The sequence below is a fragment of the Nocardioides sp. genome, from assembly GCF_030019515.1.
GTDB lineage: Bacteria > Actinomycetota > Actinomycetes > Propionibacteriales > Nocardioidaceae > Nocardioides.
This window is the reverse complement of record NZ_JASEEQ010000017.1, coordinates 1-91,386: the sequence shown is the minus strand read 5'-3', so window position 1 is coordinate 91,386 and position 91,386 is coordinate 1. Positions and strand designations below refer to the sequence as shown.

Sequence of the window (91,386 nt, the reverse complement as noted above, 5' to 3'; positions counted from 1 at the left end):
CCCTCGAGACCCGACTCCTCGGCTCCGCCGCAGCGGTCACCGCCAACGCCCTCGCACCCCCCACGGGTGGCGTAGCCGACACCCCGTTCACCATCCCCACCATCACTGGGGACGCCTCGGTCGACGTCACCATGGTGCAGGCGGTGACGGTCTCGGGGGTGGTGCGCGATGGTCAGGGTTCACCCATGCCAGGGGTCAACCTGAGCGCAGGCACCAAGGGCCTGACCACCGACAGCCAGGGCCGCTACTCCATGGCCCTCGCGCCCGGCTCCTACACCCTCACCCTGAGCTACAGCGGCAGCGCGACCTACGCCAACTTCTACCTCACGGCAGCGCTGACGGTCACGACCGACCGGACCCTCGACCTGACGGTGCCGACCCACCGCGTCACCTACCGGATCGTCGGCCCCTCCGGGAACCCCGTCCCAGGAGCAAGGGTCAACACCGATTACTACTTCTCCAGCCAGACCTACACCCTCGCGCCCGGCGTGACCGGCAAGTCCGCCGTCAGCTTCAGCTCCAGCCTCGGCACCACCAACAGCGCCGGCACCCTCGAGACCCGACTCCTCGGCTCCGCCGCAGCGGTCACCGCCAACGCCCTCGCCCCCACGAACACGACGCTCCCGGACACGCCCTTCACGATCCCCACCATCGACGGCGACCGGACGCTGGTGATCTCGTTCTCGAAGTCGACCGTCGACCAGACCCCGCCAACGGTGACGTGCGGGGCCCTGCCGACCGACTGGCGCACGACGAACGCGTCGGCCACCTGCACCGCCTCCGACGCCGGCGTCGGCCTGCGCAACGCGGCGGACGCGTCCTTCGAGATCTCGACCACCGTCGCCGACGACGAGGAGAGCGGCAACGCCACCGCCGGGCCGCGGCAGGTCTGCGACCTGGCCGACAACTGCACCGACGCGGTCGCGTCCGGCGCGAAGGTGGACCGGAAGGCGCCGGTCGTGAGCTTCGACCGCGCCGATGGCCCCAGCATCACCAAGGACGCCGTCGCCACGCTGGGCTACACCTGCACCGACGGCGGCTCCGGACTGGCGACCTGCACCGGCTCGCAGCCCAGCGGACAGGCGCTGGACACCTCGACGACCGGCGACCACTCGGTCACCGTGGCCACCAGCGACAACCTGGGCAACGAGCACACCGCGACCTTCCACTACACGGTGACCGCTGGCCCCACGCCGCCGCCGGACACGGGCGGCAAGGCGAAGCTCTCGCTGTCCTCGTCGGTCTCGCCGGCTGAGGCGCTCCCGGGCGACACGGTGACCTACACGCTGACCGCGACCAACGGCACCGGCGCCGGGGAGGCGACCGGGACGGTGGTGAGCGACGTACTGCCCGACGGCGTGACGTTCCTGGACGCGAGCGAGGGCTGCACGAACACGGCGGGCACCGTCCGTTGCGAGCTCGACACGATCGCGGCGGGCACCTCGAAGACCGCGACGATCCGGGCCACTGTCGATCCGATCCCGATGAGGGCCGACCCGAACACAGCCCACCAGGTGCTCGAGCAGAAGGCCGAGACCGACCTGCGCGTCGAGCGCGGCGAGACCCGTACGGCGACCGCATCCTGCCCGACCGGGTACCTCGCGACCGACGGCGGCATCCGGCTCGATGCGGTCGACCAGGGCGGCTCCGTGACCGCGACCAGCGTCCCGGCGAGCGGCCCGACCGCGGATGGCTCCGGCTGGACTGCGACCCTGCGCAACGACAACCCGGGCGCGGCGCTGGCCAAGGTCACCGTCGCCTGCCTGGCCCGCACCACCGTGACCGGTGAGCACCAGCACGACCTGGTCGCCAGTACCGCCAGCGCGGCGGCCCAGCCGATCGCTGCCGGCGCCACCACGGTCGAGGTGGCCTGCCCGGCCGGACAGACGCCGTTCGCCCCGTCGTACGCCCTGTCGGGTGGCGGCGTGGTGAGGACGTCGCAGGCGACCGGCAGCGCGTGGACGTTCGTGGTCGACTCGCTGAGCGCCGCCACCGGTGACTTCGCCGTCGGCTGCTTGGGGCAGCGGACCACGACCGCGGCCGGGCACTACCACGTGCTTGGTATCGACCACCGTGCCGAGACCGTGACTGTCCCCGCCGGGCAGACGATCGAGACCCAGCTCACCTGCGCGGACCAAGCGAAGGGGATCGTGGCGTCGCGGCGGATCGACGCCGGGCTCGTCGACCGCGGGACCGACCCGCGGGCCAAGATCCGGTCGTTCCGCCTCACCAACCCCACCGATCACGCCCTGACCGCCGACCTCGGCCTGACCTGCGTCGACATCCGCACGAGCGGCGAGCCCGTGATGCTGCGGATCGCGAACACCGCCACCGTCGCCACGGCCACCGGCGACGAGACCACCACCGACGACAGCGCAACGGCCACGTTCACGGCGTACGGCGACGGCTGGGCGCTCCTGCCCACCGGCGCCGCCAGTGTGGCGGGCAGCGCGCGCTCGGCGTCGGTGGGGGTTGCGGTGCGGTGTGCCAGCGACTGCGTCGTCAGCGCCCGCCTCGTCGCGATCGGCCGGGTGCCCGGCACAGTCCTGCGGCCTGGCGCCACGATCGGCTCCGGCCGCGCGGTGCTGGGCGGCGGCGACTCCGGTCGGGTCACGCTGCGCGCCACCGGCGCCGCCGCGAAGGCCCTCACCAGCCGTCACCTCACCCGGGCCAAGATCGTGATCACCACCTCCGACGGTGCCACGACGACCAGGACAGTCACGCTGCGCCGCTGACCGGACGCCCGGACTGGACCGGTCGTAGGCATTTCTAAGAACCGGACCCGGGCGATCCGGATGGTGCTGAAGATGGCCGCATGGCTGCCTCGGACGCTTCGGTCTGCCCCCGGTGCGGGCATGCCCAGAAGGTCTCCGTCAGTACGACGCGACGGATGATCCGCAAGGTGCGCGGCAAGCCGGTGCGGGCCACTTGCGGCCAGCCCACCGACCTCGGCTGGGCCTGCCCGTGCCGCAGCCGGTTCCACGCCAGCCGGGGCGCGCTCACCGACGCCCGGCCCTGAGCGCACATCGGCGCGGGCAAGACGCGCCGACTCGACCCGTCCGGGCGGGCAAGACGCGCCGACTCGGGCGGTCCGGGCGGCACAACGCGCCCGAGTCACTCAGCGCAGCGCGGCCTTGAGCTTCGCCGCGATCTCGGCGTTGGCGGCACGGCTGGTGCGGCCCGCGCCGACGATGTTGAAGAAGCCGTGGATCTGGTCGGTGAAACGGCGCAGCTCCACCGGGGCGCCGGCGTCGGCGAGCCGGCGGGCATAGGCCTCGCCCTCGTCGCGGAGCGGGTCGAAGCCGGCGGTCGCGACGTACGCCGGCGCCAGACCGGCCGGCAGCTCGGCGTACAGCGGCGAGACCCGGGGGTCGCGCGGGTCGGTGCGGACGATGTAGCAGGCGTTGGCGAGGTCCATGAACGCCTTGGTCAGGTAGAACCCGTCCGCGAACAGGTCCGCGCTCACGGTCTCGCGGACCGCGTCGGTCGCGGGATAGACCAACAGCTGGAACGCCAGCGGCAGCCCGGCGCGGGCCGCCTCGATGGCCACCACCGCGGCGAGGTTGCCGCCGGCCGAGTCGCCGCCGACGGCCAGGCGCGCGGGATCGGCGCCCACCTCGGCCGCGTGCTCGACCAGCCAGCGGTGGGCGGTGAGCGCGTCGTCGTACGCCGCCGGGAACGGCCGCTCCGGCCCGAGCCGGTAGTCGACCGCGAGCACCGGCACCCCCGACCGCTCGGCCAGGAACCGGCAGGAGGCGTCGTGGGAGGCCAGGTCGCCGTACATGAACCCGCCGCCGTGGAAGAACAGGAGGAGCGGACCGGGGGGCGCGGCGCCGGTCGGGGTGTAGAGCCGGGCCGGCCGGTCGGCGACGGTAAGGTCGCGCACCGAGCCGACCCGCTGCCGGCCGCCGGTCATGCCCGCGTGCCGCAGGATGGCCGCCCGGCCGTCGGGGATCGGCAGCGTCTCGGCGCCCGGCTCGCGCACCAGCCGCTGCATCCGCAGCATCAGCTGGGTGTCGGCGGCGAGGGTCTGGCCGTCGCGGACGACGGCACGGCCACCGAGCAGTCGCTGGAGCCGCTCGGGCAGCCCCATCGCGGCGCGCAGGGCCAGGGTCTCCCCGCGGATCTGCAGGCGCTCTGTCCAGCGCTGGGCGACGGGCACGGCGTTGGTCACGAACGCAACCTACCGTTCCCGCGGTGGTGCCAGACTGGCCGGCATGAGCCTGGAGAGCCTGCCCTCGGACGCCGTCTCCAGCCGCGGCGAGGAGGTCCCCGAGGAGCCGTTCGACGTGGAGCCGCCGTACCAGCCCGACCACGACGAGATCGCCGCGGTCGAGAAGTACGACGACCGCTTCCTCGACCGGGAGCTCTCCTGGCTCCGGTTCAACCAGCGGGTGCTCGAGCTGGCCGAGGACCCCCGACTGCCGCTGCTCGAGCGGACCCGGTTCCTGGCGATCTTCACCAGCAACCTCGACGAGTTCTTCATGGTCCGGGTGGCGGGCCTCAAGCGCCGGATCGCGGCCGGGGTCGCCGTGCCGGCCGCGTCCGGGCTGATGCCGACCGAGGTGCTGGACCTGATCCTCAGCACCACCCGCGAGCTGCTCGAGCGGCAGGGCCGGGTGTTCCGCGACGACGTGGTGCCCGCGCTGGCCGCGGCCGGCATCGAGCTGGTCCGCTGGGACGACCTGGACCGCGACGAGCAGAAGACCTGCAAGCGGCTGTTCCGCGACCGGGTGTTCCCGGTGCTCACCCCGCTCGCCGTCGACCCCGCCCACCCGTTCCCGTACATCTCCGGGCTCTCGCTGAACCTGGCGGTGCTGATCCGCAACCCGCGCACCGGCAAGGAGCACTTCGCCCGGGTCAAGGTGCCGCCGATCTTCGCCCGCTTCGTGCCGGTCGGCAACCAGCGGTTCGTGCCCCTCGAGGACGTGATCCGCGAGCACCTCAAGCGGCTGTTCCCCGGCATGGAGGTGCTCGAGGTCCACACCTTCCGGGTGACCCGCAACGAGGACCTGGAGGTCGAGGAGGACGACGCCGAGAACATCCTGGCCGCACTGGAGAAGGAGCTGCTCCGGCGGCGGTTCGGTCCCCCGGTGCGCCTGGAGGTCGAGGAGTCGATCGCCCCGCAGGTGCTCGACCTGCTGATGTCCGAGCTCGCCATCTCCGAGCAGGAGGTGTTCCGGCTGCGCGGCCCGCTGGACCTGCGCGGCCTGCACGACATCGCCGACCTGCCGCGCCAGGAGCTGAAGTACCCCGCGTTCCTGCCCGCGACCCACGTCCGGCTGGCCGAGGTCGAGTCGGCGGCGCCGGTCGACGTCTTCAAGGCCACCCGGCGCCACGACGTGCTGCTGCACCACCCCTACGACTCGTTCGCGACCTCGGTGCAGCGCTTCCTCGAGCAGGCCGCCGCCGACCCGCACGTGCTCGCGATCAAGCAGACGCTCTACCGCACGTCCGGCGACTCCCCGATCATCGACGCCCTCGTCGACGCCGCCGAGGCCGGCAAGCAGGTGCTGGTGATCGTGGAGATCAAGGCCCGTTTCGACGAGGAGGCCAACATCCGCTGGGCCCGCAAGCTCGAGCAGGCCGGCTGCCACGTGGTCTACGGCCTGGTCGGGCTGAAGACCCACTGCAAGCTCTCGATGGTGGTTCGCGACGAGCCCGACGGGATCCGCCGCTACACCCACATCGGCACCGGCAACTACAACCCGAAGACCTCCCGGCACTACGAGGACCTCGGCCTGCTCACGACCGACGAGCGGATCGGCGAGGACGTCGCCCACCTGTTCAACAACCTGTCCGGGTGGTCGCGGAACGCGACGTACGACGAGCTGCTGGTCGCCCCCGACTCGATCCGCACCGGCCTGGTCGACCAGATCCACCGCGAGGTCGCCCACCACCAGGCGGGCCGGCCGGCCCGGATCCGGCTGAAGGCCAACTCCGTGGTCGACGAGGCGATCATCGACGCGCTCTACCTCGCCTCGCAGGCCGGGGTGCCGGTGGAGCTGCTGGTGCGCGGCATCTGCTCCCTGCGCCCGGGGGTGCCCGGGCTGTCGGAGACGGTGGCGGTGCGCTCGATCCTGGGCCGGTTCCTCGAGCACAGCCGGATCTTCTGGTTCGAGAACGCCGGGGAGCCCAACGCGTGGATCGGCTCGGCCGACCTGATGCACCGCAACCTGGACCGCCGCGTCGAGGTGCTGGTGCGGCTCCCCGACGAGGACAGCATCGGCCAGGTCGGCCGGCTGCTGGACCTCGCCTTCGACCCCGACACCACCGCGTGGGAGCTGGACAGCACCGGTGAGTGGCGCCGCAACGAGGGCAGCACGCACCTCCAGGAGGCACTGATCGAGTCGCAGCGGCGCCGTCGTACGTCATCGTGAGCCGGGGCCCGGGTTCCTCCCGACTCCCGCGTAATCACGGGCCCGGTCGAGGTGATCGTCGTCGCGCGACCCTCGCTTGCGCGATTCGCCCGTCCACCCCCTAGTCTGTTGAGCGTTCTCTTCCTCCTCAGCAGGAGTTATCCGTGGGTTTGAGATTCCGACCCGTCGACACGTCGTTCTACGACCTGTTCACCGAGTCCGCACACCACCTCGTCACCGGGGCCGAGCTGCTTGCCGAGATGCTCAGTGAGGCGGCCGACCACGAGGACGTGGCCCGGCGCATGCGCGAGGCCGAGCACAACGCCGACGAGACCACCCACGCGCTGATCCGCAAGGTGAACTCGACCTTCGTGACGCCGTTCGACCGCGAGGACATCTACGCGCTCGGGTCGGGCCTCGACGACGTCATGGACATGATGGACGAGGTCGTCGACCTGATCCTGCTCTACGAGGTCAAGGTGCTGCCGCCGGAGCTCTCGACCCAGGTCGAGGTGCTCCAGCGCTGCGCCGAGCTGACCGCGGCGGCGATGCCGAACCTGCAGTCGATGCAGTCGCTCGAGGAGTACTGGATCGAGGTCAACCGCCTGGAGAACACCGGCGACCGCAACCACCGCCGTACCCTCGCGAAGCTGTTCAGCGGTGAGTTCAAGACCATCGAGGTGCTCAAGCTCAAGGACATCGTCGAGTCTCTCGAGGAGGCGATCGACGCGTTCGAGAAGGTCGCCAACATCGTGGAGCAGATCGCCGTCAAGGAGTCCTGACCTCCATGGACCTCGCGATCGTCATCGCGGTCGTCGTCGTCGCCCTGAGCTTCGACTACACCAACGGCTTCCACGATGCCGCCAACGCCATCGCCACGTCGGTCTCGACACGAGCGCTCACGCCGCGGATCGCCCTCGGCATGGCGGCGATCATGAACTTCCTCGGCGCCTTCCTCGGCCAGGAGGTCGCGCACACCGTCAGCGGTGTGATCACGATCCCCGACAACTCCCACGGGTTGGTGATCGTGATGGGCGGCCTGCTCGGGGCGATCGCCTGGAACCTCATCACGTGGTACTTCGGCCTGCCCTCGTCGTCCTCCCACGCCCTCATCGGTGGTCTGGTCGGCGCCGCGCTCGCCTCGGGGTCGACGGTCGAGTGGAAGGTGATCATCGACAAGGTCGTGATCCCGATGGTGGGGTCGCCGGTGTTCGGCTTCCTGGCGGCGTTCCTCCTCATGCTCGCGATCATGTGGATCTTCCGGCGGCGCAACCCGCACCGGGTCTTCCGCGGGTTCCGGCTCGCACAGACCGTGTCAGCCGCCGCGATGGCGCTCGGCCACGGCCTCCAGGACGCCCAGAAGACGATGGGCGTGATCTTCCTGGCGCTGCTCACCGGCGGCTACGTCTCCGAGGGCGACAGCCTGCCGCTGTGGGTGATCTTCTCGGCCGCCGGCGCGATCTCGCTCGGCACCTGGTCCGGCGGCTGGCGGATCATGCGCACCCTCGGGCGCCGGATCATCCACCTCGACCCGGCCCGCGGCTTCGCCGCCGAGACGGTCGCCGCCGGCGTGCTGTACACCACGGCCTTCGCGTTCCAGGCCCCGATCTCGACCACCCACACCATCACCTCCGCGATCATGGGCGCCGGTGCCACCAAGCGCTTCTCGGCCGTCCGCTGGGGCGTGGCCCGCTCGATCATCGCCGCCTGGGTGCTCACCTTCCCCATGGCCGGCCTCGTCGCCGCCGCCTGCTACTGGGTACTGCACCTGGTCATCGGCCAGTAGCCCGCCCCGGGCCTGCGGTGTGCAGGCAACCCTCACCGACACCAGACCGGTTGCTGGACCACCGCCCACCCGGACCGGCCCCAGGGCCGGCCGTCAGGCGAGGTCGGCGAGCAGTGCGCGGACCCGGTGGTCGATGTCGTCGCGAATCCGGCGTACCTCGTCGGGCGACTTGCCGGCCGGGTCGGTGAGCTCCCAGTCCTCGTACCGCTTGCCGGGGAAGATCGGGCAGGCGTCGCCGCAGCCCATGGTGATCACGACATCGGAGGCGGCGACGTCCTCGGTGAGCAGCTTGGTCGGGATCTCCTGGGAGACGTCGATGCCGAGCTCGGCCATCACCTCCACGACGGCCGGGTTGACCTGGTCGGCGGGGGCCGAGCCGGCCGAGCGGACCCGGACCCGGCCCTGCGCGTGGTGGGCGAGCAGCGCGGCCGCCATCTGCGAGCGGCCGGCGTTGTGGACGCAGACGAACAGCACCTCGGGCGCCTCGGGCGCCTCGGTCTCGGACGGATCGGTGGACGGGTCGGTCATCGGATCTCCTCGGCGGCGGGCGCGGTCGTCGGGTAGTAGCGGCGGCGCGCCCAGAGCGCGACGTACACGAGCCCGACCAGCGCCGGGACCTCGATCAGCGGGCCGACGACGCCGGCGAGCGCCTGGCCGCTGGTGACGCCGAAGACGCCGATCGCGACCGCGATGGCGAGCTCGAAGTTGTTGCCCGCCGCGGTGAACGCCAGCGTGGTGGCGCGCTCGTAGGGCAGGCGCAGGCGGACGCCGAGCAGGAACGAGCCGGTCCACATCAGGGCGAAGTAGACGAGCAGCGGCACGGCGATCCGCGCGACGTCGAGCGGCTCGCTGGTGATCGTGTCGCCCTGGAGGGCGAACAGGATCACGATCGTGAACAGCAGCCCGTAGAGCGCGGTCGGGCCGATCCGCGGGAGGAACCGGGTCTCGTACCACTCCCGCCCCCGGGCCCGCTCCCCCAGCCTGCGGGTGAGGTAGCCGCCGAGGAGCGGGAGGCCGAGGAAGATCAGCACGCTGCGGGCGATCTCCCAGACCGACACGTCCAGCGCGGAGGTGTCCAGGCCCAGCCAGCCGGGCAGCACCTCGAGGTAGAACCAGCCGAGGGCGGCGAACGCCACGATCTGGAAGACCGCGTTCAGCGCGACCAGGATCGCCGCGGCCTCGCGGTCGCCGCAGGCCAGGTCGTTCCAGATCAGCACCATCGCGATGCAGCGCGCGAGGCCGACGATGATCAGGCCGGTGCGGTACTCCGGGAGGTCCGGCAGCAGCAGCCAGGCGAGGGCGAACATCAGCGCCGGGCCGAGCACCCAGTTGAGGACGATCGAGGAGACCAGCAGCCGACGGTCGGCCGTCACGTGGCCGAGCTCGTCGTACCGCACCTTGGCGAGCACCGGGTACATCATCACGAGCAGCCCGATCGCGATCGGCAGCGACACCGAGCCGACCTCGACCCGCGACAGCGCGTCGTCGAGCCCGGACACGGCCCGGCCCAGGAGCAGGCCGGCGACCATGGCGGCGCCGATCCAGACGGGGAGGTAGCGGTCCAGGGTCGAGAGCCGCGAGACGACCGGCGTCTCGGCGGCCGCTGGAGGAGTCATAGTCATCGGTCCATCATCACCCATTCATATTGACAGTTGTCGATACCTCGGCGCCACCCCGGGGTCGGTCGGCGCACCTGACGCATCTGTCCTCGATCGGCCCGGCCGACGACACGTACGTCAGGTGCGCGGCGCCCCGGCAGAGCACAGGATCAGCCGAAGCGGCCCGAGATGTAGGCCTCGGTCGACTCGTCGTCGGGGTTGGTGAACATCTTGGTGGTGGGGTTGAACTCCACCAGGTGGCCGGGCTCGCCGGCGGCCTTGAGGTTGAAGAAGCCGGTGTCGTCGGAGACCCGGGCGGCCTGCTGCATGTTGTGGGTGACGATCACGATCGTGTAGTCGGCCTTCAGCTCGTGGATCAGGTCCTCGATGGCCGCGGTGGAGATCGGGTCGAGTGCCGAGCAGGGCTCGTCCATCAGCAGCACCTGCGGCTCGACGGCGATCGCGCGGGCGATGCACAGCCGCTGCTGCTGGCCACCGGACAGCGACATGCCGGGCCGGCTGAGCCGGTCCTTGACCTCGGTCCACAGGTTCGCGCCCCGCAGCGAGCGCTCGACCAGGTCGTCGGCATCCGACCGCGACATCCGCTTGGCGTTCAGCCGCTTGCCGGCCAGCACGTTCTCGTAGATCGACATGGTGGGGAACGGGTTGGGCCGCTGGAAGACCATGCCGATCTGCCGGCGTACGGCGACCGGGTCGATCGACGGCTCGTAGAGCGACTGCCCGTCGACCATCACCTTGCCCTCGACGCGGGCGCCGGGGATCGCCTCGTGCATCCGGTTCAGCGAGCGCAGGAACGTCGACTTGCCGCAGCCGGACGGCCCGATGAACGCGGTCACCGAGCGCGCCTTGATCGTCATCGTGACGCCCTCGACCGCGAGGAAGTCGCCGTAGTAGATGTCCAGGTCGGAGACATCGATGCTCTTGGCCATGGGGTGGGTCCTCGTTCTCTCGTGCTGCGTCGGCAGGTCGTCGGCAGGATCGTCGGCGGCCGTCAGCGGCCGGTCTTGGGGGCGAAGAGGCCGCCGACGACGCGGGCGACGACGTTCAGGAGCATGACGATCGCGACCAGCACCAGGGCGGCGCCCCATGCGTAGTCGGTCATCTCGTCGACGTACAGGCCGGGCTCGGTGATCGAGTAGAAGATGAACACCGGCAGCGTCGCCATCCGGTCGCTGAACGGGTCGAGGTTCGTGCTCGTCGTCAGGCCCGCGATGATCAGCAGCGGCGCCGTCTCGCCGGCCACCCGCGCCACCGCGAGCGTCACGCCGGTGACGATGCCGGAGACCGCCGTGGGCAGCACCACCTTGGTGATCGTGCGCCACTTCGGGACACCGAGGGCGTACGCCGCCTCCCGCAGCTCATCGGGCACCAGCTTGAGCATCTCCTCGGTGGCCCGCACCACGATCGGCACCATCAGCACCGAGAGCGCCACGGCGCCGCCGAGGCCCATCCGGACGCCGGGCCCGAAGAAGAGCGCGAACAGCGCGTACGCGAACAGGCCGGCCACGATCGAGGGGATGCCGGTCATCACGTCGACCAGGAAGGTGATCACCCGCGCCAGGGTCGAGGACTTGCCGTACTCGACGAGGTACACGGCGGTGAGCACCCCGATCGGCACCGAGATCACGGTCGCGAGGGCGGTGATCACCAGGGTGCCCATGATCGCGTGGTAGATGCCGCCGCCCTCGCCGAGGACGCCGCGCATCGAGTAGGTCAGGAACTGGCCGGACAGGATGCCGATGCCCTTGCTGAGCACGGTCCACACCAGGGAGACCAGCGGGATCATCGCCAGCCCGAAGGCCGACCAGACCAGCAGCGTCGCGACCCGGTCGCGGGCCTTGCGGCCACCCTCGACGGCGCTCGACCACAGCGGCAGGCCGACGACCAGGACCAGCCAGGCCACGAAGGCCGCGGCGACCCAGCCGACGCCGCCGATCACGGCGGCGAGGGCGCCGACGCCGGCGGCGATCACGGCCGCGAGCACGGGTGCGAGGCGCGGCAGGGTGGCGCCGGTCAGCGACATCGACTGGCGCGGGCTCACCGGCGGCGCGGTCTGGAGGTCGGTCATGGCTCAGCCCTTCCGGCCCCGGGCCGCGATCGCGCGGCCGAGGAAGTTGACGGCGAACGTGATGACGAACAGCACCAGGCCGGAGAAGATCAGCGTCTCGATCTTGGATCCGGACGCGTTGCCGAAGTTCAGCGCGATGTTGGCCGCGATCGTCGAGGAGCCCTTCTCGGCGGTGATCAGGTTGAACGACACGAGCAGGGTCGGCGCCAGCACCATGGCCACCGCCATCGTCTCGCCCAGGGCGCGGCCCAGGCCGAGCAGCACCGCGGACACCATCCCGGACCGGGCGTAGGGGAACACCGCGAGCCGGATCATCTCCCACCGGGTCGCGCCGAGCGCGAGCGCGGCCTCCTGGTGCATCTTCGGGGTCTGCGCGAACACCTCGCGGCAGATCGCGGTGATGATCGGCAGCGCCATCACCGCCAGCACCAGTCCGGCGGTGAACATCGTGCGCCCCGAGTTCGGCACCGGTCCCTCGAAGAACGGGATCCAGCCGGCGTGGTCCTCGAGCCACTGGTAGACCGGCACCATGTTCAGGGCGAGGAACTGGATGCCCCACAGGCCGTAGACCACGCTGGGGATCGCGGCCAGCAGGTCGATCAGCCAGCCCATGACCTTCGCGATCGGGCGGGGCGCGTAGTGGCTGATGATCAGCGCCACCCCGATGGCCAGCGGCGCGGCCACCAGCATCGCGATCACCGAGGCGAGCAGGGTGCCGAACAGCAGCGGCCAGACGAAGCCCCAGATGCTGTCCTTGCCGTACGTCGAGTCGCCGTGGTGGCCCAGGGCCGGCAGCCCCTGCTGGAGCAGGAACACCGCCACGCCCGCGAGCGCGAGCATGATCAGGATGGCCGAGCCGCGACTGATGCCGGCGAACACGAGGTCGCCGAACCGTCCGGTCGACTCCTCGCGGTCCACCACCGGTGGCTGCGTCACGCTCACTTCTTGGTCTCCTGCTCGTCTGGAACACGTGGGGCGAGGGGCCCGGCCACGTTCGCGGCCCGACCCCTCGCCCGACGCTGCCGCTGAACGGTCAGCTGCCGATCTGGGCGACGATGTCCTGCGCCTTCTTGGCCAGGTCGCTCGACAGCGGGGCCGAGCCCGCCTCGGCGGCGGCCTGCTGCTGGCCCTCGTCGCTGAGGATGTACTCGGCGAACGCCTTGACCAGATCCCCGGTCGCGGCGTCGTCGTACGAGCCGCAGGCCAGGAAGTAGGACGTCAGCACGATCGGGTAGACGCCGGCCTCCTCGGTCTGGTGGTCGAGGTCGAAGACCAGCTGGGTGTCGGTCGCGACGTCGGCCTCCGGCGAGACGTCGAGGATCTTCGCGGCGGCCTCGGCCGCCGGGGCGACGTACTCCTCGCCGACCTTGATGTTGGCCTGGCCGAGGTCGCCGGTCTGGCTGGCGTCGGCGTAGCCGATGGAGTACTCCGAGTTGCCGATCGTCTGGACCACGCCGGAGGTGCCCTTGGCGCCCTCGCCGCCGTAGTTGCTCGGCCAGGTCTCGACGACGCCCGCGTCCCACACGTCGCCGGCGACGGCGTCGAGGTAGTCGGTGAAGTTCTCGGTGGTGCCCGACTCGTCGGAGCGGTGCACCGCGTTGATCCGCTCGGCGGGCAGGTCGGCGTCCGGGTTGTCCTCGGCGATGGCCGGGTCGTCCCACTGGGTGATCGCGCCGGTCATGATGCCGGCCAGGGTGGCGGGCGAGAGGTTCAGCTCGTCCACGCCGGGCAGGTTGTAGGCGATCGCGATCGGGCTGACGTAGTCGGGGACCTCGATCACGGTCCCGCCGCACTGCTCCTCGGCCTTGGAGAGCTCGCCCTCGTCGTCGGTCAGGTAGGCGTCACTGCCCGCGAACGGGAAGGCGCCGGAGATGAAGTTCTCGCGGCCACCGCCCGACCCGATCGGGTCGTAGTTGATCGTCACGCCGGAGTTGGCGTCCTGGAAGCCGACCGCCCAGGCGCCGACGGCGGCCTGCTGTGCGGACGAGCCGCCGCCGCTCAGGTCGCCGGACAGGCTGCTGTCCGCGCTGCCCGAGTCGCCGCTCGAGCTGGTGTCGTCCTCGTTGCCGGCGCCGCAGCCCGTGAGGGCGAGGGCGAGCACGGCGATGCCCGGCACCACGGCCCGGCGGATGGAAGTGCGAATCACTTCGATGCTCCTGATGTCTTGTCGTCTAGGACAGCACCGAAGTTAGGCAGCCGAGGTGGACGGATCCGCGGTCGTCGGTGAACGACGGGTGAACTCGGCCCGCCCAGTCGGAAACCGACGGCCGGTCACGAGACGGACATCACGTGAACAGGCCGCCGGGGCCTTGACGCCAGTGGCCTGGCCTCCCCCGTGGACTCCCCGGTGGACTCCTCAGCGGATCTGGTGCACCTCGGTGGCGACCACGTCGCCCCGGCGCAGGTGCGCCACGAGCATCGCCCCGGGGGCCAGCTGCGGGTCGGGCACGCCGAGGGCGTCGAACACCGCCGGCAGCACCGGGCGGTGGGTGCAGACCACCGCGCCCTCCTCCCCGGCCACGAGCTCGTCGACGACCGCGATCACCGACGAGGCGCTCGCGTCCTCCTCACTCAGGCCGTCCTCGAGCTCCAGCTTCCAGCCCGTGGTGTCGGCGTACGGGCCGACGGTCTCCACGCAGCGGGCGCTGCTGGAGGAGACGATGCGGGAGACGTCGTACGCCGCCAGCAGCGGCACCAGCCGCTGGGCCTGGTGCCGGCCCGCCTGGACCAGCGGGCGCAGCCGGTCGTCCTGACGCCAGGCCTTGCGCGAGCGGGCCTCGCCGTGGCGGAGCACGACCAGCGGGTGCGTCTTGCGGCGCAGCGGGCGCGCCTGCGCGAGGGTGTCCCGGTCGTAGTCGTAGCTGAGCTGCTCGAGGGCGTCGTCGTACTCGAACCAGGCGACCTGGTCGATCTCGGCGTTGGGGCGGTAGCCGCTGACGTCGTCGTCACCGACGGCTCGGCCGGTCCAGTAGGCGACCGACTTCATCCGGCCGCCCGCGACCGGGTAGCGCTGGCCGTCCAGCGGCGGGCCGAGTCGCACGTGCAGCCCGGTCTCCTCCTCGACCTCGCGCACCGCCGCGGCCACTGTGTGCTCGCCGGGGTCGAGCTTGCCCTTCGGGAAGGACCAGTCGTCGTAGCGGGGCCGGTGCACGAGCAGCACCCGCTTCCCCGGGCGGAAGACGACGGCGCCGGCGGCGAGCACGTCCTTCCCGGGCATGCCGCTAGTGTCACACCACCCCGACCGGAACAGGAGACCCAGGTGGGCAGACGTCGCGCGATCGTCGTGGTCGCCGTGGTCGTCGCGCTCGCCGTCGTGGCCGGCGCGGCCGTGGTCGGGGTCCGCTGGTGGCGCGACGGGCAGCGCAGCGAGCTCGAGCGGGCGGCGTCGTACGCCCCCGGAGACGCGCAGCGGCTGTCCTGGACGGACTGGGCCGCGGTCCGAGACGAGGTCGGCGCCCGGCTGGACGGCTCGTCGTCGGGCGAGCAGGTCCAGGACTTCCTGGACCGCGGCTACGAGCGGGACCTGACCTCGGCGTCGGCGCTGGTGCAGTCCGCGCCGGTGCTGCAGACGCGCTTCGGGTTCTCCCCCGGCACCGCCGACTGGGAGCTGTTCAGCCAGTCGGACGCGGGCGCGGTGGTGATCCTCCAGATGCCCGACGACACCGACTTCGGCGACCTCGCGGACCGGCTGGAGGGGAACGGGTTCACCCGGCCGGCCGCCGGCGCCGAGGACGGCGAGGTCTGGCTCGGCGGCGACCAGCTGCTGCCCTCGCTGGGGGCCGACCTCACCCCCGAGCTGCAGTTCGTCGCACTCGACTCCGGACGGCACCTGGTGCTCACCAGCGACCGCGCCGACTACCTCTCGCAGACGGTCGCCGACCTGGGCGAGGGCGACCTGCCCGAGGGCGTCGACGACGTCGTGGCGGCCTCGGGTGACCCGCTGTCGGCGTCGGTCTACGACGGGCCGTACGCGTGCGGGGCGCTCGCGATGGGCCAGGCCGACGACTCCGACCAGGCGGAGGCCGACCAGCTGGTCGAGGACGCCGGCGGGGTCGACCCGCTCACCGGCTTCGCGATGTCGGTGCAGCCCGGCGGCCAGGTCCGGGTCGCGATGGGGTTCGAGAACGACGACCAGGCGCGGCGCAACGCCGACAGCCGGGCGGCGCTGGCCAGTGGGCCGGCGCCCGGCCAGGGCGGGGACTTCTCGGACCGGTTCGCCGTCGACTCCACCACCGCCGAGGGCCGGGTGGTGCGCCTGGTCCTCACCCCCCGCCGGGGCACCTACGTGCTCTCCGACCTCTCGACCGGTCCGGTGCTGTTCGCCACCTGCTGACGGCGTACCGCGGAGGTGCCCGGGACGTCAGACGGACGGTGGGACCGGGAGCACTGCCCGCAGGACCTCGTGGGACGACCCGGTCAGGAGCGGACCAGGCGGGAGACCGCGTCGAGGACCTCGGTGATCTTCTCCTGGGCGGCGTTGTCGTCCTCGGAGCGCGCGGCGTCGAGGACGCAGTGGGACATGTGCTCCTCGAGCAGGCCGAGGGAGACTGCTTGGAGCGCCTTGGTCATCGCGGCGACCTGGGTGAGGATGTCGATGCAGTACTTCTCGTCCTCGACCATCCGCTGCAACCCCCGCGCCTGCCCCTCGATGCGGCGCAGCCGCTTGAGGTAGTCGTCCTTGCGGTGGATGTAGCCGTGCTGGTGGTCTGCCATGACAGCAGCATACCCGGGAGGGGTATGCGGCGCAGGGAGCGCCGTCAGGCCTCGTGCCGCGGCTCCGGCACGACGCCCAGGATCTGGTCGATCTCGTCCGGCGAGAGATGATCATCGGACTCGCTGGCCGCGATGATCAGATTCGTCGTGAGCTCGACCTCGCCCAGGAGGTCGGAGTCCTCGAGGGTCACGTCGAACTGGTCGTGCACCTCACCACTCCTCATACGCATTGCCGGAATCCCCTCCCTGCGGCAAGCGTGCCCGACCACCGCCGTCGCCAAACACAACCGACCAAATCTGGCCCGACCGGGCTATCCGGGACCCCCCAGACGGTGAGGAGGCCCCACCCGTGCGGGTGGGGCCTCCTCGAAGACTGCTCGGACCGGGGTCCGAGATCTCCCGGGTGAATCAGACCGGGCGAACGTTCTCCGCCTGGGGGCCCTTCGGGCCCTGGGTGACGTCGAACTCGACCTTCTGGTTCTCATCCAGGGACTTGTAACCCTGGGACTGGATCGCCGAGTAGTGCACGAAGACGTCGTCGCCGCCGTCCTCCTGCGCAATGAAGCCGAAGCCCTTCTCCGCGTTGAACCACTTAACAGTGCCCTGAGCCATGTGCTCGATACTCCTTAGTCGGGGCGAGAACCGTCACTTCGACGGCCCGCATCAGATGCGGTGACACCGTCGCTCCGACTTACGTGAGTGGCACGCCCACGGAAGAAGAAACGCCGTTGGATCACAAACTCCGCGGGCGTCAGACCTGCTGGAACTTGCACCTGTTGCACTGCACAGGCTACCAATCCCCGGCCCCACGCCAACTCCCTGAGGCAGGAAATCTCACGGGTCGCGATGAACGGTCGCCGACCGGGGCGTGGTCGGCGGGCGACATCAGCCGTCGGAGGTACGCCGGGGCCCCTCCGCGGCGTACCCGTCGAGGTGCCGGCCGGCGTCCGGCCCGGCCTCCGGCCGGGTCTCCGGCAGGGCCCCCGACCGCGCCCGGCGACGCGTCGAGCGCCGACAGGGGGACGGCGAACCGTCGCCGTCCCGCAGGATCTCGATCGTGCCGGCGGCCGAGCTCAGGCCTCCAGGTCGACGATCGCGATCACCGGTCCGCCTCCGGACGGGCCCTGGTGCACCGCGGCCACCGAGACGAAGTTCATCGGGTCCCCGGTGACGGCGGCGACGACGCCGCCGACGCACGCCTTGATCTGGCGGTGCCAGGCCACGTCGGAGTCGTCCAGCATGATGTTGCGCCGCCCCCGGACGCGGCCGGTCGGGTCGGCCTCGCACTTGAGGAAGAGGTTCACCAGCCGGCCCTTGATGTGCCGCGGGTGGATGCAGTCGGCCGGCAGGTCGTCCAGGCCGGCGTCGCGGATCGCCTCCCAGACCCCGTCCATGTCCAGGGCGTCCTTCATGATGCTGTGCCCGACGCGGAACCGGCCGCCCACGCCGCGGGCGTTGCCGACGACCACGATCTGCGCCTGGTCGAGCTCGACGCCCGAGGAGCAGGAGGCGACCGCGGAGAACAGCGACAGGTCGTGGAAGATCTGCTCCGCCGTGGGCATCTCGATCTCGCCCAGCGCCACCGCGATGCCCAGGGCGGTGGTCGCGTTGGAGACGTCCATCGACTCCAGCGTGTTGTGGGTGTAGACGGTCTCGCCGCGCCGCTCGGCGTCGTTGATGGTGTCCTGGACCAGCAGGGGCGTCTTCGTCTGCACGTAGTGCACGTCCGCCGGGTCGGTGATCCCGGCCCGCTCCATCGCGACCCGGACGCCCGCGGCGACCTTCTCGACCATCGCCGGGCGGCCGATGTCCTCGGGCAGCAGGACCTCGCTCATCGCGTAGCCGACGGTGACCCGCGGCTCGTCCGTCGGCCGGTACCGGCCGTCGGGCGCGTAGGCGAAGATCGTCGCGTGCGGGCTGATGACGCCGTCGGTGCCGCCGGACCACACGAGCGGGACCTCCGCGACCTGCTCCTTGGTCCGGGTCCCCTTCTCCTCCAGCACGGCGCGGTAGGCGTTCGTGGAGATGATCCGGGTGTAGTCGTTCACCCCGCCGTTGCCCTCGGTCTTCCCGACGACGGCGATCACGTCGTCGGCGGAGAACACGCCCTGGTCGATCAGGTCGGCCAGGCCGGCGGCGTCGCTGACGTGCTCGATCGGGACCTTGCGAACCTCGATGGGACGGGTCATGGCAGTGCTACCTCCGGGGTGTGGGTCGAGCCCGGGTGGGCGACCGCGTCGGCGGGGTGCACCGTCGCGTCGCCGCCGGGCAGGTCGGAACGGCAGGAGCCGACCGGTGTCTCGGTGATCCAGTTGTCGATCGGGTCGTGGCTGCGCAGCGCCCGCCATACGTCCTCGAAGCGCATCGGCATGTGCAGGAGCTCCGCGCCGGTGGCGTGCTGGATCGCGTTGCCGATGGCCGGCGCCACCGAGATCATCGGGTGCTCGCCCACTCCGCGCGCACCGAACGGGCCGTCGAGCTGAGCGGTCTCCACGACCGCGCTGTCGATCCGGGCGGGGATGTCCCGGGCGGTCGGGATCTTGTTGTCGGTGAACGACGGGTTCAGCAGCCGGCCCTGCTGGTCGTAGATGTAGCCCTCGCACAGGGCGGTGCCGAGGCCCTGCACCATGCCGCCGATCGCCTGCCCGCGCACCAGCCCGGGGTTCACGACCCGGCCGACGTCGTACGCCGAGGAGATGGCCAGCACGTCGAACTCGCCGGTCTCGGGGTCGACGTCGACGACGACGCCGTGCGCGCCGTACGTCCAGTCCAGGGCCGGCAGGCCCTGCCCGGTCTCCTTGTCGAGGTTCGTCAGGCCCTGGGCGATGTAGCGCCCGACCCCGACCAGCGGCCCGCCGATGCCGTTGCCGTTCGGGAACGCGTAGCCGATGGAGAGCTCGGCGAACGTGACCGACTCCTCCGGGCGGTGCGCGACGAAGACCCGGTCGGCGTCGTGGTCGAGGTCGACGACGTTCGCGCGCAGCGCCTGGCCGGCCACCTCGTAGGCCTGCCGCAGCAGGTCGTCGCAGGCCAGCAGGCAGGCGTTGCCCGAGAGGATCAGCCCCTTGGACGCCACGGTCTGCCAGTCGTAGGGGTCCTTGTCGGTGTCCCGCTCGACGGCCACCTTCACCCGCTCGACCGGGAACCGGAGCCGCTCCGCGACGATCTGGGCGAGGGCGGTGTCGCAGCCCTGGCCGATCTCCATCAGCGCGATGTTCACCACCACGCTGGCGTCGGAGTTCATCTTCACCACGGCGGCCGTCGCCGTGAACGAGGGCATCGCCGGCGCCTTGTGCAGGGTGGCGACGCCCTTCCCGACCTTCCGGCCGGTGGTGCGCTCGTGCTCGGCCTCCGCCGCGGTGAGCCGGCCGTAGTCGATCGCCTCGGCGACGGCGTCGAGGCAGGCCCGCGGGTCGCCGGTGTGCTCGGTGATCCGCTCGCCGGTCAGCGTGAGCGAGCCGGGCCGGAGCAGGTTCCGGCGCCGGAACTCCAGGGAGTCCATGCCGATGGCCTGCGCGACCAGCTCCATGTGCCGCTCGAGGCCCCAGAAGAACTCCACGTGACCGAAGCCGCGGTACGCCGTGCCGTAGGGCTTGTTCGTGTAGATCGCGTAGGCGTCGACGGCGGCGTTCGGGATGTCGTAGGGGCCGCCGGAGGAGTAGGCGGACGCGCGGGTCACGTTCACGGCGTAGTCGGCGTACGCACCGGCGTCCCAGTACATCGTCATCTGCTGGGCGGTGATGGTGCCGTCGGACCGCACGCCGGTCCGGATCCGGTAGGTCAGTGCGCTGCGGCACGGGAGCAGGCTGAACTCCTCCTCGCGGGTCGCCTGCAGCCGGACCGGGCGGCCGCCCGCCTTGCGGGACAGGCAGGCCACCAGCGGCTCGAGGTGGATGCCGGCCTTGCCGCCGAAGCCGCCGCCGACGTGCGGGACGACCACCCGGACCTGGTTGAGCGGCAGCCGCAGGGCGGTGCAGAAGAGGTTGCGCACGGTGAACGGCGACTGGGCGCTGGTCCAGATCGTCACCTGGTCGCCCGCCTTCCACTGCACGACCACGACGTGGGTCTCCAGGGGGACGTGCTGCACGGACGGGTTGGTGTACTCGCGCTCGACGATCCACTCCGCCTCGGCGAAGCCGCGGTCGAGGTCGCCCTTGCGGACCAGCTGCCGGTGCGCGATGTTCGTGCCGGGCTGCGGGCTGAACGCGGCTTCGACGTACGCGTAGCTGCCGAGGTCGGGGTGCACCAGCGGCGCGTCGTCCCGGATCGCCGCCATCGGGTCGAGCACCGGGGTCAGCACGTCGTACTCGACCTCGATCAGGCCGACGGCCTCGCCGGCGATCTCCGGGGTGTCGGCGGCGACCGCGGCGACCGCCTCGCCGAAGTGGCGGACCACGTCCTTGGCGAGGATGTCCTTGTCGACGACGTACAGGCCGATCCGGTAGTCGAGCTCGTGCCCGGTGAGGACCGCGCGCACCCCCGGGAGGGCCTCGGCGCGGGCGGTGTCGATGCGCAGGATCCGGGCGCGGGCGTGGGGGCTGTGCTTGACCTTCGCGTGCAGCATGCCCGGCAGCAGCAGGTCCCCGGTGTAGAGCGCGTCGCCGGTCAGCTTCTCGACCGTCTCGACGCGGGGGACGTCGGCACCGACAGTCCGCAGCCGGTCAGACATGCCGCAGCACCCCCTTCGCGGCGTCGAGCTGGCCGGAGGCGTCCAGGACCGCCTCGACGATCTGCTCGTAGCCGGTGCACCGGCAGAAGTTGCCCTCGATGCCCTCCTTGATCTCCTCGACCGTGGGCCGCGGGTTGCGCTGCAGCAGGTCGCGGACCGACATCACCATGCCACCGGTGCAGAACCCGCACTGGACCGCGTGGTGGCGGGCGAACGCCGCCTGGATCGTCGAGAGCCGGCCCTGGTCGGCCTCACCCTCGATGGTGCGGATGCTGGCGCCGTCCGCCTCGACCGCCAGCGCCAGGCAGGAGTTGACGGTCCGGCCGTCGAGCTCGACGGTGCAGGCGCCGCACTCGCCGGCGCCGCACCCCTCCTTCGTGCCGGTCAGCCCCAGCCCGTCGCGCAGGAAGCGCAGCAGCGTCCAGTGCTCCTCGACCTCCCGCTCGAAGACGTCGCCGTTGACGGTCACCGAGATCAGCATCACGCCACCTCCTCGAGCGCCCGGCGCACGTAGACGCCGACCATGTGGGTCCGGTACTCCTTCGTGCAGCGCACGTCGCTGATCGGGCTGATCGCGGCCCGGGCCGCGGCCACCACCTCGTCGACAGGGTCGTGCGTCGAGAGCCCGTCGACGAGCAGCGGCGTCGGGGCGCAGGAGCTGATGCCGAGCCGCAGCGCGCCGTCCTCGGCCAGCGCGGCGACGCCGACGATGCCGAGGTCGTGCCCCTTGATCCGCTTGAGCTTGTGGTAGCTGCCGCGGGCGTCGGCACCGGCGGGCGGTACGACGACCTCCTCGAGCAGCTCGCCGGTGCGCAGCACGGTGCGCTTGGCGCCGGTGAAGAACTCCGTGAACGGCACCTCCCGGCGGCCCTCCTGCGAGCTGAGCACCGCGTGCGCGCCCAGGCAGAGCAGGGCGGGCGACAGGTCCGCGCACGGGGAGGCGTTGACGACGTTGCCGATCACCGTGGCGCGGTTGCGGATCTGGTGCGAGGCGAGGTCCTGCGCGCAGGCCGCGAGCAGCGGGTACGACGCACGGACCCGATCGTCCCCGAGCAGGTCGTTGATCGTCACCCCGGGCCGGATGAGCAGGCCGTCGTCGGCGCTCCAGCCCAGCTCGCGGTAGCCCTCGACCCGCTTGAGGTCGACCATCACCTCCGGGTGCGCGAGGCCGCTGCGGACATCGCCGAGCAGGTCGGTCCCGCCGGCCAGGACGCGCGCCCGCTCGCCGTACTCCCCCAACAGCGCGAGCAGCTCCTCGCGCCGCCGCGGCGCCCGATACCCGAACCTGGCCGCCATGCCGCCTCCCGCTGCGTGGTGCGGCCCGGCCCTCGCGGCCGCCGCAGACACCCCCGATCGGACCACGGTCGTGCGCCGCCGAGTAGAGACCTTCGTCCCGGGCGCCCGACGAGGGTCCCCTTCTCGCAGACGCCTCGACGGCCGACCCTCCGGCCGGGACCCGCGACTCCTCCCGGGTCGCGGACCCCGGCCGAGGTCGCCGGATCACCCCAGGCGGAGCACGCCGAGGATCTGGTTCAGCAGGTTGGTCAGCCGCCCGAGCAGGCCACCGACTCCCCCGTCCAGCAGACCCGTGACGGCGCAGAGCAGGTTGCCGAGGAGATTGCCGGCCCCGGACTGCGCGACGATGTCGAGCACGACCCGGTCCAGGTGGACCTGCAGGCCCAGCAGGTCGAGGTTCAGCGGTGCGAGCACCAGGTGCAGGATGTCGCAGGCCGCCCGGTCGGTGGTGCGCGACCCGGCGCGGGCCGGCGTCCCGTTGATCGACTTCACGCGAGCGGTCTTGAGCTTGGCGAACGTGGTGGTGGAGCCGTCGCGCTCGTGCACGACGCCCTGGACGAGCCCACGAACGAGCAGCTTGCCGTCACGCTTGATGAACCTCAGCGGCACGAACGATCCGGTGACCTGGCGACCGTCGCCGGTGGACCCGACGATCCGCGAGGTCAGGTCGCCCTTCTTGGTGTGCGCGACCGGCCGCTCCGAGAGCGCCGAGCGTTGCGAGCTGGTGGCGGTCGCCGCCTGTGCGGACAGCAGGCACATCATCATGACAACGATCAGGATCGCGGCCCTCCCGGCCGTGGTCCCAGTGAACTTCTTCATCTTCTTCCCTCCCGAGTCGTGCAGAGCACAGTGGTTGTGTCAGAACCTCGTCGCGGCCGACCCACCCCCCGCGGCCGCCCTCCGGCGAACCCATCGATTCCCGGGTCCTGGTCAGGTCAGTGGCGCCACCCCCTCCGCGGAGGGCCGGCGTCCGTCCGCGGTGTGCCGCCTCGACGGGTCGACGTCGACCTCATTCGCACGCGCCCTCCCAAGCGTCCATGCCCGCCTCGGTTCACGCCCTCCGCGTGCCGTCAGCGGGCCGCGATCCTGCACACGTGCCCCACGGCGCCGACGAACATGCCGTGCCGGGGCGACGACTTTCTCGGAGCGGGTCGTGATGCCGTCCGCACGGCTCTCCCGGATAGAGTCCTGTTCCCCGGGGGGCCTCTAGCTCAACTGGCAGAGCAGCGGACTTTTAATCCGCGGGTTGTGGGTTCGAGACCCACGGGGCCCACCCACCCACCTGTATGAGCTCGGGTCCTCCTTGACGGAGTGGCTCGGGTTCGTGCTTTACGTGGCTTCGGTAGTTGCTTGACGCTGGCTCCGGTACCTCCTTGACACTCCCTGATGATCAGGGAGCTCAGCGTGCAGGAGCAGAAGTATCAAGCGGTGCTGGCGGTGCTGGCGGTGTTGTCCGGGGGTGTGTCGGTCGGTGAGGCCGCGCAGCGGTGGGGTGTCTCGCGGCAGTCGGTCCATGCGTGGCTACGCCGCTACGAGGACGAGGGGCTGGCGGGTCTGGCGCGTCGCTCGAGTGGTCCGGTGTCGTGTCCCCCCGCTGCGCGAGGTCGCGCACTCCCTGTGGATCCTGCTGGGGCTGGTGGCGGGCGCCGCCACCGCCACCGTGCTCGTGGCGACCGCGCCGGTCGCTGTCCCCGCCCTCCAGCTCGGCACGCTCGGCCTGGTGCTCGTCGTCGCTCGTCGGTCGGCCCGGCTCCGCGCTGTTCTCGACCCCGCCTGACCAGAAACCGGTCTACTCCAGTCGCGGACTTTGCCGGGAAACTGGTGCGCGCGGACGGTCGGTGCCTCTAGCCTCTCGGACTGTTGAACCGTCGGTGACCCGAGACGCCGGCGGTTCACTCTATTTGCGAGGTCCCCGCTGTCGCCGGCGCGGGTGGACCAGACCAGTGCCGTCCGCGACCATAACGCGGGATTCACCGGGGCGTTCTCGGGGTATGGGGAGCGCGACTCCGGAGGAGACCCCAGGCGTCCTCCTTCGACCTGCTGAACCGCTGGCTGGCTCACCACGAGCGCGAGCCCGGTCTCGCGGTGATCGAAGACCTCGCCCGGGCCGCCCTTCCGGGGCTCACCGATTCGTCCCGGCAGTCGGATCCTGCCGCGGTCCCGCCGCCTCCGGAGGGTGGCGGGGCCTCGGACGCACGGGGATCGACGGGCGCGGCCACGTCGGCCGCGCTCGTCACTCCTGCGCCCGACGACCACGGCGGCGACTCCTCGGACGCACACGCGGCCGCCTCCTCGAGCGCCGCCGCCACCCTCGACCTCAGCGTCGAGCCGACCGCCCGACGCGTGGCCGGGTTCCTGCTGTTCGCAGCCGCGCTGCTCACCGCGATCGAGGCGGGCGTGGCGTACGCCGACCCGGGCGTCGTCACCCTGGGCTTCGCCGGGCTCCTGCTGCTGGCCACCGGGGTCGCGTGGCGGGCCTGGTCGCGGCGCCCGGTCGCCACGGTGACGGTGAGCGGCACCCGGCTGGAGGTCACCCAGGGCGGCGGGCGGCACGTCTTCGACCTCGCCGACACCCGCTCCCCGGTCGACGTCATCGGCGTCCCGGGTGACCGGTCCTGGCGGGTGCTGTTCTACCGGCGCGGGAGGACGCCGTACGTCCTCGACGCCGGCATGGTCGACCCGGCGGAGTTCATGCGGGTGCTCCACGCCCGGCGCTCCGAGGTGCACTACCGGCCCCGGTGACCGGCTGGTCGGCCGGCTGGTCGGCCGGCTGGTCGGCCGGCTGGTCGGCCGGCGCGCCGGTCGCGATCCAGTAGCGCCGCTTGCCACGACGGCTGTCCTCGTAGACCCCGCCGGCCCGCTCGATGACGCCGCGGGAGCCGACGTTCGCCTCGTCGACGGTGAGCAGCACCCGGTCCAGGCCGAGCGCCGCGGCCCGGTCCAGCGCGAGGACCAGCGCCCGCGAGGCGTGCCCCTCGCGCCGCCGGGACGGGCGCACGGAGTAGCCGATGTGCCCGCCCTCCTCGAGCAGCCACGGGGTGAGCGTGTGCCGGAGCGCCAGGTAGCCGACGAACTCCGGCTCGGCGCCGGCGCGTTCCGCGGCCTCGGTCGCCTCGGTGATCCAGAGGTAGGTGCAGTGCACCCTGCCCTCGGGCGGCTGCGTCGCCGGGTCGCGCTGGGCGAGCAGGTGGGCGACGAGCTCCTGGCAGCCGGCGAGCGTGACGTCGACGCGATCCAGGTCCCAGAGCCCGGACCCGTGCGGCTCCTCCTCGCCGACGGCGGTGTACTCCGCCATCGCGGCCGCCCAGGAGTGGTGGAGCCGGGCGTCGGGGACGGAGAGGTCGGTCACGAACCCATTCCACCAAATGGAACCTGTCCTAGGATCCGGGCGTGCCCGGATACGTGCAGGACGACATCAGCGCCGAGGAGCTCGAGCGCCAGAAGGCGCTCTACGGGCCGTTCACCCAGGCCGTGCGCGAGCTGGTCGACGCCACCATCCGCACCGAGGTCGACGACGACGAGGTCCGCGCGATCCAGGCCGAGGTCGAGGCGCTGACGGCGCGGCTGCGGGCCCAGCAGCTCGACGGGCCGTACGGCGTCCGCTTCGGCGCGACCGGCCGGGGGCGGCCGTGGGGGAACTCGGTGGTGGGGCTGCGCAACGCGATCGCCCCGCCGCTGATGATCGACCACGACGACACCGGGCGGGCCTGGTCGGACTTCCACCTGGGCGCGGCGTACGAGGGTCCGCCCGGGCTGGTGCACGGCGGCGTGTCCGCGCTGATCCTGGACCAGATGCTCGGCGAGGCGGCCGGCGCCGGCGGCAAGCCGGGGATGACCGCGACGCTGACCCTGCGTTACCGGCGCGGGACGCCGCTGGGCGACCTGCGGGCCGAGGCGTGGATCGAGCGCAGCGAGGGGATCAAGACCTGGGCCCGGGGCCACGTGATGGACGCCGAGGGGGTCACCGTCGAGGCGGAGGGGCTGTTCATCCTGCCGCGCTGGGCCCGCGAGGCGATCGCCGCCCACCGGGCCGCCGGTGGGGACGGCCCCGCCACGCCGACCCCGAGCTACTTCGAGTAGGGGTCGACCGGACTGCTTCCGAGTTTCATCGGCCGGCCGACAGAGTTCGTGCCTGGACGACAAAGTTTCATCGTCCAGGCACGAGTTTCATCGGCCGGCCGATGAAACTCGCAGCCCGCCGACGGCCCGGTCAGCCGGCGCGGTCGCCGGTCCTCACGCCCCGTTCGCCGGCGTCGGTGAGGCGCGCCTCCTCGAGGGCCTGCGCCTCGAGCTCGGCGCGGCGGGTGGTCTCGAGCAGGTCCCGGGCGGCGTCGTACGCACCGGGGTCGGAGACCAGGTCGGCGGCGCCGTGCTCGAGCCGGCCGAGTGCGCTGCGCGCGAAGATCTGCTGCTCGGTGGTGGTCCGCTCGGCGCGGCCGCGGCCGACGAACGAGACCGCCCAGTGCAGCAGTGCGGTGATCCGGCTCTTGAAGCCGGTGATGTAGACCAGGTGCAGACCCAGCCACATCAGCCACGCGAGCACGCCGGTCACCCGGACCCGGCCGATCATCGCGACCGCGCGGAACCGGCTGATGATCGCCATCGAGCCCTTGTCGAAGTACTTGAACGGACCCCGCGAGGGCTTGGACCGCAGCCGCCGCTCGATCTCGTCGGCGGCGTACCTCGCGCCCTGGATCGCGACCTGCGCGACCCCGGGGAGGTTGTCCAGGGCGATCATGTCGCCGACCACGAACACCTCGGGGTGCCCGGGCAGCGTGAGGTCGGGGTTGACCGCGATCCGGCCGGCCCGGTCCAGGGGCGCGCCGGTCTGCTCCGAGAGGGTGCGGCCGAGGGGGTTGGCCTGGACGCCGGCGGCCCAGATCTTGGTGACGGTGTCGACCCGCTCGACCCGGCCGTCCTTGAACTTCATCTCGATGCCGCGCTCGTCGACGTCGGTGACCATCGCGCCGAGCACCACCTCGACGCCGAGCCGCTCCAGCTCGGTCTTGGTCTTCGCCCCGAGCTTCGCGCCGAACGGCGGGAGCACCTGCGGGGCGGCGTCGACGAGGATCACCCGGGCGGTGCGGGTGTTGATGTAGCGGAAGTCCTTGCGCAGCGTGCGGTGCGCGAGCTCGGCGATCTGGCCGGCCATCTCCACGCCGGTCGGGCCGGCGCCGACCACGACGAAGGTGAGCAGGTGGTCGATGTGGTCACCGCGCGCCGCGCCGAGCTCGGCCATCTCGAAGGCGCCGAAGATCCGGCCGCGCAGCTCCAGCGCGTCGTCGATGCTCTTCATGCCGGGCGCGTACTCGGCGAACTGGTCGTTGCCGAAGTAGGACTGGCCGGCGCCCGCGGCCACGACCAGGGAGTCGTACGGCGTCACCGTCGGCCGGCCCAGGACCTGCGAGGTCACGGTCCGGGCGGCGAGGTCGATCTCGGTCACCTCGCCCAGCAGCACGGTGGCGTTCCGCTGGCCGCTGAGGACCTCCCGGGTCGGCGGCGCGATCTCCCCCTGGCTGAGGATGCCGGTGGCGACCTGGTAGAGCAGCGGCTGGAACAGGTGGTGGGTGGTCTTGGCGACCATCGTCACGTCCACGTCGGCCCGGCGCAGCGCCTTGGTGCCGAACAGCCCCCCGAACCCCGACCCGATGACGACCACCTGGTGCCGGTGCGGCGTCGTACCCGGGACCGGCCGGGCGAGCTCGGTGCCTGCCATCGCTGACCTCTCGTCGGGATCCTCGTCGGGGCCCTCGTGGGGGATGGTGCTGCTATCGACCCAACGCTCCTCCGTACCCGCATTCTTCCGGGACAGCCGAGCGCGGGCCAGTTCGCAGGAGTACCGTCGGTCACAACGACCTCCGGCGCACGATGACGTCGCGAGTAGCCGTCTGGACCGCCGAATACCTCGTAGGCCACCGAGGTTTCGCACGGAAGGGCCCCGGGTACACGAGCGGACAATGGCATCGCCGCCAACCGCCAGCCGTTGTGGAGACCAACCGTGCCACTGAACAGGCCAGCCCTGTCCTTGGGCTCGGGTCCTCGTGGCGTGCAGGACGCACGCCGCTGGGTGGTGAGCACCTGTCACGACATCGGGCGCACCGAGCTCGAGGAGTGCGCCGAGCTCGGGGTCTCCGAGCTGGTCACCAACTCGCTGCTGCACGCCCAGCCGCCGCTGTCGGTGCGCGTGCGCGGCACCCGCGAGCATCCGCGGGTCGAGGTGCGGGACGGGTCGACCGACGTACCCCTGATGCCGGGCCCGGAGCCGCACGACGACGATGACCTGCTGCTGACGTTCGGCCGGGGGCTGAGCATCGTCGCCCGGTGCTCGACGGCCTGGGGGGTCGAGGTCGAGGACGACGGCAAGATCGTCTGGTTCGTGCCGAGCACCCATCCCGGCGACCTGGTCGAGGGCGTGGTGACCGGTGTCGTCGCGCCGGCCACGTCGGCGCAGGCTGCGGCCGACGAGCTGCGCATCGAGATCCGCGGGGTCCCGCTGCGCACGTTCGTGGACTTCCAGGGCCACTACCGCGAGCTGCGCCGCGAGGTCCGCCTGCTCGCGCTCGCCCACGAGCACGAGTACCCGCTCGCCAAGAACCTCTCCGACCTGTTCGGCTCGCTCGAGCGCGACCTGCGCGAGGGGATCGGCGCCGACCAGATCGACCGGGCGCTCGCGTCCGGCGCCGCGACCACGGACCTGCACGTGGCCATGCCCCACGAGACCGCCGCGACCATCGGCCGCTTCATCGAGCTGCTCGACCTGGCCGACGCCTTCTGCCGGGAGGAGCGGCTGCTCTCCCTGGCCCGGACGCCGGAGCAGCAGCGCTTCCAGCGGTGGTTCCTCCAGGAGTTCGTGCGTCAGGAGGCCGGGGCGCCGCCGAGCGCGTGGCGTGACGAGGCCCCGGCCAACATGGACAGCGAGGCCTCCTCGGCGCCGACCCACCGACGCTGAGCGGTACGCCGGCGCGCCGGATCCGCGCCCTCAGGCGTACCCGAGGTCGTGCAGCCGGTCGTCGTCGATGCCGAAGTGGTGGGCGATCTCGTGCACGACGGTGATCCGCACCTCCTCGACGAGCTGCTCCTCGGTGTCGCACATGTCGAGCAGTGGGCCCCGGAAGATCAGGATCCGGTCGGGCAGGTCCATCATCGGGCCGCCCCAGCGCTCGGTGAGTGCGATCCCGTCGTAGAGGCCGAGCAGGTCCGGGTCGTCCGCCGGCGCCTGGTCCTCGACGAGCACGACGACGTTGCGCACCAGCGCGGCGATCTCGTCGGGGATCTGGTCGAGGGCGCGGTCGACCAGCGCGTCGAAGTCCTCGGGCGCCATCTCGATCGGCATGAGCCCATTGTGGTCGATGGACCCTGGACCCCCTGCCACATCGGTGGGTGGCGGCGAGCGACACCACACCCGGCCAGCGGTGCCCAGGCAACCGAACCCAGCCCCCGGACGGTTGCTCACACACCGCCGACCCCGCGGGCGGGTCGACGGACCGAAATGACGAGCGCCCCGGATCTCGCGATCCGGGGCGTCTGCGTGGCGACCCCGACGGGACTCGAACCCGCGGCCTCCGCCGTGACAGGGCGGCGCGCTAACCAACTGCGCTACGGGGCCAGGATGGTGCTGATCGTGCTGTCTGCGCCTCGTTGCCGAAGCGCAGGGAACTCTAACCTACACACCTCGCCTGCTCCCAATCGAGGCGGAGCGGGGGCGAGGATCGCACCCCCAACGGGATTCGAACCCGTGCTACCGCCGTGAAAGGGCGGGGTCCTGGGCCGCTAGACGATGGGGGCCGGACACGCTCTGCGAAAGCATAGGGCGCCCGGGAACGCCGTACGAATCGAGCCGGCCCAGGCACCGCCGGTCGCGCGGGATCGGCCGCGGCCCTCGGTTTTCGCCGGCCGGCGCGGCTCCTGTAGGGTGTCCGTCGCTTGGGCAGGTAGCTCAGTCGGTACGAGCGTCCGCCTGAAAAGTGGAAGGTCGGCGGTTCGACCCCGCCCCTGCCCACAAGCGCTGCAAGGTCCCTGACCTGCAGGAAGAGGCCCCCGCCGGCGTCCGGCGGGGGCCTCTCGACATCTCGGCCGGCCCCGACCGCCGCGGCTCAGCGGAACGCCGCCTCGCCGGTGAGGGCGCGGCCGATGACCAGCTGGTGCACCTCGCTGGTGCCCTCGTAGGTAAGCACCGACTCGAGGTTGTTGGCGTGCCGCAGGACCGGGTACTCCAAGGTGATGCCGGCGGCGCCGAGCAGGGTCCGGCTCTCGCGGGCGATCGCGATCGCCTCGCGGACGTTGTTGAGCTTGCCGAGGCTGATCTGCTCGGGGCGCAGCCGGCCCTCGTCCTTGAGCCGGCCCAGGTGCAGGGCGAGCAGCATCGCCTTGCCGAGCTCGAGGGTCATGTCGGCGAGCTTGGCCTGGGAGAGCTGGTACGCCGCGAGCGGCTTGTCGAAGATCTCCCGCTCGCGGGCGTAGGAGATCGCGGTCTCCAAGCAGTCGCGGGCCGCGCCCACGGACCCGAAGATGATCCCGAAGCGGGCCTCGGTCAGGCAGGACAGCGGCCCGGACAGGCCGGTCGCCTCCGGCAGCACCGCGGCCGCGGGCAGCCGGACGCCGTCGAGGACCAGCTCGCTGGTCACCGAGGCGCGCAGCGACATCTTCTTCTTGATCTCGGGCGCCGAGAAGCCGGGGGTGTCGGTGGGGACGACGAACCCGCGGATGCCGCCCTCGGTCTGCGCCCACACGACGGCCACGTCGGCGACCGAGCCGTTGGTGATCCACATCTTGGTGCCGTCGAGGACCCAGTCGCCCGACGGCTCCTGGCGGGCACGGGTGCGCATGCCGGCGGGGTTGGACCCGAAGTCCGGCTCGGTCAGCCCGAAGCAGCCGATCGCCGTACCGGCCGCCAGCCGCGGCAGCCACTCCTGCTTCTGCTCCTCGCTGCCGTGCCTCCAGATCGCGTACATCGCCAGCGAGCCCTGCACCGACACCAACGAGCGGACGCCGGAGTCGCCGGCCTCCAGCTCCAGGCAGGCCAGGCCGTACGCCGTCGCGGTGGTGCCGGCGCAGCCGTAGCCCTCCAGGTGCATGCCGAGGACGCCGAGCGCGCCGAGCTCCCGGGTCAGCTCCCGGGCCGGGACGGCGCCCGCCTCGTACCAGTCGGCGACCTCCGGCCGGATCCGGTCGTCGACGAACCGGCGAACGGTGTCGCGGATCGCCAGCGCCTCGGGGTCGACGAGGGAGTCGGTGTCGAACAGGCCGAGCGGGGTCTGCGTCATGGACAGACTCTCTCGCACGCCACCTGGGCGCGGGAACCGGAGGGCGCCGACCCGCTCAGGCCGCCCGGCGGTCCCGGAGCACCCGGCGGGCGCCGAGCAGCGCGACGCCGACCCCGATCCCACCGATCACGATGCCGGCGAACAGGTAGAGGTAGATCGCGTCGATGTCGTCGCCCTCGTCGATGCCGATCATGCTGCCGAGCAGGAAGCCGAACAGCGGACCGAGCGCGGCGAGGACGACGCCCAGGATGATCAGCCACACGCCGGGCCGGACCGGCTCGAGTCGGATCTGCCGCCCGGAGGCGATGCCCGGGTGCTCGTGGTCGGTGGTCATCGGGCTTCCTCTCCTTCGGGACGCGGCACCGGGGTGCTGCTCCGGTCGTGGCCGTTGACGGCGGGGGTCTCGGCGGCCGCGGGGGCGCGGGTGCGCATGGCCTCGAGGAACGGGCTCACGATGTCGATCGGGATCGGGAAGACCACCGTGGAGTTCTGGTCGGCGCCGAGCTCCAGCAGGGTCTGCAGGTAGCGCAGCTGCAGGCTGGCCGGCGCCTCGCTCAGCGTCACGGCGGCGTCGCGCAGCTCGCGGGAGGCCTGGAGCTCGCCGCGGGCGTTGATCACCTTCGCCCGCCGCTCCCGCTCGGCCTCGGCCTCGCGAGCCATCGCCCGCTGCATCGCCTCGGGGATCTCGACGTCCTTGATCTCGACGACCTCGACCTCCACGCCCCACGGGCCGGTCTGCGCGGCGATGGACTGCGCGAGGTCCTCGTTGAGGTCGGCGCGGTGGGCGAGCAGCGTGTCCAGGTCGGCGCGACCGACGACCGAGCGCAGCGTGGTCTGGGCGATCTGCGAGGTGGCGACGGCGTGGTTCTCGACCACCATCACCGACTGGACCGGGTCGACCACCCGGAACAGCACGACCGCGTTGACCCGGGCCGGCACGTTGTCGCGGGTGATCACCTCCTGCGGCGGGATCGTCAGGGCCACGACCCGCAGGTCGACGCGGTAGAGCTTGTCCACGCCCGGCAGCACGACGCACAGGCCCGGCCCCAGCGGCCCGCGGAGCCGGCCGAGCCGGAACATCACGCCCCGCTCGTACTCCTTGACGATCCGCACCGAGGTGAGCACCAGCGCCAGGAGCGCCAGCACCACCAGGACGACCACGGTCGCGACGATCATGGGGACACCTTCCTGCCAGCACGCTTGTCGGAGCCGTAGCTGCTGCGTCGCGCGTGCCAGGCCGCGGCGTGCTGCTCGCGCTCGAGGAGGGAGGCGTCCAGCGTCACGTGCGCCATGCCCTCGGGCAGGAACACGTGGGTGCGGTGCAGGTGCGACCACAGCGGCAGGCTCAGTAGGAGCGCGACGACGACGGCGGCCGCGAGGACGAGGAGTCCGGTGGCACCCGGCCCGGTGGCCGCGACGGCAGCGGGCCAGACGAGTCCCATCACCACCACGAAGCAGGCGATGCCCCGGTGGAAGCGGGCCGCCTCGGAGGCCGGCCAGGAGTCGACGGCGCGCTGGATCTCGCGGCCCGACGAGGACGTCGTACACGTGTGCTTGACCGGGCAGGCGTTGCAGACGCTCGGCGTCCCGCGGTAGCGCATCACCCGGTTGTCGGGGTCGAACGACTTCGGCCACAGCCACTGGTCCTGCGGGCACTGCCAGGCGTCGTGGTCGGCGTGGTAGCTGAAGCCGAAGGACGCGCCGCCCTCGGCGACCGACGCGGCCCGCCGCGCCAGCGCGTCGATGATGTGGCCCAGGCCCACCAGCAGCACGCAGTACGCGCTGGCGAGCCAGACGTCGCTGCTGACCGAGCCGAGCGACAGGTCCATCACGTCAGTCCCTCGTCGGTACGCCGGTCCGAGGCGTACCGGACCCCGTCGGCCGGCCGGCCGGTGCGGTCCTCGGCGGCCTCGGCGTGCTCCTCCACGAACAGGGTCTCCGGCGGCAGCGTGTCGGTGGTGGCCTTGATGCCGTGGCGGACGCCGAGCCAGGTGATCCACAGGAACGGCAGCACGCCGCCGAGGATCAGGATCAGGTCGCCGGGCATCCGCATCCACTCGAGCACCGCGTTGCCGGGCTCGGTGAGGTAGCCGAGCGTGCGGGCCTCGTAGTAGCCGTCGTTCACGGAGTGCCACAGCTGCACCACGCCCAGCGGCAGCAGCGTCACGAACACCATCCACGCCAGGCCGACGTTGAGCGACCAGAACGAGAGCTTGGCGAGCCGGTCCGGCCACCGCGACGCCGGGACGATGTAGCGCAGCGCGAACAGCGCCAGGCCGACGGCCATCATCCCGTAGACGCCCATCATCGCGCCGTGCGCATGGTTGGCCGTCAGGGCGGTGCCGATCTGGTAGTACGACACGATCGGCAGGTTGATCAGGAAGCCGAAGATGCCCGCGCCGACGAAGTTCCAGAAGCCCACGGCGACCAGGAACATCACCGCCCACCGGTGCGGGAACGGCGCGCTGCTGCGGGTCTGCTGGCGCGAGCCCAGCTGCAGGAACGTCCAGGCCTCGACGGTGAGGAAGGTCAGCGGGATGACCTCGAGGGCGGAGAAGAACGCACCCAGCGCCATGTGCTCCACCGGGGTGCCGGAGAAGTACAGGTGGTGCATGGTGCCCAGCACGCCGCCGGCGGAGTAGAGGATCACGTCGAGGAAGATGATCTGGATGGCGATCCGGCGGCGGACCACGCCGAGCATCACGAAGATGTAGGCGACCATCACGGTGGTGAACAGCTCGAGGAAGTCCTCGACCCACAGGTGGACGACCCAGAACCGCCAGAACTCCGCGACCGTGAGGTGCGAGCCGGTGCTGGCCAGCATCCCGACCGCGTAGAAGGCCGGGATCGCCAGGCCGGCGTAGAAGAACAGCCACGGCATGTTCAACGGGTGCTCGGTCTTCAGCCGCGAGCGGATGGCGCGGTAGATGATCGCGATCCACAGGAACAGGCCGACGACCAGCAGGAGCTGCCAGAAGCGCGGCAGGTCGAGGTACTCCCACTGCTGGTCGAAGAAGATCGAGCCCTTGGCCCAGTCGGCGCCGAACACGCTGAACGCCTCGCCGGCCAGCGAGCCGAAGACGACGATCGCGACGGCGACCAGCAGGCCCCAGGCCAGCAGGTGCTGCTTGCGTGGCTCGCGTCCGGAGATGATCGGCGCCAGGAAGATGCCGGCGGCGAGGAACGACGCGGCCGTCCAGAACAGGGACAGCTGGACGTGCCAGGTGCGCGCCAGGTTGAACGGCAGCACCCGCGCCAGGTCGATGCCGAAGAACCCGGCCAGGTCGGCGCGGTAGTGCTCGATCGCGCCGCCGAGCAGCGACTGGCCCAGGAAGAGCAGGGCGACGACGAAGAAGAAGTACGCCGTCACCTTCTGCGCCGGGGTGATCTCGACCTCGCCGGGCTGGCGGAACGCGAGCGCCGGCTGCTCGGTGGCGTGCCAGCCGATCTGGCGGCTCCACCGCCCGTAGAGCGCGAACAGCCCGCCGAGACCGCCGAGGAGCGCGACCAGGGACAGGCCCGACCAGACCACGATGTCGGCCGTCGGCGCGTTGTCGACCCGCGGCTCGGAGGGCCAGTTGTTCGTGTAGGAGTAGGTGTGGCCCGGCCGCTCGGCCGCCGCCGCCCACGCCGTCCACGAGAAGAACGCGGTGAGCTCGTGGATCTCCTGCTTGTCGGTGATCACCCGCGGGATCAGGCCGTACTTGGTGCTGTCCTCGCCGAAGAAGTCGGCGTAGTGCTGCTCGATCGCGTCGAACGCGGCGACCTGCTCGGGGGTGAACACCAGCTCGCCGGTGTCCTCGTCGTACCGGTTCTCGCGCAGCATCGCGCTCGTGGCCTCGGCGGGGTCCTGGGTGCCGGCCTCGGTGAGCGAGTCCTTGATGTCCTCGGCCGAGAGCCGCAGGTACTCCGCGGTGTAGTCCGGGCCGAGGTAGCCGCCGTGGCCCACGATCGAGCCGTACTCCTGCAGGCCGCGGCGCAGGAAGAGCTGCTGGCCGGCGGTCACGTCGTCGCCGGTGTAGACCGTCTGCCCGTCGGCACCCACGACCCGGTCCGGGAGTGGCATCGAGTCGGTGTACGTGCGGGCGGCGAGCATGCCCATCACGAAGAACCCGAAGACCATGACCAGGGCGATGCCCTGGATCCACCCCTTGGAGAGGTTGAGCTCGGACGGCTCGACCCCACCTTCCGGCTGCGCGTGAAGTGTCATGAGGCCGCTCCCGAAAGTCGACGATTCCCGGTCAACGTAGCGGGCCGCACCGGTCTTGTGAACCGTCGCGGCGGCGCCGGCGATGCCCAGCGGGCCGTCACGCCTGCGCGCAGACCCAGCCCTCCGGGAGCTCTCCGGAGTCGATGTAGTCGAGCAGCTCGGCGGTCTGCTCGGCGTCGAGTACGGCGTCCCCGCGCGGGTAGATGATCGGCTCCTCCTTGGCGTTGTGCTCGGCGAGCCGGTCGAGCAGCTCGCGGCACCGCTCGCGCAGGCCGTCGGGGTCGGTGGCCCCGTCCAGGTCGTCGATCGCGTCCAGGGTCTGCCAGATCTCGCCGTGCTCGCGGAGCATCACGAGCACCGGCGCGAGCATCCCGGCGGCGCGCAGCGGCGGGAAGAGGAACTCCTCCTCCAGGTAGATGTGGCGGCGCAGCGCGGCGCCCGCCCGGGCGAGCTGCGGCAGCGGCAGCTCGCCCCGGGCGAGCCCCTCGAGGAAGGTCTCGATGCCGTCGTCGATCTCGTGGTGCTCGGCCTCGAGCAGGGCGGCGATGCTCGGGGTCTCGCCGTGGTCCAGCTCGGGATCGGTGCCCGGTTCAGCCATCGCTCAGCCCTCTCGTGGTGGACGCGAGGCGACCAGCGCGGTGTCGACACCGAAGGCGCCCAGCTTCGCGGCGCCGCCGGGCGCGCCGATCGCCTGGTCGCGTCCGGGCAGCACCTCGGAGAAGAACCGCGCGTTGTCATCCTGGTAGGGCTGGAGCACGGCGGGCAAGTCGTCCTCGTAGTAGATCGCCTCGACCGGGCAGACCGGCTCGCAGGCGCCGCAGTCCACGCACTCGTCCGGCTGGATGTAGAGCGACCGCGCCCCCTCGTAGATGCAGTCGACCGGGCACTCGTCCACGCACGCCCGGTCCATCACATCGATGCACGGCTCGCCGATCACGTACGCCATCGACCCTCCTCAGGTCCGACACTGGTTGTTTAGACGAAACTGTTGTAGAAACGAAAGTAGCACGTCCGCGGCTTCGGGAGGAGACCCCAATGACCCGCCAGGCGACCAGCTCCACGACCGGCCAGCTCGTGCTCTACGGCGACTTCACCTGCCCGTGGAGCTACCTGGCCTCGCGGCGCGTGGACGCCCTGGTGGCCGCCGGCCTGCGGGTCGACTGGCGGGCGGTGCGAGCCCCGGCGCACGACGCGCGGACCGGCACGGACCGGTTCCCCGTCGTGCGCCGGGAGCTGGACCTGGTCGCCGCCGGGCTGCGCGCCGACGAGGGGCTGCCCTACGCCCTGGCCGGCTTCGTCCCGGAGACGGCAGCCGCCGCGGTCACCGGCTACGCCGAGGCGTACGCCGCCGGCGCGGCCGAGCTGGTCCGGCACCTCCTCTTCGACGCGTTCTGGGCGCACGGGTGCGACGTCGGCGACGCGCAGGTGGTGCACACCCTGGTCGTCGACGCGATCCGCAGCGGCTGGCCGCCGGGCCACCCGCGCGCGGACTGGGGCTACGCCGTGGTGGGCGACGACCCGGTCGCACCCGCTCCCCGGCACCTGGTCGCGCGCTGGACGCGCGAGTGGCGAGCGACCGGGCTCGACGCGCTCCCCGTGCTGGTCCTCGACGACGAGGCGCCGCTCTCCGGGGCCGCAGCCGTGGCGCGGCTGGCCGACGAGCTGCTCCGCCGTACCGCCGATCGCCGGTGGAGCCGGACCCCGGCGCTGCCCCATGCCGGCTGAGCGCCCCGCCGCGCCGCGCCGGCCCGGACCGCACGGGCCCGGCGGCGTGGAACGATGGCGCTCGATGGAACGGCCGACGAGCAGCGAGGACGCGCGGCGCAGCGACGACCCGGCGCACGGGCTCGGGCCGACGCGCGCCCGGGTGCTCGCGCTCCTCCAGGACGCCGGCGAGCCGATGACCGCGTCCGCGGTCGGTGCCCGGCTCGGGCTGCACGTGAACTCCGCCCGGTTCCACCTCGACGCGCTCGCGGAGGACGCACTGGTCGTCCGCGAGCGCGAGGACCGCAGCACGCCCGGCCGGCCCAAGGTGCTCTACGCGGTCGCGCCGGCCGCGCCGCCCGTCACCCACCGCAGCTACCGGCTGCTGGCGGAGATCCTCACCACCGTCCTCACCGGCCGGCTGCCGGAGCCGTCGGCCGCCGCCGAGGAGGCCGGCGAGGCGTGGGGCCGCTACCTCGCCCCGGCGGCACCGCCGTACCGGCGCACGGACCGCTCCGAGTCGTTGGTGCTGCTCGTCGACACGCTCGACCGGATCGGCTTCGACTCCCGCGTCGTCGACGAGCCGGGCGACCTGCGCCTGGAGGTCAGCCACTGCCCGTTCCTCGAGGTCGCCGAGCAGCACCACGAGGTCGTCTGCGCCGTCCACCTGGGCCTGATGCGCGGCATCCTCCAGCAGACCGGCGCCACCGTGCAGGCGACCGACCTCGAGCCGCTGGTGGAGCCCAGCCGCTGCATCGCCCACCTCGCGGCCGGCGGGCCCGCCTGACGGCTCGCCGGGCGTGGCCGGGGCGGGCGGGCGGTGCGGCAGCAACCGTTCGGGGCGACAGGTCGGTTGCTGGGACACCGCCGGCCGGACGTGACCACGAGCCGCTGCGCCGGCTCAGATCAGCAGCGCCGGGTCGATGTCGCCGAGCTGGTCGCCGAGTTGGCCGGGCACGCGAGCGGGGATGCCGAGCACAGTGCTGCCCGGTACCACGTCGCGGACCACGACCGAGTTCGCCCCGACCCGAGCTCCGGCGCCGACGACGATCGGGCCCAGGACGCGGGCGCCGGCGCCGATCACCACGCCGTCGCCGACCACCGGGTGCCGGCGGCCGGGCGCCGTCGACCGGCTGCCGAGCGTGACGCCGTGGTACATCAGCACGTCGTCGCCGACGACCGCGGTCTCCCCGATCACCACCCCCATGCCGTGGTCGATGAACAGGCGGCGCCCGATCGTGGCGCCGGGGTGGATCTCGATGCCGGTCAGCGCCCGGCCGGCGTGCGAGACCAGGCGGGCGGCCAGCCGGCCACCGGGCCGGTGCCACAGCCGGTGGGCGAGCCGGTGCAGCCAGACGGCGTGCAGGCCCGGGTAGGCGAGCACCAGCTCGGGGGTGGACCGGGCGGCGGGGTCCCGCTCCCGCGCGGTGCGTAGGTCCTCGCGCAGCCGGTCCCGCCATCGCACCGGGCCCGGCGGCGGCGCGACGAGCGCCGAGGTGACGAGCGTCGGGATGCTCATGGTCAGTCCACCAGGCCCTCGAACAGCAGCGTCGAGAGGTAGCGCTCGCCGAAGGACGGCACGATCACCACGATGGTGCGGCCCGCGTTCTCCGGTCGCTGCGCGACCTGGACGGCCGCCGAGATCGCGGCACCCGACGACAGGCCGACCAGCAGCCCCTCCTCGGTCGCCGCGCGCCGGGCCCAGGTCACGGCCTCCTCGACCGGTACGTCGAGCACCTCGTCGTACACGGTGGTGTCGAGGACCTCGGGGACGAAGTTCGCTCCCAGGCCCTGGATCTTGTGCGGGCCGGGCGCGCCGCCGTTGAGGATCGGCGACTCGGCCGGCTCGACGCCGATCACCTGCACGTCGGGCTTGCGCTCCTTGAGGAGCTGGCCGACGCCGGTGATCGTGCCGCCGGTGCCGATGCCGGCGACCAGGATGTCGACCCCGCCGTCAGTGTCCTTCCAGATCTCCTCGGCGGTGGTGTCGCGGTGGACGGCCGGGTTGGCGGCGTTCGCGAACTGGCGCACCGGCACGGCACCGGTCGTCTCCGCGATCTCCTCAGCCCGGCGCACCGCGCCGTTCATGCCCTCGCTGCCGGGAGTCAGCACCAGCTCGGCGCCGAAGGCGCGGAGCAGGGCGCGGCGCTCCCGGGACATCGTCTCGGGCATGGTCAGCACGACGCGGTAGCCGCGCGCGGCCCCGACCATCGCGAGCGCGATGCCGGTGTTGCCGGAGGTCGCCTCGACGACGGTGCCGCCGGGGGCGAGCACGCCGGCGGCCTCGGCGGCGTCGATCATCGCGACGCCGATCCGGTCCTTGACGCTGTTGGCGGGGTTGTAGAACTCGAGCTTGGCCAGCACGGTGGCGCCGGCGTCGCCGACGACCCGGTTGAGCCGGACGAGCGGGGTGTTGCCGACGAGCTGGGTGACGTCGTCGTAGATGTTCATGAGTGGTCCTTCACTGCGGTACGGGGGCGGTCTGGTCGGGGTGCGCGCTGGGAGGCCCGGGGCCGCGAGCCCGGGGCGGGTGCTCAGCGCAGGCGACACAGCGCCGACCGGACGTGGCAGTGGTCCACGACGCGGCGACGGATCAGCGGTACGGGGGCGACGAACGGCTCGACGAGCTCGGCGACCGGCTGGTCGTCGTGGGCGGTCATGGGTGGTCCTTCACGCGTAGGCGGCGGCTGGGTCGGGGCGCGCCCGATCCCGCCCGCGCGAGGGCGCGGTGACGGAGCGAGCGCTCAGCTGTCTCGACGGAGCATTCGACAGCGCGGGCGACACAGCGCCGACCGGACGTGGCAGTGGTCCACGGCCCGGCGACGGACGAGCGGCACCGACAGCGGGCGGGCAGCTGCCTCTCGCTGCGCACGGGGGATCACGGTGCCTCCTGGGGATGCCGAACGGCCAGGATGCCCGGTCGGCCCGGATCGACGCAGGGTCTTTGGTCCCGCCTCCGCCGGGACCTTCTCCCCGCCCGCCGGCGCCGCCGGGCGTCGTTTGGTCACCAACGGCGGCCCGGAACGCGCCCGGATTGTCGTTGGTGACCAAACGACAACCCCGTGCACCCGCGGCCGCGGCCGCGATCATGGGGCGTGAGGCATCGGGCGTGGGGCATGAGGCGTGGGATCGACGGTCAGGCGGTGCGCTCGCGCGGGATCTCGAGCCGCGGTATGCCGCCCAGGCCGAGCCGGTAGCGGACCCGCCCGGTGTACCTCTCGAGGGTGCGCCACAGGGTCGCGTGGGCCGCCCAGGGCAGCGGCTCCGCGCCCTGCTGCCAGGTCTCGCCGAATGCGATCCACACCGGCGTCCAGGTCGCGGCGTCGTCCCAGGCGCCGCGCCGGGCGACCAGCATCCGGCGGCGGATCTGGAACGCGGCGCGCGGGCCGTCGGGGTACACCGGCGAGGTCGCGATCGGCCAGACCCACAGGTCCAGCGACATCAGGTGCACCTCGAGCTCGTGCAGCACCCCAGGGTCGACCAGCACGGTCGCCACGTTCTCGTGCGGGGCACGCCTCATGCGGGCACGCTTGCCGAGCATCTGCCGTCGCGTCAAGACTCCCCCAACACCCAGGCCAACACGCAGGCCAGGACACGGGCCAGGACGCGGGCCAGGGCGTGGGAGGGCGGCCCGCGACGGAGCCGCGGGCCGCCCGGTGGCCCTCAGTCCGTGGTTCCGAGGGTCACGTCATCGACGTGCACGCCGTCCCACCCGTCCGTCGACGAGCACACCGGGCCACCGAGAGCGGAGCACAGCGAGTCCGAGGTGAAGTGGAACCGGACCTGCACGTCACCGCCCGGCGAGGGGAAGGCGACGGCGTACGTCGACCAGCCCGGCGCGTCCGGGTTCTTGCCCGAGTAGGTGCCGAGCGTCGCCCAGGTCGTGCCGCCGTCCGTGGAGACCTGCGCCGTGACCGGGTCGAACCCGCCCTCGGTGTCGAGCCGCATCGACCAGCGCAGCACGCCGGTGCCGGCCGGCACCGCGGTCGCGGGCGAGGTCAGGGTGGTGTCGGCGTTGTCGAGGTAGTTCAGCGGGCCGGCGACGTCGAACGCGAAGCCGTCCGCGTCCTCGGCCGTGCCCGACCCGTGGCCGGGCTGCTCCCGGGTCCAGGTGCTCGGCAGGCCGTCGGCGGTCCAGCCCTGGGCGTCGGCCTCGAAGTCCCACGCCTTCACCACGGTGCCGACGGTGGGGACCTGCGGGCCGGGGTTGTCCGGCACCGGGTACTTCGTCGCGAAGGTGTAGGTCCACACGCCGCGGCCGAACAGCGCCAGCACGGCGACGTTCGGGTTGTTCGGCTTGAGCTGGATGCTGGAGACCGGCGCGGCAGGCAGGCCGGCGAACCGCGCGAACCGCGGGTCGGACTGACGGGTGCCGCGGGCGCCGCTGGCGAACGCCCCGACGTCGGTGCCGACCAGGAGCTGGTGGCGGCGTACCGTCACCCAGCTCGCCGGCGAGTCCGGCAGGTTCCCCGAGATGTCGCGGAAGTGCCGCCCGGCGTCGTGGGAGACGAACAGATGGCCGCTGCCGATCTGGGCGTTCGCGTCGCCGACGGCGCCCGGCGGCAGCCAGCGCCGGGTGTAGCCGCCGAGCGTGACGTACACCGTCTTCTGGTCCTTGGGGTCGATCGCGATCGAGGTGATGTAGCGATTCGGCAGGCCCGTCGGCTTCACGACATGCCAGCCCGCGGCGGTCCCGGCGGCGGCCGCCGCGCCGCCGCCGACGTTGGTCGCCAGCCCGTTGCGGAACAGCGACGCGGTGGTCGAGAGCTTGTTGAGCGTGTCGCAGAAGCCGCAGAACCCGACGTACGTCGCGTTGCGGCGGGTCGCGATCGCCGACATCGAGTTGTCGGGGTCGGCCGAGGACGACGCCGCGCCGGCGTCGCCGGGCGCGGAGCGGGTGCCGAGGTCGAACACCTTGCGCCAGGTGGTGGTCGACGCGTCCGCGTCCGCGGCGTCGGTCATGCCGGAGGTGGTGCTCGCGCCGATCAGCGTCTCGACCACCTCACGCCCGGCGGTGACCAGGTGCTTGGCGTTGGTCGGGTCCATCGCGAACGGGTTGGAGAACTTCGAGGCGGTGAGGCCGGGGTCGATGCCCGCCCAGCTGGTGCCGCCGTCGACGGTGACCGAGATCGCGCCGTTCGTGTACTCCTCGTAGGCGGTCTTGGAGTCGAAGGGGTCGACGGCCGAGAAGAAGCCGTCGCCGCCGTACGTCTCGTACTGCTTGCGGGTCTTGCCGTCGATCTTGAGGTTGCCGTTGTCCTGGAGGCCGGCGTAGACGGTGCCGTCGTTGGCCATCGCCGCGAAGTACGGCATCAGAGTGTCGAAGCCGGTCTGGTCGCCGGGGCCCCAGTGACCGTTGTCCAGCTCGCCGTCGGGGTCGTCCTCGAACCGGTAGCGGTAGGCGCCGCCGTCGTTGCCGACCACGAGCTGCACGCCGCCGGCGACCCCGGGGTCGGGGATCCACAGCCCGTCCTGCTGGTCCGGGTGGGTGGTGGAGCCGTCGTCGGTGGGGTCGCGATCGGTGGGGCAGGCCGGCAGCCCGGCGCTGAGCAGCAGGCAGGAGTCGCCGCCGAAGTACTTGCCGGCGACCACGAAGTGCACCGGCACGGAGCCGTCGAGCGGCGTGCCCGCCTGGCCCAGGTCGTTGGTCCAGAGCTCCTCGAGCCCGAACGCGAGCCGGGTCGGGACGCCGTTGGCGTCGGCCCGGGTCGGGTCCGGCTGGATCCACTGGTTGTACCAACCCTGGACGCCGGGCTGGTACCCGATCGCGGTGCCGGTGCCGATCAGGGCCGAGCCGGTCGTCGGGTCGGCGGTCAGCGAGGTCCCCGAGGCCAGCTCCGTCCAGGTCCCGCCGAAGTCCGTGGACACGTAGATGCCGTTGAGGACGGTGGTGCCGACGGGCGGGGGGCCCAGCTCGTCGGGGGCGTCGATGCCGGCGACACCGCCGTGGTTGAGCAGGTTGGCGTCCTGGACGACGGCGTACAGGATGTCGTGGTCCTGCTCCGGGCCGACGGCGTTGCCGAGCTCGACCCGGCCGATGGCGTCGGGGGCGGCGAAGCCGGAGGTCGCCAGCCGGCGGAAGCTGCCGGCCTTGCCGGTTGCCGAGCGGTAGACGCCGTTGTGCGGCGACTGCACCGAGCCGTCGGGGTTGGTGCGCTGGCCGCCGCGCCAGCCGACGGTCGCGACCACGGTGCCGGCGCGGGTGCTGGTGCCGACGCCGCCCTTGGTCGCGACGACCACGTCGGTCACGACGTTGGCCAGCGCGCACTCGGGCCTCTCGGCGGTGTTCGTGACGCCGGCGCACGGGCCGGTGGGGAGCCGCAGGTTGCGGTAGGAGCGGCCGCCGTCGACCGAGCCGTAGAGGCCCTTCTGGGTGGCCAGGTAGACCTTGGCGGGGCTGGCCGGGTCGACGGCCACCGCGAAGCCGAGCGCGCCGGCGGGCACGCCCTTGGCGCGGGTCCAGTGCCGGCCGAGGTCGCCCGACCAGTAGGCGCCGAGGCCGGTGTACGCCGACGCACCGAAGGTCGGCTCGCCGGTCAGCGCGATCAGCCGCCCGCCGCGGTAGCGGGTCCAGCCGACCGCACCGGTGACCGTGGTCGGCAGGTCGCCGGTGGCGTCGGTCCAGTGCGCGGCCAGGTCGTCGGAGCGCCAGATGCCGCCGTTGCCGACCGCCGCGAAGATCCGCTGGTGCGCCGGGTCCAGCGCGAAGCTGTCGATCCGGCCCATGTTGTCGGCCAGGCCGAGGCCGTTGACCTCGGGGTAGGCCGGGTCGTCGACGATCAGCGGTCCGTGGCCGTACTGCCGGGCGCGGCCGCTGGCCGCGGGGGTGGTCCGCAGGGTCGCGGCCTGCCGGGCGGCGGCGTACCCCGCACCGTCGCGGTAGGCGCCGTAGGGCGCGAGCCGGGCCATCGCCCGGGTCTCGAAGAGCGCGTTGAGCTCCTTCAGCGACTCCGGCCGCTTGCTGACGACGCACAAGTGGTCCCAGTCCGCCGGGTCGGTGCCGCGGAGCATCGGCAGCTCGCGAACCGCCTCGCGGACCAGCTCGCTGTCGCCCTCGTGCTCCTCGCCGGCCTCGTGCTCGGCCGCGGCCTCACGCTCGGCCTCCGCGTCGTGGTCCGCCTCCTCGGCGTACTCCCCCTCGGTCCGCATCTCGGCGCGCACCTCACGCAGCGCATCGTCGACCGGCTGGAAGCCCGGGGCGCACGCTTCGGCACCGGCGATCGCCCGATCGGGGCGGGTGAGCAGCACCGCCGCGACCAGGGAGGTGACCAGCGCGAGGGCGAGGGCCAGGGCGAACCAGCGCATGCGCAGCGAGTTGGGCATTCGGGACTCCTGTGAGGACGAGCGGAGGTCGACCATCGGCCTCGAGATCCCTAACGACGCTCCGGTCAGTTGGTCAGGCTTCGATGTGGAGTTGCCAGGTCGTGGCGATCGGCGACCGTGCGCGGTCGGCGTTCGGGCCGGCGTTCGGGTCGGCGTTCGGGTCGGCGTTCGGGTCGGCGTTCGGGTCGGCGTTCGGCGGACGTTCGGCGGACGTGACCCAGGTCACAGTCGAGTTCTACGCCCGGTGCGGACCGGTGACAAGGGGCGCGGTCGTGGTCGCGGTCGTGGTGCTGCGGCCGGCGGTGACCCAGCAACCGATCAGGTGCCGCAACCGGTTGCCAGCACACCGCTCACCCCGCGCCGGCCCGGCCCGCGGTGACCCAGCAACCGACCCACCCTCAGGAACGGTTGCTAGGCCACCGCCGAGCCGATTGCCCGGAGTCGGCGCGGCCCGACCGCGGTCGAGATCGGCAGGAAGAGCTGCCGCCAGTGCTCCTCGAACCGCGGCACCGGACCGTCGTAACCACCCGCGAGCAGGGCCCGATACACCTCGCCGACCAGGATCTTGGGATGGGAGAGCTTCTCGTGGGTCACCTGCACGTACCGCAGACCGGCACCGCGGAGGAGCCCATAGCGGTCGAGGTCCGCCACGTACTGCTCGCGATCGGTCTGGTGCTGGATCCCCTCATACTCGACGATCGTCATCCAACGCCGGTAGACCAGGTCGGCGATCACCTCGACCTCCTCGTGAACGTCGACGGCCGCGTTCACCTCGGCTTCCGGCAGACCCGCGAACCGCAGGACCGATCGGGTCTCGCTCTCCTTCAGGGATCGCGACCGCGCAGACAGGTGCGGCAGGACCCAGATCGCCTCATGCGCCCCGTCGCGCCACAGGCCGGAGAGCGCCAGGAGCTCGACCTGCTCGACGGTTATGTGCCCGCCGTGCAGCAGCCAGTCACCCACCTTGATCGCATCGATCACGCGAGCCTTCGCGCAGTACGCGATGAACGCAGCCGCTGGGATCACCCCGACCTCGTCGGTCGGTGGAAGCCGGACGGTGCGGTGGAGGAAGACCCCGTCGAGGACGAGGTGCAGATCGCCCTCGACCACGAACCGCACCGGCGCTCGCGGGCCGAAGTCGAGGCCGAGGGCCTGCAGTCGGGTGATGCCGGTCAAGTGGGCATGATCGGGCAGGGCCAGCCGCGCGGCCGCAACCAGGCCCGTACTGGTCATCTCGAGCTCGCGGTGGCGCCACACGCCCCGGTGGATGCTGACGAACTGCTGCCCCTGGAGCATTCGGGAGGTCACCCCGAGCTCGAGGGCGCGGGCACGGGTGAACGGGCCGCTCCTGAGTTCATGAGGTAGATCGCGCATGCCGACAGTCGACGACGTCCGCGCCCGTGTCGGGGCGTGCATCTGTTCGGAAGTGGATCGACGGGACGGAAGCACCGCTGTGGATCGTGACCGGGCCGGCACTCAGAGCGGAGCTGAGGCCAGCGGTGACCCAGCAACCGATCATGTGCCGCAACCGGTTGCCAGCACACCGCCCGCCCCGGCTCCACCCGGCCACCGGTGACCCAGCAACCGACCGACCCCCATGAAACGTTGCCAGCACACCGCCGGCCCGCTCGGCCCGCCGGCCCCCCGGCCCGCCCGCCGGTCCCGGCCGACTACTTGGCCAGCATCTCCGTCCACACCGGGCCGAGGGTGCCGAGGCCGGAGTCGGCGGGCACGGGCGGCAGGTCGCGGCCGCCGTACGCCGGGCCGCCGTCCGCGGCGTCGTAGCGCAGCCAGGTCTCGGCGGGGCCCTGGCCGAGGCCGGGCTGGGACCAGTCGCAGACGCCGTCGGGGTAGGTCGCCTGGAGGGTGGCCCACTCGGCGTCGGTGAGCGGGACCAGCAGGAAGTCGAAGTCGGCCCGGTCGAGCGGGGTGAGCGCGCAGGCGACGATGTCGTTCGCGAGCGGGCCGCCCGCCTCCTGGCGCGGGGTCGAGAGCCGGGTCTGGAGCACCTGGAGCTCCTCGACGTCGCAGGCGTCGGCGGCCTGGTCGACCACGCAGCGGTCGGTGACGTCCGCGGGCCGGTCGGCGGCGATCTTCCGGGCCAGCGGCTCGGGGCCGTGGTCCTGCTCGACCGCGCCGAGCCAGCGGTCCATCGCGAGCAGCGCCTCCCCGGCCCAGTGCACGTCGCCGATCAGTGGCGTCGGCCCGAACCACATCACCCGGTTGTCGGTGTTCCCCTGGTCGGCCAGCAGTCGCTCCTGGGTCCAGAACGCGTGGGCATAGTCGTGCGCGATGCCCGGGTCGGGACCGCCGTGGTTGATCATCGCGACCTCGTCGAGGTGGTTCGCCTCGTTGATCAGGCCGGTGCGGTAGGCACGGGCGATCGAGGCCGGGTCGCCCGCGATCCGCTCGGGGATCGCCTGGGCGTCGACGTCGAGGCCGCCGAGCTTCGCGTTGAGGTCGACGAACTGGGCGGTCGTGATCGTGCCCGCCCTCAGCTCGGCGAGGCCGTAGAGGACGCCGGTGTTCGAGAACGGGATGCCCCCGAAGCCGTGTCCGACGGCCTGTTCCTGCGGCGTCCACACGGAGGCGGGTCGACGGCCCAGCTGGTTGACGAGCAGGTCGAGCACCGAGCAGCGCACGCCACCCGGGTTGGTCTCGGAGTCGTAGCGGGTGGCCGGGTCGCCGGGCTCGGGGTCGACCGTGCCGGAGCACGGGTGCTCCGGGTTCAGCGCCGCCTTGAACAGTCCCTCGTCGGCCACCACGGCGTTCACGTGCGAGAGGTGCCCCTCGACCATCGCCATCTGCACGGGCGTCCACACGACGCCGGGCGCCCACCGCGACGGGTCCTCGAAGTAGAGCCGCAGCAGGTGGTAGTCGGCGAACTGGGCGCCGGCGGTGAACGTGTCGGGGTAGGAGCAGGTCGTCACGAGACCCTGGTAGATCCCGGGGTAGGCGTTGGCGACGGTGTGCTGGGCGATCGACCCGCCCAAGCAGCCGGTGCCGATCGTGTAGCGCAGCTCGCCGTACTGCTCGACCAGCCGCTCCTTGGCCATCAGCACGGACTCGGCGTTCATCGCGACGCTGCAGTTGTGGCCGGTGTTGTCCAGCGCGGTCGAGAGCACGGCGAAGCCCAGGCCGAGGGCGGTGACGTAGCTCGGCGTCATCAGCGGCGCGCCGTCGAAGGTGCCGGAGTAGTCGGCGAGCGGCGGGGAGCCGGGCGTGTACGACGCGCCGCAGCCGCCGCCGTGGGTGACCAGCAGCTTGTGGTTCCACTGCTGCTGCGGCGACCAGGCGCGCCACGGCCGCCCGGGCTGGAAGAGGGTGAGGATCGTGTAGCGGTCGCGGTCCTGGTAGCCCTGCTCGCGGCGCACCACGAACGGCACCTCGACGCCCTGGTCGGTGGTCGTCGTCGCGACGTCCGAGGGCGGGTCGTCGGGGTCGTAGGGCTGCAGGTCGGGGGTCAGCGGGTCCGTGGACCTGTAGAGGAAGTCGTACGTCGCGGGCTCGTTGCACTGCGCATCGCGCGCGGACCCCTGGCAGCGGTAGTGCTCGGTCTGCGGCCCGGAGAACACCGGCCCGCCGTTCGGGTGGTCGACGATCACCGCCCGGTCGCCGGCCACGCCCGTCAGGCCGGGCGCGGTCGCCCGCAGCACGTTGCGGCCGACCTCGAGGCCGTCGACCAGGCCGACGTACCGACCGTCGGCGCGGATCGCGAACCGCGTCGTCACGTCGCGGTCGCCGACGGTGACCCGGACCCGACCAGGGTCCACGCCCGCCGGGAGGCGCACGGCGACGAGGGCATCCCCTCCGGAGACCAGGTCGGCCCGATTGGAGAGCACCTGCACGACCAGCGACCCGCTGGTCGCGGCCGCGGTGCCGCCGCTCGGGAGGGCGACCAGGACCGGGGCCACCAGGGCGAGCAGGACCAGCAGGAGACGCGGACGCATGCCCCGACAACGACGGACGGTGGCGGCCGTCACGTCGCCCGGGCGCAACGGGACCAAGGTCCCCGCCCAGGGGTGCAGGTGGTCCGTGGTCCCACCCGTCACAGCCCTGTTGACTCACATCGGGACGAGGAGCGTCCCGGCGAACAAGGAGAGAAGCAGGACATGCAGACCACCACCTGGCACGTCGACATCGAGCTGTCCGACGACGGGGATGAGGTCACCGCGGTCGCGATGCTGCGCGCCGACGAGCCCAACGCCGCACCGAGCATCGGCCTCGGGGCCATCCGGCACGACGACCTGAACCGCGACCCTGCGCCCGAGTTCGCCCTCGCCGCCCGGCGCTCGCTGGAGAGCCTGAGCACGGCACTCGGCTACTACTCCCACTCCGAGCAGTACGCCGACACCGACCAGGCCTAGCCCCCGCAGGCGGACGGTCGGCACCAGCGCTCCGCTCCCCGGTATCCGCCCCAATCCCGGAGCGCGTGGGTGATGATCAGTCCATGAGCTCGGACGGGTACGGCGACCTCGTCGGCGACCCCGACCTGCACTCGTTCGAGCTGCTGCCCGACGGCATCTGGATCTTCGACGACGAGGGCGTCACCTCCTACGCGAACCGCCGGATGGCGCAGATGCTGGGCCGCGACCAGGCCGAGATGCCGGGCCTGCGCGTCGTCGACTTCTTCGACGAGGAGGGCGTCCGCAACTTCTGGGAGTGGCTCGGCGAGATGAACCAGACCGGGCAGGGCCGGGAGAACTTCGAGGCGTTCTTCTACCGTCCCGACGGCTCGACCGTGTGGGGCCTGCTCAGCTCGGCGCCGCTGCACGACGCGGCCGGCCGCCGGACCGGCTGGCTGCACCGGATCGCGCCGTACACCGAGCGCAAGGAGCTGCTCGAGCGACTGCTGGTGAGCGAGCACCAGCTCGCGAACGCCCAGCACATCGCCCGGCTCGGGAGCTGGGAGCGGGACCTGCGCACCGACGAGATGTCGTGGTCCGACGAGCTCTACCGGCTGGTCGGGCTCGAGCCGCAGGAGGAGCCGGCCACGGTCGAGCTGATGGTCTCCTTCGCCCATCCGGAGGACCGCGACCGGATGGTCGCGGAGGCCCGCGAGGACCTCGCCGACGGCGACCAGTACTCCGTCGACGGACGGATCGTGCGCCGCGACGGCAGCATCCGGTGGGGCCGGGTGCTCGGCTACCTCGAGCGGGATGCGACCGGCACCCCGATCCGCACCGGCGGCACGGTGCAGGACGTCACCGACCTGAAGATCGCCGACCACGTCGCGGCGGAGGCGACTCGTCGCCTGCAGCTGTTGCAGCAGATGGCGACGGCGGCCAACCTGGCGACCTCGCTGCGCGAGGCGATGCTGATGATCGCCCACGGGCTGCCGGCGCTGTCGAGGTGGTACGGCGTCGGCGCCTGGGTGTGCGACGAGAACGGCAGCGGCACCGAGGTCGACCTCGAGTCCCCGCCGACACCGGCCGGCGGCACGGTCGAGTTCGACCACGCCCTTGCGGCGCGGGCCCGAGACGCCGGGGCAGTCCTCGTCGGCGCACCGCGGGGGCTCGAGGCGACGCACAGCCTGGTGGCCGTCCCGGTCATCGTCCGCGGCCAGGTCCTGGCGGTGGCGCAGCTGCTCGCCGACGAGGTGCCGCCGGACGAGAACGCCCTCCAGCTCATCGACCAGATCGCCAACCAGCTGGCCGTCGTCGCCGAGCGCGAGCTGAGCGCCGTCCAGCTCGCCGAGGCCCGGGACGACGCGATGGAGGCGTCCCGGCTGAAGTCGGAGTTCCTCGCGACCATGAGCCACGAGATCCGCACCCCGATGAACGGCGTCATCGGGCTCACCGACCTGCTGCTGCTCTCCGAGCTCGACGAGCACCAGCGCCGGCTGGCCGAGAACCTCCAGGGTGCCGGACTGACCCTGCTCGGGATCATCAACGACATCTTGGACCTGTCCAAGATCGAGTCCGGCAAGCTCGAGCTCGAGTCGGCCGACTTCGACGTGCGCGCGGTCTTCGACCAGATCGCCTCGGTGCTCAGCGGGCCGGCCCACGCGAAGGGGCTCGAGCTCGTGGTCGCCTGCCACCCCGAGGTACCGGTCCAGCTGCGCGGTGACGCCGTACGGTTCGGCCAGATCCTGACGAACCTCGGCGCGAACGCGGTCAAGTTCACCGACCACGGCGAGGTGGTCGTCCAGGCCCGGGTCGTCGCCGAGCACGAGGACGAGGTGGACCTCCAGGTCGACGTCTCCGACACCGGGGTCGGCATCGAGCCGCAGGCCCGCGAGCGGCTCTTCGACGCGTTCACCCAGGCCGACCCCTCGACGACCCGGCGGCACGGCGGCACCGGCCTGGGCCTGGCGATCTCGCGGCGGCTGGCGACCGCCCTCGGCGGTGAGGTCTGGGTCGAGAGCGAGCCCGGCCGGGGCAGCACCTTCTCCTTCACGGCCCGGCTCGGGCGCGGTTCCGGGACCGCGGGCCGGACCCGGGAGCTCGAGCGGCACCTCGCCGGACGGCGGGCCCTGATCGTGGACGACAACGAGACGAACCGCTTCATCCTCGAGCAGCAGCTCTCCGCGTGGCGGATGCGGCCGATGGCCGTGGCCTCGGCGGCCGAGGCGATCGTCGCCCTCCGCGAGGCCGCGAGCTCGGGCGGGCCGTACGACGTGGCGCTCCTGGATCTGATGATGCCCGGCACGGACGGCCTGATGCTCGCGCGCCAGGTCCGCGCGGACCCGACCCTGGGCGCCCCGGCGATGCTGCTGCTCACCTCGGACCAGACCGTGACCCGGGAGGAGGTCGAGAACGCCGGCGTGCACGCCTCGCTCAGCAAGCCGGTGCGGCACGGGGAGCTGCGCGGCGCGCTGCAGGCGCTGCTCGGCGAGACGACCACCCGGCCGGCTCCGGCCCCGACGGGCGGGCCCGGCCTGCGGGTCCGGGTCCTGGTCGTGGAGGACAACGAGATCAACCAGCTGGTGGCCGCGGGGCTGCTGGAGAACCTCGGCTGCACGGTCGACGTCGCCTCCGACGGCGTCGAGGCCGTGCAGCTGCTCAGCCGACCGCACGAGTACGGCGTGGTCCTGATGGACTGCCGGATGCCGCGCCTCGACGGGTTCGACGCGACCCGGCGGATCCGCCGGCAGGAGCCGGTGGGCCGGCGGGTGCCGATCATCGCCATGACCGCGTCGGCCATGGCGGGCGAGCGCGAGCGCTGCCTGGACGCCGGCATGGACGACTACCTGACCAAGCCCATCGACACCGGCGAGCTGGAGCGGGCGATCCGCGAGTGGGCGCTCGCAGACGGCGACCCGCCGTCCGACCCGTCCGAGTGCGACGAGCCGCGCCTGGGCGAGGCCGCGGCCGGGGTGCTCGACGCGGAGCGGATCACGATGCTCGCGGGCCTGCGCAAGGACGGCGTGAGCTTCTTCGAGCGCACCGCGGCCTCGTTCCTCGGCCGGGTCGGCGACCAGCTGCTCGCGATCCGCGACGCGGTCGACCGGGCCGACGCGATGGCGCTGCTCACCTCGGCGCACCAGCTCAAGGGGAGCGCGCTCAACCTGGGGCTGCCGCGGGTGGCCGACGCGGCCGCCCGGCTCGAGGCGCTCGGCATCGCCGGCTCGACGACCGGCGCCGAGCCGCTGTTCACGGCGGTGACCGGTGAGGTCGAGGTCGCGGTGGCCGCGCTGCAGCAGGCGACCGCCGGGGACCGCTGACGTGCTCCCCCGGTTCGTGCCGGCCGGGCGCCGGCGGCCCGTCGACCTCGTCGTCCCCGGCTCCTCGCTCGCGGAGGTGTGCGCGCCGTACGCCGCCGTCACCGGACCGGGTCCGCGGCTCGAGCTGCGCTCCGGCGACGACCTCCTGGTCGCGCGGTACGACGGGGCGGCGGCCTGGCTGGAGGTGACCGCGGGCGGCCGGACCAGCCGGCACCGCTCGCGCCGGTTCGCCCGCACCGAGGCGCCCGCGCGCGCGGTGGGCCTGGCGCTGACCGGCACCCACCTCAGCGTGCTGACCCGCGGGCCCGGTCCGTGGCTGGTCCGCGGCCGGGTCGACCTGCGCGACCGGGTCGACACCCGGGACGAGGCCTGGCTCGCCCGGCTGCGCAGCGACGCCCCCGTCGCCGGCCGGTTCGGGCAGCTCGGGCTGCGCGACCTGCGCCGGGTGGACGGCGTGCCGGGCGGGCGGGTGCTGCTGTCCGCGACCAGCGCCGGACCGGGCTTCTTCGACACCGCGCACACCTCCCTGTGGGAGCTGGACCCGGAGACGCTCGGGCTCACCCATCTCTCGGACGTCTTCTTCCGACGCCCGGACCGGCCGGGGGCGTACGGCGACCACGCGACGCACGTGCTGCGCGACGGCGACGAGTGGCTGGTCGCGACCAGCACCTGGGGCGACTTCGACCGGCGCCGGCCCACCGTCGGCGTGACCCTGGCCCGAACGACCGCGGACCTGCTCAACGGCACGCACCTGCTGGACACCGAGCCGCTCGCACTCCCCGTCGACGGCCTCGGCTCGGTGGGCGTGTGGGACCCGCACCTGGTGCGCAGCGAGGACGGGTGGCTGGTCGGCTTCGTGAGCGCGACGAGGTTCTTCCGGTTCCACCCGGCCGTCGCGGCGGGGCCCACGCTGGGCGACCTGACGCTGCGCGGCGCCGCCACGGACCTGACCCAGACCGAGGGGACCACCCTGGCCCACCTCGACGGGGCCTGGCGGGTGCTGGCCAGCGACAAGGTCCGGCGCCGGTACCCCGTGTTCGACCTGGACCTGCGCGAGACCGGCGCACTGGAGGCGCCGTACCCCACCAACATCCCGTGGCCGACGCTGGTGCCGACCGGCGACTCCTGGCTGCTCGTCGGCTTCAACGGCAGGCCGTCCGGCGGGCCGCTGCCGGGCTACGGCACCCATGGGGACGTCGTCGTCGCACGCGCGGTCCACGCGGACTACGGTGTGTCCTAGGACACGACGCCACCCCTGTCGGTCCGTTCCCGTCAGCGCCACACCACCCCGTGGCCGCACCAGAAAGTAGGCACCACCCATGTCTGCAACCGCGTCCGCCGACGTCTTCGAGCTGGGCTCCGAGCACGAGCAGGTCGTCTTCGCCAACGACCCCGCGACCGGCCTCAAGGCCGTGATCGCCATCCACTCCACCGCGCTGGGGCCGGCCCTCGGCGGCACCCGCTTCTACCCCTACGCCTCGACCTCGGACGCGATCCACGATGTCTTGAACCTCTCGCGCGGCATGTCCTACAAGGCCGCGCTCGCCGGGCTCGACCTCGGCGGCGGCAAGGCCGTGATCATCGGCGACCCGACGACCCAGAAGACCGAGCCGCTGCTGCGCGCCTACGGCCGGCACGTGCAGTCGCTGGGCGGGCGCTACCTCACCGCGTGCGACGTGGGCACCTTCTCGGCCGACATGGACGTGATCGCCCGGGAGTGCTCCTTCGTCACCGGCCGCACGGTGGCGCACGGCGGCGCCGGCGACAGCTCGGTGCTCACGGCGTACGGCGTCTTCCAGGGCATGCGCGCCGCGGCGACCGTCGCCTGGGGTACCGCCTCGCTCGAGGGCCGGGTCGTCGGCGTGGCCGGGGTCGGGAAGGTCGGCCACCACCTGGTGCGTCACCTGATCGAGGACGGGGCGAGCGTGGTCGTGACCGACGTGCACCCGCCGTCCGTGGAGCGGGTCCGCGCCGAGCACCCGTCGGTGCGGGTGGTCGCGTCGACCGAGGAGCTGGTGGCCTCGGCCCTCGACGTGTACGCGCCGTGCGCCCTCGGCGGCGCGCTGACCGACGAGGTCGTCGAGACGCTGTCGGCCCGGGTCGTGTGTGGCGCGGCGAACAACCAGCTGGCCCACCCGGGCATCGAGAAGGCGCTCGAGGAGCGCGGCGTCCTCTACGCCCCCGACTACTGCGTGAACGCCGGCGGGCTGATCCAGGTCGCCGACGAGCTGGAGGGCTTCTCCTTCGATCGGGCCCAGCAGCGCGCCACCGGCATCTTCGACACCACGCTCAGCGTGTTCGAGCGCGCGGCCTCCGACGGCGTACCGCCCGCCATCGCCGCCGACCGGCTCGCCGAGCAGCGGATGCGCGAGGTCAACCGGCTGCGCGGGATGTGGATGCCCACCCGGGGGTGACCGGTTCGCCGGCTCGCCCGGTGTGACGGGGCGGTTTCCCCGGCCGGCCGGGGAAACCGGAACTTATCGGGGGAAGTTTCGGCCGACAAGTGGCAACTTCCCCGGCGAACCGGGGAAACCGTCACCGGGGGGCCCCGGGGAGACTAGGCGCAGGTGAGGGTCAGTCCCGACGCGAGTCGGTGTAGTCCGACCACTTCTCGAGCTCTTCCGGCTCGAGCTTGTCGGTGTCGTCAGTGTCGCTTCGCCCGTGCAGCTCGTTGGCCAGGGCCCCGAAGTCCGTCTCGTGAGTGCGGTACTTCAGGTCGCGGGCGACCTTCGTCTGCTTGGCTTTCGCTCGGCCGCGCCCCATAGGGTCAGCCCCCTCGCACGCTCGGCCGGGGCACTGTGGCACCCGGGCTGTCTCATAGATATCTCGTGGGCCCAACGCTACCTGGTGGGGGGCTGTTCCCGCACATCCGTTCGCGCTTTCGACACCGCGTCCCAGGATTCGCCCCGGATCCGCCCCGGATCCGCCGAGGATTCGCCCCGGATCCGCCCGGCGCACCGGGCGCGGGTCACCAGCCGGGGTGCTGGCCGGTGAGCTCGACCCGGCCGCCGCGGCCCTCGCCGGCGGGGACGACCTCGCCCGCGACCCAGGCGCGGAGGCCGTGCTCACCGAGGACGGCGATGGCGGCGTCGGCGTCCTCGGGGTGGGTGAGCGCGACCATCCCGACCCCGCAGTTCAGCGTCATCTCGAGGTCGGGCTGAGGGACCTCGCCGACCCGCCGGACCAGGTCGAAGACCGGAGCGGGGGTCCAGGTGCGGCGGTCGATGGTCGCGGCCAGCTCGACGGGGAGCACCCGCTCGAGGTTGGCGGCCAGGCCGCCGCCGGTCACGTGGGACATCGCGTGGGTGCGGGTACGACGAGCCAGGGCCAGGCACGCTCGGGCATAGATCCGGGTCGGCTCGAGGAGCTCCTCCCCGAGCGTGCGACCGAGCTCGTCGACCTGCCGGTCCAGGGACCACCCGGCGCCGCCGGCGTCGGCCGGGGCGAGGAGCACGTGCCGCACCAGCGAGTAGCCGTTGGAGTGCAGCCCCGAGGACTCCATCGCGACGACCACGTCGCCGGGGCGTACCCGCCCCGGTCCGAGCAGGTCGTCGGCCTCGACGACGCCCGTGGTCGAGCCCGCCACGTCGTACTCGTCGGGCCCGAGCAGCCCGGGGTGCTCGGCGGTCTCGCCGCCGAGCAGGGCGCAGCCGGCCTCGATGCAGGCCTCGGCGATGCCCTTGACGATCGCCGCGATCCGCTCGGGGATCACCCGGCCGGTCGCGATGTAGTCGGTGAGGAACAGCGGCTCGGCGCCGCAGACGACCAGGTCGTCGACGAGCATGCCGACCAGGTCGAAGCCGATCGAGTCGTGCTTGTCGAGCGCCTGGGCGATCGCGACCTTGGTCCCGACGCCGTCGGCGGAGGTGGCGAGCAGCGGCCGGGCGTAGGACTTCAGGGCCGAGGCGTCGAAGAGGCCCGCGAACCCGCCGATGCCGCCGATCATCTCCGGCCGCCGGGCCTTCTCGACCCACCCCTTCATCAGCTCGACGGCCTTGTCGCCCGCCTCGATGGAGACGCCGGCGGCGGCGTAGGCGTTGCCAGGAACGGGCTCGGACACGGGGCTCCTACGGGTTGTTGAGGACGGGCAGCGCCTTGCCGTACGACGGCGCCTGGATCGAGGTCTCGAGCAGGTGCTTGCCCAGGAGGCTCTCGTCGGGGAGCGCAATCGGGTACTCGCCGGTGAAGCAGGCCCGGCAGAGCCGGTCCGACTCCTGACCGGTCGAGTCGATCATGCCCTCGAGGGAGATGTAGCCGAGGCTGTCGGCGCCGATGCTGGCCGCGATCTCCTCGGGCGTCAGGCCGTTGGCGATCAGCTCGGCGCGGGTCGCGAAGTCGATGCCGTAGAAGCACGGCCACTTCACCGGCGGGCTGGAGATCCGGACGTGGACCTCGCGGGCCCCGGCCTCCCGGAGCATCCGGACCTGGGCGCGCTGGGTGTTGCCGCGCACGATCGAGTCGTCGACGACCACGATCCGCTTGCCGCGGATCATGTGCTCGAGGGCGTTGAGCTTGAGCCGGATGCCGAGCTGGCGCAGGGTCTGGCTGGGCTGGATGAAGGTGCGCCCGACGTAGGCGTTCTTCACGAAGCCCTGGCCGAACGGGATGCCGCTCTCCTCGGCGTAGCCCGCGGCCGCGGGGGTGCCGGACTCGGGGACCGGGATCACCAGGTCGGCCTCGACGGGGTACTCGCGGGCGAGCTGGCGGCCCATCTCGACCCGGGACTCGTGGACGCTGCGGCCGCTGATCGTGGCGTCGGGCCGGGCCAGGTAGACGTACTCGAAGACGCAGCCCTTCGGGGCCGGGTCGGCGAACCGGTGCGACCGCAGGCCGTTCTCGTCGATGACGATCATCTCGCCGGGCTCGACCTCGCGGACCACGCTCGCGCCGATCGTGGCCAGCGCGGCGTCCTCGCTCGCGACCACCCAGCCGCGCTCGAGGCGGCCGAGCACGAGCGGCCGGATGCCCTGGGCGTCGCGGGCGGCGTACAGGGTGTCCTCGTTCATCCACACGAAGCAGAAGGCGCCCTGCAGCTGCGGCAGCACCTCCAGGGCGCGCTGCTCGAGCGAGGTGTCGGGGTGGTGGGCGAGGAGCGCGGTCACCAGGCCGGTGTCGTTGGTGGAGTTCTCGACCGGGCGGGTGTGCAGCTCGAGCTCGTCGCCGGGCCCGGGCAGGTCGACCACCATCTGGGCGAGCTCGTGGGTGTTGATCAGGTTGCCGTTGTGGCCGAGAGCGATCGACCCGTCCGCGGTGGGCCGGAAGGTCGGTTGCGCGTTCTGCCAGGTGCTGGCCCCGGTGGTGGAGTAGCGGTTGTGGCCGATGGCCAGGTGTCCCTTGAGCGAGGCGAGGGTGGTCTCGTCGAAGACCTGGGAGACCAGGCCCATGTCCTTGTAGACCAGGATCTGGCGCCCGTTGCTGACCGCGATGCCGGCCGACTCCTGGCCGCGGTGCTGGAGCGCGTAGAGGCCGAAGTAGGTGAGCTTGGCGACGTCCTCGCCGGGAGCCCAGACGCCGAAGACGCCGCAGGCGTCCTGGGGGCCCTGGTCGTGGGGGTCGAGCGCCGCGGTCAGCCTGCCGTCGCCTCCCGTGCGGGGGCTGCTTTGGTAGGGCACCCGGCCAGTCTACGGGCGGGGTCTCCCGTGTCCCATCCGCCGTACCACCGTTGAGGAGTTGGAAACGGGCCCGCGACCGCGCCGCGACCCCTACCATGAAGTCCGCCATCCCTGAACACCGCGAGGACGAATTGTCTCGGGAGACCCCCGACCCGCCAGTCACGAACCAGCAGACCAGCTGGTCGGACGCTCCTTCCCGGGATGCGTTGCAGCTCATCGCCGAGGGGGTCACCCAGCTCGCCGGCTTCGGCGTCGCGGCGATCAGCGCCGTCCGCGAGGACGGGAAGATGGAGGTGATGGCGGTCGCGGGCAGCGACGCCGCGCGGCTGGAGCTCCAGGGCCGGCGGACCCCGGTCGACCGGCTGACCAGTGAGCTCGCGAAGGCCGACGACTGGGGACTGCTGCGCTTCGTGCCGCACGAGCGGCTCGACCCGGACGCCGGCGAGGACTGGGGCTGGGTCCCCGACGTCGCCCCGATCGACGACGAGAACGCCTGGCACCCGCTCGACATGCTGGTGGCGCCGCTGTACGACGACGACGGCGCCCTGCACGGCTCGCTGGCCATGGACCTGCCGATCGACGGACGGCGTCCCGGCCAGGCGCAGCGCGCGGTGCTCAACCAGTACGCCGAGCAGTCGCGCCGGGCCGTGCTGGTGGCCCTCGAGCGGGAGAAGCTCGCCGATCGCGTGCGGATGGCCGACGCGGCGCGCCGGATCGTGCGGACCGCGACCGCCCAGCTGAGCCTGGACCGGATCGTCGCCGACAGCCGGGAGGCGCTCGTCGAGGGCTTCCGGGCGGCCGGCATGTGGCTGCAGACCTTCGACCGCGACGGGCACGGGGGCGCTCGCGGCGAGCTCTACTCCTCCGACGGGAGCCACGTCCACCTCACCCCCGAGCTGATCGAGATCGCCGAGGGTGCCGCGCACCGCGCGTGGGAGCAGCAGCAGGTCGTCGTCGTCGCACCGGACCGCGCGTTCAGCGCGGCGCTCTCCGCCGAGCAGGGCGCGCTGGTGCTGGCCTTCCTGAGGGAGATCGGCGTCGAGTCGCTGCTGTTCACCCCGCTCGGCGCCGGCCCGGAGTGCCTCGGCAACCTGGTGCTCACCCGGACCGCCGGTGCTCCGGAGTGGACCGAGGCCGAGGCGACCACCGCACTCGACATCGGCCACGACCTCGGGCGCGCGATCCTCAACGCCCGCATCTTCGAGCGCGAGCACCAGCTGGTCGAGGAGCTCCAGCAGCTGGACACCTACAAGGGCCAGCTGCTCGCCACCGTCGCCCACGAGCTGAAGAACCCACTCACCTCGGTGATGGGCCACCTCGAGATGCTCGAGTCCTCCCCCGACCTGACCGGCACCACCCGGTCCTCGCTCAACGCGATGGACCGCGGGGCGCGCCGGATGGTCCGGGTGATCGAGGACCTGCTGCTGCTGTCCAAGGTGGGCGACCCCGACGACCCGATGATCGCCGCCCCGGTCGACCTGGCCCGGATCGTCGACGACGTCGTCGACCTGATCACGGTGCCCGCCGAGCAGAAGCAGCTCGAGATCACCGTCGAGCTGCCCGCCGGGCCGGTCTTCGCGCTGGGCGACCACGACGAGCTCGACCGGGTCGCCGCCAACCTGGTCAGCAACGCGGTCAAGTACACCCCGGCCTCGGGAACGGTGCGGATCGTGGTCGATCGGACCGGGGACGACGTGGTGCTCACCGTCGCCGACGAGGGCATCGGCATCTCCCAGGACGACCTGCTCCGGCTCGGCACCGAGTTCTTCCGCTCCTCCAACCCCGAGGCGGTCGCGCAGCCCGGGACCGGCCTCGGGCTGGCCATCGTGCGCCGCATCGTGGACCGGCACGGCGGCCGGCTGGAGATCCAGTCCGACCTGGGCCGCGGCAGCACCTTCCAGGTCTGGCTGCCGGCCGCGAGCGCCTGAGCCCGACGCCCCCGTCCCAACCAGGCGATCTGGCCACGGTCACGGGCTCTCGATCGTAGGATCGGGGCGATGTCCGAGTCGCCCGACGTCCCTCCGGTGCGCGCGTCGCGCTGGTCGGACAGGCAGTCCCGAGACGCCCTCCAGGTGATCGCCGAGGGCGTCGCCGAGGTCGCGGGCTTCGACCTGGTCGGGATCAGCGCGGTCCGCGACGACGGCTACCTGCAGACGCTGGTGATCGTGGGCCCCGAGGAGGCGCGCAAGCGCCTGATCGACAGCCTCGCACCGGTGGCCCCGCTGCTCGAGCAGCTCGAGCAGGCCGACGACTGGGGCGCCTTGAAGTTCGTCCCCCACGACCGGATGATCCTCGACATCGACACCTGGGGCTGGACGTCCGACGCGCCGCGCGAGCACCTCGCACCGGGCGCCTGGCACCCGGACGACATGCTGGTGGCGCCGCTGGAGGCGGCGGACGGCACGCTGCTGGGGATCCTGGGCATCGAGCTGCCGCGGGACGGGATGGTGCCCGGCCCCGCCCAGCGGCAGACCCTCGCGATGTACGCCCGCCAGGCCTGCCGCGCGGTGATCACCACGCTCGAGCGCGAGCGGCTGGCCGAGCAGGTCCGGCTGGCGGGCGCCGCCGCGGACATCGTCCGGCACGCCGTCGGCACCCGGTCCGCGAACGAGGTGCTGGCCGAGTGCGGTCCGGCGATCTCCCAGGGCTTCCGGGCCGAGTCGCTGTGGGTGCAGCGGCTCGGCGCAGACCGGCGCTGCGACGGGCCCCTGTACGTCGACGGCGCCCCCACGGTCCGGCTGCCCTCCGGGCTCGGGGCGCTCGTGGCGGCGCAGGCCCCGCGGGCGTGGGAGCGCCAGTGCGTGGCCGTGATCGCTCCGGAGCGTCCGTTGCCCGGCTTCCTCGGCGGCGATCAGCACGCCGAGGTGATCTCGTTCCTCGCCGGCCTCGACATCGAGTCGCTGCTGTTCATCCCGGTCGGCGCGGGACACGAGTGCTTCGGCGCCCTCGGCCTGACCCGCGCACCGGGCGGTGCGGAGTGGAGCGAGGAGGAGGCCGCGGCGGCGCTCGCGATCGGCCGCGACCTGGGCCGGGCGGTCGCGAACGCGCGGGTCCTCGAGCGCGAGCACCAGCTCCTGGACGAGCTGCGCGACATCGCCGACTACAAGGGCCGCCTGCTGGCCACCGTCTCCCACGAGCTGAAGAACCCGCTCAGCGCGATCCTCGGGTACGCCGAGATCCTCGCCGCGGAGCCCGGCCTCAGCGATGCCGCGCGGGCCTGCGCCGCCGCGATCGAGCGCGGCGGCGGCCGGCTGGCTCGCGTGGTCGACGACCTGCTGCTGCTCCACGAGCCGACCGAGACCCGCGCCGCGCGGGCCCGCCCGGTGGACCTCGGCCAGGCCGTGGCGGAGGTCGTCGAGCTCAACGGGGCCGTGGCCGGTGGCCGCCGGCTCACGCTGCGCGCCGACCTGCCCGGCGTACCGGTGCTCGCCCTGGCGGAGCCGCGCGACGTCGACCACGTCGTCACGAACCTGGTCGGCAACGCGCTGAAGTACACGCCCGAGGGCGGGACCATCGTGGTCGGCGTCGAGCGGATCGGGGAGGAGGCCGTGCTCCGCTGCACCGACGACGGCATCGGGATCGCCGAGGAGGAGCAGGCGCACCTGTTCGAGGAGTTCTTCCGCTCCACCGACCCGGTCGCGGTCGCCCAGCCGGGCACCGGCCTCGGGCTGGCGATCGTGCGGCGCGTCGTCGAGCGGCACGGCGGGCGGATCGAGGTCGACTCGGCGCTCGGGCGGGGCAGCACGTTCCGGGTGTTCCTTCCCGCCGGCTGAGCCGGCCCGGTCAGGAGAGCCGGAACCGCTCGACCAGGGCGACCAGCTCACGGCTCGTGCCCGCCAGCAGGTCGGCGGCCCGCCGGCCGCGATCACCCGCATCGGCAGTGGCCGAGCCGGCGTCGGCCACCATCGCGATGCCGGCGGCAACCTGCGACGACCCCGACGCCGCACCTGAGACGGCGCGAACCATCTCGTTGGTCGTGGAGGTCTGCTCCTCGACGGCGGCCGCGATCGTGGCCGTGTGCTGGTCGACGCGGGCGATCACGGCAGCGACCTCGGCGATGGCCGCGGCGGCCCCCGCGCTGTCGGCCTGGATCGCCTCGACCTGCTCGGCGATCACACCGGTCGCACGCGCGGTCTCCTGCGCGAGCTCCTTGACCTCGTTGGCGACCACGGCGAACCCCTTGCCCGCCTCGCCGGCGCGAGCGGCCTCGATCGTCGCGTTCAGCGCCAGCAGGTTGGTCTGCTCCGCGATGGAGGTGATCACCCGGACCACGCTGCCGATCTGCGCCGAGGACTCGCCGAGCCGGGCGACCGTGCTGTTGGTGTGCCCAGCGGCCTCGACGGCCTCGGCCGCGACCGCGGCCGCGTCCGCCGCGCTCTGCGCGATCTCGCCGATCGAGGCACCCATCTCGGTCGCGCCGTCGGCGACCTCCGTGATGCTCGCCGTGATCTGCCGGGCCGTGTCCTGCATCTGGCCCGACCGGGTGCTGAGGTCCCCTGCCGCCGCCCGGATCTCCTGCGTCACGGCGGTCACGTCCGCGCTGGTCCGGGCCACCGACCCGGCGTTCTCGGCCAGCCGTTCCACGGTGTCGCGCAGGGTGTCGGTCGCGGCGTTGAGAGAGCCGGCCATCCGGCCGACCTCGTCGCGGGAGTGGATCTCGACACGGCCGGTGAGGTCACCGCGTCCGACCCGGTCGAGGACGGCCATCACCGACCGCACCGGCCGGGAGATCCCGCGAGCCACCAGCAGGCCCAGGGCCGTCGCGACCAGCACGCCGGCGACGAGGAAGGCCAGGAGCAGGGTCCGGCCCGACTCGTACCCCGAGACCGCGTTCTGCTGCATGGCACGGGCGGCGTCGTCCTCCAGCGCGAGCAGCTCGTCCATCGGCTCACCCATGCTCTCGTCGGCGTCCGCCAGCACATGGTCGAGCAGCATCGTCGCCCCGGCGACGGCTCCCGCGTCGACCGCGGGGAGGTACTTCTCGTCGCGCAGCGAGCGCAGCGTGGCGAGCCTCGACTCGAACTCCGTCATCAGCTCGGCCCGCCTCCCCAAGGAGTCTTCGCCGATCCGCCGGTACTCCGCGACGTCGGCGTCGAGCTGGTCGTCGGTGACGGTGATCTGCTCGCGCAGCGCCGCCCGCTCGCCGTCGCTCGCAGCCCGAACGTAGTCGCGCAGGAGCAAGCGGGTGTCGCCCTCCATGGCACGCAGGTCGAGCAGCGTCTGGTAGGAGCGCACCCCCCGCTCGTACAGCGTGGACGCGTCGGAGCTCACCGAGCCCAGGGCGAGGACGCCGTAGCTCCCCACGACGCCGAGCGCGGAGAGAGCCACCGCCACGGCGGCGAGGATCCGCACCGCGACCGGCCGGTCACGGAACCAGGAGGAGATGGCCATGTCGCCCCTTCCCGACGGGCCCCTGTGGCGCGTCTCACACCCGGGAGGGATCGGCCGCGGCCAGCCGTACCTGAGGAGGTCCGCTCCCGGCAGTCAGCCGCCGAGCTTGCCCAGCAGCAGGGCCTCGGCGAGGACGACCCGCTCGAACTCGGCGAGGTGCAGCCCCTCGTTGGCCCCGTGCGCGCGGGTGTCGGGGTCCTCGACGCCGGTGACCAGCACGCTGGCCTCGGGGAACGCCTCGAGGAACTCCGCGATGAACGGGATCGAGCCGCCGACGCCCATGTCCACCGGCTCGGTGCCGTCCCAGGCCTCGGCGAACGCGGCGCGGGCGGCGTCGTACGCCGGCCCGGTCGCGTCGATCTGCGTGGCCTCGCCCGTGTCGACCACCGTGTGGGTCAGCGTGGCGCCCCACGGCACGTTCGCCTCGAGGTGGCGCACCAGGCAGGCGAGCGCGTTCTCGGTGGTGTCGCCGGGCGCGGTGCGCATCGAGATCCGGGCGCGGGCGGCCGGGACCAGGGTGTTGCTGGCGCCGGCGACCTTCGGGGCGTCCAGGCCGGTGATGCTGAGCGCGGGCTTGGTCCAGAGCCGCTCGACGCTCGAGCCGGTGCCGATCCACTCGATTCCGGGCGCCGCGCCGGACTCGGCGCGGAGCCGCTCCTCGGGGTAGTCCACGTCGGCGGCCGGGCCGGCGTGCAGGCCCTCGACCGCGACGTCACCCCGGTCGTCGTGCAGTGTGGCGACCAGCCGGGCCAGCGTCATGAGGGCGTCCGGCACCAGGCCGCCCCACATGCCGGAGTGCACCGCGTGGGTCAGCGTGCGGACCTCGATGTCGACCCGTACCAGGCCGCGCAGGCTGGTGGTCAGCGCGGGCACGCCGATGTCCCAGTTGCCGGAGTCGGCGATCACGATGACGTCGGCGCGCAGCCGGTCCTGGTGCTCGCGCAGCAGCGCCGGCAGCGTCTCGGACCCGACCTCCTCCTCGCCCTCGATGAAGATCGTGACGCTGACCGGGAGGTCGTCGCCGTACACCCGCAGGGCGCCGAGGTGGGCGGCGATGCCGGCCTTGTCGTCGGCTGCGCCGCGGGCGTAGAGGCGCCCGTCGCGCTCGGTGGGCTCGAACGGCGGCGAGTCCCAGTCGGCGTGGTCGTTCTCGGGCTGCACGTCGTGGTGGGCGTAGAGCAGCACCGTCGGCGCCCCCTCCGGGCCGCGCTTGCGGGCGATCACGGCCGGCGCGCCGCCGTCGGCGCTGACGATGTCGACCTCCTCGAACCGCTCGTCGCGGAACAGCTGGGCGACCGCCTCGGCGGAGCGCCGCACCTCGCCGGCGCGTGCCGGGTCGGCGCTCACGGACTCGATCCGCACCAGGTCCTCCAGGTCCGAGCGAACCCCGGGGAGGACGGCCTGGACGCGGGCGCGGATGTCGTCGGTCATGGGTGTCAACCTAACCAGTCGGGCAGTGCCTCACGGTTGCGGGGTGATCGCGCCGGGACCCGCCCCGCAGTCCTCGGGGACTACCCCAGCGGGAGGTACGGCGTGAGGTCGGCGCGCTCGCCGCTGGCCCGGACCCGGCCGGTCAGCTCGGCGTCCGGCCAGGACAGCGACCCGGTGGCGATCTCGATCCAGGTGGCGGCGTCGGTCTCGACCACGGCGGGCGGGGTGCCCCGGGTGTGCCGGACGCCGGGGATCACCTGCACGGCGGCGTACGGCGGGACCCGCACCTCCACCGACCGGCCCGGCGCCCGCTCCTCGAGGACGGCGAGGAAGTGCTTGGTGAGCAGCCGCAGGTCGGCCCGGTCGGGCTCGCCCGCGCGCACCCGGTCGAGGGCGGCCGCGACGTCGGCGGGGTCCGCCGGGCGGAGACGGGCGGGCATCAGTCCTCGGCCTCCCGGGCGTCCCCGGCCGTCCCGTCCTCCGGGTAGGGCTGGATCAGCTGGTACACCGAGTACGTCGAGCGCTCGTCGTCTCGCCCCTGGGTGCGCTGCCGCCACCGCTCCACCACCTCGCCCATCTCGGCCAGCAGCTCCTGGGCCTCCTCGGGAGCGAGCCGCAGCGCCCACTCCGAGACGCTCTTCTCCCGGCCGGTCGCCTGATCCGGCGCGAGCGCCCGGTCGACGAGGTGGTGCCCCCAGGCGACCGCGCTGCGCTGGAACACGGCGTACGCCGCCCGGCCGCCCGGGCGGTCGAGCATCTCCCGGGTGCGGAAGCTGATCCCGTCGGGGTCGACCAGCCGCCAGACCCGGTCCCGCCGGTCGCGGGCCTCGTCGGGGGCCTCCTCGACCAGGCCGTACTTCGCGAGCTGGCGCAGGTGGAAGGAGGCCTGGTTGGCCGGGACGCCGAGGTCGCGGGCGATGTCGGCGGCCCGCAGCGAGCCGGCGGCGGAGAGCTCGGACAGGATCCGGTTGCGGGTGGGGTGGGCGATCGCGCGGAGCACCCGCGGGTCGTCGTACATCGCCATGCGCCCATCCTAGCCGGATTCCGCACGCACTATTGCGCAACTGATATTGCGCAACTTAAGGTGCGGAACGTGACCTCGTACCGGACCCTCGCCCACAACCGCGACTTCACCGTGCTGTGGAGCGCCCAGACGATCTCCGAGCTCGGCTCGCGGGTGAGCAGCTTCGCGATGCCGCTGGTCGGCTACGCGATGACCGGATCGACGTTCTGGGCCGCGACGGCGGAGGCGGCGTACCTGCTCGGGATGGTGGCGATGCTGCTGCCCGGAGGGGTGCTCGCCGACCGGTGTGACCGGCGGCGGCTGATGCGCCTCGCCCACGGCGGCGGGGCACTGCTGTACGCCTCGCTGGTCGCCGCGGGCGTGCTGGACGTGCTCACGCTCCCCCACCTGCTGGTCGTCGCGCTGCTCACCGGGGTGGCGGCCGGGCTCTTCGTCCCGGCGGAGGGCTCCGCGATCCGCACGGTGGTGCCGGCCGAGGACCTGCCGACCGCGCTGAGCCAGCAGCAGGCCCGCCAGCACGTCGCGTCGCTGGTGGGCGGCCCGCTCGGCGGCGCGCTCGTGGCCGCCACCCGGTGGGCGCCGTTCCTCTTCGACGCGGTCAGCTACGCGGTGGGCTGGGTGCTGCTCGGCCGGATCCGGACCGACCTCTCCGCCCGGCCGCGGGCCGGCGCCGGGCGGGCGCTGCACGACCTGGCCGCCGGCCTCCGGTTCACCTGGTCCCGGCCGTTCTTCCGGGTGCTGCTGCTGTGGTCGCCCCTGGTCAACCTGACCGTCAACGCGCTGTTCTTCGTCGCGCTGCTGCGGCTGGTCGAGGCGGGCTTCCCCGCGTTCCAGATCGGGCTGGTGGAGGCGACGATCGGCCTCTGCGGCATCCTCGGCGCGCTGGCCGCGCCCTGGCTGATCGACCGGTTGGCGACCGGGACGTTGACCGTGGCGGTGGCCTGGAGCTTCGTCCCGCTCTCGGTCCCACTGGCGCTGTGGAACCACCCCGCGGTGATGGCCGCGGCCGCCTCGGTGGGGCTCTTCCTCAACCCCGCCGGCAACGCCGGGGTCGGGTCGTACCGGATGGCGATCACGCCGCCGGAGCTGGTCGGCCGAGTGCAGTCGGCGATGCAGTTCACCTCGATGCTCTCGATGCCACTGGCCCCGGCGCTCGCGGGGGCGCTGCTCACCGGACTCGGCGGCCCGGCGGCGGTGCTGACCCTGACCGCCCTCACGGCCGCGGTCGCCCTGATCCCGACCCTGTCCGCCTCCGTCCGCTCGGTGCCCCGACCCGCCGACTGGCCGCGCTACGAGACCCCCGCCGTGGCGCCCGCCGCCGCCTGATCGCCCAGCTGTAACGCGGGGGCGGGTCACGGGCGGCGGGGCGGCGGGGCGGCGCGGGCGAAGCGGACGGCGGCCGAGGCGACCTGGGTGCGCAGCTCCTCGGGGGCCTCGACGGTGAACGGGGCGTCGAGGCGGGCCAGCACCATCAGCGGCCAGTCCAGGGTGTCGGTGGCCATCGCCATCCGGCAGGCGCCGGGGCCGTCGGGCTCGACGGTGGCCCAGCGGTCGACGTACGCCGCCACCGTCGCGGCCTCGGCCTCGAAGCGGACCCGCACGTCGTAGCGCTGCGGCATCGAGCGGATCCCGGCCCGGACGAACGCGGGCGCGTCCGGGGCGGGCAGCTCGCGGGGGCGGAACCGCTGGCCGGAGGCCCGCGGGGCGGTGACCCGGTCGACGCGGAACGACCGCCAGTCCTGGCGGTCCCGGTCGTAGGCGACCAGGTACCACCGCCGGCCCAGCGAGACCAGCCGGTGCGGCTCGACCCGGCGCTCGCTGGCAGCGGAGTCGCGGGCGGTGTAGGAGAACGAGATCGGCTCGTCGTCGCGACAGGCCTGAGCCAGCGTCGTCAGCACCCCGGCGTCCAGGGCGGGCCCGCCACCCCACGGCACCCCGTCGGTCTGCGAGTGCACGGCGTCCATCCGGCGGCGCAGCCGCGGCGGCATCAGGCCGATCACCTTGGTCAGCGCCTGGATCGCGGTCTCCTCGAGCCCGGCCACGGCGCCCGAGGCGGCGGTGCGCAGCGCGACCGCGATCGCCACCGCCTCGTCGTCCTCGAGCAGCAGCGGCGGCAGCTGGCCGCCGGCGCGCAGCTGGTAGCCGCCCGCGACGCCGCGCACCGCGTCCACGTCGTACCCGAGCTCGCGCAGCCGGTCGATGTCGCGACGCAGGGTCCGCGGGCTCACTTCCAGCCGCCCGGCCAGCTCGCCGCCGGGCCAGTAGCGGTGGGTCTGGAGCAGCGAGAGCAGGCGCAGCATCCGGGCGCTGGTGTTCACGGCCCCGAGACTAGATCCGATTGCGGTCAGGAACTGACCTGTTGCCTCCCTAGCGTCGAGCCATGACGACCCGGACGACCCGCACCCTGAGACTCCTCTCCTCGACCCGCGATCGGATCTCGCTGCGCTTCGCATCCGAGGGCGATGCCGCGACCGCGACCGAGCGGGCCCTGCACCTGCCCGGCGCGAGCATCGAGCTGGCCGGCCGCGACCTGACGATCCTGGTCCCGGAGGGCCGCGACCTGGTGACGTCGTACGTCACGGACCTGGCCTGGGCGGGTGTGCTCGCCGAGCGGCTGGAGGTCGTCGGGCCGACCTGACCCCGGTGCTGGCCTGCGGTCCCCGGTGGTCGCGGCGGCTCAGCCGCCGCCGTCGGGGCCGTCGGTGATCCGGTCCAGGATCTGCAGCGTGCGGGCCCAGGCGGGCGAGTCGGGGTCGACCACCGCGAAGTGGTCGCCCTCCACCCGGACCAGCTCCGCGGTCGCGCCGGCCCCCGTCGCGGCGGCGACGTACGCCTCGGACTGGCTGATCGGGACGACGTCGTCGGCACCGCCGTGCACGCACCAGACCGGGACGGCGAGCGGCACCTGGCGGATCGGGTCGACCCCGGCGTCCGCAGGCCCGGGCGGGTGACCGAGGAACGCCTCGACCGCGCCACCGCCGAGACCCAGCTCGTACGCCGAGCGCAGGTCGAGCACGCCGGCCTGCGAGACGACGTGGGTCAGTCCGCCCCCGGCGGCCGCCCACGTCGCCAGGTGGCCGCCGGCGGAGTGCCCGATGCCGACGACCGGACCCGGGTCGCGGGGGCGAGCGTCGATCGCGGCCCGGACGTCGGCGAGGGTGTCCGCGGCCCCGGTGCCGCGGCGGTACTCGATCGCCCAGGCCGCCCAGCCGGCGGCGACCAGGCCCGGCACCAGCGGGCGGGCGTTCTCGATGCCGTACTGGGGCTTCCAGAAGCCGCCGTGCACCACGACCGCCACCCCGCGCGACGGGCCGGACGGCACGGTCAGCTCGCCGTACTGCGCGGCGTCGTCGCCGTAGGCGATCCTCCGAGTGCCGGCGTTCACGGGCCGCTCACCAGCGCAGCCGCAGGCCGCCAGCCCGGCGAGGGTCGGCAGCGCGAGGAAGGTACGTCGGCGCACACGGGGAGTTCGGGGCGGCCACCATGACGGCCTGGTCCGAGTCCCACGCGTCACACCGTTCGGGCGATCCCGGCACTTCTCGGGCGAAACTTCGGCCCACAAGTGCAGGTTTCCCCGGGTACCCGGGGAAACCGTCGCAGGCTGCGGCTGCGGCCACGGTCAGCCGAGGGCCGCGGGCAGGGTGGCGGTCCAGGCGGCGCGCAGGTCCTCGAGCGGCACCTCGAACTGGCCCTCGACCACGAGCGTGTCGCCGCCGGTGACCCCGAGCGCGGTCAGCTCGACCCCGTGGCTCTCGGCGAGCTCGACCAGCCGCTCGGCGTCGCCGTCGGGGACGGTCACGACGACCCGGCCCGGCGACTCGCTGAAGAGCCCGACGAACGGGTCCCCGGGGACCTCGACGGCCACGCCCACGCCGTGGCGCAGGGCGCCCTCGACGAGAGCCTGCGCGAGGCCGCCGTCGGAGAGGTCGTGCGCGGAGCTGATCAGGCCGACGGCCTCGTGGAGCAGCTCGGCGAGGGTCCGCTCGGCCTCCAGGTCGAGGAGGGGCGGCAGCCCGCCGAGGTGGCCGTGCACGACGTGGGCCCACTCGGACCCGGACAGCTCCTCGCGGGTCTCGCCGAGCAGGAAGACCCGCTCCCCGCCGGTCGACCAGGCCGACGGCGTACGCCGGGTGACGTCCTCGATCACGCCGAGCACGGCGACCACCGGGGTCGGGAGGATCGCGGTCTCGCCGGTCTGGTTGTAGAGGCTGACGTTGCCGCCGGTGACCGGGATGCCGAGCTCGAGGCAGCCGTCCTTCAGGCCTCGGCAGGCCTCGGCGAACTGCCACATCACCGCCGGGTCCTCGGGCGAGCCGAAGTTGAGGCAGTCGGAGATCGCCAGCGGTGTCGCGCCGCCGGTGGCCACGTTGCGGTAGGCCTCCGCGAGGGCGAGCTGCGCGCCGGCGTACGGGTCCAGGAGCGCGAACCGGCCGTTGCAGTCGGTCGCGACCGAGACCCCCAGGTTGCTCTCCTCGTCGACGCGGACCATGCCGCTGTCGCTGGGCTGGGCGAGCACGGTGTTGCCGCGCACGTAGCGGTCGTACTGGTCGGTGATCCACGACTTGTCGCACAGGTTGGGGCTCGCGACCAGCGTCAGCAGGGTCTTGCGCAGCTCCTCGCCGGAGCCCGGGCGCGGCAGCGACTCGGCCGCGTCGGCCTGCAGGTCGTCCTGCCAGGCCGGCCGCTGGAAGGGGCGGTGGTACGTCGGGCCGTCGTGCGCGACCGAGCGCGGCGGCACGTCGACCACGCGCTCGCCGTGCCAGTCGATCTGCAGCCGGCCGGTGTCGGTGACCTCGCCTACGACGACCGCCTCGACGTCCCACTTCGCGCAGATCGCGAGGAAGGCGTCGACGTCGCCGGGCTCGACGACCGCCATCATCCGCTCCTGCGACTCGCTCATCAGGATCTCCTCCGGCGCGAGCGTGGAGTCGCGCAGCGGGACCCGGTCCAGCTCGACGTGCATGCCGCCGTCGCCGGCACTGGCCAGCTCGGAGGTGGCGCAGGACAGTCCGGCGCCGCCGAGGTCCTGGATGCCGGCGACCAGGCCGGCGGCGAAGATCTCGAGCGTGCACTCGATGAGCAGCTTCTCCATGAACGGGTCGCCGACCTGGACGCTGGGCCGCTTCGCCGGTCCGTCCGCGTCGAACGTCTCCGACGCCAGCACCGAGACACCGCCGATGCCGTCGCCGCCCGTGCGGGCGCCGTACAGGATCACCTGGTTGCCGACGCCGGACGCCTTCGCGAGGTGCAGGTCCTCGTGGCGCAGCACGCCCACGCAGAGCGCGTTGACCAGCGGGTTGCCCAGGTAGGTCTCGTCGAAGACCGCCTCGCCGCCGATGTTCGGGAGGCCCAGGCAGTTGCCGTAGCCGCCCACGCCGGCGACGATCCCGGGCAGCACCCGGTGGGTGTCCTCGGCGTCGAGCGGACCGAAGCGCAGCGGGTCCATCACCGCGACCGGACGTGCCCCCATGGCCAGGATGTCGCGGACGATGCCGCCGACGCCGGTCGCCGCGCCCTGGTAGGGCTCGACGTACGACGGGTGGTTGTGCGACTCGATCTTGAACGTGACGGCGTAGCCGTGGCCGATGTCGACCACGCCGGCGTTCTCGCCGATGCCGGCGAGCAGGCGGCCGGTGGGCGCCTCCTGCCGCGCCAGGACGTCCGCGAGCTCGGAGAACTGCTTGAGGTGGACCTTGGAGCTCTTGTAGGAGCAGTGCTCGCTCCACATCACCGAGTACATCGCGAGCTCGGAGCTGGTCGGCCGGCGGCCGAGGATCTCGCGGATCCGGGCGTACTCGTCCGACTTGAGGCCGAGGTCGGCCCACGGCTGGTCGTGGTGGGGGTCCTCGGCGGCGACGGCGACGGTGTCGAGCACGGCGTCAATCTACCGGCGCACGACGGCGCGACCACATCCGCCCGCGAGCCGGACCGTCGGAGGGCCACCCGGCGGGGCTCGGTGGGCCAATACCTGCACTGGTGGGCCGAAGTTTCGCCCTAGGAGTACTGGTTTCCCCGGGTACCCGGGGAAACCGACGCCCGGCGCCCCGGGTCTCCCCACGCTCCGTCGCTGCTCGGCCACCGACGAAGTGGTCCGCTGGCGCGTGCTACCTCAGCAGCCCGTCGGCGACGACCGCGAGCATCGGGCGGACGGCGTCGGGGTCGAGGTCGCCCTGGTCGGCGACGGTCGCGACGCCTCCGACCAGGCGGCACACCTGGAGGGTCTCGACGCCGTCGCGGATGGCGCCGTCCTCGCGGAGGTGCTCGATCACCCGGTCGTTGGCCCGGGCCAGGACCTGGCACTTGGTCATGATCGGCGAGTCGGGGTCGCCCATCGCCGAGGTGATCTTCGCCGGCGCGCCACGGTGCACGCTGATCAGCCGGACATACTCCTCGAACCAGCCGAGCAGCAGCTCGCGGTCGGAGCCCTCGTGGGTCAGCGCCTTGGCGACGGCCTCGTTGACCCGGTCCACCCAGGACTGCATGACCGCGTCGAGCAGGTTCTCCCGCTTCGGGAAGTGCCGGTAGAGCGTGCCCGGCCCGACCCCCGCGCGCTTCGCGATCTCGTCGAGGGAGGCGTCGTACCCCTGCTCGCGGAAGACCTCCCGGGCGACCTCGACGATCCGGTCGTAGTTGCGCCTGGCGTCGGCACGCACGGAGATCTCACCCCAATCGAAGAAAGGCCTTGCTAACCGGAGACTGTCTCCGTATCGTGGTGCAGGAAGCGGAGTCATCCTCCGGATCTACTGTACCGCGGCCCGCCGGGCCAGAACAGGACCTCACCTCATGTCCCGTGACACCCTCCCCACCGACCTCCCGCCGAACGCGGGACGGGCGGCCACCGGCATCGCGATCGTGCTGGTCGCCCAGCTCATGCTCGTCCTCGACGCGACGGTCGTGAACGTCGCGCTGCCCCGCATCGACGCCGACCTGGGCTTCGGCCCGGCGTCGCTGTCGTGGATCCTCAACGCCTACACGCTCGCCTTCGGCGGCCTGCTGCTCCTGGGCGGCCGGCTCGGTGACGTCTTCGGCCGGCTCAAGGTCTTCGAGGCCGGGCTCGCCGTGTTCACCCTCGGCTCGGCGCTCGGCGGTCTCGCCCAGACGCCCGGGCAGCTGATCGCGGCGCGCACCCTCCAGGGCGTCGGCGCCGCGCTCGCCGCCCCGAGCGTGCTCGCCCTGCTCACCACGAGCGCTCCCGACGAGGCCGCGCGCCACCGCGCCTTCGCGCTGTTCGGCGCGGTGTCCTCCGGCGGTGCCTCGATCGGGCTGCTGCTCGGCGGCCTGCTCACCGACGTCGGGTCGTGGCGCTGGACGCTGTTCATCAACGTCCCGCTCGGGATCGCCGTGCTCCTGCTCGCGCCGCGGTACGTCGACGAGACCCGCCGCCGCCCCGGCCGCTTCGACGTGGTCGGGGCGCTGAGCGCGACCTTCGGCGCGGTGTCCCTCGTCTGGGCGCTGATCGGCACCCCCGAGCACGGCTGGACCGCGGCGCGCACCCTCGGCGGCTTCGCGATCGGCGTCGCCCTGCTGGCCCTGCTGGCCCGCACCGAGGTGCGCCACCCGCACCCGATGGTGCAGCCGGCTCTCGTGCGCAACCGGCCCCGGGTTGCCGCGCTCGCCGTGATGGCACTGATGATCGGCGCGAACCTGTCGATGTTCTTCCTGGTCGTGCAGTACGTCCAGGGCGTGCTCGGCTTCGGCCCGCTGATGGCCGGCGTCGCGTTCCTGCCGTTCAGCCTCGGCATCTTCGCGATGTCGCGGGTCACGCCCGAGCTGCTGGTCCGGTTCGGCGCCCGGACGATGATCCTCGTCGGCAGCGCCGCGCTGGCCGCCGGCTACGCGTGGCTGAGCACGATCGGCACCACCGACAGCTACCTCGCGGCGGTGTTCGGGCCGATGGTGATCGCCGGTCTCGCCACCGGGCTGGTGTTCATGCCGATCACCGCGACCGTGCTCGGTGGCGTCGAGCCCGAGCACGCCGGGTCCGCCTCCGGCCTGCTGCAGACCACCCAGCAGCTCGGCAGCGCCGTCGGGGTGGCCGCGATCGTGTCGGTCTACGCCGCGGGCGCCGTACCCGGCGAGCTGGTCCCGGGCCTGCAGCCGGCCTTCCTCACCTCGGCGGCGTTCGCCGCGCTGGCGACCGTCGTGGCCCTGGTCGGGCTGCCCGTGCGGGCGCCGCGGCCGGTCGGGCTCCCCGACGAGCAGGTCGAGCAGGTCGAGGCGGTGGCCGCCGAGGCGGCCTGACCGCGGTACGACGGCTCGGCAGGCTCAGCCGGCCCTCGCCCAGGCGGGGGCCGGCTGAGCCGTCTCCTGGGCCGTCTCCTGGGCCGCCGCCCGGGCGTCGGCGAGGGTCGGCACGTGCACCGGGGTCCAGTGCCGGCCGTCCCACCACCAGTGGCCGTCCGCGCTCGCCTGCGGCACCCCGCCCATCGCCGGGTCGCCGTGGAAGTGCGGGACCAGGCCCAGGCAGGGCGGCGTGGTCCAGGTGGTGTCCCCCCCGGTCCAGGTCGTCTCGGCATCGCCCATGATCGTTCCCCCTTCGATCGAGCCATCGGCACGAGCACTCCCAGCCTGAGCCGATCGCGCGGACGGCGCCGCCGCTTGCGCGAACCTTGCGCCCGGCGGCCCGGAACTCCAGGTCGGTAGTTCGTCGAAGGCTGTGACGGGTGTGACCTCTGAGGTTATGGTTGCTGGACCTCGACGGGAGGCAGCCCGACTTCCACCCGCTACCTCTCCTGCCTTCGACTTGGAGCTCCCGCCATGTCTCGCCCCTCCCCCCGGACCCCTCGCACCCTGCTGCGGCGCGCACTCGTCGCCGCCACCGGCGGCCTGCTCGCGGTGACGACGGTCGCCGCCCTCGGCCCCGGCGGTCCGGCCGACGCCGCCGGCACCGCCTCCGCCGCGGCCGTCGGCAAGCGGGCCGCCAACCCGGTCACACCGGGCGACTTCACCGGCTTCGGCTTCGACCAGTGCCACACCCCCGACCAGCGCAAGATGAACCACTGGCTGCAGAGCTCGCCGTTCTTCGCGGTCGGCATCTACGTCTCGGGCGACTCCCGCGCCTGCCGTGAGCAGCCGAACCTGACCCCCACCTGGGTCAGCCGCCAGCTCGCGAAGGGCTGGCGGCTGCTGCCGATCACGCTCGGCCCGCAGGCCTCCTGCCAGCCGCGGTTCCCGCGGTACGGCGACGACGCGACGATCATCCCGCGACCGGGCGCCAACGGCGGGTACAGCAAGGCCAAGCAGCAGGGCAAGGCCGAGGCGATCAAGAGCGTGGGCGCCGCCTCGGACCTCGGCATCGCGCCGGGCAGCACGCTCTGGTACGACCTCGAGGGCTTCGACCTGCGCAACACCAGGTGCCGCGAGTCCGCGCTGGCCTTCCTCAGCGGCTGGACCTGGCAGATCCACCGGCTCGGGTACCTCTCCGGGGTGTACTCGAGCGCCGGGTCCGGCATCAAGATGCTCGACGACGCCCGGGTCAACCGGCCCGACCAGGTCGTGCTGCCCGACCAGATCTGGCTGGCCCGCTGGGACGGCAAGGCCAACACGTCCTCGTCGTACATCCGCGAGGACGGCTGGCGTCCGCACGCGCGGATCAAGCAGTACCAGGGCGGTCACGACGAGACCTGGGGCGGCGTGACGATCAACATCGACCGCAACTTCCTCGACGTCGGCCAGGGCTCGGTGGCCGTTCCCGAGACCCACTGCGGCGGCGTGAAGATCGGCTTCGGGCTCTACCCGACGCTCCAGCCGGCGAGCACCGGCACCACCCCGCCCCCCGCGAAGGTGAAGGCGCTGCAGTGCCTCCTGCAGGAGCAGGGCCTGTACGCCGGCAAGGTCAGCGGCTTCTACACCACCCGCACCGTGAAGGCGGCCAACGCCTGGCAGGCCCAGGTCGGACTGGCCGTCTCGTCGACCTGGTCGCGCCGCAACTGGGTGTCCCTGCTGAGTGCCGGCGAGCGCACCGTGGTCAAGTTCGGGTCGGTGGGCCCGGCGGTGCGTCGCGTCCAGCGGACGCTCAACGCCGTCACCGACCGCGAGGTCCCGGTCAAGGCGACCGGCGTCTTCGACGAGCGCACCACGAGCGCGCTCAAGGCCTGGCAGAAGTTCGTGAGGCTCGACGTCACCGGCGTCGCCGGCAACCAGACCTGGAGGGCGCTCAACTCCGCCCGGGTGCGCAGCTGAGCCGGATCGGCCCCGGCGGCGTCAGCCGGCAGGCGGTCCGACGAGCAGCGCGACCCCGGTGAGGACGCCGACGGCGACCACGCCCGCGAGCGCGCCGTGGAGCGGGTTGCGCAGCAGCCAGCCGACCAGCCGGTCGACGCGACCGGTCGGCGCGGAGGTCGTGAGCCGCCAGGCGGTGCCGAGGCCACCGCGGCGCTCGGCGTACCGGTCGAACGGCACGGTCGCGAACGGCGGCACCGCGGCGGCGAGGCCGAGCAGCAGCCGGCCGCGGCTCCAGCGCTGGTCGACGGCGACCAGGACCGCGGTGAGGCAGTAGGAGATGAAGACGACGCCGTGGATCATCCCGAAGACGCGGACGCCGAGCTCGGTGGTCTCGGTGACGTACTTGAGGAACATGCCGGCGAGGAGCAGCGCCCAGGTCACCGCCTCGGCGATCGCCACCCGGCGGAAGGCCAGCTGCGGGCTCACGCGAGGACCCGCTCGGCGAGGCTGACGAAGAATCCGAGCCCGTCGGTGCCCGGGCCGGTGAGGTCCTCGACGGCGTGCTCGGGGTGCGGCATCAGGCCGACCACGTTGCCGCGCTCGTTGGTGACGCCGGCGATGTCGCGCAGCGACCCGTTCGGGTTGCCGTCGAGGTAGCGCGCCACGACCCGGCCCTCGCCCTCGATCCGGTCGAGGGTCTCCGCGTCGGCGACGAACCCGCCCTCGCCGTTCTTCAGCGGGACGGTGATCTCGGCGCCGGGGGCGTACGCCGCGGTCCAGGGCGTGTCGGTGTCCTCGATGCGCAGCCGCTGGTCGCGGCAGACGAACCTGCGGTGGTCGTTGCGGATCAGCGCGCCCGGCAGCAGGTGGGACTCGCACAGGATCTGGAAGCCGTTGCAGATGCCGAGGACCGGCATCCCCCGCCCGGCGGCCTCGACCACCTCGGTCATCACCGGGGAGAACCGCGAGATGGCGCCGCAGCGCAGGTAGTCGCCGTACGAGAAGCCGCCCGGCAGGATCACCGCGTCCACACCGCGCAGGTCGTGGTCGCCGTGCCAGAGCGCGAGCGCCTCGTGGCCGGCGACCCGGACCGCGCGCTGCGCGTCGACGTCGTCCAGCGAGCCCGGGAAGGTGACGACCCCGACCTTCACGAGCGCGACTCGGCGGGGTCGACCACCGACACGGCGGCGGGCACGGTCTCGATCGCCACCGTGAAGTCCTCGATCACCGGGTTGGACAGCAGCGTGGCGGCCATCTGGCGCACCTGCTCGAGCACCTCCGCGGTGATCTCGCCGTCGACCTCGAGCTCGAACCGCTTGCCCTGGCGGACGTCGGTGACGCCGCTGAAGCCCAGGCGCGGCAGCGCGCCGAGGACGGCCTTGCCCTGGGGATCGAGGATCTCGGGCTTGGGCATGACATCGACGACTACGCGCGGCACGCGGCACAGTCTAGGTGGTCCCGGCACGGGGTCCGCGCCAGACTGGACGGCATGAGCATGCCCACCGGAGTCCCGGGTCCCTCCCCGCTGAAGCTGGAGTTCCCCCAGTCCCTCGCCGTCTACGACGACTACGCCACCGCCCAGAAGACGGTCGACTTCCTCTCCGACCAGCACTTCCCCGTGCAGCACCTGATGATCGTCGGCACCGATCTCAAGCGGGTCGAGCGGATCACCGGGCGACTCACCACCGGCCGGGTCGCACTCGGCGGGGTCCTGTCCGGCATCTGGCTCGGCCTGTTCGTGGGGCTGGTCTTCGCGATCTTCGTCGACGAGAACGCGCTGGCGATGATCGTCTCCACGATGCTGTTCGGCGCGGTCTTCGGGCTGGTCTGGGCGCTGCTCGGCTACGCCCTGACCCGCGGCCGGCGGGACTTCTCCTCGGTCACCCAGGTCGTCGCGACCAAGTACGAGGTGCTCGTCGAGCACAAGGTCGCCGGCCAGGCCCGCGAGCTGCTGGCCGGGCTGCCTGGCGCCCTGCCGAACCCGTTCGCGTAGCCGGGCGGTCGCCGAGTTTCATCGGCCGGCCGATGAAACTCCTCCGGGGGCCGCCGCGTCCCGATCAGCTCAGCTCGCGCTTGAGGATCTTGCCGGTGGAGGTCATCGGCAGCGAGGTGACGAACTCGACCTGGCGCGGGTACTTGTAGTTGGCCATCTGCTCCTTGGACCAGGCGATCAGGTCCGCCTCGGTCAGGTCGGAGCCGTCCTTGCGGATCACCACGGCCTTGATCTCCTCGCCGTGGCTCTCGTCGGGTACGCCGATCACCGCGGCCAGCGAGACGCCCGGGTGGGTCATCAGGACCTCCTCGATCTCGCGCGGGTACACGTTGTAGCCACCGCGGATGATCATGTCCTTGGACCGGTCGACGATGTAGTACCAGCCGTCCTCGTCGCGGCGGGCCAGGTCGCCGGAGCGGAACCAGCCGTCGCGGATGACCTCGGCGGTGGCGTCGGGCCGGTTGAAGTAGCCCCTCATCACGTTGTGCCCCTTGATCGCGATCTCGCCGATCTCGCCGGCGCCCTCGACCTCGGTCCAGTCCCCACCCGCGTCAGGGGGAGCGATCAGCTTCATCTCCGCGCCCGGGACCGGCACGCCGATCGAGCCCGGGCGAGCGGGCTCGCCGTACTTCGAGAAGCTCGCGACCGGCGAGGTCTCCGACAGGCCGTAGCCCTCGAGGATCGTGACCCCGAACCGCTTCTCGAACTCCTTGTGCACCTCGACCGGGAGGGCCGAGCCGCCGGACACCGCGACCCTCAGGTTGTCGGCCAGCGCGGACACGTCGACCCCGTCCTCGAGCGCGCCGAGCAGCCCCCAGTACATCGTCGGCACGCCCGCGAAGAACGTGATCCGCTCCTTGAGCATCAGGTCGAGCGCCGCGTGCGGCTCGAAGCGGGGCAGCATCACGACGGTGCCGCCGTACGCGAACGCGCCGTTCTGGCTGACGGTCTGGCCGAAGGAGTGGAACAGCGGCAGCACGCACAGGTAGGTGTCGGGCTTCTCGGGATCGGCCCCGAACAGCGGCTCGCCGAGCAGCGCGTTGTCGCGCATGTTGCGGTGCCGCAGCTCGGCGCCCTTCGGCTGCCCGGTGGTCCCGGAGGTGTAGAGGATCACCGCGGTGTCGTCCTCGTCGGTGGCGACGCTGTCGAAGGTCCCCGGCTGGCCGGCCATCGCCTGGGCCATCGTCTCCACCGGATTCTCGGGGGTGCCGTCGATCGGCGAGGGTGCGCCGAGGTCGGCGGTGATCACGAAGAAGTGCTCACAGTCCGGGGTGTCGGTGAAGCCGGCGTACCCGGCCTCGCCGATCGGCAGCTCGGGCGTGCCCTGGAAGCAGAAGTACGCCTTCGCCTCGGAGTCGGCGAGGTGGTAGGCCACCTCGCGGCCCTTGAGCAGCACGTTGAGCGGGACGACGGTGGCGCCGGCCTTGAGGATGCCGAAGTAGACGACCGTGAAGTAGGGCAGGTTGGGGCACGACAGCGCGACCTTGTCACCCGGCCGGATGCCGCGCGACACCAGCAGGTTGGCGACCATGTTCGCGAACGAGTCGACCTCGGCGTAGGTGAGCCGGGTGTCGTTCAGCACGATCGCCGTGCGGTCCGGGTGGGTGGCGGCGCTGCCCTCGAGCAGGGTCGCCAGGTTGTACGTCGTCACGTGCGTCGCCTCCATCGCTGCGGTCTCTACCAGGGCCGTGAGGTCAACCTACTCGCCGCTCGGCGCAGGTCGGCCCCGACCGCACGGGGAGCGAGCGCGCCCAGGACCCGCGCCGGCAGCGCCGCCGCGCCCCGACCGGTGACGCTCATCGTGGCGGTCACCTCGCACCCGCCGGGGGCCTCGGCGAAGTCCAGGGTGAGGACGGCGGTGAGGCCGTGCCAGGTGCCTCGCTCGGACCAGCGCCGCGGCCGGTCCAGCTCGGTGGTCTCCATCCGCGGCCGGAAGCCGGGGCGGGTGACGTCCACCCAGGTCTGGCCGACCTGTACCTGGCCGTCGACGTGCTCGACCCGGGCCAGGCTCGACTGCCACTCGGGCCGGTGTCGCGGGTCCACGAGGTAGTCGAAGGCGACCTCCCGGGGCACCGCGAAGGCGACGACTACCACCGCTCGCCGGTGAGCAGCTCGTAGGCCTCGACGTACCGGCTACGGGTCCGCTCGACGACCTCGGCCGGCAGCGGCGGCGGGGCCTCGCCGGAGGATCGGTCCCACCCGGACTCCGGGGAGAGCGCCCAGTTGCGCACGATCTGCTTGTCGTACGACGGCTGCGCGTGGCCGGGCTCCCACTCGGCGGCGGGCCAGAAGCGCGAGGAGTCCGGCGTGAGCACCTCGTCCGCGAGCACGGTCGTGCCGTCGGGCCGGGCGCCGAACTCCAGCTTGGTGTCGGCGAGGACGATGCCGCGCTCGCGGGCGATCGTCTCCGCGCGGGCGTACACGCGCAGCGTCAGGTCGCGGAGCTCGGCCGCTCGCTCGGACCCGATGGTGCCCGCGACCGCGTCGTACGAGACGTTCTCGTCGTGCTCGCCGAGCTCGGCCTTCGTGGCCGGGGTGAAGATCGGCTCCGGCAGCCGGCTGCCGTCCACCAGCCCGGCCGGGAGCGCGATGCCGCAGACCGCGCCGGACGCCCGGTAGTCGACCAGCCCGGAGCCGGTGAGGTAGCCGCGGGCGACGCACTCGACCGGGTACATGTCGAGCCGCTCGCACACCACGGCCCGGCCCCGGACCTGCTCGGGGACGTCGGTGGAGAGGACGTGGTTGGGCACCAGGTCGGCGAGCCGGTCGAACCACCAGAGCGACATCCGGGTCAGGATCTCGCCCTTGTCGGGGATCGTCGTGTCCAGCACGAAGTCGAAGATCGAGATCCGGTCGCTGGCGACCATCAGCAGCTCGCCGCCCGGCAGCTCGTAGAGGTCGCGGACCTTGCCGGAGTGGAGGTGGGTGGCGTTCGGGATCGCCGGCGCGGTCGGGATGTTGAGGTCGGGCACGGGCCCACTCTAGGAGGAGCCGAGGGCGGCTCGGCCCGGGAGCGTCTGAGACAGTGTCCGGTATGCCGGAGTCCGCTGAAGAGGTGTACGCCAGGGTCGTGGCGGCGGTCGGGGCCGAGGGTCGGCTGCCGACGCCGCCGAGCGCCGAGTGGGACGTCTTCCCCTGGGAGGCCGTCGACGGGGCCGTCGTACCGAAGGTGCTGCCACCACCCGCCGAGGAGCAGCCGCGGGTCGGCGAGGACGGCGGCCGGCCGTGCGCCGCGTGTGCCGGCTTCGAGGCCGACCGCGTCGTCTGGGAGGACGACGACTGGATCCTCACCCGGGACGCGAAGCCGTCCGGGATGCCGCTGGTGCTGACGCTGTGGACCCGCGAGCACCTGGACTTCGGCGACCTGGACGACGAGCTCTCCTCCCAGTTCGGCCGGATCTCCAACCGCGTGGTCCGCATCGTCCAGGGGCTCCCCCACATCGGTCGCGTGCACGTGAACCGCTGGGGCGACGGCGGCTCCCATTGCCACGTGTGGTTCTTCGCCCGCACCCTGGGCCAGCCGAGCATCCTGGGCTCCTACGCCGTCGAGTGGGACGACATCCTGCCGCCGGTGCCCGAGGACGTGTGGCGCGCCGACCTGAGCGCGGTCGCCGCCAAGCTCGCCAACTGGGGCGGTACGGCGCGCGCCTGACGCGGGGTCACCGGACCCCGAACGACGTGAGCCCCTCGTCGGGCCCGTCGCGTACGTCGACCCTCTCGACGTGGGCGAGCCGCGGGCCGTCGTGGCACCACCGCACGAAGCCGTCCACCGCGCCGGGAGCGCCCTCGACGTGGGCCGCCACCGTCCCGTCGGGCTCGTTGCGGACCCAGCCAGCGACCCCCAGGCGGTCCGCCTCGCGCTCGGCGTAGTAGCGGAACGAGACGCCCTGCACCCGGCCGGTGACGGTCACGTCGACGGCACTGCGCATGGCGCCATCATCGCCCATGGCACTGCGCTCCCTGCGCCAGCCGACGTCGAGGCGCTGCGCGCGGGCGCTCCGGCCGGGGTGTGGCCGAGACCGTCACCTGGGGCCGGCAGCCCGCAGCGCCCGACTAGAGGATGTCGCCGGGGCCGTACGCGGCGGCCGCGGGGTGCCGGTCGGTCACCTCGGCGATCCGGCGGACGACGGCCTGCACCTGCGCGACGGCCGCGCCGGTGAACGTGATCGGCTCGGCCACCAGGGACGCGAGCTGGTCGGCGGTCAGGCCCAGCCGGGTGTCGGCGGCGAGGCGGGCGAAGACGTCGTTCTCGGCCTGGCCGCGGCGCAGGTCGAGCGCGGTGCCGACCGCCGCCTCCTTGATCGCCTCGTGGGCGACCTCCCGGCCCACCCCGTTGCGGACCGCGGCCATCAGCACCTTGGTGGTGGCGAGGAACGGCAGGTAGCGGTCCAGCTCGCGCTGGATCACCGCGGGGAAGGCGCCGAACTCGTCGAGGATCGTCAGGAACGTCTCGAACAGCCCGTCGGCGGCGAAGAACGCGTCCGGCAGGGCGACCCGGCGTACGACGGAGTCGGAGACGTCGCCCTCGTTCCACTGGTCGCCGGCGAGCTCGCTGACCATCGAGAGGTGGCCGCGCAGCACGACGGAGAGCCCGTTGACCCGCTCGGCCGAGCGGCTGTTCATCTTGTGCGGCATCGCCGAGGAGCCGACCTGGCCCTCCTTGAAGCCCTCGGTCACCAGCTCGTTGCCGGCCATCAGCCGGGTCGTGGTCGCGAGGTTCGACGGGCCGGACACCAGCTGGACGAGCGCACTGACGACGTCGAGGTCAAGGCTGCGCGGGTAGACCTGCCCGACGCTGGTCAGCACCCGCTCGAAGCCCAGGTGCGCCGCGACCCGCTGCTCGAGCTCGGCGAGCCTGCCGGCGTCGCCGTCGAGCAGGTCGAGCATGTCCTGCGCGGTCCCCATCGGGCCCTTGATGCCGCGCAGCGGGTAGCGCACCAGCAGGTCCTCGACCCGCTCGAGGGCGACCAGCATCTCGTCGGCGACCGTCGCGAACCGCTTCCCGAGCGTGGTCGCCTGCGCGGCGACGTTGTGGCTGCGTCCGGCCATCACGGTCGCCTCGTGCTCGGCGGCCAGCCGGCCGAGCCGGGCGAGCGCGGCGACGGCCCGGTCGCGGACCAGCGCCAGGCTCTGCCTGACCTGCAGCTGCTCGACGTTCTCGGTGAGGTCGCGCGAGGTCATGCCCTTGTGGATGTGCTCGTGGCCCGCGAGCGCCGAGAACTCCTCGATCCGCGCCTTCACGTCGTGGCGGGTGACCCGCTCCCGGGCCGCGATCGACTCGAGGTCGACCTCCTCCACGACCTCCCGGTACGCCTCGACCACCCCGTCGGGGATCGGGATGCCGAGGTCGCGCTGCGCCTCCAGGACCGCGATCCACAGCTGCCGCTCCAGCACGATCTTGTGCTCGGGGGACCAGATGCGGGCGAGCTCGGCGGAGGCGTAGCGGGTGGCCAGGACGTTGGGGACGGTCACGGGTGGTGATTCTCCCACGCCCGCCGCCCGCCCTTGGCGGGTCAACGCAGGGACCCGCCCTCGACCACCCCGAGCGGCTCGGCCGCGATGTCGGAGCGCCGCTGCAGGCCGGGGAACGAGACGAGGTCGGCGGCGGCGTACGCCGTACGACGCGCCTCGGCGACGTCGGCCCCGACCGCGCGGACGGCCAGCACCCGGCCGCCGGCGGTGACCAGGTCGCCGTCGCGGACCGCGGTGCCGGCGTGGATGACGTCCACCCCGTCCTGCTGCTCGGCCAGGTCGACGCCGGTGATCACGTCGCCCGCCGAGGAGGACTCGGGGTAGCCGGCGGAGGCGAGCACCACCGTCACCGCGGCACCGTCGCGGAAGACCGGAGCGGGCACCTCGGAGAGCCGTCCCGCGGCCGCGGCGGCGAGCAGCTGGCCCAGCGGGGACTCGAGCACCGACAGCACCGGCTGGATGTCCGGGTCGCCGAACCGGACGTTGAACTCGATGACCCGCGGCCCACCGGGCGTCAGCGCGAGGCCGACGTACAGGCAGCCGACGAACGGCGAGCCGCGGCGGGCCATCTCGTCCAGGGTCGGCCGGACGACGGTCGCGAGGACGACCTCGGCCAGGTCGGGCTGCGCCCAGGTCAGCGGGGTGTAGGAGCCCATGCCGCCGGTGTTGGGCCCGCGACCGCCGTCGAAGATCCGCTTGAAGTCCTGCGCGGGCTGCAGCGCATAGGCCGTCGACCCGTCGCAGATCGCGAACACCGACACCTCGGGGCCGTCCAGGAACTCCTCGACCACGACCCGGCCGCCCCCTCGTGACGTGCAGAGCGCCGCGTGCTCGAGCGCCTGGTCACGGTCCCGGGTGACGACGACCCCCTTGCCGGCGGCCAGCGCGTCGTCCTTCACCACGTACGGCGCCCGGAACCGCTCCAACGCTCCGGCGGCCTCGCCGGCGGAGGTGCAGAGCACCGAGGCAGCGGTGGGGACCCCGGCCGCGGACATCACGTCCTTCGCGAACGCCTTGGAGCCCTCGAGGCGCGCCGCCGCCTGCGACGGCCCGAAGACCGCGATGCCCCGCTCGCGCACGGCGTCCGCGACCCCGGCGACCAGCGGCGCCTCGGGTCCGACGACCACGAGATCGACGCCCAGCCGCTCGGCCAGGTCGGCGACCGCACCGCCCGACATCGGGTCCACGGCGTGGAGGGCCGCGACGGCGGCGATGCCGGGATTGCCCGGCGCGGCATGCACCTCGGTCACCGCCGGGTCGAGCGAGAGCGCCCGGGCCAGAGCGTGCTCGCGGCCGCCCGTGCCGATGACGAGTATCTTCACGGGCCGCAACCCTAGCCGCGGCGCGAGACCGACTCCGTGTAGGCCACCGGGCGGTATCGCAGGATGGGATCGTCGGAGAGCTCGACGCCGTCCACCACCCGGGTGGGGTCGAACACCACCGGGCCGGCGTCCTCCTGGTCGGGCAGCGCCTCGGCGACCACGATCCGGCCGGCGACCAGCTCGCGGGCGCCCTTCCAGACCGACGTCGCCGAGTGCGGGTCGTGCCCCTCGCCCGCGACCTGCACCCGCACCTCGTGGGTGACCGGCCCGCGGTCGAGCCGGGCCGCGATCTCCTCGAAGAGCCGGTCCGGCCCGGTGAAGCGCCGCTCGAGCCGGTCCGCCTTCGTCGCGGTGGGGACGAACGAGTAGCGGACCCAGGTGCGCCGACCCCCGGCGTCCAGCCAGCCGTACGCGTGGATGGGGTAGAACGTCGTCTCCGCGAACGTCACCGGCGACGAGATCGCCTTGCCCCGTACGCCGGCCACGATCGCCGGCACCATCCGGGGGTGCCGGGCGAGGAACAGCGGGAACGTCAGCTTGTGGACCGACGCCTCGGTCATCGCGACGAACTCCTCGGGGTCGTCGGTCGGGAACCGGGGCGACGTCTGGCCGAGCAGGTCGGTCGAGGTGCCGTCGGTGAGCCGGAACTTCACGGACATGCCCCGGATGTCGGGCTTCGGGTCCGGGACGGCGGCGTTGCCGCCGGCGTTGGACCAGCGGACCAGCACCGGCGTCGGCTCGTGGAGGTGGCGTGCGCGCCCGAGCGCGCCCGCCTCGGCCGTGGGGGTGAAGGTGCCGGCGTAGAACCGGCCCTTCGCGTGCAGGGTGCGGTGGGCGGCGGGTCCGCCGAACGCCGCCCGCAGGCGGTCGATCGCCGCCACCGGGTCGAGCGGGGTGGGGTCGGGCATGCCCCGAACGGTCTCAGATCAGGTCGTGGATGGCGATGGTCGCGTCGCGGGAGGGTCCGACGCCGACGGCCGAGATGCGGGCCCCGGACAGCGCCTCGACGGCCTTGACGTAGGCCTGGGCGTTGGCGGGGAGCTCCTCGAACGTCCGCGCGTGGGAGATGTCCTCCCACCAACCGGGGAGGTACTCGTAGATCGGGACCGCGTGGTGGAAGTCGCTCTGGTTGACCGGCATCTCGTCGTGGCGCACGCCGTTGACGTCGTACGCGACGCACACCGGCACCTGGTCCAGACCGGTGAGCACGTCGAGCTTGGTGAGCACGAAGTCGCTCACCCCGTTGACCCGGGCGGCGTAGCGCGCGATGACCGCGTCGTACCACCCGCAGCGTCGCGGCCGGCCGGTCGTGACCCCGAACTCGGCCCCGACCTTGCTCAGGTGGGCACCGAACTCGTCGAACAGCTCGGTCGGGAACGGCCCCTCGCCGACGCGGGTGGTGTAGGCCTTCACGATGCCGATCACCTGGTCCAGGCGGCGCGGCGGGATCCCCGAGCCGGTGCACGCACCGCCGGCGGTCGCCGACGAGGACGTCACGAACGGGTAGGTGCCGTGGTCGACGTCGAGCAGCGTCGCCTGCCCGGCCTCCAGGAGCACGGTCTCGCCCCGGTCGAGCGCCTCGTTGAGCAGCAGCCCGGTGTCGCAGACCATCGGCCGGAGCCGGTCGGCGAAGGCCAGCAGCTCCTCCACGGTCGCCTCGACGGTGGCCGCGCGGCGGTTGTAGATCTTGGTGAGGACCTGGTTCTTGAGGTCGAGCACGCCCTCGACCTTCTGGGTCAGGATCTTCTCGTCGAAGATGTCCTGGATCCGGAGGCCGATGCGGTTCATCTTGTCGGCGTACGTCGGGCCGATGCCGCGTCCCGTCGTGCCGATGCGCCGGGACCCCAGGAAGCGCTCGGTGACCTTGTCCAGGGTGCGGTTGTAGTCCGCGATCACGTGCGCGTTGGCGCTGATCCGGAGCCGGCTGACGTCGACACCGCGTTGCTCGAGCGCCTCCAGCTCCTCGAACAGCACGGCCAGGTCGACGACGACGCCGTTGCCGATGACGGGTGTGCAGCCGGGGGTGAGGATGCCGCTGGGCAGCAGGTGCAGGGCGTACTTCTCGGTGTGCCCGGAGGCGTCGGTGATGACGACCGTGTGCCCGGCGTTGTTGCCGCCGTTGAACTTCACGACGTAGTCGACTCTGGTGCCGAGCAGGTCGGTCGCCTTGCCCTTCCCCTCGTCACCCCACTGGGCACCGATGATGGCGATCGCGGGCATCTGCGCGCTCACTTCCACAAGAAACGAAACAGCTCCGGCACAAGTGCACCGGAGCTCTTGCGGCCACACGTTACCAAAGGGTGAGGGCCGGCCTCGACGGCTCGGATAGGGTCCGCGACGTGGACCCCCTCCTCGTGATCACCAACAGTGAGGCCGGCACCTCCGACGAGGAGTCGCTGGCAGCCGCGCTCGCGGTGCTCCGCGAGCGGGCCTCGGTCGAGGTGGCGGCCACGGCCAACCCCGGCGAGCTCGACGGCGTGCTGCACCGCGCTGGCTCGCGCCGGATCGTCGTCGCCGGCGGCGACGGCAGCCTGCACGCGGTCATCTCCGCGCTGTACCGCCGCCAGGAGCTGACGGGCGCGGTCCTCGGGCTGCTGCCGCTGGGCACCGGCAACGACTTCGCGCGCGGGACCGACATCCCGCTCGACATCGAGGAGGCCGCCCGCGTGGTGCTGCGCGACCGGCCGCGGCGCATGGACCTCGTCGTCGACGAGGTCGGCGAGATCGTGGTCAACAGCGTGCACGTGGGCGCCGGCGCCGAGGCCAGCCGCAAGGGCGCGACGTGGAAGGGCCGGCTCGGGTCGATCGGCGTCGGCCGGCTCAACCTGGGCAAGCTCGGCTACCCGATCGGGGCGGCGCTGACCGCGATCGACCCGCCGAGCGTGCGGCTGCGGGTCGAGGTCGACGGCGAGGTCGTCTGCGACCTGGCGGACCCGGTGCTGATGGTGGCGATCGGCAACGGCCCGTCCGTCGGCGGCGGCACCCACCTGACCCCGGAGGCCAGCCCGCTCGACGGGAAGGTCGACGTGATGATCTCCCGGGCCGTCGGGCCGGTGTCCCGGCTGCTGTACGGCGCGCGCCTCGGGCTGCGCACCCACCACCGGCAGGACGACAGCACCTACCTCCGAGGCACCACCGTCTCGGTCTCCGGCGGGCCGTTCTGGTGCAGTGCGGACGGCGAGATCTACGGCCCCGAGCGGCAGCGCACCTGGCGGGTCGAGCCGGGCGCGTACTCGATGCTGCTGCCCTGAGCCACCCCCGGCGTCGAGGGTCGTCGCCGCCGATGCCACCGGTGGTCGAGCAGCGAGCGCCGGCGAGGCCCCGCAAGCACGGGCAGGGCCTTACCCGACTGGTGCCGGCTGTGCTTCGGCTCGCGGTCGGCTGGTGGTTGCGGTTCTCGGCAGCTAACGGGAGAGGTCGGCGTCGGGTTGCGCTTCGCCTCCCGGGTCACTGGCCGCCACCTCGCCATGGGCCCGACGTCCTCGAAGTTCTTTCACGCTCGTCCGTCCTGACTGTTGACTTTCCGAGCACACGTCCTATGTCGCTTAGCGTGGATACGTCACGCCTGAGTTCGTTCGCCGATGGTGTACTTGTGCCGCAGTCACACGGAGCGCACCGCTACCCGCGTTGCCGGGTCGACGTACCACCGAAGGCTTGAGAAGCCCGACCACCCGAGGTGGTGGGTGAGCATCCGCTGGGTGGCTCCGTCTGCGACGCACGTCGCCCAGAGTTGTATCCCGATCATGCACATCGAGGCAGCCACGAGACTCGAAGCGACGCCGTTTCGCCGGTGGGACGGCGCCACTACCAGCCGACCAAGTTACCAAGCGCACCCCACCCCGACTGTGCTCGTTGGTGCGAGGAGCCCTCGGCTGCGCCCCGGCCGCCCGTTGTCGCCGAAGGCGCTGGGGTGGAGCACCCGTGTAGCCATCGTGCGGCGTCACCGGGGTACCAGGGAGCGCGCCGGTGAGAGCGTCAGCGGGGGCAGTCAGGCTCGGTCACCCTCGTGCCGCATAGCGTGACCCGGAGGTTGACCCGGGTCCGGTAGTGGTGCCCGGCCACATCGTAGTCGACCGTGAACCCGTCGAAAGCGGCCCCCTGGCGTCCTGCGGTCAACCCCACCATGAGCTCTACGGCAGCTTCTCCGGGTGCGCTTGTTGAGTCCTCACAGCGCGGCGGTCGGAGACCGGTGGCGCCCGCCGCGGTTTGGAGGTGACCGGCCAGCCGGTCCTGGTGTGCGTCCCCGCGGCCGCCGATCCGCGGAGGCGTCCCGTACCCGCCGATGACGGGTTCGGCGACAGGGTCGGCGTGGGACCGGATCGTGAATGACCGGACGTAGGCGTCGAAGGTCTCCGCGTTGGAGCCATGCAGCGGGGCGACCTTCGTGATGGCGACCTCGGACCCTGGCGCACACAGGAGGAGTCCGCCGGCCGTCGCGGACCAGGAGGCAGAAACCGGCGGCGCGGGGAAGACCAGTTCGGTGTTACCGGCCTTGATCGTCAGGGGGCCCGGCCCATCGCCGCCGCGGGCGCTGGGACTGATGCTGGGCAGCGTCCAGAGCCCGAACGCGGCCAGCGCCACGACAACCGTGCCGACGGCCACAGCCAGACGGTGGCGGAGCATGGCGCTGACCGCGGTCCGCATCAGTACTTCTCCTGAACCTTCCCGGCCTGCCCCGGAGAGTCGTTGTTGCCACAGACGCGCTTGTTGCCGTGCGTGACGTGGTAACGCAGTTTGCCTGAGAGGTTGTAGCTGTGCCGCGAGGTCATCTCGATACCGATGTAGCTCTTGGCCTTCACACCGTAACTCGACTCGTAGGCGTTCTCCTTCGCCTGCTCCCGCTTCCAGATGATGTCGTTGTACACGGGCTGGCAGCGGGTCCAGTTGGGGGCGCTGGAAAGGTAGTAGTAGTAGGCGGCACCTGGCTGCTTGATCGGGAACACCCAGTGGGAGTAGTAGCCGGCGACGTTGTAGCAGGTGTAGTAGCCGTAAGTGACCACCGTCCGGTAACTGCGCTTGGAGGAGTCCTTCAAGAAGTCCGCTCCCCAACCGTCCGTGGTGCTCTCGGTGCCGGACTCGCTCCACCCGCCGGACGCCGAGATCGCGCTTCCCGACGTCGTCTTCAAGGTCGAGGTGTAGGTGAGGCTGGACTCGTCGCCCCCGACGGGGTAGCCCGTGGCAATGGTCGTCTGCAGGTCGCCGCGGTAGCCGCTGATCTCCTGGCAGTTGTACGGTGCCGCCGCCGCAGCGTCGACGCTGGCGAGGCTGTCCGGAGTCGGCAGCAGCGAACCGTAGTCCGTTGAGCCGCCGTCGTCTGCAACGGACCCGGTCGGGCTCTTGATCAGCTCGAGGGGGATGCCGGTGAGCTCGCCCGTGTCCGGGATGACCGTAGAGGTGTTCATGTCGGCTTCGAGGTTGTCGCTGCCGGCGTCGGCGCCACCGAACACGGGAACCGTCGGTGCTGCCGCGGTGTTCATCGGTTGAGTGGACGGCAGCCCGGGCATCGACATCCAGCCTTCCTGGATCGGCGCGTCGGCGCGGATCCACCGGGTGAGGTCTCCGGCAAGGCTGGTGACGCGCTGTGCGGAGACGGTGTGGAACACGGCGTCTCCAGAGGCAGGGTCATGCCCCTCGATCATAAAGTCGACCTGGCCGTCGGATGCGACGAACTTCGCGGGGACGCTGGCCGGGTCGAGCGAAACCCACCAGGTGTCGCCGGAGATGTGCACGCCATCTACGGGGACCGGGTACAGCTCGAACGAGCCCCCTTCGGGCAACTCGCGCCAGTCGCCTTCCTTGATGGAGACGTGCAAGGTGCCGGCGGGCAGCCGCCCGCCCGTGAACACGCCGGAGAGGGCAGCATCGTCGAGAAGGCCCTGCACGGAAGCGTTGGCGGGCGCCACGGTGGCCGGGCCTACCGTGGTCGCGAAGAGGCCAGAGACTGCGACGCCCAGGGCGAGAGCGGCGCCGGCGGCGGGTGAACGTTTCACAGGTACCCCTTGTGGGCGAGGTGAGGATGGTGCCGCCCCAACGTCCGGTCAGTGACACTCGTTACGTTCCCCTGGCAACTGGTCCAGGCCAGTCTCGTCGAGCGCGGGAGAACGCCGTCGCCGCGGAACCTCGCATCGCGCGCTGTCACCCATGAGGATGCCCTTCGCCCCGAGCGGCCCAGAGGCGGTTGACGGACCGGCGAGCACCAACAACGCCGACGCCTCGCTCTGGTCGATGGACCCCGCCGAGACCGCACAGACCTTGACCCACCTGACCCAGGTCGCCGCCCGGGTCGCCGAGCTCGAGGCCC

General features: G+C 72.5%; 84 protein-coding genes, 4 tRNA genes and 1 pseudogene. 28 read left to right on the top strand and 61 right to left on the bottom strand.

All coding sequences use genetic code 11. The features are described from left to right. Both QMC84_RS19945 and QMC84_RS19940 read left to right on the top strand, forming a co-directional pair. Nucleotides 1–2,735 (top strand): carboxypeptidase regulatory-like domain-containing protein (locus QMC84_RS19945; RefSeq protein ID WP_300377913.1); only part of this gene is annotated, 2,735 nt, incomplete at its 5' end. Nucleotides 2,736–2,890: 155 nt separating this feature from the next. Continuing rightward, nucleotides 2,891–3,019, top strand: a complete 129-nt coding sequence (locus QMC84_RS19940; RefSeq protein ID WP_274378264.1) for a hypothetical protein — start codon at nt 2,891–2,893, stop codon at nt 3,017–3,019. Between the two features lie 99 nt (nt 3,020–3,118). Here QMC84_RS19940 and QMC84_RS19935 read toward each other — a convergent pair whose 3' ends face one another. Continuing rightward, complete coding sequence (locus QMC84_RS19935) at nt 3,119–4,174, bottom strand: alpha/beta hydrolase (RefSeq protein ID WP_300377910.1); 1,056 nt, start codon at nt 4,172–4,174, stop codon at nt 3,119–3,121. Between the two features lie 43 nt (nt 4,175–4,217). Between QMC84_RS19935 and QMC84_RS19930 the strand changes: the two genes are divergently transcribed. The 3 genes from QMC84_RS19930 to QMC84_RS19920 all read left to right on the top strand — a co-directional run bounded on the left by QMC84_RS19930 (nt 4,218) and on the right by QMC84_RS19920 (nt 8,145). Continuing rightward, nucleotides 4,218–6,380, top strand: a complete 2,163-nt coding sequence (locus QMC84_RS19930; RefSeq protein WP_300377907.1) for an RNA degradosome polyphosphate kinase — start codon at nt 4,218–4,220, stop codon at nt 6,378–6,380. A gap of 143 nt (nt 6,381–6,523) precedes the next feature. Next, complete coding sequence (locus tag QMC84_RS19925; RefSeq protein ID WP_300377904.1) at nt 6,524–7,141, top strand: DUF47 family protein; 618 nt, start codon at nt 6,524–6,526, stop codon at nt 7,139–7,141. Nucleotides 7,142–7,146: 5 nt separating this feature from the next. Next, a complete protein-coding gene (locus tag QMC84_RS19920; RefSeq protein WP_300377901.1) occupies nt 7,147–8,145 on the top strand; it encodes an inorganic phosphate transporter in 999 nt (332 codons plus the stop codon). 93 nt (nt 8,146–8,238) lie between these two features. Here QMC84_RS19920 and QMC84_RS19915 read toward each other — a convergent pair whose 3' ends face one another. From QMC84_RS19915 to QMC84_RS19885, 7 genes are all read right to left on the bottom strand, one after another. Then, nucleotides 8,239–8,673 carry an arsenate reductase ArsC gene (locus tag QMC84_RS19915; protein WP_300377899.1) on the bottom strand — a complete coding sequence of 145 codons (435 nt, stop codon included), beginning with the start codon at nt 8,671–8,673 and terminating at the stop codon, nt 8,239–8,241. Then, a complete protein-coding gene (gene arsB, locus QMC84_RS19910; RefSeq protein WP_366145767.1) occupies nt 8,670–9,761 on the bottom strand; it encodes an ACR3 family arsenite efflux transporter in 1,092 nt (363 codons plus the stop codon). The genes QMC84_RS19915 and arsB overlap by 4 nt, the downstream gene beginning before the upstream one ends. A gap of 152 nt (nt 9,762–9,913) precedes the next feature. Next, on the bottom strand, nt 9,914–10,693 hold the full coding sequence (gene pstB / locus QMC84_RS19905) for a phosphate ABC transporter ATP-binding protein PstB (RefSeq protein WP_300377895.1): 780 nt from the start codon (nt 10,691–10,693) through the stop codon (nt 9,914–9,916). Between the two features lie 62 nt (nt 10,694–10,755). Continuing rightward, entirely contained in the window at nt 10,756–11,832 is a 1,077-nt protein-coding gene (gene pstA / locus QMC84_RS19900) for a phosphate ABC transporter permease PstA (protein ID WP_300377893.1), read from the bottom strand. Between the two features lie 3 nt (nt 11,833–11,835). After that, nucleotides 11,836–12,768, bottom strand: coding sequence for a phosphate ABC transporter permease subunit PstC (gene pstC / locus QMC84_RS19895; RefSeq protein WP_300377891.1), 933 nt, complete (start codon nt 12,766–12,768; stop codon nt 11,836–11,838). Nucleotides 12,769–12,865: 97 nt separating this feature from the next. Continuing rightward, a complete protein-coding gene (gene pstS / locus QMC84_RS19890) occupies nt 12,866–13,978 on the bottom strand; it encodes a phosphate ABC transporter substrate-binding protein PstS (RefSeq protein WP_300377889.1) in 1,113 nt (370 codons plus the stop codon). A gap of 210 nt (nt 13,979–14,188) precedes the next feature. Next, nucleotides 14,189–15,049 carry an NUDIX hydrolase gene (locus QMC84_RS19885; RefSeq protein WP_300377886.1) on the bottom strand — a complete coding sequence of 287 codons (861 nt, stop codon included), beginning with the start codon at nt 15,047–15,049 and terminating at the stop codon, nt 14,189–14,191. A 42-nt stretch (nt 15,050–15,091) separates the two neighbouring features. On the opposite strand from QMC84_RS19885, the gene QMC84_RS19880 reads away from it, so the two are divergent. Continuing rightward, nucleotides 15,092–16,165 (top strand): hypothetical protein, encoded by a 1,074-nt coding sequence (locus QMC84_RS19880; protein WP_300377884.1) that lies wholly within the window; start codon nt 15,092–15,094, stop codon nt 16,163–16,165. A gap of 83 nt (nt 16,166–16,248) precedes the next feature. Here the strand turns inward: QMC84_RS19880 and QMC84_RS19875 are convergent, their stop codons facing one another. The 8 genes from QMC84_RS19875 to QMC84_RS19840 all read right to left on the bottom strand — a co-directional run bounded on the left by QMC84_RS19875 (nt 16,249) and on the right by QMC84_RS19840 (nt 23,329). Beyond that, complete coding sequence (locus QMC84_RS19875) at nt 16,249–16,545, bottom strand: metal-sensitive transcriptional regulator (RefSeq protein ID WP_300377882.1); 297 nt, start codon at nt 16,543–16,545, stop codon at nt 16,249–16,251. 44 nt (nt 16,546–16,589) lie between these two features. Then, nucleotides 16,590–16,754, bottom strand: a complete 165-nt coding sequence (locus QMC84_RS19870; protein ID WP_300377880.1) for a hypothetical protein — start codon at nt 16,752–16,754, stop codon at nt 16,590–16,592. A 199-nt stretch (nt 16,755–16,953) separates the two neighbouring features. Beyond that, a complete protein-coding gene (locus QMC84_RS19865; protein ID WP_056905888.1) occupies nt 16,954–17,157 on the bottom strand; it encodes a cold-shock protein in 204 nt (67 codons plus the stop codon). A 461-nt stretch (nt 17,158–17,618) separates the two neighbouring features. Continuing rightward, nucleotides 17,619–18,734, bottom strand: coding sequence for a ring-opening amidohydrolase (locus QMC84_RS19860; RefSeq protein ID WP_300377873.1), 1,116 nt, complete (start codon nt 18,732–18,734; stop codon nt 17,619–17,621). Beyond that, complete coding sequence (locus QMC84_RS19855) at nt 18,731–21,214, bottom strand: xanthine dehydrogenase family protein molybdopterin-binding subunit (protein WP_300377871.1); 2,484 nt, start codon at nt 21,212–21,214, stop codon at nt 18,731–18,733. Before QMC84_RS19855 ends, QMC84_RS19860 begins: the two co-directional genes overlap by 4 nt. Continuing rightward, a complete protein-coding gene (locus QMC84_RS19850; protein ID WP_300377923.1) occupies nt 21,207–21,695 on the bottom strand; it encodes a (2Fe-2S)-binding protein in 489 nt (162 codons plus the stop codon). Before QMC84_RS19850 ends, QMC84_RS19855 begins: the two co-directional genes overlap by 8 nt. Beyond that, entirely contained in the window at nt 21,695–22,510 is an 816-nt protein-coding gene (locus QMC84_RS19845; RefSeq protein WP_300377868.1) for an FAD binding domain-containing protein, read from the bottom strand. The genes QMC84_RS19850 and QMC84_RS19845 overlap by 1 nt, the downstream gene beginning before the upstream one ends. 204 nt (nt 22,511–22,714) lie before the next feature. Then, on the bottom strand, nt 22,715–23,329 hold the full coding sequence (locus tag QMC84_RS19840) for a hypothetical protein (protein WP_300377865.1): 615 nt from the start codon (nt 23,327–23,329) through the stop codon (nt 22,715–22,717). A gap of 381 nt (nt 23,330–23,710) precedes the next feature. Between QMC84_RS19840 and QMC84_RS19835 the strand changes: the two genes are divergently transcribed. From QMC84_RS19835 to QMC84_RS19820, 4 genes and pseudogenes are all read left to right on the top strand, one after another. Continuing rightward, a tRNA-Lys gene (locus QMC84_RS19835) sits at nt 23,711–23,783 on the top strand. Nucleotides 23,784–23,899: 116 nt separating this feature from the next. Continuing rightward, nucleotides 23,900–24,100 (top strand): annotated as a pseudogene (locus tag QMC84_RS19830) (helix-turn-helix domain-containing protein); the annotation flags it as partial. Beyond that, on the top strand, nt 24,081–24,287 hold the full coding sequence (locus tag QMC84_RS19825) for a hypothetical protein (protein WP_300377925.1): 207 nt from the start codon (nt 24,081–24,083) through the stop codon (nt 24,285–24,287). The pseudogene QMC84_RS19830 and the gene QMC84_RS19825, both read left to right, overlap by 20 nt. Nucleotides 24,288–24,595: 308 nt before the next feature. Continuing rightward, nucleotides 24,596–25,252 carry a hypothetical protein gene (locus tag QMC84_RS19820; protein ID WP_300377862.1) on the top strand — a complete coding sequence of 219 codons (657 nt, stop codon included), beginning with the start codon at nt 24,596–24,598 and terminating at the stop codon, nt 25,250–25,252. Here the strand turns inward: QMC84_RS19820 and QMC84_RS19815 are convergent. After that, entirely contained in the window at nt 25,200–25,859 is a 660-nt protein-coding gene (locus QMC84_RS19815; RefSeq protein ID WP_300377860.1) for a GNAT family N-acetyltransferase, read from the bottom strand. The genes QMC84_RS19820 and QMC84_RS19815 overlap by 53 nt on opposite strands. A 41-nt stretch (nt 25,860–25,900) precedes the next feature. On the opposite strand from QMC84_RS19815, the gene QMC84_RS19810 reads away from it, so the two are divergent. Then, nucleotides 25,901–26,590 carry a PaaI family thioesterase gene (locus tag QMC84_RS19810; protein ID WP_300377858.1) on the top strand — a complete coding sequence of 230 codons (690 nt, stop codon included), beginning with the start codon at nt 25,901–25,903 and terminating at the stop codon, nt 26,588–26,590. A 130-nt stretch (nt 26,591–26,720) separates the two neighbouring features. Here the strand turns inward: QMC84_RS19810 and QMC84_RS19805 are convergent, their stop codons facing one another. Then, the gene (locus QMC84_RS19805; RefSeq protein ID WP_300377856.1) at nt 26,721–28,226 is read right to left on the bottom strand and encodes an NAD(P)/FAD-dependent oxidoreductase; all 1,506 of its coding nucleotides are present in this window, start codon (nt 28,224–28,226) and stop codon (nt 26,721–26,723) included. A 330-nt stretch (nt 28,227–28,556) separates the two neighbouring features. Between QMC84_RS19805 and QMC84_RS19800 the strand changes: the two genes are divergently transcribed. Then, nucleotides 28,557–29,459, top strand: coding sequence for an ATP-binding protein (locus QMC84_RS19800; protein ID WP_300377854.1), 903 nt, complete (start codon nt 28,557–28,559; stop codon nt 29,457–29,459). Nucleotides 29,460–29,489: 30 nt separating this feature from the next. On the opposite strand, the gene QMC84_RS19795 is transcribed toward QMC84_RS19800, so the two are convergent. The 3 genes from QMC84_RS19795 to QMC84_RS19785 all read right to left on the bottom strand — a co-directional run bounded on the left by QMC84_RS19795 (nt 29,490) and on the right by QMC84_RS19785 (nt 30,295). Continuing rightward, nucleotides 29,490–29,843: a metallopeptidase family protein gene (locus QMC84_RS19795; RefSeq protein ID WP_300377851.1), complete on the bottom strand. Its 354-nt coding sequence runs from the start codon at nt 29,841–29,843 to the stop codon at nt 29,490–29,492. Between the two features lie 196 nt (nt 29,844–30,039). Next, a tRNA-Asp gene (locus QMC84_RS19790) sits at nt 30,040–30,116 on the bottom strand. Nucleotides 30,117–30,222: 106 nt separating this feature from the next. After that, nucleotides 30,223–30,295, bottom strand: a tRNA-Glu gene (locus QMC84_RS19785). A 140-nt stretch (nt 30,296–30,435) separates the two neighbouring features. Between QMC84_RS19785 and QMC84_RS19780 the strand changes: the two genes are divergently transcribed. Then, a tRNA-Phe gene (locus QMC84_RS19780) sits at nt 30,436–30,509 on the top strand. 94 nt (nt 30,510–30,603) lie between these two features. Here QMC84_RS19780 and QMC84_RS19775 read toward each other — a convergent pair. From QMC84_RS19775 to fdxA, 7 genes are all read right to left on the bottom strand, one after another. After that, nucleotides 30,604–31,773: an acyl-CoA dehydrogenase family protein gene (locus QMC84_RS19775; protein WP_300377848.1), complete on the bottom strand. Its 1,170-nt coding sequence runs from the start codon at nt 31,771–31,773 to the stop codon at nt 30,604–30,606. Between the two features lie 55 nt (nt 31,774–31,828). Next, nucleotides 31,829–32,107, bottom strand: coding sequence for a hypothetical protein (locus tag QMC84_RS19770; RefSeq protein WP_300377844.1), 279 nt, complete (start codon nt 32,105–32,107; stop codon nt 31,829–31,831). Next, nucleotides 32,104–32,949, bottom strand: coding sequence for an SPFH domain-containing protein (locus QMC84_RS19765; protein WP_300377842.1), 846 nt, complete (start codon nt 32,947–32,949; stop codon nt 32,104–32,106). Before QMC84_RS19765 ends, QMC84_RS19770 begins: the two co-directional genes overlap by 4 nt. Beyond that, complete coding sequence (locus tag QMC84_RS19760; protein ID WP_300377840.1) at nt 32,946–33,605, bottom strand: hypothetical protein; 660 nt, start codon at nt 33,603–33,605, stop codon at nt 32,946–32,948. The genes QMC84_RS19765 and QMC84_RS19760 overlap by 4 nt, the downstream gene beginning before the upstream one ends. Continuing rightward, nucleotides 33,602–35,983 (bottom strand): cbb3-type cytochrome c oxidase subunit I, encoded by a 2,382-nt coding sequence (locus QMC84_RS19755; protein WP_300377838.1) that lies wholly within the window; start codon nt 35,981–35,983, stop codon nt 33,602–33,604. The genes QMC84_RS19760 and QMC84_RS19755 overlap by 4 nt, the downstream gene beginning before the upstream one ends. A gap of 97 nt (nt 35,984–36,080) precedes the next feature. Then, the gene (locus tag QMC84_RS19750) at nt 36,081–36,581 is read right to left on the bottom strand and encodes a hemerythrin domain-containing protein (RefSeq protein ID WP_300377835.1); all 501 of its coding nucleotides are present in this window, start codon (nt 36,579–36,581) and stop codon (nt 36,081–36,083) included. A gap of 3 nt (nt 36,582–36,584) precedes the next feature. Next, nucleotides 36,585–36,929, bottom strand: coding sequence for a ferredoxin (fdxA, locus tag QMC84_RS19745; RefSeq protein WP_300377832.1), 345 nt, complete (start codon nt 36,927–36,929; stop codon nt 36,585–36,587). Between the two features lie 89 nt (nt 36,930–37,018). Between fdxA and QMC84_RS19740 the strand changes: the two genes are divergently transcribed. Together QMC84_RS19740 and QMC84_RS19735 are read left to right on the top strand one after the other, a co-directional pair. Continuing rightward, nucleotides 37,019–37,708, top strand: a complete 690-nt coding sequence (locus QMC84_RS19740; RefSeq protein WP_300377830.1) for a DsbA family protein — start codon at nt 37,019–37,021, stop codon at nt 37,706–37,708. 64 nt (nt 37,709–37,772) lie between these two features. Then, a complete protein-coding gene (locus QMC84_RS19735) occupies nt 37,773–38,474 on the top strand; it encodes a helix-turn-helix domain-containing protein (protein WP_300377827.1) in 702 nt (233 codons plus the stop codon). Nucleotides 38,475–38,588: 114 nt separating this feature from the next. Here QMC84_RS19735 and cysE read toward each other — a convergent pair whose 3' ends face one another. The 8 genes from cysE to QMC84_RS19695 form a co-directional block, all read right to left on the bottom strand. Then, nucleotides 38,589–39,206 carry a serine O-acetyltransferase gene (gene cysE, locus QMC84_RS19730; RefSeq protein ID WP_300377825.1) on the bottom strand — a complete coding sequence of 206 codons (618 nt, stop codon included), beginning with the start codon at nt 39,204–39,206 and terminating at the stop codon, nt 38,589–38,591. A gap of 2 nt (nt 39,207–39,208) precedes the next feature. Further along, nucleotides 39,209–40,138 carry a cysteine synthase A gene (cysK, locus tag QMC84_RS19725; protein ID WP_300377822.1) on the bottom strand — a complete coding sequence of 310 codons (930 nt, stop codon included), beginning with the start codon at nt 40,136–40,138 and terminating at the stop codon, nt 39,209–39,211. Between the two features lie 83 nt (nt 40,139–40,221). Then, nucleotides 40,222–40,347: a hypothetical protein gene (locus QMC84_RS19720; protein ID WP_300377819.1), complete on the bottom strand. Its 126-nt coding sequence runs from the start codon at nt 40,345–40,347 to the stop codon at nt 40,222–40,224. A gap of 476 nt (nt 40,348–40,823) precedes the next feature. After that, entirely contained in the window at nt 40,824–41,207 is a 384-nt protein-coding gene (locus QMC84_RS19715) for a hypothetical protein (RefSeq protein WP_300377817.1), read from the bottom strand. Between the two features lie 143 nt (nt 41,208–41,350). After that, a complete protein-coding gene (locus tag QMC84_RS19710) occupies nt 41,351–45,010 on the bottom strand; it encodes a hypothetical protein (protein ID WP_300377815.1) in 3,660 nt (1,219 codons plus the stop codon). A 73-nt stretch (nt 45,011–45,083) separates the two neighbouring features. Then, entirely contained in the window at nt 45,084–45,236 is a 153-nt protein-coding gene (locus QMC84_RS19705; protein WP_300377812.1) for a hypothetical protein, read from the bottom strand. Between the two features lie 185 nt (nt 45,237–45,421). Further along, the gene (locus tag QMC84_RS19700) at nt 45,422–46,384 is read right to left on the bottom strand and encodes a hypothetical protein (protein WP_300377809.1); all 963 of its coding nucleotides are present in this window, start codon (nt 46,382–46,384) and stop codon (nt 45,422–45,424) included. Nucleotides 46,385–46,680: 296 nt separating this feature from the next. Further along, the gene (locus tag QMC84_RS19695) at nt 46,681–48,960 is read right to left on the bottom strand and encodes a DUF6351 family protein (protein WP_300377807.1); all 2,280 of its coding nucleotides are present in this window, start codon (nt 48,958–48,960) and stop codon (nt 46,681–46,683) included. A 162-nt stretch (nt 48,961–49,122) separates the two neighbouring features. Between QMC84_RS19695 and QMC84_RS19690 the strand changes: the two genes are divergently transcribed. The 4 genes from QMC84_RS19690 to QMC84_RS19675 all read left to right on the top strand — a co-directional run bounded on the left by QMC84_RS19690 (nt 49,123) and on the right by QMC84_RS19675 (nt 55,090). After that, nucleotides 49,123–49,377 carry a hypothetical protein gene (locus tag QMC84_RS19690; RefSeq protein ID WP_300377804.1) on the top strand — a complete coding sequence of 85 codons (255 nt, stop codon included), beginning with the start codon at nt 49,123–49,125 and terminating at the stop codon, nt 49,375–49,377. Nucleotides 49,378–49,460: 83 nt separating this feature from the next. After that, entirely contained in the window at nt 49,461–52,676 is a 3,216-nt protein-coding gene (locus QMC84_RS19685; RefSeq protein ID WP_300377801.1) for a response regulator, read from the top strand. A gap of 1 nt (nt 52,677) precedes the next feature. After that, on the top strand, nt 52,678–53,916 hold the full coding sequence (locus tag QMC84_RS19680) for a hypothetical protein (protein ID WP_300377798.1): 1,239 nt from the start codon (nt 52,678–52,680) through the stop codon (nt 53,914–53,916). Nucleotides 53,917–53,995: 79 nt separating this feature from the next. Next, the gene (locus QMC84_RS19675) at nt 53,996–55,090 is read left to right on the top strand and encodes a Glu/Leu/Phe/Val dehydrogenase dimerization domain-containing protein (RefSeq protein WP_300377795.1); all 1,095 of its coding nucleotides are present in this window, start codon (nt 53,996–53,998) and stop codon (nt 55,088–55,090) included. A 160-nt stretch (nt 55,091–55,250) separates the two neighbouring features. On the opposite strand, the gene QMC84_RS19670 is transcribed toward QMC84_RS19675, so the two are convergent. The 3 genes from QMC84_RS19670 to purF all read right to left on the bottom strand — a co-directional run bounded on the left by QMC84_RS19670 (nt 55,251) and on the right by purF (nt 58,288). Next, a complete protein-coding gene (locus tag QMC84_RS19670) occupies nt 55,251–55,439 on the bottom strand; it encodes a DUF3073 domain-containing protein (protein ID WP_300377792.1) in 189 nt (62 codons plus the stop codon). 205 nt (nt 55,440–55,644) lie between these two features. Further along, complete coding sequence (gene purM / locus QMC84_RS19665) at nt 55,645–56,736, bottom strand: phosphoribosylformylglycinamidine cyclo-ligase (protein ID WP_300377789.1); 1,092 nt, start codon at nt 56,734–56,736, stop codon at nt 55,645–55,647. A gap of 7 nt (nt 56,737–56,743) precedes the next feature. Beyond that, on the bottom strand, nt 56,744–58,288 hold the full coding sequence (purF, locus tag QMC84_RS19660) for an amidophosphoribosyltransferase (RefSeq protein WP_300377785.1): 1,545 nt from the start codon (nt 58,286–58,288) through the stop codon (nt 56,744–56,746). 206 nt (nt 58,289–58,494) lie between these two features. On the opposite strand from purF, the gene QMC84_RS19655 reads away from it, so the two are divergent. After that, nucleotides 58,495–60,216 (top strand): HAMP domain-containing sensor histidine kinase, encoded by a 1,722-nt coding sequence (locus QMC84_RS19655; RefSeq protein ID WP_300377782.1) that lies wholly within the window; start codon nt 58,495–58,497, stop codon nt 60,214–60,216. A gap of 69 nt (nt 60,217–60,285) precedes the next feature. Next, nucleotides 60,286–62,061, top strand: coding sequence for a HAMP domain-containing sensor histidine kinase (locus tag QMC84_RS19650; RefSeq protein ID WP_300377779.1), 1,776 nt, complete (start codon nt 60,286–60,288; stop codon nt 62,059–62,061). A 10-nt stretch (nt 62,062–62,071) separates the two neighbouring features. Here the strand turns inward: QMC84_RS19650 and QMC84_RS19645 are convergent, their stop codons facing one another. The 4 genes from QMC84_RS19645 to QMC84_RS19630 all read right to left on the bottom strand — a co-directional run bounded on the left by QMC84_RS19645 (nt 62,072) and on the right by QMC84_RS19630 (nt 66,134). Continuing rightward, nucleotides 62,072–63,679: a methyl-accepting chemotaxis protein gene (locus QMC84_RS19645; protein WP_300377776.1), complete on the bottom strand. Its 1,608-nt coding sequence runs from the start codon at nt 63,677–63,679 to the stop codon at nt 62,072–62,074. 93 nt (nt 63,680–63,772) lie between these two features. Beyond that, nucleotides 63,773–65,110 (bottom strand): dipeptidase, encoded by a 1,338-nt coding sequence (locus QMC84_RS19640; RefSeq protein WP_300377773.1) that lies wholly within the window; start codon nt 65,108–65,110, stop codon nt 63,773–63,775. A gap of 80 nt (nt 65,111–65,190) precedes the next feature. After that, complete coding sequence (locus QMC84_RS19635; RefSeq protein ID WP_300377770.1) at nt 65,191–65,550, bottom strand: sterol carrier family protein; 360 nt, start codon at nt 65,548–65,550, stop codon at nt 65,191–65,193. Beyond that, complete coding sequence (locus QMC84_RS19630) at nt 65,550–66,134, bottom strand: helix-turn-helix domain-containing protein (RefSeq protein ID WP_300377767.1); 585 nt, start codon at nt 66,132–66,134, stop codon at nt 65,550–65,552. Before QMC84_RS19630 ends, QMC84_RS19635 begins: the two co-directional genes overlap by 1 nt. 69 nt (nt 66,135–66,203) lie before the next feature. Here QMC84_RS19630 and QMC84_RS19625 point away from each other — a divergent pair, with 69 nt between their 5' ends. Next, a complete protein-coding gene (locus QMC84_RS19625) occupies nt 66,204–67,460 on the top strand; it encodes an MFS transporter (protein WP_300377764.1) in 1,257 nt (418 codons plus the stop codon). A 26-nt stretch (nt 67,461–67,486) separates the two neighbouring features. Here QMC84_RS19625 and QMC84_RS19620 read toward each other — a convergent pair whose 3' ends face one another. Next, nucleotides 67,487–68,452: a YafY family protein gene (locus QMC84_RS19620; protein ID WP_300377761.1), complete on the bottom strand. Its 966-nt coding sequence runs from the start codon at nt 68,450–68,452 to the stop codon at nt 67,487–67,489. A gap of 62 nt (nt 68,453–68,514) precedes the next feature. Here QMC84_RS19620 and QMC84_RS19615 point away from each other — a divergent pair, with 62 nt between their 5' ends. Then, nucleotides 68,515–68,772, top strand: coding sequence for a hypothetical protein (locus QMC84_RS19615; RefSeq protein ID WP_300377758.1), 258 nt, complete (start codon nt 68,515–68,517; stop codon nt 68,770–68,772). A gap of 39 nt (nt 68,773–68,811) precedes the next feature. Here the strand turns inward: QMC84_RS19615 and QMC84_RS19610 are convergent, their stop codons facing one another. The 3 genes from QMC84_RS19610 to QMC84_RS19600 form a co-directional block, all read right to left on the bottom strand. Continuing rightward, nucleotides 68,812–69,594 (bottom strand): alpha/beta hydrolase, encoded by a 783-nt coding sequence (locus QMC84_RS19610; protein ID WP_300377755.1) that lies wholly within the window; start codon nt 69,592–69,594, stop codon nt 68,812–68,814. A gap of 159 nt (nt 69,595–69,753) precedes the next feature. Next, nucleotides 69,754–72,009 (bottom strand): phosphoribosylformylglycinamidine synthase subunit PurL, encoded by a 2,256-nt coding sequence (purL, locus tag QMC84_RS19605; protein ID WP_300377752.1) that lies wholly within the window; start codon nt 72,007–72,009, stop codon nt 69,754–69,756. A 229-nt stretch (nt 72,010–72,238) separates the two neighbouring features. Beyond that, complete coding sequence (locus tag QMC84_RS19600) at nt 72,239–72,787, bottom strand: TetR/AcrR family transcriptional regulator (RefSeq protein WP_300377748.1); 549 nt, start codon at nt 72,785–72,787, stop codon at nt 72,239–72,241. A gap of 130 nt (nt 72,788–72,917) precedes the next feature. Here QMC84_RS19600 and QMC84_RS19595 point away from each other — a divergent pair, with 130 nt between their 5' ends. Then, a complete protein-coding gene (locus QMC84_RS19595) occupies nt 72,918–74,375 on the top strand; it encodes an MFS transporter (protein ID WP_300377745.1) in 1,458 nt (485 codons plus the stop codon). Nucleotides 74,376–74,399: 24 nt separating this feature from the next. On the opposite strand, the gene QMC84_RS19590 is transcribed toward QMC84_RS19595, so the two are convergent. After that, nucleotides 74,400–74,657: a hypothetical protein gene (locus tag QMC84_RS19590; protein WP_300377742.1), complete on the bottom strand. Its 258-nt coding sequence runs from the start codon at nt 74,655–74,657 to the stop codon at nt 74,400–74,402. A 234-nt stretch (nt 74,658–74,891) separates the two neighbouring features. On the opposite strand from QMC84_RS19590, the gene QMC84_RS19585 reads away from it, so the two are divergent. Further along, nucleotides 74,892–76,316: a glycoside hydrolase domain-containing protein gene (locus QMC84_RS19585; protein ID WP_300377739.1), complete on the top strand. Its 1,425-nt coding sequence runs from the start codon at nt 74,892–74,894 to the stop codon at nt 76,314–76,316. A gap of 21 nt (nt 76,317–76,337) precedes the next feature. Here QMC84_RS19585 and QMC84_RS19580 read toward each other — a convergent pair whose 3' ends face one another. The 3 genes from QMC84_RS19580 to purS are packed head-to-tail and all read right to left on the bottom strand — an operon-like array spanning nt 76,338 to nt 77,736. After that, nucleotides 76,338–76,784, bottom strand: coding sequence for a DUF3817 domain-containing protein (locus QMC84_RS19580; RefSeq protein ID WP_300377736.1), 447 nt, complete (start codon nt 76,782–76,784; stop codon nt 76,338–76,340). Beyond that, nucleotides 76,781–77,449, bottom strand: coding sequence for a phosphoribosylformylglycinamidine synthase subunit PurQ (purQ, locus tag QMC84_RS19575; protein ID WP_300377733.1), 669 nt, complete (start codon nt 77,447–77,449; stop codon nt 76,781–76,783). The genes QMC84_RS19580 and purQ overlap by 4 nt, the downstream gene beginning before the upstream one ends. Then, complete coding sequence (gene purS, locus QMC84_RS19570; RefSeq protein ID WP_300377730.1) at nt 77,446–77,736, bottom strand: phosphoribosylformylglycinamidine synthase subunit PurS; 291 nt, start codon at nt 77,734–77,736, stop codon at nt 77,446–77,448. The genes purQ and purS overlap by 4 nt, the downstream gene beginning before the upstream one ends. A gap of 57 nt (nt 77,737–77,793) precedes the next feature. Here purS and QMC84_RS19565 point away from each other — a divergent pair, with 57 nt between their 5' ends. Further along, nucleotides 77,794–78,291, top strand: a complete 498-nt coding sequence (locus QMC84_RS19565; RefSeq protein WP_300377921.1) for a general stress protein — start codon at nt 77,794–77,796, stop codon at nt 78,289–78,291. 64 nt (nt 78,292–78,355) lie between these two features. On the opposite strand, the gene QMC84_RS19560 is transcribed toward QMC84_RS19565, so the two are convergent. From QMC84_RS19560 to QMC84_RS19550, 3 genes are read right to left on the bottom strand one after another with little or no spacing between them, the layout of a single operon-like run. After that, nucleotides 78,356–79,942, bottom strand: a complete 1,587-nt coding sequence (locus QMC84_RS19560; RefSeq protein WP_300377728.1) for a long-chain fatty acid--CoA ligase — start codon at nt 79,940–79,942, stop codon at nt 78,356–78,358. Nucleotides 79,943–79,968: 26 nt separating this feature from the next. Further along, nucleotides 79,969–80,385, bottom strand: a complete 417-nt coding sequence (locus tag QMC84_RS19555; protein ID WP_300377726.1) for an SRPBCC family protein — start codon at nt 80,383–80,385, stop codon at nt 79,969–79,971. After that, complete coding sequence (locus QMC84_RS19550; RefSeq protein WP_300377724.1) at nt 80,379–81,263, bottom strand: phosphoribosylaminoimidazolesuccinocarboxamide synthase; 885 nt, start codon at nt 81,261–81,263, stop codon at nt 80,379–80,381. Before QMC84_RS19550 ends, QMC84_RS19555 begins: the two co-directional genes overlap by 7 nt. A gap of 62 nt (nt 81,264–81,325) precedes the next feature. Between QMC84_RS19550 and QMC84_RS19545 the strand changes: the two genes are divergently transcribed. After that, nucleotides 81,326–81,943, top strand: a complete 618-nt coding sequence (locus QMC84_RS19545) for a hypothetical protein (protein ID WP_300377722.1) — start codon at nt 81,326–81,328, stop codon at nt 81,941–81,943. Nucleotides 81,944–81,950: 7 nt separating this feature from the next. Here QMC84_RS19545 and QMC84_RS19540 read toward each other — a convergent pair whose 3' ends face one another. From QMC84_RS19540 to QMC84_RS19520, 5 genes are all read right to left on the bottom strand, one after another. Further along, complete coding sequence (locus tag QMC84_RS19540) at nt 81,951–82,220, bottom strand: acylphosphatase (RefSeq protein ID WP_300377720.1); 270 nt, start codon at nt 82,218–82,220, stop codon at nt 81,951–81,953. 124 nt (nt 82,221–82,344) lie between these two features. Next, a complete protein-coding gene (gene purB / locus QMC84_RS19535) occupies nt 82,345–83,763 on the bottom strand; it encodes an adenylosuccinate lyase (RefSeq protein ID WP_300377717.1) in 1,419 nt (472 codons plus the stop codon). A 41-nt stretch (nt 83,764–83,804) separates the two neighbouring features. Beyond that, a complete protein-coding gene (gene purD / locus QMC84_RS19530) occupies nt 83,805–85,085 on the bottom strand; it encodes a phosphoribosylamine--glycine ligase (RefSeq protein WP_300377715.1) in 1,281 nt (426 codons plus the stop codon). 11 nt (nt 85,086–85,096) lie between these two features. After that, nucleotides 85,097–85,993, bottom strand: coding sequence for a catalase (locus QMC84_RS19525; RefSeq protein WP_300377713.1), 897 nt, complete (start codon nt 85,991–85,993; stop codon nt 85,097–85,099). A gap of 13 nt (nt 85,994–86,006) precedes the next feature. After that, on the bottom strand, nt 86,007–87,305 hold the full coding sequence (locus tag QMC84_RS19520) for an adenylosuccinate synthase (protein ID WP_300377919.1): 1,299 nt from the start codon (nt 87,303–87,305) through the stop codon (nt 86,007–86,009). Nucleotides 87,306–87,424: 119 nt separating this feature from the next. On the opposite strand from QMC84_RS19520, the gene QMC84_RS19515 reads away from it, so the two are divergent. Beyond that, nucleotides 87,425–88,336: a diacylglycerol kinase family protein gene (locus tag QMC84_RS19515; RefSeq protein ID WP_300377711.1), complete on the top strand. Its 912-nt coding sequence runs from the start codon at nt 87,425–87,427 to the stop codon at nt 88,334–88,336. Between the two features lie 724 nt (nt 88,337–89,060). Here the strand turns inward: QMC84_RS19515 and QMC84_RS19510 are convergent. Beyond that, on the bottom strand, nt 89,061–89,729 hold the full coding sequence (locus QMC84_RS19510; protein ID WP_300377709.1) for a hypothetical protein: 669 nt from the start codon (nt 89,727–89,729) through the stop codon (nt 89,061–89,063). Next, nucleotides 89,729–91,075, bottom strand: a complete 1,347-nt coding sequence (locus tag QMC84_RS19505) for a hypothetical protein (protein WP_300377707.1) — start codon at nt 91,073–91,075, stop codon at nt 89,729–89,731. The genes QMC84_RS19510 and QMC84_RS19505 overlap by 1 nt, the downstream gene beginning before the upstream one ends. Between the last annotated feature and the right edge of the window lie 311 nt (nt 91,076–91,386).

Bases quoted from the DNA above. Each gene is read 5' to 3' on its own strand.
- QMC84_RS19940 (WP_274378264.1), top strand. From the start codon at position 2,891: ATGATCCGCAAGGTGCGCGGCAAGCCGGTGCGGGCCACTTGCGGCCAG.
- QMC84_RS19930 (WP_300377907.1), top strand. From the start codon at position 4,218: ATGAGCCTGGAGAGCCTGCCCTCGGACGCCGTCTCCAGCCGCGGCGAG.
- QMC84_RS19920 (WP_300377901.1), top strand. From the start codon at position 7,147: ATGGACCTCGCGATCGTCATCGCGGTCGTCGTCGTCGCCCTGAGCTTC.
- QMC84_RS19915 (WP_300377899.1), bottom strand. From the start codon at position 8,673: ATGACCGACCCGTCCACCGATCCGTCCGAGACCGAGGCGCCCGAGGCG.
- arsB (WP_366145767.1), bottom strand. From the start codon at position 9,761: ATGACTCCTCCAGCGGCCGCCGAGACGCCGGTCGTCTCGCGGCTCTCG.
- pstB (WP_300377895.1), bottom strand. From the start codon at position 10,693: ATGGCCAAGAGCATCGATGTCTCCGACCTGGACATCTACTACGGCGAC.
- pstA (WP_300377893.1), bottom strand. From the start codon at position 11,832: ATGACCGACCTCCAGACCGCGCCGCCGGTGAGCCCGCGCCAGTCGATG.
- QMC84_RS19885 (WP_300377886.1), bottom strand. From the start codon at position 15,049: ATGCCCGGGAAGGACGTGCTCGCCGCCGGCGCCGTCGTCTTCCGCCCG.
- QMC84_RS19875 (WP_300377882.1), bottom strand. From the start codon at position 16,545: ATGGCAGACCACCAGCACGGCTACATCCACCGCAAGGACGACTACCTC.
- QMC84_RS19865 (WP_056905888.1), bottom strand. From the start codon at position 17,157: ATGGCTCAGGGCACTGTTAAGTGGTTCAACGCGGAGAAGGGCTTCGGC.
- QMC84_RS19860 (WP_300377873.1), bottom strand. From the start codon at position 18,734: ATGACCCGTCCCATCGAGGTTCGCAAGGTCCCGATCGAGCACGTCAGC.
- QMC84_RS19855 (WP_300377871.1), bottom strand. From the start codon at position 21,214: ATGTCTGACCGGCTGCGGACTGTCGGTGCCGACGTCCCCCGCGTCGAG.
- QMC84_RS19850 (WP_300377923.1), bottom strand. From the start codon at position 21,695: ATGCTGATCTCGGTGACCGTCAACGGCGACGTCTTCGAGCGGGAGGTC.
- QMC84_RS19845 (WP_300377868.1), bottom strand. From the start codon at position 22,510: ATGGCGGCCAGGTTCGGGTATCGGGCGCCGCGGCGGCGCGAGGAGCTG.
- QMC84_RS19840 (WP_300377865.1), bottom strand. From the start codon at position 23,329: ATGAAGAAGTTCACTGGGACCACGGCCGGGAGGGCCGCGATCCTGATC.
- QMC84_RS19805 (WP_300377856.1), bottom strand. From the start codon at position 28,226: ATGGCAGGCACCGAGCTCGCCCGGCCGGTCCCGGGTACGACGCCGCAC.
- QMC84_RS19795 (WP_300377851.1), bottom strand. From the start codon at position 29,843: ATGCCGATCGAGATGGCGCCCGAGGACTTCGACGCGCTGGTCGACCGC.
- QMC84_RS19775 (WP_300377848.1), bottom strand. From the start codon at position 31,773: ATGACGCAGACCCCGCTCGGCCTGTTCGACACCGACTCCCTCGTCGAC.
- QMC84_RS19770 (WP_300377844.1), bottom strand. From the start codon at position 32,107: ATGACCACCGACCACGAGCACCCGGGCATCGCCTCCGGGCGGCAGATC.
- QMC84_RS19765 (WP_300377842.1), bottom strand. From the start codon at position 32,949: ATGATCGTCGCGACCGTGGTCGTCCTGGTGGTGCTGGCGCTCCTGGCG.
- QMC84_RS19755 (WP_300377838.1), bottom strand. From the start codon at position 35,983: ATGACACTTCACGCGCAGCCGGAAGGTGGGGTCGAGCCGTCCGAGCTC.
- QMC84_RS19750 (WP_300377835.1), bottom strand. From the start codon at position 36,581: ATGGCTGAACCGGGCACCGATCCCGAGCTGGACCACGGCGAGACCCCG.
- fdxA (WP_300377832.1), bottom strand. From the start codon at position 36,929: ATGGCGTACGTGATCGGCGAGCCGTGCATCGATGTGATGGACCGGGCG.
- QMC84_RS19740 (WP_300377830.1), top strand. From the start codon at position 37,019: ATGACCCGCCAGGCGACCAGCTCCACGACCGGCCAGCTCGTGCTCTAC.
- QMC84_RS19735 (WP_300377827.1), top strand. From the start codon at position 37,773: ATGGAACGGCCGACGAGCAGCGAGGACGCGCGGCGCAGCGACGACCCG.
- cysE (WP_300377825.1), bottom strand. From the start codon at position 39,206: ATGAGCATCCCGACGCTCGTCACCTCGGCGCTCGTCGCGCCGCCGCCG.
- cysK (WP_300377822.1), bottom strand. From the start codon at position 40,138: ATGAACATCTACGACGACGTCACCCAGCTCGTCGGCAACACCCCGCTC.
- QMC84_RS19720 (WP_300377819.1), bottom strand. From the start codon at position 40,347: ATGACCGCCCACGACGACCAGCCGGTCGCCGAGCTCGTCGAGCCGTTC.
- QMC84_RS19715 (WP_300377817.1), bottom strand. From the start codon at position 41,207: ATGAGGCGTGCCCCGCACGAGAACGTGGCGACCGTGCTGGTCGACCCT.
- QMC84_RS19710 (WP_300377815.1), bottom strand. From the start codon at position 45,010: ATGCCCAACTCGCTGCGCATGCGCTGGTTCGCCCTGGCCCTCGCCCTC.
- QMC84_RS19700 (WP_300377809.1), bottom strand. From the start codon at position 46,384: ATGCGCGATCTACCTCATGAACTCAGGAGCGGCCCGTTCACCCGTGCC.
- QMC84_RS19695 (WP_300377807.1), bottom strand. From the start codon at position 48,960: ATGCGTCCGCGTCTCCTGCTGGTCCTGCTCGCCCTGGTGGCCCCGGTC.
- QMC84_RS19690 (WP_300377804.1), top strand. From the start codon at position 49,123: ATGCAGACCACCACCTGGCACGTCGACATCGAGCTGTCCGACGACGGG.
- QMC84_RS19685 (WP_300377801.1), top strand. From the start codon at position 49,461: ATGAGCTCGGACGGGTACGGCGACCTCGTCGGCGACCCCGACCTGCAC.
- QMC84_RS19675 (WP_300377795.1), top strand. From the start codon at position 53,996: ATGTCTGCAACCGCGTCCGCCGACGTCTTCGAGCTGGGCTCCGAGCAC.
- QMC84_RS19670 (WP_300377792.1), bottom strand. From the start codon at position 55,439: ATGGGGCGCGGCCGAGCGAAAGCCAAGCAGACGAAGGTCGCCCGCGAC.
- QMC84_RS19650 (WP_300377779.1), top strand. From the start codon at position 60,286: ATGTCCGAGTCGCCCGACGTCCCTCCGGTGCGCGCGTCGCGCTGGTCG.
- QMC84_RS19645 (WP_300377776.1), bottom strand. From the start codon at position 63,679: ATGGCCATCTCCTCCTGGTTCCGTGACCGGCCGGTCGCGGTGCGGATC.
- QMC84_RS19640 (WP_300377773.1), bottom strand. From the start codon at position 65,110: ATGACCGACGACATCCGCGCCCGCGTCCAGGCCGTCCTCCCCGGGGTT.
- QMC84_RS19635 (WP_300377770.1), bottom strand. From the start codon at position 65,550: ATGCCCGCCCGTCTCCGCCCGGCGGACCCCGCCGACGTCGCGGCCGCC.
- QMC84_RS19630 (WP_300377767.1), bottom strand. From the start codon at position 66,134: ATGGCGATGTACGACGACCCGCGGGTGCTCCGCGCGATCGCCCACCCC.
- QMC84_RS19615 (WP_300377758.1), top strand. From the start codon at position 68,515: ATGACGACCCGGACGACCCGCACCCTGAGACTCCTCTCCTCGACCCGC.
- QMC84_RS19595 (WP_300377745.1), top strand. From the start codon at position 72,918: ATGTCCCGTGACACCCTCCCCACCGACCTCCCGCCGAACGCGGGACGG.
- QMC84_RS19590 (WP_300377742.1), bottom strand. From the start codon at position 74,657: ATGGGCGATGCCGAGACGACCTGGACCGGGGGGGACACCACCTGGACC.
- QMC84_RS19585 (WP_300377739.1), top strand. From the start codon at position 74,892: ATGTCTCGCCCCTCCCCCCGGACCCCTCGCACCCTGCTGCGGCGCGCA.
- QMC84_RS19565 (WP_300377921.1), top strand. From the start codon at position 77,794: ATGCCCACCGGAGTCCCGGGTCCCTCCCCGCTGAAGCTGGAGTTCCCC.
- QMC84_RS19545 (WP_300377722.1), top strand. From the start codon at position 81,326: ATGCCGGAGTCCGCTGAAGAGGTGTACGCCAGGGTCGTGGCGGCGGTC.
- QMC84_RS19540 (WP_300377720.1), bottom strand. From the start codon at position 82,220: ATGCGCAGTGCCGTCGACGTGACCGTCACCGGCCGGGTGCAGGGCGTC.
- QMC84_RS19525 (WP_300377713.1), bottom strand. From the start codon at position 85,993: ATGCCCGACCCCACCCCGCTCGACCCGGTGGCGGCGATCGACCGCCTG.
- QMC84_RS19520 (WP_300377919.1), bottom strand. From the start codon at position 87,305: ATGCCCGCGATCGCCATCATCGGTGCCCAGTGGGGTGACGAGGGGAAG.
- QMC84_RS19510 (WP_300377709.1), bottom strand. From the start codon at position 89,729: ATGCGGACCGCGGTCAGCGCCATGCTCCGCCACCGTCTGGCTGTGGCC.